The sequence below is a fragment of the Leptospira bourretii genome (assembly GCF_004770145.1).
In the GTDB taxonomy this organism is placed as follows: Bacteria; Spirochaetota; Leptospiria; order Leptospirales; family Leptospiraceae; genus Leptospira_A; species Leptospira_A bourretii.
This window is the reverse complement of sequence record NZ_RQFW01000024.1, coordinates 1-115,343: the sequence shown is the minus strand read 5'-3', so window position 1 is coordinate 115,343 and position 115,343 is coordinate 1. Positions and strand designations below refer to the sequence as shown.

Genomic DNA, 115,343 nt, shown 5'->3' with positions numbered 1-115,343 from the left:
GAAAACTAATCAAGTCCACCGATTCCAAAGAGGTGATCACAAAATCCATACAGAAGTTAAGCGGCAATTCCGTTGAGTCGAAGTAAAGCATCAATCTCTGGATCTTTTCCGTAAAAATCACGAAAAAGATCCATTGCATTTCCTGAGCCACCTTTTTCTAAGACAGTTTTTCTAAAATGCGCCGCATGGTCTAAATCGAAGACCCCTCTATCAACAAACGAATAGTAGGCGTTCGCAGAAAGTAGTTCTGCCCATTTGTAAGAATAATAACCCGCAGCATAGCCACCAGCAAAGATATGGGTAAAGGAATTTTGGAATTTATTATAAGCAGGAGGGAATACGACAGAGAATTCTTTTCGAACTTGGTCTAAAATTTCCTGAACTCTGGTTTCTGTTGGTTTTTCCATGTGAATCAACATATCAAACTTTGCAAATTCCAACTGTCTGACAACCCCCATGGCCGACATAAAGTTTTTGGCTTTTACCATAGTTTCGATATATGAATTTGGAATTGGTTCTTTTGTTTCGTAGTGTTTTGCAAAGAGTTCCAAAACTTTAGGTTCATAAGCAAAGTTCTCTAAAAATTGAGAAGGGAATTCTACTGCATCCCATTCAACTCCGTTTACTCCACTCACAAAAGCTTCCTTCACACGGGAAAGAAGGTGGTGGAGGGCATGGCCTAGTTCATGGAAGAGAGTCACCACATCACTGGGCCGAAGTAACGAAGGTTGCGTCTTTGTGGCTTTCGGAAAACTCGCAACAACAAAGGCAACGGGAAGTTCTGTTTTTCCTGTTTCATCTTGGAAATGAGGTTTCCAATTGTGCATCCAAGCACCGCCCTTTTTTTCTGTTCGGACTTCTAGATCCAAATACAAACGTGATCTAGTTTCTCCTTCCACGATGAGGTCATAACAAAGGACAGATGGTTCCCAAACGGATGTGTTCACTTGTTGGAATTGAATGCCTAAAAGTTTTTCTAAAAATAAAAAGGTTCCTTGGATCACAGTTTCTTTTTCAAGGTAAGGTCGATAAATTTCTTCATCATAAGAAAAGGATTCTTTTTTTAATTTTTCGGAATAGTATGTAAGATCCCAAGGTTCTAAGTCAGTATGTCCCAACTTTTTAGCAAAATTTTTAATTTCGTTTAGTTCTTGTAATGCGATAGGTTTAGCTTTTTTTCCTAGATGGTCTATGAATTCAATGACTTGTTCCGGGTTATCCGCCACTTTGGTTGCCAAACTCAAATGAGCAAAAGTGGAAAAACCAAGAAGTTTCGCTTCCTTTTCTCTAAGTTCCAAAATTTCTTCCATTAATTTTCCGTTTTCTGGAGCACGAGTACAATAACCATCGTATAGTTTTTTTCTAATTTCTCGATTTTCTCCATAAGTCATATAAGCAATGTAAGATGGGAAGTGTAGGGTAAATAAATAACTTCCGTCCTCTTGTTTTGCTGATAATTTTTCACTTTCGGGAAGTCCTTTTACTTCTTCTTCCGAAAGTTTAAGAGAAAATGCATTGGTGGCATTGAGAACATTTTGTGAAAATTGGTTCGAAAGGTCTGACAATCGAATGAGAAGTTGTTTGAGTTCTTCTTTTATTTTTGTATCCAGTCCCACCCCGGACAATCGAAAGTCTCGGATTTCATTTTCTAATACTTTTTTAGCTTCTTTTGTCAATTCTGATTCTGTTGATTGGATTTTTAAGAATGTAGAAAAGATATCTTCGTTTTGTCCAAGGTCTGTATAGTATTCGCTGAGTTTGGGTAATAGCCGGCTGTAGATGGTTTGGCTTTCTTCGTTGTTTTTCACAGAGTTGAGATGTGAAATCTCTGTCACAAGATCCCCCAGTTCTGTTTGGATTCTTTGGTAAGGTTTTACAAAGTTTTGAAATGTAGGTTTATCTATTTGTAATAAAGATTGAATGAAGCTTTTGTTAGACTCCATTTTTTCTAAAATGGCAGATTCTTTTTTAGGAAGATTTTCAGAATGAAATTCAGGAAACATAACGACCTCTATGAATTTAGACTCGATTTCGATTGGTACATCGTCAGTTTGGAAGTAGAGGGAAAGGATGCCACCGGAAAAAAGTAAAATTGTTTTCTTTGATGGGGTTTGTCATTTGTGTATGGGATCGGTTCAGTTCCTTTTAAAAAATAACCAAAAAGAAAATTTATACTTTTCTGCGATTGGTTCAGAGACTTACCATTCCTTGTTTTCAAAAGAAAAATCATCAAAACTCCCTGATAGCATTTTGTATTGGAAGGAGGGGACTTTGTATTTAGAATCCGATGCCATTTTGCAATTGGTTCGGGAACTAAAATTCCCTTGGTTTATTTTGTTTGGGTTTTGGATCATCCCAAAAATGATTCGAAATCCTATTTATCAGTTCATAGCCAAACGACGATATGTTTGGTTTGGCAAAGCTGATGCCTGTATGGTTCCCTCACCAAACATAAAAAAACGATTTTTGAGTTAAGGTTCTGTCGTTTTGACTAACCTAAGATTTAGTTTTTTGTTTCGATCATACGCATAAACAGAGAAAACTTCTCCCACGGGTTCCCAGTGGACTCCCATCCCTTTCCAAAGCTGATAATCAGAATCGGAAACAATCAAATATCCCTTTGTCGTTTGGGCCTCTGTCCAACTGATTTCTTTGATGGGACGATTGTAGTAAAATGCAAAACTTGGAATTCCATGGGCTCCAAATGAATTTAATGTTTTTTCTTTTGGGACGTATTCGTTAATGATTCCGGCTAAATTTTTTGTATCCTGTCTGATTTCAGCAAACTTAGGTAAGATCACAAAAGATATGATGGTTAACATTACAAGTGCTACAGTTAGGTAGATCCGATACATATAGATTTGGTTGTGTTTTCTTGAAAGTTGGTCTCCCAGTAGAATGGAAAGAATCGGATATGCGGATAGTGGATAAGATGGGAGTTTACTTGCCAAACCTTCATAAAATATCCAAGAAAAAACAAGTCCCAAGAGTAAAAAACGTTTTGGTGTAAATGTATAATCCATTTCTTTCCATTCCCAAGGAAAAAGATTTTTGAATATTTTTAATCCGTTCGTTTTGAGTAAGGCAAATAGTTTCCATCCATTTTCGTAGAGAAAGGAAAGATAAATTCTTGTCCAAGGGAAAAGTGTAACCACAAATAACATCAAATAGGTGCCCGGTGGACCTGATTGACCAAATACTGGATCAGTCGCACGACGAAAAATATACCAATCCAACATCCATCGGATGAGTGCTCCATTGTCTTTTTGCCAAGAGAAATATCCCCATAAAAATAGCGGAAGTGTCGCAACTGGTAACCATAAAAATGGATGGAGTTTCCAAATCTTCGACCGGATTTGATTGAAGCTCAAAAGGAGAGCGCAAGTCCCACCTAAAAAAATCAGAATGGGGGGCCCTTTGACAAGAAGTCCCAAACTCACACTGAACCAAAACAAAAATACGAATCTTTTTTTATTGGATTTGATCCAATGGTAAAGAGATACAAATCCAGACATTCCAAAAAATACTAAAAGAGAATCAACCAAGGCAATCTTTCCGTTCAATGGAAAGTATAATGAAAAACTTAGTATACTAAAGGCGTATAAGGCAGTCCTTGATCCAAACATAGTGTTTGTTAGATGATATGTTAACAAACTTGTTCCCAAAATACAAAGAGCTGGAAAGAAACGTAAAACCCATTCAGAAACCCCTAACAGTTTGAAAAAAAAGGAGGAGGTCCAAAAATGTAGAGGTGGTTTTCTATGAGGAGTAGAGTAGGGAAATTCCATCCTGAGATAATCTCCACTTTCCACCATCGTTCGAGAAAATCCTGCATAAGCTGCTTCGTCTTGGTCAACCAAGGGAGAGGAATTCCCATAAAATAAGAATACGGTTAGGACAAATAGAAGGATGAGGAAAGTGCGGTGGACTGATAAGAATTTCACAGTCTCACGAGAGAAAACCCACTCTTCTTTGTCAAAGCGGAATTGGATTTCTAATTTTGTATTCATTTTGTAACAAATCTGGAATCAAATTGGAAAAAAAGATCGATACAGTTGGATCATGCTTTTCAATGTTCCAGGCCCCATCGTCAACACCGAAAGGCAGACGGCGAGTAAACCTTCTTTGTGGAAGTATCGTTATGTTCTTGTTTTGGCCTCTTTACTTGGGATTTTGTTATTCTATCAACTAGCAGTTGTTATACTTCTTAGAAAAACAATCCTTCTCCCTTCTTCACCTTTCCAAGGATCCAAATTAGTCAATCCATACCAAAATTGGAATGGGGAAGGTCAGGAAAAAATATCCTTACATACTCATTCCGATGAAGTTTGGTTCACACCAGAAAGGCATACGGTTTCTGAAATTATCTCAGAATACAAACGGGAAGGATTTTCAAATGTTGCCATCACAGATTATGGCCAAATTTCTGAGACAGAAAATCCAGAATACATTCGGGGCTTGGAATGGGGACAGAATGTAAAAAAACGCCATCTTTTAGCTATTGGTATCAAAAAATCTTTTTATGATTATTTCCCAATTTATGCAGCGAGAGAAAATCTCAATTGGGTGATGGACCGTATGCAAAAGTTAGGTGGATATGTGATCATTCCTCATCCTAAATTATTTGATTCCTTTTCCAGAGAGGAGATCTCTTCTTTGGGAGGTTTTCAAGCTGTGGAAGTTTATTCTCCTTATGGAGATGACCCTAAAATTTTAGATTCTTTGCTTAGCCAAGGACGGAATGTTCATTGTATGGCAAGTGATGACCTGCATTATTTTCCTGAAACCTCAATCAAACGTTTTGACCAACCTGGTTGGAAGAATGCCATCCAAACTTTGGGGAACCAAAGAGGACGTAAAGGGGAAAGTTTTCTTCGGTATATTGTAACTGAAGAAGGAACCAAAGACCAGTCATCCGTTCTATCAGCACTCCAAACAGGTTCTTTTTATTGTGTGAAAAAGTTTTTTTATGGAGCGGACGATCCAAAGGTTCCTAAGATCCAAGTGACAAAGGATCAGACTATCCAATTGAATTCTAACGAACGTTATCTCGAAATCCGTTTTATCGGCCAAGCTGGGGAAGTTTTACAAGTGAATCCGGATACAAGTTTTGCCGAATATCGATTTCAAGAAAAGGATTCCTATGTCAGGTTGGAGATGATCGGCCTCACAGGGTCGATTCTCTCCAACGCAATTTATAGACAGTTGCTTTGATTAAGGAACGGTTTTGAAAACTAGGTTCCCTGCTGCAGAATCAATAGAATCCAAAAAGGTTTTATCGGAAACTTCATAAGTTTGGACATTGACTTGGCCACTTAGGGCACCTGCTGGGACAAATGTTCTTGTAAACGCTTCATCCACAGACATAAAATCAGCACCACCTTGAGTGGGACTTGGATATCCTACTGGGACTTGATTTGCTAACAATTGGTCTGTTACATAACCATTGATATCAAAAATGCCATAAGATAAACGAACTCCAGGGGTTGACGGTGTTTCGGGAATGGCACAAATAGTTGTGGGTTTTGCTGTTGTTTTCGTGATGGTTGCTTTTGCTGTTGTTAAAAATGGCGAATCAAATTTTTGCATATAAGCTAACACATAATAAACACTATCTCCAGCGCCTTGAGTTGTCGTACATGCATTTTTTAAAGTCACGATGGCTGGGTTAAGTGCTTCCAATTTGGAAAAATTCATTTTGACAGTAGATCGAAAACAAAGTTGTTTTCCCGAATCCACTTCTGTTAGAATGACTCTGCCTACTTTACTGATCCAGGCCGCATTTTCTGGACCATTTCTCCAGGTATATGTTTGGAGTTTTGTTCCGTAAATAGATTCATTTCCAGTATAACTTTCTGTAATTACATCTCCAACTGTAGCAAATTGAGGATTACCGAAATCAACCAAGCGGTAATAAATTAAAGCACCGTCATTTCCTAAGGTAGTTTCCGGATCATCAAAGAACAACTGTAAGGAGGGGGTAGACGCGCCAGTCTTTTTGATTTCAAAAAAATGATTAAATGTTTTGGTTCCCGTAAATGCAGTGGAAGCTATTCCAGAAATAGTTTGGCTGATTTTGATCGTCAAAGTGGCGGAACCAAATCCGCTTAAGTTGACGTTGTTTAAGACATCATTACGCGGAGCAGAATTATTGAAGTAACCTGCATTTTTTAGAGCAAGGATGAGAGAATCAATGATTCCCGAATTCCCTCGGGCCCAGGTTGCCGATTGGCGAACAAAACCCCAACTGTCGGCACTTGTTGCTGACCAAAGTTTTTCTGAGCCGACACCTAGTTGGATTGCTTGGCTAAAAAGATGGGTCAATTGTTCTTTTCGATCCAAACGAGTCAGTTTGTTAAAGTCGGAAAGTTGAAAGCTTAGCCCAAAAAAAATTAAGATGTAGAGGATCTTTTTCATGGTTTATTCCGCTATTCCTTTGGGAATACAAATCGTAAACCCTGACTTAGGTCCGGAGCAACCGGCTGATTGGTTGTAACTCCAAACAGAAAGTAGTAGAGCCCCGAGGACAGTTTCGTCTTTTTTATCATCTTTTTGAAACATCGAACAAGAGACGAGTGCACTAAGTGCCATTAGGGTGATGGATTGAATGATCAGACTTCTCATACCCATGATTTAAAAGATATGAGAAGATTTTGCAAGAATTTATCGAGAAAGGATTTGGTATTCCCACTCCATTACTGGACTTTGCTCAATCGATGCAGTGAGCGTATTGGAGGCTACCATTGGTTTGATGCTCGCTTTGGTTCCTGTGACGGCAGGAGGTAAGAGCCGATAAAAAGAATCTTCTTTTTTGCCTCTGAGTTGGAATTCTTTCCATTCTTCCCTAGACGCAAAGGCTCGGATTCTATCTTTTGAAGGAGTTGAGGAGGCTTTAAACGAAATTCGTTTATCAGGGATGGTTACCCGATCTCCCTTACGAATGAAATTATCATTTTGGAATTGGTTGGGAAAAAGAAGGACTGGTTCTCCCTTTTGGTTCTCAGGAATTAGGACAACATATACATAATTATCTTCAGCTGATTCAATTTCAAAACGAATGGGTTCTCCTGCTATATAAGTCGATTTTAACGAATTGATTCTGAGTTGAGCATTCGGAGAACCAGATCCTGTTTCTGATAAGGCTAAGTAGATATTTTTTTTATCTAAAAATCCGAGGAAGTCGGAGACCAAAGTTTTGGAAAGACTATCGGGTAGTGAAGTTCTGTACTCTACTTTTTTATGTAAAACATCCACAAAAGAAATCACTGCTTGTCCATCTTCTGTAGAAACGAGTAGAAGTTTATCTGTACTTGTGAGTCGTTCCAAGCTGATAATCGTTTTTTCCGATGGATTTCCCTCTTTGTCAAATTCCCAAACGCCAAGCTCGGATTCTTTCAAAGTTGGTGTGACCAATCCTCGCCCTGTGGATTGGATTTTTTCTCTGATAAAATCACGTATAGTGATGGCTTCTTTAGATGAAGAAGTAGCTTCCACTGCAATTCTATAAACAGGCAATCTCCCGACTTTATCCGAAGAAAACAGCGAAAGAGATATAATTGAAGAAAGGATTAAAAAATGTTTCATTATTCGTCTCCGCTGCCTTGGCCTTTGTATTCATTCATAAGTTGGTCGTTCTTTTCGTATTGTTCTTTGATTCGTTGGTAGTTTTCTTCTTTGATGGCTTTGAACTCTTCAAAAATGCGCATTTTATCTTTCACAAATTCATCTAAAATTTGTTTTTTTAACCCTTTGCCTGAGACTACTATTTCTTCGTTTTCGGCAATGAGGGTTTGTTTTCCTTTTTTATCCGGACTGACTGCCACAGTCCCTTCGTTGACATAAACTCCCGTTTCCACTTCGGTTAGGTCTTCGTTTACCCCACCGGTGTCTGGAGTTGCTGCCAAAAATTCTGTTCCTCTCACTCCCGCCACAAAACTAGGATTCACTACGCTGAGTTGGTTTTGGCTTGGAACTCCAGGCCCTGGTTTGTGCGCTTTGACAAATAATTTTCCGCCCACAAGTTTTAGGGTAGTGGATTTGGATTTTGGATTGAGAAGGTCTTCGATTAGGACAGATGAATATTTTGACAAACGAACTGTTGCTTGCGTTGCCAATTGGATCTCGCAAGTTCCGTTTTCTGTTGTGATTGTATCCCCTTTTTTTAGGATACTACCTAACTTTACCGGCTCTTTCGCCTTTTTGAAACGTGGTCCTGAAACGTAGTTTGTTCCTTGAATGAAACTAATAATCCCCACTTCCTCTGCTGCGAGGGTTGTGGTCAAAAAAAGAAACAAAATGGACACAGTGAATCGAATCATGCCACTTTTATAGTAGAACTCACTCCTCTTACAAGCTAAAAAAACTAAAAAAAAAATCAAAAATTCCCCTACAATAACGGTTTGTTAGGACCAATTTATAAATTTACCACCTATCTTCTGATATGTGGTCTTAGTTTTTTTCCATATGTTTTTTTCTGGGATTTCTTTTTTATCCCTTGATGGCAGAGGACAATTTGTTCTGGGAAGATTGTGTTTGGATTGGGATGGAACGGAATGGAAGTTTAGGTTTGGAGCAGGTTCGTTCTGAAATATTTCCGATCCTAACTCGAGAAAAATGGAAACAATACCTTCCCAAATTAGGAGTCCATTATTTTGGAATTTTCTCAAAAAATCCAGAACAGATCGATCAGGAATACCGCGATGTTCGTTTGCAAATCCAACAACTATTGTATGATGGAGGAGAAACTGAAAGAGAAAAACAAAAATTAGAAATTCGGAGACTCATTCATTCGGAAGAGAAAAAACTCCTTCGAGAAAAAATATTTAAATCAATTTCCCTTTCCTATCTTTCCTTCCAAAAACGAATGTTAGTTGATTTGATCTATCAACTTAGGTCGGACCGTTACAAACTAGAACAAAAAAAACGAAAAAAAGAATTGGAACTTGGGTTATCTTCAAACGGAGAATCTGAATGGCGAAAAGTTTGGGAAGTTGAATTTCAATCTAAACAGATTCACTCCAATACAAACAAAAAATTGGCAGTCCTAGAATTACAACAGGCAATGTCGCTTGATCCTAATGTTCGTATTACCTTAGCAGGAGGATTTACGGAACGTATCCGATTGTTTGATCCAAGTTCCAATTTAATGGCTCCCAATGAAAATCACCCACTTCGGAAAAAACTGAGACTACAAATTGAGTTAACAGAACTAGAAGAAGACAGTTTGGAGAATGATTGGAAACCAAAACTAGTATTAGGTGGATATGTTGGAAAAAATGGAAATGCAGGTTTCCCTCTTCAGAATGAAATTTATGGACTGAGTGTGGGAGTCCAAGCCAATTTAGGTGGAACCAGTTTTCAAACTAATACACAAAATGGAATCCAGTCGGAGGGAAACGGGATCCAAAGAATTCCTGGGTATGGACCGCAGCCCGTCGGACCTGGGGAAAATTCCTTTCAAAGTGGGTCGATTGGTTTGTTCGATGATTTCGGTCGAAATAAAAAGATCTTTGATTCAAAAATGAGTTTGTTACAAGCCAAAGCGGATTGGAAACAATCGGAGATCGGTTTTTTAAACCAAGTCCAATCGATTGAAATTAAACTAAATGAATTGTACCAAAAGTATAATCTCTATTTAGAAAATACAAAATCCAATTTAAACCAACAGAAAGCGAAAAGAGAAGAAAGAAAGTTTGGACTGATCTCAGAAATTGAATACTTAAAATCAGAAGAAGAAGTATTTGTTAGTTTAGAATCTGTATTAGAGCCTTATTTTCAATACATATCCACAGCCTTGGAACTTGTTCTGTTACTTGGAGAAAATCCTTTTGACAATCGGTATTACCTAGTAGAGTCAAAACGCATTCCGAGCGATCTCTCCAAAGTTTTAGATGATTGGAAAGAAATACCTCAGGACGAAAAAATAAACGAACCAATCCAAAAGAAACCTTACCCGTTTTTAATGGAGGATCCGTATGAAACTCGTTAGATGGAATTTATTTTTTTTATTAGTGCCTGTATTATTCCAATGTTCGTCCAAGTTGGGTTCATTTGATGATTGGATTGGGGTTTTGAATTCTAGTGATGCCCCCAAAGTCCTTGTTTTTTCTCCGACCTCCGATGCCAACAATGTTGATCCAAAAACAAATATCTCCTTTGTATTTAGTAAAGCCATGTCCATCCAGTCCTGCGTATCGGCTTTTTCATTGGACCCACCCGTTCGAGGAAGTTTTGAAACAACGGAGCTCACTCTCAAATATTATCCTAAAATGGATTTGCCATCTGGTGGTTATGTGATTCGTCTCACCAAACAATGCGAAGATAAAACGGGAGAGGATTTGGATCGTGTGTATACCATTCCCTTTCATGTGGGTGAAAAAGAAAGTCCTGGTTCTCCGACCATAAATTCAATTTTGGTTTCAACGGGAACAGAAACGGAATGTCTGTCTGGGGGAATTGTCACTAATATTTTGTTAGGTGAAGATGGTATTGTTTGTTCCGGAATCCCTGGTCCTCCACCCATCCGAATTGAATTCTCAAAACCAATGAACCAAACGGAAGTGGGCCTTGGCCTTCGGATCGAACCAGTAGCCTCTTATCGATTGGAATGGGAAAGTCCTAACTTACTGACAGTTTTACCTGATCTTAATTTTTTACCGGAAACTAGGTACCGTATTTTATTTCCAGCCGGATTACATTCATTGGATGGAGCAGAATTATCGGAAGTAGTGCAATCCGATTTTTTTGTTGGAGCTGATTTGAGTGATCCAGAAGTTGTGGGTTTTGGTTTGGAATCACAAAACTGCGGTTTGGGGATTCAAGAATTAGGATCGGAGCTAGGGGCTCGTTGGGATTCAGGATTTTGTTTTTGGAGCCAAGGAATGCCCATCCTTAGTCCAAATTTTTATCATTTTCGTGGAGGAGATACGGGCTTTGGTGGGCCAGGGACAAGTTTGGACTGCGCCGATGTAAATACTGATAATTTTCGGATTTTTTTTAACCAGTATATGGACACAACTTCAGTCATTGGAGCCACTCGGTTATCAAAAATTTCCCCACCATCAACAAACATTCGTTTATCGACTTGGGTTTGGTCTCATTGCCAAACAGAATCTCCTTTTGGTTGTAAACAATTAACTTATTCCTTTGCAGAAAGTGAAGCAAGTTGTAATGGAACTTTGTTTGGAAACATTTCAACAGGAGGAGATTTTAATTTATCTTCTTCTACTTTTGCGCCAAACTTTTATCCTTATTATGAGTTCCGTTTGGATCCAGATGCAAAATCCATTTCTGGGAAAAAGATGAAAGTTGGTTTTGTCATTCAGGTGGAAGCAAAATGAAGTATTTGTTTTTCGTAAGTAGCTTTGTGTTTTTATCTTGTGTTGGGACTTCAAAGTCTTTTCGAAAACAAACATATCCCATTCCGAATGGTAAGAAGATTTTATTTGTTCATTCTATATCCCCTTGTTTTTACGACAGTTATTCAGAAGAAAAAGAAGTTAGTTTTCAGATACAGGAAGAATTAGAAGAGTTAGGTTACTCCGTGGTGGTTGGGGATAAAATTTGGGAGGAGGTGAGTTCCTCTCTTCCCAATGATCGTTTGGAGGAATTTCAAAATCAATTAAAACATTTACCAAATAAAAATAGTTCCCGGATTTTAATTTGGAAAGAACAAGCAGGCCAAGTTGAAGCGACAGAAGTTTTTGTACTACGGTTTGTGTATCCACTCAAACCAAATCTAAACTCGATACGAGTGCTCTGGATTGATTTTTCTAAAAAAGAAATCAATCGATTCGATTGGAATTGGGATAAAAAAGATCCATTCCCATTTCTTGATTCTATCCAAAAACTCTAGGAGTTTCTTTATGAAAAATGTATTTATTTTGTTTGCCATTTTAAGTTTTGTTCGTTGTTCACAGGCGACTCTTTCTGATTCGAATGAATTAAAAGTTCTCTCTGAAGCATACCATTCCGGTCATCTAACTGTAGTAAGTTCTGTGTTGAAGGAGAAAAAGAAAGAAGAAAAATTATTGCCCGCAGAAGACCTTCTTTACAGTAAATCTTTGTTTTATTTGGGAGATTGGAAAGAGTTCTTTATTCATTGGATAGAAGTTTCTCAGAAACCGCCCGAATTGGTATTGTTATACTTTAAGGCTGTGCTTGTATCGAAATTGCCTGTCACTATTTCTTCTGAAGACGAATCAAAATTAATTGAGTTACTGCCCATATCACCTGAAGCCTGTTTGTTGTATTTGAAGTTAAAGAATACAAAAGATCCGATAAAACAAAAGAAACTTTTTTGGGCCCAATGGAAACAATTCCAAACCCATCTAGATAGATTAGAAAAGGAATTGGGGGAAAAATGAAAATATCTCTATTGGGAATTCAGATTAAAAAATACCAAGTGTTTCTCTTGGGAATGTTAAAAGCTAGATTGATAAAAATCTATCATTCTCCTTTTTTCTTTCTAAGTCTATATCTTTTGCTCTACGGTTTTCATTGTTTCTGGAATTGGGATGAGTTTATGAGTAATAATCGCAATTTAGAAATGGATGCGATAAACGCTGGGAAACAAGTTTCTCTTTGGAGTTTGTATCCATTTCAAATTGTCAGTGTCCTTTTGGTCGCTCTTTTGTATTTGTTTCTTTCCGTTTCGATGAACTTTCTTTTTTCTTTGTTAAAACGACCCAAGGAAACATTTCAGAAAAATTTAGGAAAGTTTATTGGAAGTCTGATTCATCAATTTTTTTTCTTTGTTTGTATCTTGTTTTTAGGAAACCAGGTTTTGGGTCTTTTTTTTGCCTCCAATTTTTATTCCACTTTGGTTCTGGTGTTTTGGACAACGTTGTTTTTGTTTTTTCTTATCAATAACGGAGAACTGTACAAACGGTTGTTTGTTTCCAGGGATCAATTTGTATCCTTCCTTTCTCATAGTTTGGGTTATGTGAATCCAATCTTATTTGTCTTTTTTGTATTGGCTTTGGCAAATGTATGAAAGGGAATCTTGGATATATCCTAAAAGTTTGGATTCGTAAAATATGTTTCTTCGGGATTTTGTTTTTTGTTTTGTCAGTGCTGTATACGCATCTCTCGACACCGGCGATTCGGGGTCGGTTTCCCTTTTTGGCTTCATTTTTATATTTCCCGAACCAACTGGGAAAAACAAATGAAATTTCTGCTATGGAGTCACCAAAACAAAGTTTGGTGTTTAGAAAACCTAGAATTTTAGAAGAAAATAAAGTTTTGGAATACCCATCTGTAGTGGAGCCAACGAAAGAGATCCAATTGCATAACAAACAAAATGGAAGAGTCAAAAAGATATTCATAGAGGAGGGAGACTTTGTCAAGGAAGGTCAAATTCTTTTAGAGATAGATGATGAATTGATTCGATTGGAGGGAGAAAGATTAGTTTTATCTGCTGGCATCGCCAAATCTCAAGTGGCAATTGCTTTCGAAAAATGGAAACAGGCAGAGAAACAAGTAGAAACGAAACTAAGAGAAATCGATAAAAAAACAGAATGGATTGAACTTGCTGAAAAAGAATGGACACTAGTTCGAGATACAAAAGAGAAAAAACTAATCCTTTGGAAACAAGGTTTTGTATCTCTCTCCGAGTTGGAGAAAATAAAACAAGAGGAGGAATCCAAACAAACTCAATATAAAAATTTATTACGAGATCGAGAAAACCTTCTCTCTGGGATACACTTAGGATTGGAATCTGAAGAGATTCGTTTTGAAGAAAAGTTAAAAACCTGGAAAGAAAAAAATACCTCTATCGAAAGGGCCGAGTATGAATTGAGTTTGGCGCATTTAAAAATCATTCAAAATCAAATTAAATCAAACGAACAATTATTAGCTGAAACTCGTTTGCGAGCCCCTAAACCTGGCAAGATATTAAAAATTCTGGCTAAAGAAGGGGAGTTAACAAACCAAATTCCGGTGATGACTTTAATTGAAAAGGGAGAACTTTCAGTCGGTTTTCAAATTGCAGAATCTGATTTGATTTATTTTTCCCCAGGGAAATCCGTTCTTTTTTTACCTTCTCAAACAAATTTACCATCAATCAAAGGTAAGGTGGACCGTGTGGGAGGTTTTTTGGATTCAAGGTCCCATAGTATCGGCATTAAGGTTCGTTTGGAACCAAATCATAAAATGATTATTCCTGGTATGTTCGGGCTTTCACAAGTGAAACTAAATGAGGTGACAGAAAAAATTTTGATTCCTGCTTCTTCCCTTCATGGTGATGAAACGAATGGTTTTTTTGTGAATGTAAAAAACGGGGGAAAGGTGGAAAAACGTTTCATTCAGTATCAACCTTATTTTTCAAATGAGTTAGAAATACTTTCTGGGCTTTCTTCTGAGGATGAAGTAGAATTTAGTTTGGTTTTATGAAGATCGAAAGTTATGTTCTTTCTTTTTTCAAACACAAATGTTTATATTTTGTTATTTGTTTATCGATTGTTATCGCTGCTTTTTTTAGAATACCTGAATTAGAAATTTGGTTATTACCGAATTTAACACCCTCTCGGTATTTTATTGTCACTGAGTATCCAAATCATTCGGCAGAAGATACTGACATGATGGTTAGTTTACCAATTTCCGAATTGGTTTCTTCCGTTAAGTCTGTCGATCGGATACGCACAATTTCTGAACATAGTAAGTCAATTGTAAGAATTGATCTACAGTATGGTGCATCGGTTCGTGACTTTAAAGAAGAATTGTATCAAAGAATTTTGGAAATGAAAGATAAACTTCCGTTTAGTGTTGAACCTTCGCGGTTAGTGCAAGGAGAAATTAAGGATTCTCCTTTTTTAGAATTGGTTATCCCCAGGGACGGAAACGATAATCTTGTAAACTTTCAGTTCCATTTGCAACAATTGGTTTTTCAATTGGAACGTATCCCTGGTGTAACAGAAGTTCGTGTTACAGGAAACAGGAAAAAAAATTCTATTATTTCTATAAATCCGGAGATCTTGGATTTATTTCCGATAAACATCCGCGATTTGGAATCACAGCTCCAAACAGGGATCCGTGGTGGGTCGCTAGGGGTAGTCGAAGAATATACAAAAGAGACTGAACTAAAATTCTCTCCAGAGGTTTTATCTCACCAAAATCTTTCTGAATTTCCCATTCATTTAGGAAACGGAAATTCTGTAGGACTTGGTCGACTCGCAACAATCTACGAAGCAGATTCACCCGGTGAAAAGCTAACACGTATGAATGGAAAAAATTCGATTTATCTTGCCATCTTTGCAGATCCTTCTTCGAATCCATTGTCGTTATCCTCGGAAATAACAACAAAACTAAGAAGTTTCGATTCTTTCATTGCATCTGAAATTTTTTATGATGGATCGAATGAATTAAAAGATCAGATCAAACAAACTGGATTTAATATGATATGGGGACTGGGATTCGCTTTCCTATTTTCTTTTCTATTGTATCGTAGTTGGACTCCAACTGTGATTTTACTTATATCGGTTTTATTTTCTTTGGTCTTTTTTTTTCATTTGATTTTGTTTTTTTCGATTTCGATCAACTTGCTGAGTTTAGGTGGGATTTCCGTTGGGATTGGAATGTTATTTGATGCCAGTAACCTGACAGTATTTTCCATCAAAAAACATTTAAACATGGGGTTATCGAGTTTTGACGCTGTCACTATGGGAATTCGTTCTGTTTTGGTTTCACTTGTTTCCTCCTCGCTCACGACCATTGTAGTTTTCATTCCTCTTCTTTTGTTCCCTATGCAATGGAAAGAATTCTTTTTCGATTCCGGAGTCTGCATAGCTCTTTTGGTTTTTTGTTCTCTCGTCTCATCCGTTTTGATTGTCCCATTACTTTCCATTTCTTTATCAGAATCATTAAAAATGGAATCTATCAGTTTTGAAAAAGAGGATTCTTTATTCCAAATTGATAATAAAACCAATGTTTTGTTTTCTAGATTGAATGTTCGATTGATTTCGATCATTTCAGTTTTAATTTTATTTTTCTATTTGTTTGGGTTTGGTCCTAGTTGGAAAATTTTTCCAGAACAAGTTCCTATAGGGAATCGATTGCAAATGATTCCTTGGAACCATTTGAGTTTAGAAGAAGAACTTCGGTTTGTCGAAGATTTAGAAAAGAAGATCAAAATTCTCGATCCTACTCTTTCTGTTTTTCTATCACCATTAAATGTTTATGATACAAAGTCCCAACATCCTAAAAAAGCAATTCCGATCGAATGGAAATTTTTTGGAGTCAAAAAAGAAAAAGAATTAGAACGATTGGTTTCAGATGAACTTTTGAGGTCAAGATGGGATTGGAAATGGGAACCTATCAACTCCCAACTCAAAACGGCTTTGCCTTTCATTCCTGTTGACTCGATTGTTTTTCTACATGATCAGTGGGAGGAGTTAACCAGAATTGTTATGAACTTCCAAACCCAGTCAAAAACCAATGGGTTTGTTGGTAAGTTTGATTTTTTACCAAAAGAAATTCGATTAGAAGAATGGACAAGAAATCAAATTCCAATTCCAGACTGGAATCCAAATGAAGAAGATTTAAAACAGAAATTTTTATACGAACAAAGACCCAAATATTTAGGCTCTATTGGCGAGACGACCAAAACGGATTTGTATCTTGGTTTCGATTCGTTTCTTTCCAGTCATACAAACACAAATGATTTCTCTAAGATTAGTTTCAAAACAAAAAACAATGAAACCACATTTCTTAGTTCTCTTTTTCGATCAAAACAAAGGGGAAGTTTGAATCAGTTCCGCCGTGAATCTGGATTGTTTTCTGCTGAATGGATAGGCCAAGTGATGGACTTTGATCGGAAAGATTTGGATCCATCTGGACATTTAACTTTACTAAAAGTTTCTGCAAGTGAGGAAATCAAAAAATTTTATTTGATTCTTGTGATCCTCTTAGTTATTTCCTTTGTTTTTATTTATTTAGCCCTTGTCGGAATTTATGAATCATTTTGGATTCCATTTTTTTACCTTTCGATTTCTTGTTTCTACCTTTTGGTTACTATGATTTTTGTTTTTAGTTTATTTTCGGAATTTCATTTAGGGCATTATATCGGTCTAGTTGTTCTGCTTGGGTTGTCTATTGATAGTATTTCTTTATTCGGTGAAAGATGGATCGAAATACCTGAAAAGGTCACTGGTTTAAAAAAACGAGAGTATGTCCTTCGTTGGTTACTCTGGCCCATTTTATTAAACTCAGGAACGACGATGATGGGTCTTTTCCCTGTTTTTGTCTTTGGATGTCCAGGTTCCGAATTTTCTGAATCTATCGCAAGCACGATGTTTGTTGGCATTCTAATTTCCTTATTCTTTGTTTTTTATATTTATCCGAACTTGTTTGAAAAATTTTGGATTAAAAAAACATGACGGGGAATTTAATTCAATACTACCGATATCGAATTTTGACCTTAGTATTATTTTTAAGTTTGTTATCTGTTTTGCAAATAGGCGACTTATTGTTAGGTGAAGAATCCTTTTTGCAGGTTTCGAAATCCGTTCAAATTACTGTCCAATGGCCCGGTAAAACGGCATCGCAAGTGGAAGAAAAAATCACAAAACCTTGGGAACAAATTTTAAAAGGGATTTCTGGTTACAAAGAAATTGAATCAATCTCAGAACGAGGAAGTTCTCAAATCCATTTGGAATTAGAAGAAGATATAAAAAATGAAGATATTATTTCTACGATTCGAAATGAATATCTTTTGCAAAGACAAAGATTTCCTACAGATTCACTTTCGCCGAAGATTCAAATAAGAAAATTAGAAGATCAGTTTATTGTTATTTTGCAAAAGATTTCAAAAGGCTCTGATCACAGTCGCCATGGTTTGGAAAGTCACATTCGAAATATCGCTGGTGTTTCATCATTTGTCCATCATCCAGGTTCTGAAAAAGAAGTGGTTTTGGAGATACAAGGGGACAGGGTACAAAGTTTTGAGTTTCCCTCTTTGTCCGTTCTGTTTGATGCCATTCGAAATTACAACTTTGGATTTCATTATGATTTAGAACAGGGTTTGTGGTTCCAAAAGGATTTCCCTCTAAACCCAAAAGATTGGTCAAACTTTGGGATTCCTTCTCGGTTTGGAGAAGGTCTTTTGGTTTCTTCTTTCGGCACCGTATCCTTGAGAGAAAAAAAATCTCATCATGGAACAAGAATTAACGGATTACAATCAGAAACGATATTGATTAACGCAAAGAATGGAACTTCTTTGTATCATATAACAAGAGAGTTAACCTCTTTATTATCGAATGATAAACATTGGATTTTGTTATATACAAGTTACCAAGATTTTTTTTATGATTTGTCACGGTTCATCGATCTATTTTTTTTATTGGATCTGCTTTTACTTCTATCTCCTGTTTTTTTTCGGATTGAAATCAAAACAATTTTATATCGTTTATTATCTTTTTATATTGCTTCTCTTCTATTTTTAGGGTTATCTTCTGTTTTTTCTTTTTCAATTGGACGGTCTACATTATTCCAATTTTTAGTTTGGAAATACTTTTTGGTTTTATTTCCAGTCAGAAGGTTGGGGAAATGGACTCTCTCTAATTTTGTATCGGTTTTGATTCTTTGGACTTTTGTTCTTTTGCATTGGATCCCTAAAATCTTAGGAATCATTTCTTTGGTTCATCTTTATTTTTTATTATTTGTTCCTTTTTTGAAACATCTCTTTCTGTCCTTTTCAAAAAAATCAATTCCGTCTTTTCCTTTGCTCTCGAAGAACAAATATTTCTCATATAAACAATGGAATTTCTGGGAGAATCAAGATTCACAAAAAAAAACCAGAGTATTTTTCGTTGGTCTATTCCTTATCATTGGTATATTGTTTTCTTTTGGTTCGAGTTTAGAAATTGTGCCGGTCACATCTTCGTATGGGACAGTCCAAATTGGTAGATTAGAATTCCCTACATCTTTGCCAGAACATGAATCCATTCGAATCACCAAACAAGTCGAAAATGAGATACTATCAAGAAATATTACGGATCTTTTGATTCTAAAACAAAATCCTTCGAGCGCCATATTTTATTTTCGTTTAAATGAGTTAGGTGAGAAAAATGGTTTTAAAAATCTTCCAACAGAATCAGGGTACTTCCATTTGTTAGGAGAGTCAGAATCAAATTCAGATCGTAAAATTCGTTTTTCCAATGCCAATACGGAAATTTTAGAGAAAAAGATATTTTCCATCATCCCTTGGTTGCGAACCAAAAAAGAAATTGAAGAGGTTGTTTTGTGTTTTCAGCCTTCAACAGAAGGTTGGGATCTCCATTCTCCCACAAGGTATAGAAACTTGTTAGGTTTTGATTTAAATGATTTAATCAAAGAAAGGTCATTGGAATTACAATCATCCATTGTTGGGAAAATGATTTTAGAAAAAAAGAATACGGATATTCGATTTTTAGTAAAACCTGACAATCAATTGGATCGTTATCCACAAAAGCCAATCAAAATGTCATCGGGAATTCCTATCTTTACGGAAACGTTTACAAATTATAAAACACTAAAAACGCAAGGTCGGATCTACCGTAAAAATGGCGAAACAAGTTTAGAAATATTGGTAAAAGGAAAATCCATTCATTGGGAAGATTTAGAATCTAAAATTCGAAAACTTTTGGGAAATGATATCGTTAGGTTGTCGGAAACTCTACCTACAAAAGAATCATTACCAAAATATAGACCTGTTTTTCTTCTTCTGCTTTCAGTTTTGTTTTTATATCGAAATAAATACAAAACATTCTGGCTGATCCCCTGTATTTGTTTTATGTTTCTATGGCGAATCAATACATCATTATTAGGTGGTGATTATTTTCTATTTGGAACTGTCCTTTCATTTTTGTTTTTTTTGCTTTTGTGGATCCGTCGCTCTTCATTACATGCGAGTCTTTTGATTCCATTTTCCCTTTTGTTTGGTTTTTCGTATTTACTTCCGGGGTTAGGTGGAAAGTTTTTTATGGGGGGATTTCTTCTTATCTCAATTTTTTTTCTTCTCTATCTTAAAATGTTAAAAAAATGGAAAATAATGAAAACCAAACTCATCCTTTGATACCTAAGAGAGCTGAGGTTCTCTATGAATTCAAAATCCTCTTTTCGCTTTTTTGTTTTAACGAGTTTTTTCTGTTTTACGTATGCAGTTGTTGGGCAATCCATTTTAGAATCTTGGAGTCCGCCAACTTACCAATCTTCCGCATATTCTGAATTTTATGGAAATGTATACTTTTCCAATTCACTCGATGAATGGGAATCAAAAGTTCATGAAGTTTTGTATTTGTCGATGGGGGAGTGGGAAGAAAATGCAAATCGAATCATTGAACAAATACTCTCAGAAGAAAAAGGAGAAGACAGCTTTGTTTCTAACGAGGGTTATCTTGATGAAAGAAGGAGGTCTCTAGTTTCAGAAATTTCGGTTTTCTATTCTGCATGGGAAAGGGACTTGCTTGATGATTATTTTGATAATCGGAATGTTTTTTTAGAGAAATTAGAAACTGGTAAAATAGATGTTTTGTATTTCACTCGAATTGGACAAGAAGCCTTGTATGAGGATTTTACTTCAGAGGAACGGGCGATCGCGGAAAATAGAAATCAAATTTTAGAATCGGCAAAAGAGTGGGAGTTCCAATGGGACCAAACAAGGCAAGAAGGATTAGATTCCTTTGCAAATTCAATTTCACAACTTGAAAACGATTACCAATCCTATGTGCAATCTTTGGCCAATACAGAAAACCAATTTTCCGAAAATCTAAATGCAATTAATTCATATAAGGATACGGTTAAAGTAGCTTTACGCGAAATTGTCTCCCAACTAAAAACTGGTTTGGACGCTTCTTGTTCTGTATCCACAGGTTGCCAATATAAAAATTATGATGGAACTTATAACGAAGCCGGTAGGTTATTTTCGAGGTTTATTGGGGATCTTTCCCTTCAGTTAAACCAGTCCGAAATTGATCCAGATTCTATTTTAACATCTATTTCCACACAAATGAAAGAATTCTTATCGGGTGAATCAAGTAAGGCATTTTCAGAATATACTATTTTTAAAGACCAAATTTACACATACCAAACAGGATTTCAAATTCAGCTAAATCAATCAAAATCAAATTTTGATTTGTCAGGAGCTGAATGGAGGCTTCGCAATCAAACTTACCATGAGTTGTCCGCTGATTATAAATATGAAAATTGGTTGGCAGGTGGTTTTGGGGAAATCGGTACATTCTCTGGAATTTATGATTTAGAAATGCAAGGGATATTCCAATCGATTCATCATGAGGATTATGGAAGGCTTATATCTATCATTAATAATAAGTTAGGCAGTGGTAGACATGTACAATCTTTAGTTTCAGCAAATTTGTATACGGATGCTTTTCATTTCATTAATAACGAAAAAATAGGCGATTTTTACGTCCCCTTTGCGGAAGCGTTTCATACGAACGGAAATTTGTTGTTAGACGGCAAAAAAAAATATGGTTATTGGGTGGCTGATCGGCACGCTTCCGTTATTTCATCAGGAAGATTTAATTTTCAAATGGGAGCCATTGCTTATTTTCTTTTGTATGAAATGTATGATGAAAATTCCTCTCAATCTTCTTTATATTGGAAAGATAATTATTCTCAGTTAGATAGGCAATCGAATCATTTTCAGACAAGTTTGTTGCCTGCTGTTTCGCACTGGGAATCAAAAGTAAAAGAATATTCTAATCGTTATGAAGAATGGAAAGAAAATAAAAACAATCTTTTAGTTGAAGCGACTGCAAAATTAGAAGCCAATCGTTTGGAAATTGAACGTTCAAAGGAAACGTGGTTAAAAAGTTTAGACGAGGAAAAACATGTCGGCTTAAAATCCTGGGCAGAGTTATACGAAGCAGGTGAATTGAAAGCGAATCCTACGCCCTCTATATCTGCATGGAAACCAAATCTTAAAAAAGAAGAATTTTCTTTGGCGAATGTAATGGAATTTCAGTCCTTAGCAAATTTTGGAGAATCCATAGAAGGAATCCAAATCGGTGGGAATGGATTATTACAAGAATTCCATAAAACCATTACAGGCGTGGGTCAATATGCTTCCTTCTTGCAAATGAATCGTGACTTAGAACAGATTCAAAGTTCAGAACAAAAAAAACTAATTAATCAAATGTCCTATTCAATTCAATGGGAATTGTTAGGTGGTCGTGAGTTGACAAAAGAAGAAAGAATATTGCTTGGTAACTATGATTCGTCGCAACTGACAGAGGCAGAACAGAATCGGTTTGGCTCTTGTTATGAAAATCCAAATGCAGATATATGCAAAAACTTATTAAAGAAAGAATACGATGTGACCATCGACGACAAAAATGGTGTCCTTACTCTAAAAAAAGAAATTTATAATGGTTTACTGGCTGGAAAAAATGCGGAAGGCCAGTACAATGCAGGGAAAACTGAAGAAGTTCGCCAGATTCAGTTAAGTTCCATAGGGAAACTCAATGTTCCAAATGGGAATAGTTTTTTTACAACATGGAGTGATGAGGATTGGGCTACACTTTTTCAGAAGAAAGCAGATACTGCGCAATCGTTTTTAGCAAACTCACTCCAAAGAGATAAACATTCCATTCACTCAAATATGAATTCTATTCAAGAAAAGAATAATCGAAATAAGGATTTGTTTCAGATTAGAAAAGAATCTCAAGAAAATGCAGATTCTTTGGTGCAAGAATTGGCTGTTGCATATTTTACCGGAGGAGCCTCTGGTATGAGAGCATCTCTGAAAGGGAAGTTAGATTCAGCAGTTAACAACGAGATAGCGAAGGCCTGGGTTACTGCGACGGGTGGTAGTGAATCAGATATTCAGATCGCATCGATGATGGTTGATTTTATGCAGGGTAGGAGGAATGCAAGAAAAATCAAATCACGTGACCAGTATATCTCTGTAAAAAATCCAGTCCAAGCCATTGAAAAAATTGTAGCGAAAACAGTTTCTACTACTTTGAAAGTCGCCGACATAGCAACATTAGGTCTTTCAACCGTTACTTTAAATATAACGCAAGCACCCGTTATGGCAATGACAAAGTTAGCGATCGGAGAGAGGCAGTATGACAAACTGAATGATCAAATAGCTGGAACAGATAAACGTTTAGAGGAAATTAAAGCCAATGAACAAATGTTAATCCAAAATGGTATTTCTATGGCGGTTTCGCAAAGTACAGGGATACCTACAGAGGCGATCTCAAAAATGTTAGGCGATAAGTATGGTCAACAGAAGGCAAAAAAAGCAAATAAGGCTATGGCAAAAAATCCAATTTTTGATATAGGCTCACAGGTTGTCGGGGCATTTGGAGGGATGTTAAAAACAGCCATAGTAGCTTGCGGGATTCCAGAGGATGAAATTCAATCCATTCTGGAAGATACGAATGGAATCATCAATGCCGGAAATTTAAACAGTAATACTTCTAGTAATAATAGTTTTGGTTATGCCTTACAGGCTATGGGTATGCAGGCAGGTTGGACTAAACACCAAAGCAGTTATCTAAATCTTCGAGATTCGAAGGCAGTTGTCGAAGAACTTGGGAAAAAAGCACTTGCGAAAGAAATAGCAAAATCATTGGGAATGGATGAGAGTGTCATCGGCCAAATCGTCAATTCCAACTATTCTTCTTACCAAAAACAGAAATCAGATAAAAAAGCAAGATCAAATGCAGTCAGGCAAACCGTTGTCAATGCCGCATCTATAGCGCTTACTCTAGGTGCAAGCGGTATGCTAACGGGTGTTAATTCGGCACTTTCATCCATCGGAAAGGCTGTTAGTACTCTTAGCAATGGATTGTTGCCCGCAACAACTCGAATTGGACAAGCAGTTGCTTCTACATTCCTACAGACCATTGCAGGTAGCCACGAAGGTCCCAAGGGAGCATTGGCAGGATTTGCCAATGGTGTATTAGGAGGAATTTCTCAAGGGATGGGGAAATTCCAATCTGGATATTTTAAGGGAATGGTTCCCGGAGTTGGTGTTACTTATTCAGATAAAAACGGTTGGGGAGGATCTTTAGGAATTGGAAATGCGATTAGTAATCTAAGTTTGAGTTTTTCTGAAAATGGAAATACCTCCTTACAAGCTTCTAAGTCATTAGGTGGAGGGGTACAATTGACCGCAGATTTGACAACAAACGGTGCTGCCAATATTGGATTTAATTATAATCCTACCGGAAAAGGACCTCGGACAGACTGGAATTATTCTATGATGTATGATCTTAATGGAGGTGGGTTTAGTGGTAGTATTGGGTATACAGATCCCATTTCGAAACTAGGTTTGAAATCTTCGGTTGATAAAAATGGAATCTCCACCTCATCAGAGTTACAAGGCATTATTTTGGGGACGAACTCCGATGATGGATTTGAAATGTCGGAAATGAATTTTGCCGAACAGAATATCAATGCAGCCCAGGATCTTAGCGATTCTGGTGATGGGGCAACTGCATTGTTACAAGATAATGATTCGGATCCATTTACTGACTTTGCAACGGCAGCAGGTACTATGGGAACTTTATTACTAAGCGGAATTGGGTTAGGATTGGGTTTGCGAAATCGTTTTGGTGGTGGTCTTAGTAATTCTATTGCTGTTGGTTCTGATTCTGGATCTTTGTCCATCGAAGCTTCTTCAGAAAATTCTATTTTAGGAAATTTAACAAATCCATTTAAGAGTGGGATCCTTCGTTTTGGGGAGGTTGTATCAAGATTTGCTGATGGATTTACCATAGAAAAAAATACCAATAACAAAAATAATCTTGACCCAGATGTGAAACAAAAAACTCAAAGTGAACAGATTAAAAAGATCGAAGCAAGTATCATCGACGATTATTCCAAAGATAGTCGTATCGATACGGAAAAAAAACTTTATGAATTACGTAAAGCTGGAGCAGATACAACAGAAATTGAAGCAAAGTTAAAAAAACTTAGGGGAGATAAAGACGTTCCAATTCCCGCCAAAGTTGAAAAAGAATTAAAGGAATACATTCGATTACGAGAAGGTAGTTCATTGTATCCACTTAACCCAGAAGCGACGAACTTAGTCTCTTCAACAGAGGCATTGGCACGAATTAATCTGAATCATGATACAAAAAAAGAAACCAATGCCGCCTATTTAAAACGATTGGGAAAAGAAATTTCAGAAGCTTCCCAAAATGTAGATCTCTCTACGAAAGAACTTGTCACTGAACATGCCGTGAATGTGGCAAAGTTATTAGGGAAATCTCTGAAAGGGAAAATCTCTTATGACCAATATAAAATAATTGATGGAAAAAAAGATGTATCTGCAGTAAATCCTGTAGATGCAAATGGATTTCGCGCCGTGGACGGACTTGATTGTATCCGTTTTATTGGAGCGGTCTTAAATGCTTCGGGGATTACCGCTAATGGGAGTTTTGCGAACTTAAACACGGAGCTATACCAAATGCCAGATGAAACGAAAAATATGGATTTAGAATATGGCAATCGAAATGCACATTATAACGGGGTGGAATACTTGCGCCAAGCATCTAACTTTATGACATTGGTGTCCGATCGTATTACCACAAGCCAGGACTTGACAAACCACAAAACCAATTTTCAAGCAAAAGAACTGAGTGTGGGACTGATTGGAATCACTCGGGCAAATGAAAATTTACCTGATAGCAATATCTCAGCAGTAAAATCAGACCATGTGTATATGATTACAGACAAACGATTTAATCAGGACTTAGGAATTTTTGAATATCAAATTGCAGAATCAAGGGGTGGGAAGGGAATTGATAATCGGTGGATAAGATCAGAATCTGATAAGATTCTAAGTGAAAAACTAAGAAAGAAGTTTTTTGAGCTAAAATTGCCAAGGAAAGAAATAAATGAAAGGATTAAAAAAAATTTGGAAGGTTCAGAAGAATCTACTTATTTGGGAAGATCAGAATTTTATGAATTAAAGCCGCAAGTTAGAGTTGAGGCAAAAGATGAAGCATAAGAAGTTATTACTAACATTACTTATTATTTTAATTACAGATTATTGTAAAAAACAAGAGACTGTTTTGGAAAATGAAGACTCTTTTTATTTAGACATGGATGGCGGGTGCCATTCAAATACGAGAACCAACAACATAAAAGAAGTAGGGAGCTGTATTATTAAAAAAGAGGAATTGTTCTGTTATGATATTTTAAAAATGGTGGAATCATTTAGCATTGGTCAAGTTTTCAAAAACACTAAGTGGACTAGTTCAAATTTTAATGAATCTGATTTTAATTATTATATCGATGATCATGGAATTATTACTGTTTTAAAAGGTGGGCCTTCAAAAAAAAGAGAAGAATTTGTGGTTGTAGGGGAAGGCAGAATTTTCAAAGAAAACAAAATTTGGATATATGAACATTCTTGTGAAAATGGTAATTGTGACAGATTAAAATTTCAAATCGAATTTTTTGATTGTTCCGTAAGATATTATTCGAATCAAAATGAATACCGCTTGTTCCTCACAATAGGAGATAGAAATTATGATGAGCCGGGGAACTTAAATTTTCTGTCTATAGTTCTCGAAGATCCCGTAAAACCTCAAATCCGCAACGGTTTCGAACTCTACTTGGTTCCTCCTCCTAAATAAATCAGAGTATCCTCACAAGAAGGTCCCCGCGCCAGCGATTGCAGCGGAAATCCTTTTGCGAAGCAAAAGATTGGAGCGAAAAGCGCGGTCGGTTCTAGGTTTAGTTCCTAACAAACGAACCAATACGAGGCGCCCAGATGGTTACACCAACTCAAGTTGGATACATCGGCCAGCTCACTCTCCCCCCATTTCGTTAGCAGAAGTGGCGAATGGGAATTCTATACCTTCCAAACATAAACAAAATCAGTGCGGTCAGCCCATGGGAGTGGGAACTCGACTTTGTGAAGTTTGATGGATTCGGCGCGAAGGTATTCGCGGATGTCTCGGTCGCGGAAGATGGTTTCACTAAAGGAGATTTCGCCAGAGTTTGTGACTGATTGGAGTTTTGCCGTATAGTTGACTGTGTTTCCAAAGTAATCGATGTTACTGTTTAGGTTAACGGCGAGGCAATTGCCGGTGTGGATGGAGATTCTGATCCTAACGGGCGTATGTTGGTTTTCTGGGTGAAACCACTCTTGCATTTCTTTGGCGGCCTTTAATGCCTGTAAGGGGCTAAAGAAACTTGCCATTACAGCATCGCCAATGGTTTTCACAACAACCCCTCTAAAGTTCTGAATGATTTGGTTGGTTTTGATAAAATGTTCACGCACCTGTAAAAATGCGCCGTGGTCTCCCTCGGTTTCATAGAACTTTGTCGAACCGACGATGTCTGTGAAAAGAATGGTTTTGATCCCAATGTCTAGTTGTAAATTAGTAGCGATTGCTTCTTCGGAGAATAGGTCACGAAATTCTTGATAGTTGAATATCTCTGAGGGTCGGAGGCTTGTTTGGTCTTCGTTTCTTTCTTCCAAGATGATGGTGACATCGGAATTTGATTCATTTTCAAATACTAAGTTTGGTTTTGGGGATACTTTGATTTCTTCTTCCTTTGTCTCTGGCAGCCATAAAATGTCTGTTTGTTGGTAAGATGGTTTGATATCCACAAGGCGATATCTTTTATCCCCTTTTTTTCTTAAGCGAAATACTCCTGATCCTACGAGCAAATTGGAAGAATACGATTTTTTTGCAGGAATTGTTTTTGTGAGTAGAATGTGTTGTTTTGTCGCTGGTTCGGCGGCACAGTACATCTGTTTTTCGATGATTCGGATTCCTGGGTGTAGGTGAAAAGTCACTTCAATGGAATTGACTCCTGTTGTATCAAAGTCAATTTCACAAACTTCGCATTCGTCTTTAGATGGCAAATCACTCAAACGAGTGAGACTTGTGCGCACTCCTCGACAATGCGGACAAACAATATCCCAACTAAGCGTAAAAATACCTAAGCGACAACCATGCAAAAACAAAAATAAAACTTCGTCGGGGTCTAAATTTAAATTTCGGCTAACTTCTTTTATGCGGATTCTATCTAACTCATTATCGGAAGCAGATTTAATCCAACTAAAAACTGCATTGACTGCATCTTTAGAAACTCCATTGTTGATTAAGTTTTGAGTTTCCTTGTCAAGTTTTTCCGGATGTATCCATTGGGCTTCGGGAACAAATGAAATTTCTTTTCCAGGGATTGAATTTTTTTTTGGTTTTTTTCTTTTGATTTCTTCAGCGATTTCGTTAAGAGCTTTATGGTAAGACAGTTCCAACTTTGGCATTGCATATTCTAAAAGTTTTCGCATAAAGAAATTTCGGGGAATCCAACCAAAGTATAAATAAACCTTACTTCTTGATTCACCTAATGTTTCTAAGACGATTCTGCTACGAACGTAGTATCCAAATCCTTTTTTATATATACGTGCGTTGCCAATTTCTTTGAGATATTCCCATTCCCAGGGGACCTCTTCCCATTCTAATTGGAAACCTACTTGTTTTGTTTTTCCTATCAGTTTTCCATCTTTTTCTTGGTAATCAAACCTAGGCATGCCCACCCTTTGGTTTAGGGCAGAAGTATCAATTAAATGGGGCCAAATCTCTTCTCTAGTGACAGGGAGATCAAACTCCCAAAGCGAATCGATTGGCTTTGCCAGGGTTTTCCAACGATCTTCCCAAGGGTATTTTTGTAATAAAGACTCTAAATCTATCATATTGGTCTTAGGAAAAGAGTTGCCTTTCCTCCATTTCCTTTGACTGTCAATTCCCCTTCGGTTTCTGAAATTTTTTCAGCATTGGAGATTACGATTTGTACGCCATTTGGATAAACAAAACTGGGAATTTTGATAAGGCAAGGTTCTGAGATAGCAAGATCGGACATCCATTCAAAATAAAATTCTCTGTTTTCTAAATTATATTTCATTTTGATCGGGGTACCTTGGATAGAGGCTGCATACGGGCGACAGAATCCTTCGATCGCACGCCCCCCACCTCCATAGACATCAGGATCGGATCCTGGTATCATTTGATCTTTGGAAAAAATACTGAGGTCTTCTTGGTTCCAACCATCGCCTACCATTAAATCATTTTCATTCGATGCAGTGTAGTTCCAAAGAGTATTGGATAAAAAAAGTTGGTCCATTGCATTGTACATTGCATCGAGGGCCATCACGTGGCGTTTCCAAATTTTTGGCGAACGGTTTCCCTTTTTCCATTCTCTGTATGCTTTCCCACCTTGTAAGTCAAAGGGAATTCCAAATTCTCCAATGAGACTTGGGATTTTTCCCGGAACAGAGTCGGCAGTGTTTTTAATTCTTGTTAACTGGCGTACATACATTGCTTCAATGCCTGACTTACCGAATACAGGACGTTTTGTGAGGGTATCAATTGCAATTGGATATAAAAAAGTTTTGAAGAGTAGGGTAAGGATATCATACCAATGGGCAGCGTTTACGGCAAGTTTTGGAACTTCTCCATTGAGATGAGGATGGGTGAATGCATCTGATGCTTCTCTTTCGATAAAAACCATCCAGTCGTTTCGAATCTCTTGGATGGTTTCGCCAACGATGCGCATAAAAGGTATTAGGTAATCCGCATCAAAGTCGATATCACGTCCATTTACCTTTTGGAAAAAATCATTTTTTTCGATAAAGGGAGTGCCGTCTTTGGTGATGGTATAAGCTCCCTCTAGTTGAAAAGGATCACCAGGAGAGTCTGGCAACCAAATAGAAACTTGATTCTCATTTACAGTAACTGTTTTTGTTGGAACAAATCCACCTTTCCAAACTTTTAAGGTGAGGTATGGTAATTCAATGGAATGTCCATGAGAAGAAAACAATGCATCGATTGGAGACCAGCCAAGTCCAGGTTTTGACGGATCTTCCTCTGTGTTTTTTAAACCACGATCATTCATTGCCCGACCAATGAAACCTTTGCCCGGTTCATTTAAAGAATCAAAACCCAAAACAAAGTCAAAACCTTTGACTCGTTCCGCAATTTGTTTCATACAACCTAAGTAGTGACCTTGTAAATAATCTTGAACATTCTTTCCATCGATAAAAAAGTTCGGTGCGAAATCTCTACCACCAAAAAATAAAGTCCAAAGAATCCCGTTTCCAGCATAACGGTAGTTTTGTGACCAGCACATGGTAGGATAATTGTCTTCCTGACGAATCCCAGGGTTTGTGTAGTCGTATGCTCTTTGCATGACTAGGCTTGCATCAGCTTCCGAAAGTTTGCGGTAATCAATTCCGAGTTTTTCGAAGATCCAACCTGGGGCACCATCACCTCCCGTCATACGGGACCAAACATCTTGGTGAAAATCAATAAATACATAAAAACCATATTCGCCAGCTAAACGAACGATTTCTGTAAAATAATCTAAGTAATCTTGATCATACTCGTTAGGACCTTTGTGTTCCACTGCTTCCCAAGTGGTTAACAATCGAAGTGTATTAAACCCCCATCGTTTGAGTCTAGTAAAGTGAATCTCAGCTTCAGAAAGAGGAAAGGGCCTGCCAATAAAACTAACTTCTTTGTGGTCGGAAAAATCTGAAGGAAACTGTGTTCCTCCATTGGGATAGGGAACTTTGGTGTCTCCACCTAAATTGACTCCGCGCAAAATAACTTTTCTGCCATTTGCATCTACAAACCATTCGCCTCGGGGTGAGAGTTTTTTTGGTGCCATCGATTTATCCTTCTATCTTCGAATCAATTGTCTTTTGTTCAGACTCGGCATAGAGGTTGAGGTAACCGAGTAAAAAGTAAAATACAATTAGAACTTCATCATCTTGAAAATAACATTGTAAAAGTCCAGAAAAGAAAAATCCGACAAGTCCATAAGTCATGAACCTAATTTTTTTAGGTATGTTCCCATTTAATAAGGTATATAGAATGATCCCAAATAATATAAGATAAAGGATTCCTTGTGGTCCTCCAAAGACGGCGGTTAAGTGAAAGTAATCATTGTGAGCATGTCCTCTTTGTGTTACCTCATAAAAAAAACTGAGTTCCTTATTTTCTTTTTCCTTTTCTTTTCTTGATATTTCGATTTCTTTTTGGTAGTTACCAGATCCAATACCGAAGATAGGATTTTTTTCGATTAACGGAAATGTGGAATCCCAAATAAAAGTTCTTCCTGAGTCAGTATGTTTTTCTCCACCAAACAATGGATCTACCACTCTTTTGACAGCACTTGTGGTTTTGTATCCTACAAAAACAAAAATCAAAATCAAAAGGATAAAAAGCCCAATACGTTTTAACATTTTTTTAGAGATATCTTTATCGATAAAAACAAGAATATAGATTCCGAAAATTGTACTGACCAGAGCTCCTAGAAGGGATGATCTTGCGTTATTAAATAAAAAAACGATAGATACTAACAAAAGCAATATGGCGTTTGTCGAAATTTTGGATATAGATTCTTTTTTATACCAAGAATCATATAAACGAAATACAAACCCAGGGAAAATAAATGCGAGTAATCCACCGAAGGTAAGATGGGTATTCATTAATCCAATGGGAAGATAAACATTAATGTTCGTAATTTTGCCATAATGGTGTTGGTAAGGCCAAGATGCAGATGTTTTGTATAAATCTGAAATTAATCTGGATAACCTGGTCATCGAGAATATGGACACAAATCCTGTGAAAACAATCACTAGCGCAAAAATAAAAAATGTTTTGTATAGGTATTTTCTGTCTTCTGGTTTGATCCCTTGGACGGACACAAAGGCAGTGACAAGGAAAATGTCTTTCATTTCGTCACGAAACGCATGTTTGATGGAAAGGGTATCGAAACCTGATCCAGCGAAATGATACAAAACAGTTACAATTTGCCAGGCGTAAAATAGGAAGAGAATTTTTACCAATGGACTTTTGAATTTTGGTTTTTCGGGAAGAAAGAGAAAAAAAACAAATGAGAGGAGTAAGAAAAGTTGGCTCAATGAAACGGAAAGGGCACAGGAAATGATGGACAAGGCGAGAAAAGAACGATAGATTCGGTAAAACATAACTTTGGATGAGACTAATGCTTTTCTCCAATTTGTAAAGAGGTAACAGTTGCGAGTCTTATATTTTTCCGATACTTTTTTGCCAAAAACCGACGGAGTCGCAGTTTCCATTAAGAATTTTTCTGAACTTTTAGCTTTGCGTGGCCATGAGTTTTGTATTTGTGCGCCCAAATATGGGGATGGGGACTTTGATCGGATGACAGACAAAATCCAGGTGGTCCGATTTCGCTCTGGATATCTCCCCAGTTACCCCGATATCAAAGTGGTTTTGCCCTCGCCAGGCAAAATCAAACGGGTTATCGAAGACTTTAAACCAGATCTCATTCACATTCATACACCAGGCCTTCTCGGGTTATATGCTGTCAATGCCGCAGAACGTTTTGGAATTCCCACCATAGGGACCTATCACACACTGATGGCGGAACAAGAAATGTATGTTTCTTTTTACCGATTGTTTAAACTGGATAAACTCTTTTTTAAAGCCAATAAGTTTAAGAAAAAACTAAATATAGATGAATTAGATAAAATTGTAAAATTTGATAACTTCAATATTCGCAAAAAAATCATTCTAAAAATTTGTAACGATATCTATAATAGATGTGATGTGGTGATTTCTCCAAGCCATCTCATCAAAGAACAACTCATTGAATATGGAATCACTCGGCCGATCACTGTAGTATCTAATGGAATGGACTTAAAAAGATTTCAAGGGACACCAAAAATTTATTCTAGTGGTGAGGCTCCTAAGTTTTTGCACGTAGGCCGAATTTCGTATGAAAAAAATTGTGATGTAGTTCTCAATGCATTTAAAACCATTCATGAATATTATCCAAAGGCCACACTCACAATCATTGGAGAAGGTCCAGCCATTCCATCTTTACAAAGACAAGCAGAACATTTAGGGATTCAAGATGCAGTGAGTTTTAAAGGTTTTATTCCCAATGCTGTGTTACATGAAGAGTATCCAAAGTATGATTTATTTTTAACAGCTTCCACAATGGAAACACAAGGACTTGTTGTGTTGGAGGCCATCGCTTGTGGACTTCCTGCTGTCGGTGTAGATGCTTTTGCATTACCTGAGCTCATACGTCACGGTGAAAACGGATACATTGCAAAATCATTTGATGTAAAAGGAATTGCACAAGGGGCATTAGAAATTATTCGTAATCCGGATGAATATGCTAAGTTCTCAAAAAATTCCATTCAAATTGCTTCAAGCCATGAAATGGAAAAATGTGTGGATGCGATGGAAGACGTATATTCTAAAGTAGTAGAAGCAATGAAAGGTAAGGTAAAAAAAACAAATATCTTTGATCTATTTTTTGATTTTATGCAATGACAAATGTACTTTCTTGGGAGATACGAACTTTACTTACGATTATAGCTATAATATTAACTTTTTATGCCTATATTCCATATATTAAAGGAATTCGAATCGGAACAATTCAACCACATGTGTTTTCTTGGATCATTTGGGGAGTCACCACCTTCATCGTGTTTTTTGCGCAAGTGGCTGGGCACGGAGGAGTGGGCAGTATCCCCATTGGTGTATCTGGAATCATTACTATTCTTGTGGCATTTTTTGTTTATCGCAAACGTGGTGATATACACATCACAAAATCGGATTGGTTTTTCTTTGGATTGGCCCTTTCCAGTTTGCCATTTTGGTTTTATTTTTCCGATCCTTTGGCTGCAGTTTTAGTTTTATCTCTTGCTGACATTTTAGGTTTTATACCTACCTTTCGTAAGGGATACATATTACCTAATTCTGAACCGTTAGGGTTTTATCTTATCTTTTTATTTCGAAACTTCTTAGCGATGGTTGCTTTAGCGGAATGGAATACTACCACATTGTTATTTCCTGGTTCTGCTGGTATTGCTTGTGTGGTTTTTGTCGTGATGGTAAAGATAAGGAAAAAGAAATCCGAGTCTATTCGCGATTCACAACCGGATAAAATACCACTGATTTAAGCATTCTACCTTCTTCTGTATCCTCATAAACAACTTCGGCTTGTTTGGCACGGGCAGGTAGATACATTTGCACAGCTTCTACAATTTCATAAGCACTAAGCGTATAGTCTAATGCTTTGATCGCAAGTTCTATACTGAGAAACCTTTCTCGGGTTATGGTTTTTGTTTCTGTTTTTTTGGTTATGATGAGCCATTTGTATAACCTTGCGGAACGATTGGTGTCTAATAAATTTCCAATATCCAGTTTCATTAAAGGAAGGATGGCGGGTGTTTGAGTGAATCTAACTTCGATTCCTCTTGTTGAGGCTTCACTCAGTCTTAAAGATAGCTGCTTATCAAACAATTCATCATCTATGTATTCGATTCGATCACAAGTGGAATACACTGTATTACATAAATTTCCATAATTTTTATGGAAGAAAAAAACTTGTAACACTTTACCAGTGGTAGGATGGTAAAGGACTTTTGCATTGTAATGCCCCATCCTTCCAAATTTTACTACCGAACGAATTCGTTTGTAAAAATTGTAACCGAGACCAAATAAATCTTTGATGATTGGGACATCTGTAACTCCAAAACCTCTCGTTGCGATGTAAAATGGTTCTAAACTTACATGACCATCACGTTTCGCAATTTCACGTAAGTATTCAGTGAGATCATCCATTTTGGATTCACTAAAAGTAAGCGGGTGATCTAATAAATCTATAACCACTTTACCACTGTTTTTCCCAAGTTCTAACCAAACTTCATCTAGGTAGGTTCCGTCTTCGGTATAGGATATCTTTTTGCAATACAAGTCCTGGCATTTGATTTGTTCTTCATAATCGGCTTTGTTGGGAGAAGGAAGGATTACTTCTTGGAACTCAGATGAAAACTCTTCCGCATGGACTTCATTTGTGGTGAGAAAAAGTAATAATGTAAGAAAAATACAAAACTGCAATGTAATTAGGGTTATATGGATAGAATCTTTTTTTAAGTAAAGGTTATCGGATTGAGGTCCAAAAAGTTCGGAGAAAAAAGTCCCTTCGTTTGGTTTTATCGATTTAGGAGATATCTGCTTTTTTAACGAATTCATAAAAGTCTCCTATCATTTGCGAATTTGGTGATTTACCGATTCACCAAAGTGTATTTACATTTTGAATGAGTCGAATTCGTCTAACAACATCAAGTGGGTCAATGAGTTCCATACAAGCATGGTCTCCCCGCCAACATTTGGTATTTCCATAAATGGAACAAGGACGACAAGGTAGATCCACCTGTAAAACACCAGAATCTTCTTGGGCAAAGGGACCAAAACCTGAGAGTGGGTGTGTGGTTCCATAGATTCCGATCACCGGTTTTTTGAGAAGGGCTGCAATATGAACGTTGGAACTATCCATTCCAATCATAACATCTAACCTATCCATAATCCCAAGTTCCCCACGGATTCCTAAATTTCCACCTTGGACAATGTGAGCACGTGAATGACCATTCCGAAGGATTTCTAGTTCTTTTGCCTCATCTTTCCCACCAAACAGAAATACGTTACAATCTGGAAATTCATCGAGTAAAACTTCGACTAGGCGTTTGCATTTTTCAAAACTCCATTCTTTGAGTTCGTGTCCGGCAAATGGCGCAAATCCAAACCATTGTCCTTCTTTTTTATCAATACCAATGGATTTAAAAAAATCACGAGCATACACTTTGGATTCTCCATCCACATTGAGCCATGGGCCTTTTCGAATGGGTGCATCAAATCCTGCTTTGCGAAAAACATTTAAATAACGTTCTACGGTATGTGGGAGTTGATTTAATTTTTTATTATAACGTCTAGTTTGTGCTAACTTTTCCCTACGACCTTTGATGATTTTAGAATAGGGGACACCTTGGCTTCGAAACAAAAAAGCAATAAACCTGGAACGGACAGAACCATGTAAATCAATCACATGACCGAATGGACCCAATTTGGCGATATCACGATACATCCGCCAGAGACCTAAAATTCCTTTGTATTTTTTTAGATTAATTCCTAAAACATTGAGATTTGGGATATTGTAGAAAAATGGTGCGAAGTTTCCTCTTGTAACAACTGTCAGCTGAATATTAGAATATTTGGCTGCAATAGCAATGAGAGCTGGGGTCATCAAAGCCACATCTCCCATCGCCGAAAATCGTAATACTAAGAGGTTTGTCATTTTTGATTCTTATACAATGATGGATTTAAATTTTGATCATTGTACATCTTCATTTGACGATAAACTTTTACTCTTTTGATTCCTTGTGCGTAGTCGGAAAAAAGTTCGTCCAAACATTTTTTGAGATCTTCTCTTTGGTCTAGGAGAATATCGAGTTTTGCTTGGCACTTGGCAATATGTTCTTTTGAGGCAGACGCATCTTTTCTGGAAACTTGTTCTTCCATATGGTAGATCTTCAGTTCCAAAATACTCATTCGATCGAGTAACCAAGCTGGTGATTCCGAGTTTAGTTTTGCATCTGGTTTGGGAGTGACCGAACGAAACATCTCAATGACAAAGTCGTCAAGTTTTTCCACCATATCGGTTCTGTCTTGGTTGAGTTTGTCGATCTTTCGTTTGAGAGCCACTACATCTTCCAAAGCTATGTCCGGCCTTCGGATTTCATCTTCAATATGCCATTGGATGGTATCAATATGGTTTTTTTGGTAGAGAGTGGATTCGAGACTCCCTTCTGGGTAAGGGTTTGGATGAGGGGCTTCTTTTTTATGCCAATCCAGAACGGATTCCTGGAAAATAGAGACGGCTTTTATGGCTTCCAATGCTTTCATAATGTACTGCAATTCATGATTTTATATGGTTTTTGGCGTTCAATCTAAATATTTCCCAGGTTTTTCGCTTTCTTTTGCCACCTTTTTTCGTTTTTTTACAGTAGATGTGCTTAGTTGTGATCGCATATAGGGTCCATCCAGATTACCCTCTTGTCATTGTTTCCAATAGAGATGAGTTTTTTGAAAGACCAACGGAATCCCTTCACTTGTGGGATACGAGTCCAAAAATCATTGCAGGAAAGGATCTAAAAGCAGGGGGCACGTGGCTTGGTGCAAACAATTCTCGTAAGGTTTCCTTTCTTACCAATGTCAGAAATTTTCGAAAACCTTTGCTTCCACATCCAAAATCAAGAGGCAAACTTGTATTAGATTTTTTATTATCACCCAAGGATCTTTCTTCTCGAGATTACCGGACAGAAGTTTCCTCCCATGCGAGTGAGTTTGAAGGTTTTAATTTATTTGTATATGATGGCAAAGAAGCACACTATGTGGGCGGTGATCCATTACAAGAATCGGAATTGGAACCAGGTTTTCATGCGGTGAGTAACGCAAGTTGGAATACCGTTTGGCCCAAAACGGCAAAACTAAAGGCGAACGTGAAACAGGTGTTTGATTCCATTCCCATGAATAATGACAATTGGCTTTCTCTTGTTACGTTAGAGTTCTTTCGGTTACTTTCTGATGCTGAAATTGTAAAAGAAGACTCTCTTCTCCCTGACACAGGGATTGGATTGGAACGGGAAAGATATTTATCATCCATTCGTATTCGTGTTCCAGGTTACGGAACCCGTGCTTCTACAATTTTATTTTATGGTAAAAATGGAGTGGAGGTTGTGGAAAGAACCTTCCCCGATCCGCTTTCTAATGAATATTCGGAACGGAGAGAGTTTTTAGCGTTTAGCGAGAGTTAGTCTTCTAATCGGAAGTTTGTCATTGGGAAAGCTGAAGTGATTTCTTTCACTCCTGCTTTGACTTTGGATTCCCAAGTAGAATCACCAAAATGATCTAGATAATCACAGATTAGATTTCCTACGGCTTCAATTTCTTTTTCTTTTAGGCCGCGAGTGGTCAGAGCAGGTGTTCCGAGTCGAATCCCAGAAGCTACTGCCGGTGGATTTTTATCAAAAGGAATGGCGTTTTTATTGACCGTCACTCCCACATGGTCCAGTCCATTGGCAGCATCGTTTCCTGTGAGACCTTTGACAGATACATCAAGAAGAACAATATGGTTGTCTGTTCCACCAGACACCACACGAAAACCACGTTTTTGGAATGTATCTGCCAGGACTTTTGCATTCTTTACGACTTGTTTGATGTAAGTTTTGTAATCTGGTTCAAGTGCTTCCCCAAAGGCAACGGCTTTCGCTGCAATCACGTGCATCAGTGGTCCACCTTGGATTCCGGGAAACACTCTTGAGTTTAAAATCTTTTCATGTTCAGAGGAAGAAAGGATGAGTCCTCCTCTTGGTCCACGTAAAGTTTTATGAGTGGTTGTTGTGACAAAATCACAAACGCCAATGGGACTTGGGTGTTCTCCGGCAACTACAAGACCTGAGATATGCGCAATATCGGCCATAATTTTGGCCCCAATGCCATTTGCAATTTCACGGAACTTGTTAAAATCAATGGTGCGTGGATAAGCGGATGCACCCACAACAATTAGTTTTGGTTTGTGTTCTTTGGCAAGTTTTGCCACTTCATCGTAGTTGATGGTTTCTGTTTTTTCATCCACACCGTAAGGGATTGGTTTAAAATACTTTCCGCTGATATTTACGGCACTACCATGTGTTAGGTGACCACCATGGGCCAAATTCATTCCAAGGAAACTGTCCCCTGGTTCGAGAGTTGCAAGAAACACTGCCATATTCGCCTGTGCACCGCTATGTGGTTGCACATTCGCATATTCTGCACCGAACATTTTTTTTGCTCGTTCGATGGCGAGTTGTTCTATCTTGTCTGCGTTTTCGCAACCGTTGTAGTAACGTTTTCCAGGATACCCTTCCGCATACTTATTTGTTAGAGTGGAGTGATAAGCTTCGAGCACAGGACGAGAAACAAAGTTTTCACTAGCAATCATTTCTAGGGAATGTTCTTGGCGTTCGTCTTCTTTTTTTAATGCGGCGTAAACTTCTGGATCTTGTTTTTCTAAATAACTCATGTTGGAATTTCTCTATGAAGTGTGTATTCTGGATTTTGGTATTTCTTCTTGCGAATAGATTCAGATTCTTGGAGCACGTGTTTCCGAAAAGTAGAAAAGTCGGGACCAAAGAAGGAAATTTTTGAAAAATCCTCTGGTTCTTTTTCTCCTAAGTAAGAAAAAACTTCTCGAACGAGATCTTTTACCCAAATCTTCTCGGAAAAAAAATCGGGGAGGGAGGTAAGAAATTCCTTATGGCTTCTTTCTTTGCGATAGTCGGGTTCTTCGGGAGGGTGGTGGAGGACTTCTGCCACTCGTTCAATTAACTGATCTTCCAAAATGAGTGTCCCATGTTGGACAATACAATTCCGTTTTCGAAACTGAGCGTTTCCTGAAATCTTTTTAAAGATTCCATTTTTTTCTAAAACTAAATCGGACTTACCCTTAGGAAAACATTGGATGTTTTGTCTTCCCAAAGATTTTGCCACAATCCCAAGGAGGATATCATAGGAATCTTTAACAGGAAAAAGATCCTTTCTTTCATCCAAATTAAAATAAAGAGAATAATTGATGTTTCCAGAAAGTGAGTGAAAGACAGTTCCCCCACCTGAGGCCCGTCTTGCAATATAACAAAAATTAGGTTTTGGTTTTTTGAAAAAACCAACATTTCGGGCAACGTTTTCGTATTTTGCCACCACTTCTTCTTTGATGTTACGAAACGGATTTTCCGAAAGGCCTAAAATGATGGAATCTGGATTTTTCCAAAGTCTGACCCCTGCCGTAATTCCTTCGGAAACTAATTTTAGTGCGATGGCTTCTTCAATCGCCAAATTATAGTAAGGTGATCTAGGGGGAATTTCTGGAAAATAGAATACTTTCTTGGAATTCACTCGTTAAAATATTTCTGTGAGGCTTCGTTTAAAAACTTTCGTTCGCTTCGAGAAAGGGAATCCATTCCATTTTTGGAAATTTTTTCGAGAAGTTCATCCACTTTGGTTTTTGCATTTTCTCTTTTTGCCATTTCTTCCTGGTACCGGATAAACCTACGTTTTTGTAGATACCGTGATAGAGACCAAGTCGGAAGGTTCCCCGCTTTCTTTTTCCAGCCAGTGTAAATTTTCATTAAGAAAAAACCTCCAATGGCTCCCCCTAAATGAGCAAAATGGGCCACTCTTTCCCCTTGCGCAAATAGTACCATCAGCATAACAATCATAACAAAGTACTTGGCTCGCATGGGAAAAATCAGAAAAACAAGAAGTTCGCGGTTTGGCCAAGTCATCGCGTAGGCAACGAGTAATCCATAGATACTCGCACTTGCCCCGACCACGAGCCCTTGCGGAATGCCAAAAAAATGGGCAACCATGGTTCCAACCCCACCTAAAAATGCAGTGAAAAGATAGAATTTTAAAAAGGCACGTTCCCCCCAAATCTCCGCAAGTTCTGAACCAAACATCCAAAGGCTCAGCATATTGAAAAGGATGTGTAAAAAACTCCCGTGGAGGAAGGCATAACTGAGGAGTTGCCAGACCCAACCCGTAAAAACCAGTTCCGGGGTAAGGCCGAAATAAAGTTCTAGAATGGGTGAATGGAAAGCCAGTTTCGTTATCATCTGCAGAAGGAATAATACTGCGTTGATGATGATGAGAGTGCGTACAACGGGAACCATAGGGGGTCCAAATCGGAGTTCATATCCTGGGTAACGAGAGGCCATAAATTCAAGGTCGCAAATCTTGAGTGACAAGGAAAGTCGATTTCCTAGCATCGAGGAAGTGATTGTGCAACTCTACGGAGTCCGCGGCTCCATTGCGAGCCCCCTCCGAAACCAAGACTACCGCAAAAAAATTATCGATATTCTGGACCTCTATCGGCAATCGGGGGCTGGTGTTTCGGCCGATGAATTCTGGCAAGACCTCCCGTATCATCTTAAATTTGTCACAGGATCTGACACAACTTGCGTTTCCGTCACCGATGATGACGGAGAAATTTTTATTCTGGATATGGGAACTGGGCTTCGGAATTTAGGAGATGAACTTGTCTCCGATTATCTTTCCAACAAATTAAAAAGGACAGTCTCTTTCTTTATCACGCACACCCACTGGGATCATATCCAAGGGCTTCCTTTTTTTAAACCCATTTACTTCCCTGACTTCCTCCTGAATTTTTATTCCCCTTATTCCGACCTAGAATCTCGTTTGCAAAAACAACAAGAACCTGAGTTTTTTCCAGTTCCTTTGGATGGAACGGGATCAGCGAAAGATTTCAAACTCTTCTTTCCTGGCGATGTTTTAGAATTTGGATCTGGGATGAAGGTGGAATGTTATCCGTTAAAACATCCGGGAGGATCTTTTGCGTATAAGTTTACCAATAGAGCTGGTAAAATTTTTATTTTTGCTACGGATGCGGAATTTACAGGAGCAGATATGGATTTAATCCATGAATCTCATCCGTTCTTTGCAGATGCTGATTTACTTATTTTAGATACCCAATATACCTTAGATGAATCTTTTTCCAAGTTCGATTGGGGTCACACCGCTTATACAATGTCCGTGAACTGTGCAACATCCTGGCGGGTAAAAAACTTAGTACTCACCCATCATGAACCAAGTTATTCAGATGAAAAAATTTACGAAATATATAATGATGCCAAACTCCACAAAGAACAGTTAGGCGAAAAAAAATTAAAAATTCATTTAGCACGGGAAGGTTTACGCTTCCACCTATAATACCATGAACAAAGAAAAAACACTTCGAATCACAATCACAACTTTCTTTACCATTGCGCTCCTTGGCGGATTCTTTTTTGGATACATTCTTTCTGAAGTAAATAAAGGAAAGGAGTTACAAAAGTTGGCATCATACCAACCTACAACTCCCACTAAACTTTATGATTCGAATGGAGTATTGTTCGCAGAACTATATCGCCATAAACAAGAATTACTAAAATATAGTGACATTCCACCTCATGTCATTCATGCTTTTTTATCAGTAGAAGATGATAACTTTTTTAATCACTTTGGAATTGATTTTTTAGCCATCGTTCGTGCTGCCATCAAAAACGTTTTTGCTGGACGAATTGTACAAGGTGGATCTACCCTTACCCAACAATTAGCAAAAACAATTTTACAGCAAAGAAAAAAGACATTTGGTCGAAAATTCTTAGAAGCTCTCCTCACCTTACAAATTGAACAAGAATACACTAAAGAAGAAATCTTAGAAATCTATTTTAATTTAATTTATTTAGGCCATGGAACTACTGGTTTATCTTCGGCAGCCAATGTGTATTTTCAAAAAGATGTCAGAGATTTAAGCATTGCAGAGGCTGCTATGCTTGCGAGACTTCCTAAGGCTCCTGTTACTTATTCCCCATTCAAAAATCCAAAAGAAGCAAAACAAGCTCACCTTGTGGTATTAGGGCTGATGGCAAAAAATGGTTTTATCCCAAAAGACCAAGTTCAAAAAATCCATGATGATTTTTGGGAAAGGTATTGGCCCGTTGTCATCACTCAATCACCATCTCGCTCTACTTGGGGAGCAAAACTCAATAGAGCTCCCTATTTTACGGAGTGGGTAAGACAAATTTTAGAGAAAGAACTTGGGGAAGAGGCCTTATACACTGGCGGACTACGAGTTTATACAACTCTTGATGTCAGAAAACAAGAGATTGCAGAAGAAGAGCTGAGAAAGGGTCTTATTGAACAAGATAAATATGCCTTTGGTGCAAACTTCCGTTATGTGGGAAGGGCCGACCGAGGCCTTGTTTCTTTGTATAATTTATTCGGTTCTATTTTTCCAGTGGGTGTTCCTTACGTTACTAGTTTGGATGATAGACAAGTATTCCGACTTCATTTAGAAAAAGAAATGGCACCAGCCTTAGAACTTTTGACCGATTTCACTCCTTCTGAAAATGAAAGTTCTGCAGTCAAAGAATTTCAAAGATCTTCTCTTGTATTTTCTTCCAACTTACACGTCGAAGGTGCTATCGTCACAATTGACCACCAAACTGGATATATCCAAACAATGGTGGGTGGTTCCAGATTTTCCCCAAAAAATCAATTTAACCGTGCCATGCAAGCGAGACGCCAAACTGGTTCTGCATTCAAACCATTTGTTTATGCTGCCGCAATTCAAAACAGAGCTGTCGGTTCTGGAACTGGAATTATGGATGCTCCTTTAACAACTATCACCGAAGAAGGAGAAGGTTATTCTCCACAGGACATTTCTGGTGATTTTAGAGGAATGGTTCCGTTATCTCGTGCTTTGTCTTTATCTCTGAATATTGTTTCTGTTCAGGTCCTAATGAGAACTGGAACCGATGCTGTCATTGATTTTGCGTCCAAAGTTACCAAAGCAAATAAATCCAGGTTTCCTACAGGCCCTGCATTAGCGCTGGGAGTTGCAGAGTTAACTCCTTATGAAATGGCCTTGGGATATTCTATTTTAGCAAATAAAGGAAAAGATGTAATCCCATTTAGTGTTCGTTATGTGCTAAACCAAAGTGGTTCTGTTGTTTATAATAAAGAAAAAGAAGTCCAAGAGACTCTTGCAGAAGAAGCAAAAAACGGTACGATCCAAATCATTCCAGAAGCTACAGCCTATATCATTAAACAGATGTTAATTGGTGTTGCTATGGGGGGAACACCTACCCAAGCCCTTCGAGCCGCAGACAAAGGAAATTACAAGGGCGAGTCCGGTGGAAAAACAGGATCTACTTCCTCTTATACCAACGTTTGGTATGCGGGCTTTGATCCAAAATACACATCCATTGTTTGGATGGGATTTGATAAATCCTCACTTTCTCTCGGAAAGGGTGTCACAGCCGCTGGTGTGGCTGCACCTATTTGGGGAAAGATGTACTCTCGTTGGTACAATGAAGGCCCTTATCCTCTATTCTATCCAAATGGAAAAGCAGAAGAAATTCCGGCTGATGTGGTCAAAGGTGCCACTTGTGCCTTTAATGGACTTTCTCCTGGGCCCAACTGCCCTTTGACTGGGAATTTATTTTTAAAACCAATTACCATTGCAGGTCGCACTCTGGCTGTACCAGGTGGGAGGCAGTGTGATGGGGACCGTGATCACTACCGTTCGATGGATCTTACTGACTTCCTGCAAAGAGAGCTAGAAATTTCCGACGATGAACTGAAATAAGTAACTCTTACACCAGGGAAAGCTATGCGCAAAGGTGAGCGACTTTCCTTTTTCAGACTCTCAATTTAGTAACTCGCTTCCCAAGGAAAGTAACGCACGAAGGTAAATAACTTTCCTTTTTCATGCTCTCACCCCCTATTCTTTGGCAATTTATTTCTGAATCAACATTTTGCGTACTTTTTAAGCAAATTTACTCCTAATCTCTCAAAGGATTCTCCTTTGTTTGCCAATCTCTTTGCATTTAGGCCGTTTTCGGTCTGGCACGATAGTTGCATTAATGTAAGAGAACCATTGGTTCGGAGGGAATATGAAAAAGGCAATTCTAACCATTCTAGTTTTGGCACTTACCGCTTCCATTTCAGCTGGAGAGTCTTCATTTATGAACGAAGACCTGGATTCCCTCATCAGCCAATATGATAAAGAAACGCTCGCTGCAATCTCAAATGAACTTGTGAAACTTGCAAGTGAAGAAGAGGGGATGGGAGAATTCGATTTAGCTTCAGGTCATTATTCAAGAGCAATTAAAATTAGAGAGGCGATTGGAATGAGCGAACACAAAAGTTTTGCTTCCATCCAATACCTTGCAAGCCAAGCCCACTCAAAGGCGGGAAACTTTTGTGAAGCATCCACACATGCAAAGAAAGCAAGTGAAGCTTTCCGTCAACACGGGATTACAAAATTCGAACACAGAGCAAATGTAGAATACAAAGAATATGCACGTGCTTGTGCAGTTGTGGCGTTCAGATAAAAACTATATGTAATGATTCTTTCTAGAGATGGTTACCCTTTTTTGATTCTTCTTCGAATCAATCCAACTTCACGTGGTTGTACACGTGGGGTTGGAATTCTTTTTTTCCATATTTCAACTTAGCTTTTTCGAACAAACTTGATCTTGTGTAAGGCAGATCGGATTCCCAAGCAATTCCAAAGTCGGCTTCATGATAACCTGATTCAAATTGTAAGGGAAACAGAGAATTCCCATCAAAGTAATACAACAACCGATGGTCTATGATGCGATTGGTCTTTGAAGTTTGAGGGGAACAAGGAAACAAGGAGAACCAATCTTTTCCCTTGGGGATTGTTTTATCAATTTGAGTCGATTTGCATTTTATTTCGGAAATTGAATTTGTTTTGAGTAATACCCATTCTCCTGATTTTTCAAATGTACCCGTTCCTTCTTTTTGATGGAATTCTGAATTGTCTTTGTAAACCTTCCATTCACTCCATGTTTTTACAAACTGATTGTTTGGTTTGAGTTGGATTTCTTCTTTCCAATACAAATGGAATTCTTTCGAGTTATATGGCGATTTTTTTTCCGTTGGCCGGATATAAAAACCTAATGAAATCTTGGTATCTCGAGGAAGATCCGAAGGAAGAGTGCGGATCCAATCAATTTTGGGCGCACATTGGATACTAAAGAATAACAAACAAACAGAAAGAATCATCGGAAGTCTTCTTCCCATTTGTTTGTTCTGTGCTCTACTTTTTAGAAGTGAGGATTTAAAATTGGAAGTAGATAAAATCTTGTCCACCATCTCCAAAAATTCCAAGCAAAAGCAGAATGACCACTGATAGAATCGGCAGGAGAATATTTTGGTAAGGTTTTAATTTTTCATACACAAAGTTTGAATATTGGAACCAGTTGAACATAAGTCCCAAAGCTATGAAGGTAGGAAGTTCATCTACACGACTCAATGTTTCCCCAGTGTTTCTAAATGTTAAAACACCTTTGAAAATTTCAAAAGCAACAGACATGGATTCTTCTCCACGGGCTGCTGATCGAAAGAAAACTCCGGAGAAAGAAAAAATAATAAACACAACAATTGTACGAATGATTCCCACTAAAGGCAAAGTGTCCGGTAGAAATTTCTTTTTCCCTCTGCCTAAATACAAGGACCTCTCCACCCAAATCAATGCACCTAAATAAGCGCCCCAAAACACAAAAGCCCAATTGGCACCGTGCCAGAGTCCACCAAGACACATAGTGATAAAAGAGTTTAGGTTGGAACGAAAGATTGAACCCTTACTTCCACCTAAAGGAATATAAATATAATCTCTTAACCAAGATGACAAAGTAATATGCCATCTAGACCAAAGTTCCCGAAATGATTGAGAAAAAAACGGGCCTTGGAAGTTTTCTGGGATCTCATACCCAAGTAAATTGGCAGATCCACGTGCCATATCGGTGTATCCTGAAAAGTCGCAATACACTTGTACTGCGAAGGCAATTACGCTGAAAAATATAGAAAAACTGTCGAATTTAGCCGGATCCATAAAGATCGGAGAGATGATGGGCGCAATGTTTTCGGCAATGATCACTTTTTTGAAAAGTCCACCAATGATCAGAAATAAACCTTTTTTCATTCGGTCTGAATCGATTGTGGGATGATCGAGTTGCGGAAGAAAATCTTGCGATCGCATGATGGGACCTGCAATCAATTGTGGGAAGAAAAGAATAAATAAAAAATAGTCCACAGCGGACATTCTTTTTTCAATAATCCCTCGGTGGATGTCCACCTGCACAGCAATGATTTGAAAGGTATAAAAACTAATCGCTAAAGGTAAAAATATACTCCAAGAGCCTGAAATTTCTTTGAACGCGGGATAACCTGTCAAAGAAAACAAAGATCCTGTAATAAAATAGAAATACTTAAAGAATCCTAAGTTGATTAAGTTTAACGCAACAATGGCAAAGAGTAGATGGTTATATTTTTCCCCTTTGTCTTTTTTACGAAAAATCCATTCACTAAATCCATAGTTGACTAAAATCACCAAAAGGAAATGAAACAGAAAAGGAAAACTGAAATAAGCGTAAAAGGTAAGTGAAGAAATTACAAGTAATGGTTTTCTACCTTTTTGAGGAATATTCCAGTAAATTAAATAAGTTAACGCAAAAAGTATTAAATAGGGAATAGAATTAAATAACATTGATTAGTTGGCCTTGAAATTATAGATCCCAAAGATAAAGAAATTTAGCATTGGTTCCCGTTCCTAAAATTTTATCAGCAATTCCTAAAGAAAACGGATTTTTATTAATATCAGTGGCTTGGTAAATGTTATCAACTCTGCCTTTTCCTCTTTGGTAAGTGATGACCCGTGGGTCTCCTTTGCGATTTCCTTGGAATTTAGGGTGTTGCATGATTAGATAAACGAAGTCATCAAAATATCCGATGAAATCAACCATACCTTCTTTCTTTGCTTGTTCTGCTGTGAAGATTCTTCCATCGCAGATCTCTCTGAGGCGACTTTCTGCTACGTTTGGTCTTCCTTTTTTGACTACTTCAAAAAACCTTCCATACAAACTGTCGATAATGGATTGAAGAATTTTTCTTTGTTCTGAAGTCATTTCTGAAATTGGTGAACCAAGGGCTTTGTTCGGGCCAGAAGTAAAAGACTGATCTTTGACTCCAATTTTATCCAAACCTTCTTTTACGTTGATCCCTGACATGATGACTCCGACTGAACCTGTAACAGTTGTTGGGTGAGCACCAATTCCATCAGTGGCCATCGCAATATAATAAGCTCCGCTGGCAGCCGTATCCATAAATCCTGCAAAAACAGGAATGGATTTTCTATTTTTAAATTTCAAAACTTCTTGGTAAATGATATCACTAGCTGTTACGGTTCCACCTGGTGAGTTGATTTTTAAAATCACTGCTTTGACATCAGGATCACGTTCTGCATATTTTAAGGATTCTTTGATCCTTGCGACCATGGATTCCGTCGGGGGACCGAAAAATGAATCTTTGGCATCATCCGTAATCATTCCTTCGATGGAGATAATCACGATTTTTTCTTGATCTCTTCCGGCTATGAGTTTCTCTTCGAAATCAGCCTTGCCACTTTGCGGAAACAGGTTCATACTGTTTCCAATAACACAAGATTCGGTAAAGAGAACCGAAAGCAGAACGACACAAACGAAAAGAAAAGACTTTCTTGAAGGCATACAAACCTTTCTAAGATCGCAAACTATGACTTCAATCATTTTTGGGAGATAAATCTTGTACCAACTGAAAACAAAACAGTCTTGTTTTGAAATCCACCCAACTGGCGGTGGCCAATGGCTTGGTTTGCATCTTTTGTCCCCGGTGGACGGAAAATCCGTCTCAGTGGTTTCGGGACACAAGGCCCCCGATCCTTTTTTCGCTTCCGGATCTTTTCTCATGTTTCCTTGGGTGAATCGACTAGAACCGAACCCTTGGGCCCGGGAACCATTTTATCCCAGTACCCATTGGTTGACTGATGGGAACGGAATCCCTTTGCACGGCCTCTACCACAACCTACCTCGGCATTTGGTAGGAGAGAATATCTCAGATGGGGTTTCTTATGCAGAATTTGAAATGGAAATTCCCGCACCATGGAAGGGGAGTTTACTCTCTCAAATCCAAGTGAAAGAATGTTACCAATTGTTTCCCTCGGAGTTAAAGGTCATCTACCGACTGACCAATGGATCTGACACAGAATTTCCATTTGCTTTAGGAATTCATCCATACTTTCGATGGAATGAGGATGAATCCATTGATGATCTTTTTTTATTTGGAAGTGGATTTCACAAAGTGAAGTTAGGAGATTATCTTCTGCCAGAAAAAGTTCAGAAAGAAGATATCATTTTAAATTCTGAAGAAACTCTTATGGGAAAAAACTTGGATGATTTATACGCATCCATTGATGGAGAAAATTCTTACATTGGTCTTTTTTCTATGAATAAAAAAGAAAAACTCATCATCCAAGGTGGAGAGTTTTATCAGGTATATACTCCACAAGATCGTAGATCTATAGCGATAGAACCTATGACAGGTACTGGGAATTTTTTACACTTCCCTGGTGGTAATCCTAAAACGATTGCACCTAAGACGGAAAAAAAGATCGAATTTTCCATTCGATTGGATCGTTTTTAAAAAAATCTCATCTCTTTATCGAACAAACTGTCTAAGGTAATAGAGGTTAGTCCAACAATGTCAGATGCCCTAGTGAATACATGCAAACAAATCAGTAAAAATTTATTAGAGATCAAATATTTCGCTGAAAAGAAAAACACTAGCCGAACTTCTGTTTACCGAGCTTTACAAGATAAAAAAATCAATGAAGTTGTGATAGGAAAAAACTCTCGTTTTATCATTTTGGATGATTCTGCGAAGAAGTGGAAACCTGGTAGACAGTCCTAAATTCTAATTCTTTTTCAAAAAGATTTTCCTCCTTCCATTCTGATTGGATTTGAGGATGGACCACTTTCCATATATCATCAGGAATTTGGTTTCTGATTTTGTTAGGCAAAACAGAACGAAATCCAAAGTAAGGTAACAGGTATTCGTCGGTCTCTTTTTCGAGCATATATCCTAAAAAAGTGTAAAATACTCTACCGATACTTTCATCACTGTGTTTGTCTCGAGTTTTGACATACACTTCTGCAAACTTAGGATATGGAAATGTAAATTCTTTTTTGATCCATCGGTAGTGGATGGTTTTTAGAAATCCTGTGCGGAAGTAGAATTTTTTTTCACCTGTATAAACGAGAGGAATGGATTGGGAGATGGAATTCTCATCTAATTTTAGATCCATTCGAAGTTTTGTATAACTTAAATTCAGCCAAACAATTGAAAGGGGAGTTTTCCAAAACTGGTTCCATAAAAAAGAAAACCCATTTGGTTCTGTTTTTCTTTCCCGAAATAAAATAGCATCTCGTAAAATTTCTGTTAGTTTGTTTAACTTTTTTTCGGTATAAAGTTTTGGAAAAATCCAGTGGTAGAGACTTTGCCAAAATGATAAACGAATGGATACATTGACACTTAACTTGGCCTTTCCCAAGGCTTTTGGTTCTGTGTTCCAATCCATTACCACGATAGGGCGGAAAAAAGAAAACCCTTGGTCCTCCCAATCCTTACAGATTTGTTTCAATTCTCTCTCTGACATAGGGAGATGTTCTAAGGAAATTGCGATCGAGATTGTTTTTTGGATTTTCCGCATTTTTTATACCATTCGGTCGATCTATGATAACAAGATGAATGATTTAGCCTTTGAGAATCAAAGTTTTTTATGGGGAAATGAAGCGGGGCCCGTTCGGATCCTTTCTGAATACCTCCACCCCAAATCGGAATTCCAAACACATGGAATCACGGATACAATTGTTGTGTTTGGTTCAGCTCGCATTCCTTCTCCAGAAACTCCCAAAACAAATCCTCCTTCCCCGATTGAATCTTTGAGCCATTATTATACAGAAGCATGTGAGTTTTCCCGATTGATTTCTGAATGGGCCGATTTGTTCAAACAGGAAAATCCAGATAGAAATTTACACATTTGTACTGGGGGTGGGCCTGGGATTATGGAAGCCGGGAACCGGGGAGCAAAGGAAGCTGGATCCAAATCCGTTGCCCTAAATATTGTTTTGCCTCATGAACAACATGTAAATCCTTATGTTGATCCAGAACTTGCCTTTGAATTTCATTATTTTTTTATGAGAAAACTTTGGTTTATGAAAACTTGCCGGGGAATGATCGCCTTTCCTGGTGGGTTTGGAACCTTTGATGAACTATTTGAAACCCTCACTTTGGTCCAGACGGGAAAAAAATCCAGGATTCCTATTTTGTTATACGGGACAGAATTTTGGACTAGTGTGATCAATTTCAAAAAACTGGCAGAGATGCGTCTGATTTCTGAAGAAGACCTCCATTTGTTTGGGTTTGCTGATACTCCCATCGATGCACTTCGTTTCTTTCAGGAAAAGATTCGTTTCGAATTGACCCATTCTGAGGGTACAAAAACATAGCGAAACAAGGTAATAATTATGGCTAGAACATGTGTAGTAACCGGAAAAGGAACGACGGCAGGGAACAATGTATCCCATTCTCATAAAAAGAACCGCCGTATCTGGAAGGTGAATGTGATCACAAAGAAAATCTTTTTAGAAGACGAGAACCGTTGGGTTCGCGTTAAGATTTCTACACGTGCTTTGAGAACTCTTCGTAAAAAAGGTTTGAAAGTGGCAATCAAAGACCACGGTGGCGATATCGCTGCGATCACTCCTAAAAAATACGTAGGGATCACTCCAAAAGCACAACCAGCAGCTTAAATTCTTTTAAGCGCACTTTTGGATTGAAACAATCCAGAAAAACACCAAAAGTCACCGAAGTCTACCGTCTCCTCGAGGCGGAGTTCGGTGCAGTAGAAACTCCCCTCACGTTTACTAAACCTTATGAATTAGCAATTGCTGTCATCTTAAGTGCACAGTGTACTGATGAACGTGTCAACCAAGTCACACCCGAACTTTTTCGAACCTTTCCCACACTTGAATCTTTTGCAAAGGCACCTCTAACGGCCATAGAGAAAAAAATATTCTCCACAGGGTTTTATAAAAACAAAGCCAAAAGCATCCAAGGATTTGCACGGATGGTTCTTTCCGAATTTGGTGGAGAAATTCCAAAGACGATGGAAGAGGCCATTAAACTTCCTGGGTTTGGAAGGAAAACTGCCAATGTGGTGCTTGCAGAAATTTATGGAGTGGTGGAAGGATTCGTTGTGGACACCCATGTGAAACGTCTTACCAAACGATTGGGTTTTACCAAAAAAACAGATCCCGTTCAAATTGAACGGGAGATGATGAAAATGACTCCTAAGGAGATTTGCCGAAACCTATCTCTGTACCTAATATTTCTCGGTCGTAAGTACTGCCAGGCACGCCGGACATTTTGTTCGACTTGTCCTCTGTCTTCCCTATGTCCTTCGTTTTCGGAGTAGGTTTCTCTAAACCTTCTTCTGTTTCCGATTCTTTTTTTTGTTTCCAAGAACGATTTCTATCTGTTAAATTAATCGATTCTAATTTATAATCCAAACGAATTAAGTTTCGTTTGCGAAAGAATAAATTCAAAGTGCCGAGTCTACCATAGTCTTTTGGACATTCAATTTGGTGTACATTGGATAAATATCGAAACCTAGACATTGGTTTCCCTTCTACAAGTAGGAAGAGCGGGAGTTCTGGGTGGTTTTGCCAAGGTAGGAGAGGAATTTTAGTTTCATCGTCGTTATTTACATAAACAATCCAACCATCGTAGTCCTCAATATTTTTGACATCAATCAGTTCTTGAATGGAACCTAAACCTAGTTTGACGGGGCCATGGTTCATCTCTCTTGGTTTTCCCAAGGTGAATCCATCAAATGGAAACTCCAGAGGTTTGTCTTTGGGCGTAAAAGGGTACAACATGTACCCTTTCCCACGTTTTAAGTCCAAATCCATTTTTTCTCGTTCGACAAATCCGAGGAGGGCACTGAGGCCCCCACGTCCTTCCTCATCCATTCTGGTAAATAGTTCCTTACCACAATGGAAAAAAATTCGCAAAGGCCGGTCTTCTAAGCTTGGGTGAGCAAAAGAAACTGTGGAGAGAAGAAAAATCCCGAATGTAACACTGGGAAACGGGGATCTTCCAAGAAAAGAAAGACGGATATTCATAATTTGGGACCTTGGTTCTAAGAACGGAAGAAATCGAATCTGAATGAACCAAAAAACCTTCAGTCTGTCTAAACTAAGGGCAGAAAGGATGCCATGAACTTCTTTAAAAATCTAATTCTTTACGCTAAAATGGTCAAATTTTCCCACACACTCTTTGCTTTGCCCTTCGCTGGGATTAGTTTCCTCCTAGCTTATCTAGAATCCACTCTAGATACCGGTGATTTGCTTCGGATCGGAGCCCTTGTCCTTGTTTGTATGGTCACAGCCCGTAGCGCCGCGATGGGATTTAATCGCTATGTAGACTCGGAAATTGATGAAAAAAATCCCCGTACACAAAATAGAGAAATTCCTTCTGGAAAAATTTCCAAACTTTCGGCTCTTCTTTTCATTGGGCTTTCTTCTTTTATTTTTATCTTTGCTAGTTTCTTTGTGAACAAACTGGCATTTTTGCTCTCCTTTCCTGCACTGTTTGTTTTATTCCTTTATTCACTCACCAAACGATTCACTTTGTTTTGCCATTTGGTTTTAGGGTTTGCAATTTCACTTGCTCCTCTTGGGGCCTGGATTGCCATCACAGAAACCGTGAACTTGGTTCCAATTTTATTTTCTTTGGGATTACTCTTCCATATTTCCGCCTTTGATGTGTTATATGCCATTCAAGATATGGACTTTGACGCCAAAGAAAACCTTCATAGTATTCCTTCTCGTTTAGGGGAAACCAAATCAAGAGCCATCGCTGTTATTCTCCATAGTTTTTCTTTTGTATTTTTTATTTATGCAGGGACCAGTGCCGGACTTGGACTTATGTATTTCCTGATCCTTTCTGTGATTGGAATTTTAGTTTTGTATGAACATCGGATTTCTTATCAATACAAGTCCAAAGACTTACCCATTGTTTTTTACCAAATCAATTCTTGGATCAGCGTTGTTTTATTCCTTGCGATTTTATTTGATAAGTGGAATGAGTTTTTATTAAAAATTTCTTCGGGTATTAGTTTTTAATGAAACTTGTTGTGGGCCTTGCCGGTGCTAGCGGTAGTATATATGCTGCCCGGTTTCTTCGTGCTTTGTCTGAGATAGAAGGCGAAACCTACATCACAGCAAGTCCCGCAGCACTTCGCATTTTTTCCGAAGAGTATGAAACCAAAGTCGAGTCAGCAGAAGCGATTCTATCTTTTGTGGAAAACAAATGGAAAACAAAATCCAAACACAAGTTTCACGTTCGTAATTTTTTTGATATTGGATCTGATATTGCCAGTGGTTCAAACACTTGGGATGGGATGGTTGTGATTCCTTGTAGTATGAAAACTGTGGCATCGATGTCTGCAGGTCTCACAGAAAATTTAATTGAAAGGGCAGCCGATGTCAGTTTGAAAGAAAGAAGAAGACTGATAGTTGTGCCAAGAGAAACTCCTTACAACCGCATCCATCTTAAAAATCTTCTTAGTTTGGATGAGGCTGGTGCCATCATCCTTCCTGCTTCGCCTGGGTTTTACCAAATGCCAAAAACATTGGATGATTTAGGAGATTTTATTGCGGGAAGGATTTTGAATCTTCTTGGCGTCAACCAAACTCTATTTCCTAAGTGGTTGGGGTAAAGTTCCGAAAGTAAGCCGTTGGTTTTCCGTTATCACCTAAACAAACATAGGTGATGTCACTTTCAATCACGGCAGACATTTTTCCCGTTTGTGGGTTGTTCGTGATTGCCAAAGTGCGAGAGGTCACCGAAGATTTTCCATATTTTACAATTTTTCCGTAAATTTGAATGATGTCTCCGGCCCGAGCAGGGGATCGAAACACCACATTGTCCATACTCATGGTGACAATATTGGTATAACGGATTTTATTCATCACATACATTGCCATTCCCTCATCGATCCAGGAGAGCATTTTTCCCCCAAATAGATTGTTATGGTAGTTCAAATCGTCTGGTTGGACCAGGTGTTGGGTGACCAGTTCCATATCTTGGAGTTTGTTCTGAATCGTATCGACCATAAATACCAAAAAATATGTTTTCGATTTATTCGATACCAAAAACCCTAGAGAAAAGATTTCCGAACTATGTACTCTTACTCCCACAAAAACATCTTAGACACCCTCCAATTTTCCAAAGAAGACCTAGATTTTTTAATCGAAAAAACAAACCGTATGAGTGTCCTCCACGAATCGGGGGAAGCGTTTGGAATTCTGAATGGAAAACTCCTTGCCTCCTTATTTTTTGAAGCAAGCACACGAACACGTATGTCCTTTGAAGCAGCGATGGAGAGGCTTGGGGGAAGGCTCATCTCAACAGTGGGATTCCAGTTCTCTTCAATCTCAAAGGGAGAAACTCTTTATGATACCATGAAGATGATTGAAGCCTATGTGGACATAGCTGTCATTCGCCATCCTGTAGAAGGGTCATCTCGGATTGCAGCAGGGGCGGTCAACATTCCTGTGATCAATGCAGGGGATGGAGCGGGCCAACACCCTACCCAAGCACTTCTTGATTTATACACAATCGTTTCTGAGAAAGGAAAAATCGAAGGACTAAACATTGCCTTTATCGGAGATCTAAAATATGGAAGGACCATCCATTCCCTAATCAATCTTTTAAGACATTATCCAGTTCACTTATATCTCATTAGTCCTGAAGAACTTAAACTTCCAGAAAAATACAAAAAGAACTTAGAAGGGTTTCCCATGACTTGGGAAGAGACCACTGACATCAAAGCGTTTTGGGATGCTGATGTTGCTTATGTGACAAGGATCCAAGAAGAAAGATTTCCAGATCACAGAGAATACGAAAAATTAAAAGATATTTATAAGGTGAACAAAGAACTAGTTCTTGCCTCGAAAAAAGACACTACCATCCTTCATCCACTCCCACGTGTGAATGAACTTTCTACAGATGTAGATGATTTACCAAATGCAGCTTACTTCCGTCAGGCGAAATATGGTGTGGTGGTTCGTATGGTTTTACTTTGTCTGAGTCTTGGAGTGAATTTTGACTAAAAAGATTTGGACATTACAGGAGGCAAGGGAAGTCCTTCCTCTCGTTCGTGACATCACAAGAGAATATTACATAAAAGCCAGTGTTCTTGCTGATGACATTCGGAATAAACTTTTGCCTGAAAATGTTTTAGAAGCCAAAGAAGAAGAAATTAGTGAAATTGTAAAACACTGGACAAATGAAATTTTGGCAATGCAGATCGATGTCAAAGGATTGTGGTTGGTAGACTTTGATCATGGCAGTGGGTTCTATTGTTGGACCTGGGGCGAAGAAGACGTGTTATACGAGCACGGTTATTTTGAAGGATTTAGATCGAGAAAACTCATAGAGGAAAATAAAGAAGAAAATGACTCAGATAAATGAAAACTATTTAAAATTGAAAGCAGGATACCTTTTTCCTGAAATCGGAAGAAGAGTAAAAGCTTATTCAGATGCCAACCAAAGTGCAAAAATCATTCGCCTTGGAATTGGAGATGTGACTTTACCACTCGCACCAACGATTGTGAATGCGATGGTTGATGCTGCAAAAGAAATGGGAAGTTCTGCAGGTTTTCATGGTTATGGCCCAGAACAAGGATATTCCTTTCTCATCCAAAAAATCATCGCTCATGATTATACAGCACGTGGTGTTCAAATTGCAGAGGATGAAGTTTTTGTTTCTGATGGATCTAAATGTGACTGTGGAAATATCCAAGAGATTTTTTCTTTAGATAGTAAAATCGCGGTAGTGGATCCTGTGTATCCCGTATATGTGGATACAAACGTAATGGCAGGTCGGACTGGAGAAGTTGGGTCTGATGGTAGATATGCGAATATCATTTATATGCCAGCCACAGAAGAAAACAATTTTGAACCAGATTTTCCAAAAGAAAAACCAGACATCATTTATCTTTGTTATCCGAATAACCCAACGGGAATGGTGGCAACTAAGGCGCGTTTAACGGAATGGGTGAACTTTGCTAAAAAAATCGGAAGTATCATCCTTTATGATTCTGCTTACGAATCTTTCATCCAAGATCCAGAAATTCCAAAATCCATTTATGAAATTCCTGGTGCCAAAGAAGTCGCTATGGAATTTAGATCTTTTTCTAAAACTGCTGGATTTACAGGAACACGTTGTGCCTACCTTGTGATTCCAAAAGATCTAAAAGGTAAAACCAAAGCAGGGGAAGAAATTAGTTTTAATTCTCTTTGGAACCGCCGCCACACTACAAAGTTCAATGGAGTGTCTTACGTGACTCAAAAAGGCGCTGAGGCAGTTTTCTCCGCACAGGGCCAAGTAGAGATCAAAGAACAAATTTCCTATTATATGCAAAATGCAAAACTCATCCGAGAAGGTTTGGCGACGGCAGGATACACCGTATTCGGTGGAACCAATGCGCCTTACATTTGGCTAAAAACCCCACGCGGACTAAAATCCTGGGAATTTTTTGACGAACTTTTGGGAAAAGCGCAAGTGGTTGGAACTCCCGGGTCAGGATTTGGGCCAGCGGGAGAAGGATATTTTCGACTTTCTGCCTTCGGAAAGCGGGAAGACGTGATTTCTGCCATTGAACGAATCCAAAAAATGTAAAATTTAGTCCTGGTTTTTCCCGTAGCTCCGATATATAAAAACAAGGTAGAGCTATGGGAAAATGGAAATTCATCCTCTTTTTTGCAATGGTTGTGGGTCATATCTCACATATCAGCGCAGTATCTCCAGAACAGACGAATCTGGGGATTTTAATCTTTGAAAACAAAGAAAACTTAAATTTTATCAATGTTGCTCTGAGTAATTTGGCTCCTTCCCAAGAAGAAGCACAAAGTTCAGGCCAACCAGGAGCTGAAACTCCCGCTGCGGATCCTTCCAAAAAGAATTTGGATTTTGATTATTTCAAACTCCTAAAAGCAGCCAACCAATCTGATTTTAGTGGAAACATGTGGTACCTGCAAAGTAACTATGTGTATGGATTTCGCCAACTTCGCCAAGCCCAAGGGGAGTTAAAAAATATTTTTGAAATCGTTCTTCAGAAATATATAGAAGATGCAAGAGCACTTCTAGAAGCTGCGGCTCCTACCATCATTCGTTCCAATGATAATAACGCCAAAGCATTGTTACGTCTTGGTTTTCGTGACCTTCGCTCTTCAGAAGACCTTTACACAACTGGTCTCAACTCAAGCCCACACCAATACCGATACAAACTCACTCTTTATAAAGAAGGGATTCTTACGCTCCGTCGTGCGAAACGTTTTGCTATCCTTGCGATGATTTATAGCAAAACACCGGATGAGGACAAACCAGAATACCAATACAGGTCCAACGAAGATTTAAAAGATGCTCGTAATGAAGAAAAACAACGTAACTACGAGAAGGTGAGAGATACCATCATCAACTTCGTAGAAAACAAACGTATGGAAAGAACTGTGGTTCCTCCTGGAAACCCAGATGCCAAACCTTTGGATCTTTTAGAACAACATGATGACAATTACGGACTCATCACTTCTAAAAAATTGGATCTACTTATGGAAGCCAATGCGCAAATCAAAGAGACGGAAGGGGCAAGACGTGAGTCAGTTCCTCCAACTCCAAAATTTGATGAAAACGGAAAAGCCATCTACCCAGAAGAAAAGAAAAAATAATATGAAGTGGATTACAAGTGTTATCATCTTAAGTTTCACTTTGGGACTTGTGGCCAAAACCACAATGTCTTATAGGGAACGTAAAAAACAATTAGATGGAAAAATAGCACTTGTTCTCGATATCAAAGAACAGTTGAAGTTAGAACCAGAAACTGGTAAAACTTCAATTGAATCCATCCGCACTCAAGTGGAAGAAACTTACCGCGCAGGCAACCGAGTGGAAATTGAAAAAACACTTTCCCTTGCCGAAGGGGATCTTCTTGTTACGCAACGAAAACTCTGTTTTCCCATGGAAGAATCCGCAAGCGGCCTCTACCAAAAAGCCATGGGACAATGGATCCTTCTTGAAGGAGAAGATAAATCCGGTGCAAAAACTTTGGAGTGGGATACCAAAGAAAAAATCCAAAGATACCTTTTGATGGCTAAAAGTGAAAAAGACCATGCAAAAGAATACTTTTTGTCTGGGAATTACCAACTATCACTGCATACATACAAACGTTCGCTAGTTTACAGTCTTATGTCTTTACGATCGCAAAAAGCGGAGATCCCTGAAGAATACCAGTTGGCTGATAGTGTTTGGGTCCAACCAATTTGGATGGGACTTCATAAACAAAAGCAAACCTCAATCCAAGAAAACTAAAAATTTCGATTTTCACTGATAACAAATCCGAAAGAATGACTGCTTAGTGAAGTTTGAATCACTTTATCGTCATTTTTTGCTGACTAAGGCAACCCACCTTCCTGTGATTTCGGAAGACGGGGAACTTTTAGGTCTTCTTTCCAAAGATCGAGTTCACCGCGAGTTGTCTGATTTGGGAAGAGAGAGGGAAGACCTTGACGAAATTCCTTTGGCCATTCTCGAAACTGAACTTCACGAAAATCTTTTGCTCTATTTTAAAGAATCCACTCAGATCCCCGTTATTGGCCTGGATGGTGAAAAAAAAGACAATTGGGACAAACCGAGGTTTCTTGCTGCCTTCACTCGTTTTGATTCTACAAATGCCAGAGATCCCAAACTCGAAGAAATTGAATCCAAACTAGAAAAGAAAAAAGAAAATGCCGACTCTGTGCAGTGGTTTATGGAGTTAATTCTTTCCCATTTTCCCGATGGACTTCTTGCGACTGATGTCAACGGATCTACTATTTTTTATAACGAAACCTTTGAAAATAATATTCTCACCAAACCTTTGTTTCGTGATTCTCTGCAGTTGGCTGAAAAATACCTTCACAATCTCAATCGGGAGGTCCTTGCCACTTATCTAAAGGATCATGATTTGACTTTGGGGAAAGATACTGACACAAGTGTATTACATACGAACATCTCTGAACTTCGTACAAACCTTCGCATCATCACTTTAAAAAAAGAGAAAAAGGTAGTTGGTTTTTTATATCATTTTTCGCCATCAAACTTTGCCAATCCTTCTGGAACTGGGAATTCTGAATTCCCAAATATGGACGAAGCTTTCCATTCTAAACTTCCATTAGAATCAGTTTTGGAAGAAATGGAAGCGCATTACATCCATAAGTCGCTAAAAAGAAATTCCAATAATATTTCTCATGCCGCAACGGAACTGGGTGTTCCAAGGACTACCTTACAAAACAGAATTCGTTTTTTAAAACTTTCGGAACGGTTTCAGAATGAGGCCAAGGTTAAGTCCGTAATTCCGAGAAAACGTTCGGAAAAACCGGAAGAAAAACAAAAAAAAGTTTCTGAAAATAAGAAGTCAGTCACCAAAAAGAAGCCAAAAACCACTGAAAAACCGCAGAAATCTTTACAACCAAAGGCAAAAGCAAAGAAACAGAGTCCAAAACCAACGCAAGTGGGGAAAAAGTCGAAAAAAAGACGTTGACGAAAACACTCGGAAAAACAATTTTTTCATTACCGTTTGAGAAAACACCTCCGCACTTCGCTGTTTCCCTTGCATACATAACTTGCACAAATGGTTTCCCGATTTTAATCAAATACTCTAACAAATCAATGTAGAACAATCTATGGCATCACGCAAACAAGAAGAAATCCAAGTTAACCCTCCTGAAGAACCAACTGAATATACTAACGGCATCATGGACCAAGAAGATGGTTCCGAACCTCCAAAACAGTTTAAGAAGAAAAAGAACCGATACGAAGGTCCAATTCCTCCTCCTCTCGATTTAGTCGAACTCAAGAAAAAAAATATCAACGAACTGGCTGATCTTGCCAAAGGTTTGGGTGTTGAAAACACTCATGGTTTAAAAAAACAAAACTTAATGTTTGCTCTTCTCCAAGCACAAACCGAAAAAGACGGACAAGTGCATGCAGCAGGGGTAATGGAAAGACTTCCTGATGGGTATGGTTTCCTTCGTTCACCTGACTACAATTATGTGCCAGGTCCAGATGATATTTATGTTTCTCCTTCCCAAATTAAATTGTTTGGTCTTCGCACGGGAGATACAGTCACAGGTCTGATTCGACCACCAAAAGAAGCGGAACGATTTTTTGCGATGTTACGTGTGGAATCCATCAATGGTTTCCCGGTGGAAGTGGCCCAAAAAAGAAATTTATTCGATAACCTAACACCTCTTTATCCCAACGAAAGAATCAACATGGAGTTTGATCCAAGTCATTTGGACACTCGTGTGATTGACCTTATGTGTCCGATTGGAAAAGGACAAAGAGCTCTTATCGTTGCCCCTCCAAGAACTGGTAAAACAGTTCTGATGCAATCCATTGCCAATGCCATCACTCGCAACCACCCTGAAATTTTTCTCATCGTCCTTCTCATCGATGAACGTCCAGAAGAAGTAACCGATATGGCTCGCCATGTAAAAGGGGAAGTGGTGAGTTCGACCTTTGATGAACCAGCACAACGCCACGTCCAAGTGGCAGAAATGGTCATCGAAAAAGCAAAACGGCTTGTGGAACATGGAAAAGATGTGGTCATCTTACTTGACTCCATCACAAGACTTGCCCGTGCTTACAACCAAGTGGTTCCTACTTCAGGGAAGATCCTTTCCGGTGGTGTGGATTCCAATGCCCTTCACAAACCAAAACGTTTTTTTGGAGCAGCAAGGAATATCGAAGAGGGTGGGTCACTCACCATCATCGCCACCGCCCTCATTGACACTGGTTCCCGAATGGACGAAGTGATTTTTGAGGAATTTAAGGGAACGGGAAATATGGAAATCCATTTGGACCGAAAACTCGCGGACAAACGAATTTTCCCTGCCATCGACATCAACCGTTCTGGCACAAGAAAAGAGGAACTCCTACTTCCGCAAGATACCCTCACTCGAGTCTTTATCCTTCGAAAAGTACTTTCTCCTATGAGTATCACCGAAAGTATGGAACTATTGATTGAAAAAATGCGTGGCGCAAAGACGAACGACCAATTCCTCGCCAGCATGAATACGAACTAAAAGGGCCACCATGAAAACTGACATACATCCAAAATACGTTTCTGCAAAAATCAAATGCGCTTGTGGTACAGTGATCGATACAAGATCCACTGCCGGGGATATCAGTGTGGAAATTTGTTCCAACTGCCACCCTTTCTTTACCGGAAAATCCAAATTAGTGGATACAACTGGTCGAGTTGACAAGTTCAAGAAAAAATACAAAATGAAGTAAGAGGCTTTGGCCTCAGATCCGTCTAACTAATAACGGGGGAACAACTCATGGCAGTAATGGACTTTGCTCGCTACAAAGAAATCAACGACCAAAGGATGAATTACCGTGAGATGGATGACGCGACTGTCGTCTCCTACTACCGCAACACAGGTTGCGGAGACGGATACCGCATTTATTTAAAGTTAGACGAAAACCAAGTTGTGGAAGACGCAAGTTACACCACAACAGGTTGTGGGTTTGGGATTGTTGCGCTTGCTATGGCAACTGAGTATGCCAAAGGAAAATCCCTTTCCGATTTAAAACACCTCACACCAGAAACTCTTGAAACTCTATTTGAGTTCCCTGAACGAAGGAAAAACTACCCTGAGTCCGCTGTTGCTGCTCTTAAAAAAGCAGTTGAAGATTATGAGTCAGGACAAGGTGTTCCCAAAGAAAACCGAATCACAAAATCGCAAACCATGGAACTCCTCCACAAACAAGGCCACCTAAAGGAAGCTAAGTTATCCAGTGTGATGTTAGAGAAAGAAAAGTTAGATGGTGTGGATTTTTCTGGTGCTGATCTTCACAATGCCTTTCTTCAAAATTCTAGTTTTGTGGGCGCCAACTTCCAAGGTGCCAATCTAAAGGCTTCTTTTTTTAACGGTGCCGATCTCAGGAATGCTAATTTCCGTGGTGCTGACTTACGTTTTGCAAAACTGGCTTCTGCCAAAATTGATGGTGCAGATTTTACCGATGCCATTTATGATATTGGAACTCGTGTGGATCACAGCCAAATGTACATCTTTGATGTCATGAAAAAAGCAGGTAAGGATCTCTATCTGAAAAAAGAGGATGGGGAATGAAGCCAGGCGATAAGGCAAAACTCACCAAACAAACATTTCTGCACAAAGGGATCTTTATTTTTACTGGTTCTACAGTGGAAATCAAAGAAATCCAATCCGAAAAAGCCATTGTTGTTTATAACGATAAAGAAGGATACCCGCACGATTTGGAGATGAATCTGACGGATTTGGCCCCGCTTTCCTAAAGCCGATTTTCTTGACACAAATCCAGAGAATCGTAACGTATTGTTAATCCAACTATGTTGATTCTAAGCCACCGTCAGGAAAATCACCTGCTTCTATCGATCCAAAGGGATGTCCTGATGGAAAACTCACGCGAGTTTTACCAAGAATTTGAGAAGGCAATCGATAGTCAGAATTTTGGAAAACTGACTATGGATTTCCACTCAGTAAAGTTTTTGGATTCGAGTGGGATCGGTGCGGTGATCAAAGCATCATCAGCGCTGCACAACCGCGGAGTTGAAATCTTTGTCACCAATTTGAATAAAAACCTAAACTCCGTTTTTCGCCTTTCTGGGCTCAATCATATTCTTTCTATTTTAACTTTAGATGAATACCTTTCTAAATTTCCAGAGTTTCAAAAAACTCTAGAGGCATAAGCGTAATGAAACTTTTCCAAATATTTTCCCTTATCATTTTATCAATCCTTTTGCACTCATGTGCCTCAGGTGTAAAGTCTCGTAACCTTCTATTCCGCAGTAATGAATTTGCAATTTATACAGTCAATCGAGACAAAATTAATTTAAAATCTGAATCTTCTGTTCCTAAAACCTTGGCTCATCCTTTAGAAATTTCTGAAGATAAAATTTTGGATTTACTGGGAAATATTAAATTCCGTGAAGAAAGTTCTTACGGAGATGTAAATCAGTACATCTTTGAAGAAAAAGAAATTAAAGAATTCGCCATGGATCTTGCAGATGGTTTACAAAAATTAAAATCAGACCAAATTCTACTCGTTATCTCTAAATACAATCCTGTGAAATCGGTGGTTTCTCATTATTCGCGAACTGGATTTTATATTTGGTCATCTGATACTGCCATTGAGATTTTATTTGGGGAACTTCAAAAAGAAATCACCTATGACGAACAAGGGAATTATTATGATTGGTCCAATATCCCTGATATTCCGTTTGAACACTTTCCAACATCGACATATGTATTACAAGGACAAGGTTTTTCTTTTAAAAAGGTCTCTGGATTTCGCAACAAACATTGGTTAGTTTTTGATAAGGCCGATTTGGCCAAATTAAAATTTGAAAAACGGAAAAAAACTACAATTCCGGAAGTAATCAACTCTGTGGATGCAGATCTTAAACCTGAAAAAAGAATTTCTCGTGATGAAGAAGATGGAATCATCAACGGAGATTAAAAAGAGTTTTTGATTTAGTCTTCTTTTCTGATGACGGTTCGTTCTGTTTGAATGCTTCCGTCAGTTCCCAAATAAAAATGTGTTTTCCCGACGAGCGAATTGATTCCCAAACGGTAGTTTTTTCCTGCGCCGAAACTTAAATCCACACCTGGAAACACTTCTCTTTCCACATCTACAAAGGCATCCGGATTTGGTTCATACGAACCAAGGGCTGTTTCAAACTGTTTGGATTCTGTTTCTAAAACCTTGGTAAACTTTTCATTCGCATCTTTGAGTTTGCCTATCGTTTCTTTTTCTTCTTTGTTCAGTTCTTTTTTTTGGCTTTTTTCAACAAGTTTTGTGAGTGCGAGTTGGACCTTGTGAAGAGTGATTTCTTTATCTGTGATTTCTTTTTTCATTCGGTTGAGTTCATCAAGTAACTCTGGAGGTGTTCCAATGGCAACTTTGGTTTTTGTTTCCACTACGGCACCGAGTTTGGAGCAGGTAAGGGAGTTTCCAGCAATGATTGTTCCACCCATCACTTCTCCTCTTCCTCCTAATACACGAATGAAATCTTTGGCAGATATTTCCGAATGCATCACTGCTTCTTCCACAAAGATACTTCCTTGGGCCGTGAGTTTTCCTTGTTCGACAAATTTAGCGTAGATATTTCCTTCGGATTCGATATAACCTTCCCCGCGTCCCATAAATCCGCCGGATAGAACAATGTCTCCTTTGGCTTTGAGAAAGGCTTTTCCTACGGAATTACGAATGATGATACTTCCATTTGTGGTAAGAGAAAACCCATCTCCAATTTTTTCTTCCACGATGATGGTTCCTGGAAAATCTATATTTCCAGTGGAATAATCGACAGCTTCCAGTTGGATCACTTCATCGACTTTGATTTCCCAAGCAGCAGATAAAACAGGTCGACCAGCGATTTTCGCGTACAGTTTGTCCTCTTTTAATTCGACGTTGGGACCAAGATGCCAATCCACTGATTTTTCTTCTTGGTAGGGTATGATGGTTCCATTTACGGTTTTTCCAAATTCGCCTTTTTTGGGGGGGATCCGTTCGGCAATCAGGTCACCAGGTTTTACTGATTGAATGACTCCAATATTTTTATAGTCAATTCGTCCATGTTCGTCTTCTTCTAACTGGGGTTTGTTGTCGGAACGGAAGTAAATTTTGATTTCTCCATCTTTGCCTGGTATTGGTGCGAAACCCTTGGCAATCGTATAAGGAACAAAAAAGTTTGGGTTTTTGATTTGGTTTTGGATGACAACATCGATGATCCCAACTGAAATTCCAACAGAAGCAATTTGTTCACGTAACTGGTATTCGGTGAGAAGTGCTCCTCCATGTTTAGGAGGATGAAGAACCATTTTGGCTTCCATATGATCTTCGGAGATGGTGATGTCAGCATAGGAACTGATGGGATCTCCCTTCGACCAAGTTCCAATTTCCACTGGTTTGTTTTCAGCTAATAAAACGATCTTTTTGATTTGTTCCTGGTTGTAACCTTCTACACCAAAAAGTTGAACCCTGGCCAAAACATCTTTATAATCAACTTTTTTGCCCTTGGCGCCGGGTTTGGTGATTTTTAATACGGCTTTGCCACCCGAGTTTTCGATTTGGAAATAACCATTTTCTGAGGCTTCTAAATCTTGAAGGATTCGATCAGTATAAGAGTCTGGGCCAGGCATTTAATTGTATTCTAATAAGTGTGAAACAACATCCTCTTCTCCATTCGTTTTTAATTCTAACTTTGGAGTCATGGAGTCGATTGTATCAATTAGAGTCAGCACTTCTTCAAATTGACAAGAAATTATTCGAGAATGGTCAATATATGCGGAGCGAAAGTATAAATCTAATGCATTTACCAAGTGGATGTATTCGCTAAAATCACCACGATCGGTATAAAGGATTGGGGTTTTGGCATAATAACATTCTGCTAGAATTCCATATCCTGGTTTGGTGCATACATAATCGACCGCTGCCACAAGGTCTGGATAATGGGAGACTTCGGGAACTAAAATTCCTTCCGTTTGGATTCCGGGAACTCCATAAGCCACGAGTTGAATGGACTTGGGTAAGTTTTCGGTTTGTAGTTTGGTTCCTTCTAGACCATAAGCCCCAAAAGATAAAAGGATGTAAGTAGTATCCTCTTTTAAACCAAACTTTTGTCTGGCTTGTAATTTTGAAAGATTTGGTTTTCTTCCCACAAGACCAATGTTAGACGATTCTAAGAAAGGTGGCATAGGACAAGAAAAAGGTAAAATAAGCGCTTCTGTAACAAATCCGTATTCTACTTGGAGTTGTTCGCTTTGAACACCAAAATACGAATCGTCTTTTGCGTAATTTTGATAAATAAAATCCCAGGTGAAGTTCCCGATAAACATACTGGGGATTCCTGTTTCCAGAGCAATGGTAATGGGAAATGAAGAACTATCGGTTAGGATTAATCCGATTTTGTTTTTTTTGCAGTATTCCGTTTCTTCTTTTAGGAGTTGTGTTTTCTTTTTTTCGAAATCGATGAGCTCTTCTTTTGTGGTTTGTAAATCTATAGAAAGTGAGTTCTTTTGCGAAACTCCCACATCCAGTTTTAAATTCCTTGTGGTAAGTTTTGGATCGGTAAAGTCTAAAAATGAAATTCTTGGACTGACCAAATGAATTTCTTCAATATACTCTTCCTTAAGCAGGCGTTTGATAATATTTCCAGAACGACTGATATGGCCAAACCCATGGCCTGAAATATAAAAATAAAGTTTCATTTGTTTCTTTGTCTTATGGATTCATACAATACGATTCCACAAGACATGGCCAAGTTTAATGAATCCGCTTCTCCGAGCATTGGCAAATGGAGTGTATCATCGGAAAGTTTTTTTGCATCATCACTTAGTCCATACTGTTCACTTCCAAAAAGAAAAACCGACTTTTCTTTCATATTGATGGAAGTATAAAGAGTTTTTCCTTCTGGTGTGACCGCATAACGTTTGTAACCTTTGGATTGAAACTGGGTAAGAACTTCTTTTAAATCACCAATATAAACGGGCAAAGTAAAAATAGTTCCGGTACTTGCACGTACCACATTTGGATTAAAAAGATCAATCCTTGGGTCTGTGACAATCACAAGGCCAACACCCGCACCTTCCGCGGTCCTGAGGATGGTCCCGAGGTTCCCCGGTTTTTCCACCCCTTCAATGATGAGAATGGGATTGGTTTCAATTTTTTTGATTTTTTCCCAAGGGACATGGGCATCGGGAGTTTCAGCAACAGCGATAAGGCCGTCAGGTCGATCTCTGTAAGAAATTTTTTCAAAAATTTTACGAGGAAGTTCAAAGATCGGACAATGGACGGACTGGATGAGGGTCTCTTCATTTTCTCCTAAAAAACATTCTGGGGAAATGAATAAACTTGTGATTTTTACCGGCAAACAAGGGATAGGTGAACTTGGATTACTCGTGATGGCTTTTTTGATTTCACGATACCCTTCGATGAAGAACTTTTTTTCATCATCCCGATTTCTTTTTTCTTTGAGTCCCGCAACCCATTTGACCTTGGGATTGGAAAAACTAGTAATGTATTGTCTTCTGTTTTGCATATGGCAGGATTCGAATCTTTAGATTTGCCTGGTTTATTTAGAGAAGAAAGTACAAAATCCAGCTGGGTATTTTTTTCCTGATTTTTCTGGAATGAATAATTCGGAGGTTTGGTAATTCCCTTTGGTTTTGATTCTGGAAGATAAAATTCTTTCTAAGGTTAAAGGACTAAAGCCTTGGCTATGGCAACTGAGGATCACAAATTCTGGTTTGGAATCGGAGAGTTCCATCAGAGCATCCATGAGTTCGCTTAAATTTTCTTCAATTTTCCAAACCTCTCCTTTGGACCCACGACCAAAACTTGGAGGGTCAAGGATCAGGCCTTGGTATTTTTTTCCCCGTTTGATTTCACGACGGATAAACTTCATCACATCGTCCACAATCCAACGCACAGGTTTCGAATCAAGTCCTGAGAGTTTTGCGTTTTCTCTTGCCCAGTCCACCATTCCTTTGGAGGCATCGACATGGCAAACACTCATACCCGCATCGAGACAAGCAAGTGTGGATCCTCCCGAATATGCAAATAAGTTTAAAACTTCGAGGCCTTGTTTCTTTTTACCAATCTCTCGGATGCGGTCCCAATTGGTTTCTTGTTCTGGGAAAAGGCCGATATGACCAAAAGGTGTGAGTTTGATTTTAAAGGTTAGATTTGAAAATTCGATGGTGAAACTTTCTGGAACTTTCTTTTGAAAGTTCCAATGCCCCGAACCCGAGTCATTTTTGATGTACTGGGCATGGAGGTCGTTCCAAATTCCAGGGTTTTCTTTTCCATAAGCAGAAGTAGGGGAAGAACGTAGGAGTTTGTAACCACCAACGATTTCTAATTTGGATAAGTCACCTGAGTCCAGGAGTTCGTAACTTTTTGTCATACCAATTCCAGGAAAATAAAGGTTAGGTCGTCGTCCCAGTCTTTTATTTCTGTTTTAGAAAATGACTCCAAGTCTTGGATGAGTTTTATTTTGAAAAGATGATTCGGTATTTCGCGGTTGGCTCTTAAAAATTCGAGAAGTCCTGCTTCTCCATACATAGTTCCGTCTGGATGAAAACATTCCAAAACCCCATCACTTAAGATGAGGATTCTGTCTTTGGGTTCCACTTGGTAAGTGATTTCTTCCATTTGGATTTCTGGAAAAACACCGATGATTTTTCCTTTGGGATGAACTTTTATAATTTCTCCATTGGCACGTTGCAGATAGGCACTGGGATGACCCGCCCGCCCAAACCGCCAAACTTTTGTAGAAGTATTGAGATACACATAGGATGCAGTTACATACTGCGGGTTACAGTTCCCGTATAACACGCGATTCATTCCTTCTAGAACTTGTTTGGGGGAAGAGATATTGTCTTTTTGAGTGGTAAAGGCAACCTTTCCCATTGCAGAGATAAGAGAAGCAGGGATTCCATGCCCCGAAACATCACAAAGAACAATCCCGAGTTCATAAGGATTAGGAGAAAAGTATTCATAAAAATCTCCTCCCACATCTTTCATTGGTTGGATGTAAATTTGTATTTGTAAATTCTTTACATCAGGAATTGTTTTTGGCAGGGACTGCATGAGAATGTCCCTAGAGATTTTTCTTTCTTTTCGAAGGCTTGTGACTTGGGCGAGAGCCAAATCTTTTTCTTGTCGGAGCAGTTGGATTCTATCTGCCAAAGCAAAAGCAAACAAAGTGATGTCAGCAAGGGAGGCGATGGGAAATAACATTTCTTCCAAAAATGCACTGGAGGGAAGTATTCCAAATTTGAGTAATCCATATACAATGCAGGTAAGGAGTAATAAAACGAAGGCAACAGCAAAATAATAAAAAGACCTAAGTCGTTTGGAAATTCCCCAAATTAAAACACCAAGTAAACTAACGCAAATTAGTAAAGAGAGCCATGTCACCCCGATGGATGCTTCTGAAATCCCACCAAACAATGCAACCATAGCATTGAGCAGTGAGAAAAATCCCAAAACTTGAAAACATCTGGCCATTTTGGGGATTCTAACTTTTAGTTTTAGAAAATTAGATGTGAAGAGAACAAAGAAAAAGAGACAGACACTAAAGAAAAAAGGAATTCCAATCCGTTTCCAAAAATAAGAATCCGGAACAAAAAAATAACTCCAGAATCCAAGTAAAGAAAGTTGCCCGAGTCCAAAGAACAATACGTAACCAATATAATAAAAATAATTTCGATCTCTTACAAAAAATGCAATGGCGAGATTGTATAAAATGATGATTCCTAAACTTCCAAAAAATAATCCATAAACCCACTGCGTGATATAATCTTCTCTTTGTAGATTCCTTTGGTTGGTAAAAATCAGAGAAAACTGCAAAGAAATATCTGAATGAATCGCAATGAGGATGGTTTCTTTTTCATGCCCTATTCGAAACACAAAATTTCTATGGGGGATTTCTCTTTGGAATACTGGTTGGATGTGACCTGATTTAGATACAATATATCGATTTCCATCATGTTTATGGAATAATTCCACCGAGTCTATGTTATGTGCATTGATGAGGAGCAGTGGATATTTAGAAGGATCCGGGAAATCTTTTGGATTGAGACGAAGCCAAAGAGTTCCTTTTAAAAAACCAAAATTGACAAAGTTATCTTCTATTTCTTTGAATTCACCAGTTCCTAATACAGATTCTACTGGTATGGAAGAATTTGGGTCAATCCAGTAAGAGAACTTTGTTGTGTGAATGAGTCTTTCGCCAATATCGTTTTGTGATTCTGAAAAAAGGGAATTGGTAAAAAAAAGAGTAAGGATTAAAAAAAAGAAAAAAATCGATTCGATGGATGGTTTTTTCAATTGTGAGTTATGGACAAGGGATTGACCCCTTGTCCTCTTTCAAATCGGCTTTAAGCCTGTTTTTTTGCTGCTTCGTAAGAAATTTCTTTTGGACCAGTGTAAATTTGGCGTGGTCGGCCAATCTTTAAACTTGGATCTTCTATCATCTCTTTCCACTGAGCAATCCAACCTGGAAGTCTACCCATAGCAAACATGACTGTAAACATATTGGTAGGAATTCCTAACGCACGGTAGATGATTCCAGAGTAGAAGTCTACGTTTGGATAGAGTTTTCTTTCTACAAAGTATGGATCATTGAGAGCCGCTTCTTCCAATTCTTTTGCAATGTCAAGGAGTGGGTCTTTGATACCTAGTTTGTTGAGAACTTTATCACAAGCTACTTTGATGATTTTGGCACGAGGGTCAAAGTTTTTATAAACACGGTGACCAAATCCATTCAATCGGAAACTGGAATTTTTGTCTTTGGCTTGTTCTACGATTTTTTTCACAGAAAGCCCGCTCTTTTTAATTCCTTCTAACATTTCCAAAACTTCTTGGTTAGCACCACCATGACGTGGTCCCCAAAGTGCAAGAATTCCTGCAGAAATCGCACCATATAGGTTTGCGAGGGAAGACCCCACCAAACGCACGGTAGACGTTGAACAGTTCTGTTCATGGTCTGCATGCAGAATGAGAAGTAAGTTTAGTGCAGAAACAATTTCTGGATCGATATGGTAATCTTCCGCAGGAACCGCAAACATCATGTTCATAAAATTGGATGCATAATCCAATTCATTGAGAGGATGGATGATCGGTTGGCCGATGGATTTTTTGTAAGCATATGCTGCAATGGTTGGAAACTTTGCAAGTAGTCGAATGATGGAGATTTCTCTATGTTCCTCATTCATTGGATCATAACTATCTTGGTAGTAAGTAGACAAACAACCCATCATACAAGACATGATTGCCATCGGGTGTCCATCTTTTGGAAATCCGTTGAACAGGCGCTTGAGATCCTCATGGATCATTGTATGGTTGGTGATGGAAGTATTCCACTCTTTGAGTTGTGCGTCGTTTGGAAGTTTGCCGTAAATGAGTAAATATGCTACTTCAGTAAACGTAGATTTAGCGGCCAAATCATCAATGGGAATTCCACGGTAACGCAAGATTCCTTGTTCTCCATCGAGAAAGGTAATCTCACTGGTGCAAGCACCTGTATTCAAATAACCGGAATCAATCGTAACATAACCTGACAATTGGCGGAGTTTAGTAATATCAATTGCCTTCTCGTCTTCGCTTCCCACTAAAATCGGAAGTTCGAACTCTTTCCCATCCACTTTCAGAATTGCCTTTTCGGACATATCTTCTCCTGTATATCTCTGTCTATTTCAAAGGATAGACAGGGGAAAGGGTGGGGAAAAGTCATTTTTTACAACTTGTGGTATTTTTTCATAATGTCATAGGCGTAGAAATTTGAAACCACGATGCGACAGTAATCTCTCGACTCTTTGTAAGGAAGGTCTTCCAAAAAATGGTTAAAATCACCGGTATAAACGGACTTCTTCCACTTCCGTAAATTGCCCGGACCTCCGTTGTAAGCGATTGATGCCCATTTCAATTCGTTGTCGTTGGATTTCAAAAGATAGGCTAAAAATTTTGTCCCCAAACGGATAGAGGTTTCTGGCTCATAGAGGGAGTAGGAAGTGATTCCCATACGTGAGGCGAGTTCCTTTCCTGTCGCCGGCATAATTTGCATGAGACCCCGTGCATTGGATCTTGAGGTCGCAGTTTCTTTAAAAAAGGATTCTTGTCGCATCAAAGCATATACCTTGTCTTCGGAGATATCATTTTCCTGGGCGTAACGAGAGACAATGTTTTGGTGTGGCCTTGGATACATGCGGACGGAAAGGGAAGTGGGGATTAAAATGGGGTCATCTGGGATCAAATGTCTTTTGAGAAGAGACCTCGTGTGAAATGCAGTATAATATGTGTTATATGTTAAGTCTCCAATCCCCACCAAAATTTCATCTTTTTCTTCTTCGGAAAGGTTCTCTCGTTTGACATGAAAATTAACGAGACTTAAACCCAAACTATCTTCTCCGACGCGGAAGTATTCTTTGGCAAGGTTCAAAAGTTTATGCCCTTGGATTCGTGAGCTCATTCCACCTAGTTTATTTCCTAATTCATAAGAATCTTTGGGGTAAACAAATCCTAAGTTTCTACCAAGGATGGCATACGATTCTTCGGGGATTCCTGCCGTATAAGATAGATATTCAAATAAATATTCTTTGTTGTAAGTTGGATTGTCCGGTTTGTTTCCTTCTTTGATGATGGATAAAAATTCTTCTCGGATCACTCGTGTATAATAAGATCCGGGGCAAAGCGCATAATAACGTTTCAGTTCTTTTTTTAACTTCTCCATCTCACCACTTTCTTTGAGGGATCGTAAGTACCAATACACAAGCCGGCCTTTGACGGGGAGATTCGGAATTTCAGCAAGGGCTCTTTCAAATTTTGCCAGTGGAGCAAAATTAGATTTTTCACCTTTGCGATCTACAAGATATTCAATGAGACGGTCCTGATAAAAAAGATTAAAAGGATATTTCCCTAAATATAAAACTAAATTTTCAAAATACAGTTCACGATCACCTAATCTGTCGTAAGTGGCTGCAAGCACTCTATAGTATCCTGCATCTTTTCCGGGAAATGTTTTTAAAAGTTCAATCGCATTTTGGAATTTATTTTGTTGGTATAAAATATCCGCTAAACTAACAATCCAAGAGGAATCCATGTCCACAAAGGTTTTGTTTGCACGTAAAACTCTAAAAAGTTCATTGATTTTTCCGGTTTTGGTTAAAACAGAAGTAATGTGTTTGAACCCTTCGTAATAAGCAAGTCTTGTGGAAAAGAGTTCTGGCCTTGTGCGAAACACGGCTTCTTTGTCATTATGGTTGATTGCTGGTAATAGAAGGGAGAATTCTGATGGAGCCAGTTGTAAAATACTTCCCGATCCTTTGTATTTGGACCAGTCCGCAGCAATCATCTGCACAGTAGAGTCAGAAAGTCCTTCTCTTTGTAGACAATTCAACCATTCTTCAACGGCTGCCTTTTCATCACCTAATATAAGTTTTGCTTTTCCATACCGATATTGTGTATCCCCTGTCAGAAGATATCGTTTGTGCGATTCTTGGATGGAATTAATTTTATCTAAAATTTCCTTCCATTGGTTATTAGCGGCAAGAAGACGGACGAGTTCATCCAGAAGCCTGCGGCAAATCGGATCTTCTTCCATATTCAATCGATTCAAAAATTGGATTCTTTCGACAGGTGTGAGATAATTTCTTTGTGTGATTTCTGTGTACAACTTCCAGTAACTAAGTTTAAAAAGGGTGGTTTGGAAGGGCATCGTTTGTGTCAGGATTTTTCTGACTTCTTCTTCCGAAGATTCTGTGACAAAAACGCCGCGCACAAGAGAAATCAAATACCGAAACCGTTTCTCCTTGTCTCCGTTAGGTGCTTTTTCATGGAATTCAATTAAACTATAAACTTCACTTTCACGGGATGGGTTTGTATTTCGAAAGTGACTTTCGATTTGCCCCCACTGATGAGATTTGATTAAATATTGAAGGTCAGTGTCCGCAAATAGGGATGTTGTGAAAAAGAGAAGAATTCTACTTGCTAACCAAAAATGCCTCATGCATACTTCCTATGATTACGAATTTAGAGAGGGAAGGTTCCTCTCCTTATGAGCTTACAAACAGAATACAAACTGCAATGGCCGGAATACCGGATTGAATTCCATCCTGGGCCTCCGATTCCAAAAAAGGCCAACCTGAATGAACTTTGGCCAGTCCTTCGTGCCTTTTTTTCGGGCAATCAGTCTCGTTTTGCAAACTATCTCTTCTATTTATCGACCGATTTTTCTGGGGGGTTCAGCCTTTGTTCCGTTCTGGGAGAAAATGAGCTCACCTTTCGCTTCCGGGACCCGCAACTTGTCTCTCCCTCTGCTTTTCCTAAAGAAACTTTGGAACAAATCTGGGAACTTTGCCAAAAACGTGAGTTTGAAGAAATGGAAAGGGAGGACTGGGAGCTGATTGGATTTGGGTTTTTGTATTTGGGAAATGTCCTCGAGTTTCGCAATTGGGTTTTGAAAACCAAACATTTTTTTGGCCAATCGGATAACAATCGTAGGTTTCTGCATTTACTTGGTTGGGAAAGTTCTGAGTTCCCGTATGAAAACTCCATTTTACATATGTTAGTCGAGTATGAAAAAGGAAATAGAGATTCTATCAATTTTAAAACACTTACCGATGCAGTTGTATTTGATTCCCATTGGCAAATTTCAGGAGTTCTGTTTCATGCGATCGAAACAGGATGGTTTACCGGAGAAGAAACATTCCGGTTTTGGAAATTTCTCATAGGATTTTATGCAGAATGGGAAGACTGGGAACAACAAAAATTCCGTTCTGTTTCACTTGGAAAAATTCCTGCCTTTCCTGCTTTGCGTTACGCCAAACGATATTTTCCAGAAAACACTTTTGTTTTATACAGGCAGGATCTGGAAACAATTCTTCGAGGTGATTGGACCTACGGAGATGGATTCGGTTATGAACTCACACACCAAATGGATCCCTTTGTGGAAACAGTCGTAAGGTTTCGTAACGAAAAAGAAAAGTTCGAGGAAGAATTAAAAAATGAATTATGGAAAAGACCTTATTCATACTTTATCAATTTACAGTTGGCTTTTATTAGTTTTGTAAAAAAAGAAAACCAAAGTTTTTTGGAATATTATAAAAAAGCCGGAAGACTTAAATATTTACCTATGGCTCTCAATTTGTATTGGAGGGTTTTGAAAGTCAATGGGGAAGAGGTGCTTTCGAAATCCATTGAACGAACGTTAGTGGCATCTGGCGAATCAACAAACATTCCGGAAGGTTGGGAATAAAATGCCTCTTTCACAAGAACAGATTATGGAACTCTCCAAATTGCAGAAAATGCTAAGAAATTTGGAGAAAATTGAAAGAAACGCAAAAAATGATCTGCAAAAGGAACGAGTTGCCTTTGACATTGAACGTTATAGACGGCGTATGCAAGAAGTTTCTCCTGAAGGTATTCCAGATAACTTAGAGCAGACGATGAGAAATGCAAAAACCAGAGAGGAAAACCCGGAAAACCTCAAACACAAAGTCATTTCTCAGTATCCTGTAATGAAAATCACCCCCAATTCAAATGATAGCGAAATCAATCAGATTGGAACACTTGTGAATATTATGGATTTGGAATACATCCCAATCCTTGGAGATGGTCATATTAAATTTGATTATTCCCATGCCACAGAAAGGGATTCTGTTCTCAAATATATGGAGAACTTACGTAGGAACATGAAAATCCTTGTGGAAACGGTAGAAGAATATGCTGCTGCCGACAAACAAGAGTTTCGTGAACAGCTTTCTCGGATGAAAAACAAACAATCCCGAATTTTTATTGCTGAGTCTTTTGAAACTTTGGGTAAATTTCGAGATTTCCTCACCGCCGTGAATAAAGACATCAAAGATGGGGTAAATGTAATTATGAACATGGAAGAACCGATCAAATTCAATCCAAGGTTTGAAAAGGCCACGGTTTTGGAAGGTCGTTCCATCATGGAAGGGCTTCGCGAATTTCAAGAATTTGCGGAAGAAGCATGTGATTTGATTCGACTCCCGTCCTTTCGAGGGTAAAAAAACCTTTTCATTCCCGGGGGGAACAAGGACACTGTGAAAAATCACATTCACGGACTCGTAACAGCATGGCATTAGTCAAAAATCAGACCGAAGTTACCAATTCAACGATTGGTGAGAATTCTTACTTCAACGGTAAATTCTTCATCAATGGTTCCTTAAAAATTGACGGTAAATTCGAGGGAAAATCCCTCCAAGCCGAACACCTCTACATTGGTGTTACCGGAAAGGTCAAAACCAACATCACTGCTGCCAGTGTCATCGTAGAGGGAATTGTTGTTGGAAACGTCACTGCTAGAAACCGTGTGATGCTCCTTCCTACCTCCAAAATTCTCGGAGATATCAAAACTCCTGAGCTGATCATCCAAAACGGGGTGATTTTGGAAGGACGTTGTATGATTTCCAACGACCTCAAACACAGTGCCAAAGACCTAATTGAATTGGAATACTCAAAAGATTCCTTAAGTGTAGAGAAGATTTTTGGGAAACAACCAAACGCAAAAGAATAATTGAAAACCATTCTGATTTCGGAAGGCGATCCGACCAGTATCAACTATGAACTTCTGGTTTCCGCCTTCCCTCTGTTGCAATCCTTAGGGAAACACCACCGCATCTATCTGGTGCGTGGACCTCACAACATCCATGTTCCCTCTCTCCCCAACCTCTCCAAACCCAGTGTGGAACCAGGGTTTTATTCCCTTTCTTGGTTTGGTTCTCAAAAATCTCGTTCTTTTGTTCTCGGAAAACCTTCCAAAACATCCGGCCAGATGGCCTATGATTCTTTGTTAGCTGCAATGGATGTACAAAAAGAACTCGGAGCTGACCTCATCACTTTGCCTCTTTCCAAAGAGTGGGTTCAGAAAGCGGGGATCAAAGGATTTCGGGGGCATACAGAAACTCTGGCCGAGTATTATAAACGACCTACCTTTATGATGATGAGTGGGGAAAAACTCAATGTCATTCCCTTAACCACCCATGTCCCATTGAAAGATGTGGTAAAAGAATTAAAAAAGTTTTCTTGGAAGGAATTAGCCAAAGCTCTCTCCCGTTCACAGTTTTTAAAAAATCCAAAGATTGCCTATTTGGGCCTTAACCCCCATGCCGGTGAAGGGGGAAAAATTGGGGATGAGGAATCGACCTTACTTGGCGTAGGTGCCAAAGTACTCCGAAAAGCAAAGTTCTCCGTCGAGGGACCACTTTCCGCCGATTCCGCCTTTTTACCAGGTGCTAAGCCGTACGATTTGTATTTGGCAGGTTACCACGACCAAGGACTCATTCCATTTAAATTGCTTGAAGGGAAAAAGGGAGTCAACATAACCTTAGGACTGGATTTTATCCGTGTGTCCCCTGACCACGGAACGGCCTTTGACATTGCAGGTAAGGGTTTAAGTGATCCCACAGGACTCATCTCCTGTTTAGAACGACTCACGGAGAATACAAAAACAAAGCCATGACACTATTGGAAGTCCTTGCCTTTCCGGTTCTTTTTATTTGGTTTGTGGGTCTCCTTCTCACTCTGTTCCGGAGAGATTTGGAATCCCATTGGAAGTTTTTTTTCTTCCTCGTGTTTTGTTTTTATTTGGTCCAATTTTTTCCTGAATTTTGGGAAGGGGTGGCTCGTTGGAAGGAAAACCCGAAAGCGGAGGTCCTCATTTGGATTTCGGCCATGGGAAATTCTATCTATGTATTTTTATTCTTTTTATGGCCCCTTGTTCTCATTCGCATTTATTATTCCGCATCCAATAATTTAAGTAAAACCTTGATCCCCGCACTTGCCTATGGGACGGTTCTGTATTGGGCTTTATTTTTTCTTTGGACTATGTATTCCAAAGAGTTCAATGGTTGGCTTCATCAAGTTTTCACAATAAGTAAATAAAAAGGGCATAAAAATGGCAGTTCCATTTATAGATATCAAACGATTTGAACCAGGATTTTTAGACACCTGGAATGAAAAAGTAAAGTCCATGTCAGTAAACGCACAGTTTATCGGTGGAAACGAAGTGACCGATTTGGAAACAAATCTTGCAACTTGGGCAGAGACAAAGTATGCCATTGGTTGTGCCAATGGAACTGATGCTTTACAATTGGCACTGCGTGCTGTGGGAGTAGGTCGTGGCGACAAAGTGTTGTTACCCGACTCTACTTTCTGGGCGACCTTTGAAGCTGTGGTGAATGTGGGTGGTGATCCTTATACAGTGGATACCAATCCTATTGACTTACAAATGGACTTCCAAGTATTTAAGGAAGCTGTCGAAAAGGTAAAACCAAAAGCGGCTCTTGTGGTTCATTTATACGGCTGGGGAACTGCAAATATTGAAGACCTTCGAAAGTTCTGCAAAGAGAAAAACGTGGCTCTCATTGAAGACGGAGCACAATGTTTTGGCGTCAGACACAATGGAAAGTCCTTATACAAAGACGCTCTCATTTCCACAACATCCTTTTATCCTGCAAAGGTGTTAGGTGCTGCCGGTGATGGTGGTGCGGTATTTACAAACGATGAAGAATTATCTATCGTCACACGCAGGCTTGTCAACCACGGACGCACTTCGCATTACGAACATGGACTTGTGGGTTGGAACTCAAGACTTGATTCCTTACAAGCTGCTTTTTTAAACTTATCTTTAAAACATTTACAAGCAAGAATTGATTCTCGTAAAAAATCACAAAACATATACTACAAAGAATTACCAGGTCTTGGGATTGGTGTCATTAAGGCCCCTAAAGATTACGAGGAAAATGGATACTGTAACGTGACTTTGGTGGACCCTGAAGTTCGTCCCAAAATCGAAGCTGTTCTCAAAGACAAAGGGATTGGATTTGGAAATATTTATCCAGGTGCCATGTCTGACCAACCAGGCGCCAAACCATACCTCGTCGAAAGATTTGGTAAGGATGGAAATGCTCGTAGGATTTCTAAATCCGTTCTTAACTTTCCACTTTTTGCTTATATGACAGATTCTGAATTGGATGAAGTGTTTAGTGCGATAAAGGCCTATAACGCGACCAAATAATGGAAAAGTTTAGAGTCGGAGTTTTTCTATTTTTCCTACTCATCCTTGCGGTGTTAACTTTTAGTTTATCTAAAAGTTGGCGCCTCTATGATGATGGGTATGAAGTGACAGTAGAAACTCCCGAGTCTAAGGAAAAAGACAATAAAGATAATACTCCTGAACCCTCTGATAGTTTAGATTTAGAAGACGGGAACGGGAAGATTTATTGGAAACAATACTTCATTTACCCACATGGACTTGTGACAGAATCTGGTGGGTTTGGTCCCGATGGGATTTTATCACACGCTAGAAATTTATACTCCATCAACTTAAAAGATGGGAAAGTCCAAAAACTTTTTCCTCATGATGTTTACATTTGGGATTTTTTTGTGGGAGACTTTGCCAAAAAAACGGTTTCAAACACAATCGATGATCCCAAAGAAGATGTTCTTTCTTTGGAGAAAAAAATCATCATCCTTGCTGTCACAGAAGATAGTAATTTGGATGGGGTTTTGAATTATAAGGATCATAAATTGGTTTATCTTTTTGATCCAGAGACCAGTGGTTTGCAAACGGTCCTTCCAGATGGATTTCATTTCCGAAAACTCGTATACAATTCGGCAAAGAACCACCTTACTTTAGTTTTAGGAAAGAATCCAGAAAAACAGATCAATAAAAGAAGAAAACTCCCGGAACCTGAGATCAAACTTCATATTTTTGATTATGATGCGAGTTCTTCCAAAGGAATCTTAAGTGGATCCTTGGAAGCATTGGTCACACCAACAAATCCCAATCCATAAAATAAAAAAGCCTTGAGATTTCTCCCAAGGCCATTGTGACTCAATCATCGATTGTTGTTAGATGTTTGTCTTTTTTTAGTTTTTAAGACAAAGCATCCTTTACTAAATCTTCTTGTTCTTTTAAGTGAGTGACCACGTGACCACAAGCAGGGCTTGGGAACTCGGATCGACCTGCGTAATGCAAACGTTTGTTTTCTGGCATTACGGCTTCAATCCGATCCCGAACAAAGAACCAAGCACCTTGGTTTTTCGGTTCTTCCTGTACCCATACAAATTTTTTCAGTTTTCCGTAACTGGTGATCATTTGTTTGATATGGTTCTCTGGAAACGGGTAAAGTTGTTCAATCCGAACCACTGCCACGTTTTCCAATTTTTGGGCATCAATGGCTTTGCGTAAGTCATAGTAAACCTTTCCAGAACAGAAAAGTAACTTCTCTACTTTTTCCGGTTTTGCCACTGGATCTGGAAGGATCTTTCTGAACGCTCCTGTTGTGATGTCTTCCAAACTAGAGGCAGCATCTTTCAGACGAAGCAGTGACTTCGGTGTCATGATGATGAGTGGCTTTCTAAAACTTTGGAGGATCTGACGACGTAGGATATGGAAATACTGAGCCGGTGTGGTTAGGTTTGCCACTTGGATATTATCAAGAGCACAAAGTTGTAAGAACCTTTCGAGCCTTGCCGAAGAGTGTTCTGGACCTTGGCCTTCATACCCGTGTGGCAGTAAACAAACAAGACCCGACATCCTTTGCCATTTGATTTCGGAGCTCGAAATGAATTGGTCAAAGATTACCTGTGCGTTGTTTGCAAAGTCTCCAAACTGCGCTTCCCACATCACAAGGCTATTCGGATCCGCAAGGGAATACCCATATTCAAATCCAAGGCAGGAATATTCAGAAAGAGAAGAGTTTACTATTTCTATCTTTGCTTGTTTGTCGCTGATATGGTTAAGGAGAGTGAGTTTTTTCCCATTTACGATGTCTGACAGAGTGGCATGTCTGTGAGAGAATGTTCCTCTCTGTGCATCTTGTCCACCTAGTCGAATCGGAAATCCGTTTTCCAAAATGGAACCAAAGGAAAGTGATTCTGCAAATCCCCAATCAATTGGCAATTCCCCAGCTCCCATTTTTTTACGGTCTTCCAAAACTTTAATGTGTTTTGGATTGGCTGTATAACCTTCGGGAAGTGTTGTGACTGCTTTGACAATTCCACCTAATTGTTGTTGGAGGAGTTGGGTATGAACATCGGAATCCAAAGGTTCTTTTGTGTATCTAGACCAAACCCCACCCAGTGTATCTACAGTGATGCGAGTGTCTTTTTCTTTTGCTTGTTGGAAAGAATCTTCGAGACCTTGGGCAATTCCATCTTTAATAAACTGGATTTCCTCTTGAGTGATGTCCCCACGTTGCAATAATTTCTCTTCATAAATTTTGATGGTTTTGGGATGTTTTTTGATGATGTCATACATCTGAGGTTGAGTGAAAGTTGGTTCGTCAGTTTCGTTATGTCCAAGCCTTCTGTAGCAGATTAAATCGATGATCACATCTTTTTTGAATTTTTGACGGTATTCTAACGCAAGTTTTGTGACTCGGTAAGTGGCTTCCGGGTCATCTCCATTCACATGGAAAATAGGAACTTGGAATCCTTTGGCAAGGTCAGTGGCATACAAAGTAGATCTAGATTCGCTAGGGAGAGTGGTAAATCCAATTTGGTTATTGATCACAATATGGAAAGTTCCCCCAACTGTATAACCATCTAGGTTCATCATGTTGAGAGTTTCTGCTACCACTCCTTGTCCAGCAAAGGCAGCATCCCCGTGGATGGCGACTGGCATAAATTTAGATCGGTCTATATCTTTTGCCATTTCTTGGCGAGCACGGACCGATCCAAAAATCACTGGGTCTACGGCCTCTAAGTGAGAAGGGTTGAAGGCAAGAGAGAGTTTGACTTCTTTTCCATAATGGGTCATGACATTGTTCGAATACCCAAGATGGTATTTTACGTCTGCATAACCGAGTTGGCCTGGGTTTAGTTTTTCTTCGAACTCAGCAAAGATAAGACCTGCTGGTTTTCGGATGATGTTCACAAGAACATTCAAACGTCCCCTATGTGCCATACCAATCACAAGGGCATCCATTTTATGACCACCGGCTTCTTCCACTAGGGTATCAAGCATCGGGATCATAGTTTCCCCACCTTCGAGAGAAAAACGTTTTTTCCCTACGAATTTTTTGGCGAGGAAGTTTTCAAAACTATCGGCTTGGTAAAGTTTTTCAAACAAACGTAAGGCGGTCTTTTTGTTAATGGGTTCGCTGTTGGCGAGTGGTTCCATTCGGTTTTGTAACCACTCACGTTCCTCATCATTGACGAGGTAGTAGTGTTCACAACCAATCGAACCACAGTAGGTTTTTTCAAACCAATCGATCACATCTTTTAGTTTGGCTTTTCCAAGGTTGGCAATTCCAGAATCTACTTCTGTGTCTAAGTCACTTTGTTTTAAGGCTTTGACTTTCAGGTCAATGAATTCGCGGTTGGGTTTGTTGATTCCCAGTGGGTCTAGGTTTGCAGCTAAGTGCCCCTGTCTTCTATAGGCATTGAGCAGGTTGATGATCCCGAAGTCGCTGAGTGAAGAATCTTTTCTGTGTTCGGTGGATGCATAGTTCACATATCCATTTCCACCAAATCCATTTCCATTGGATCCGTTGCCGGAAACGGATGATCTTTCTAGTTCTCCAAAAAAGTCGATCCAGTCTTTTGATAAACTCTGCGGATCTTCTTTGAATTGTTTGTAATACTCTTCCAATAATACGACGTTATCGCCGTATAAACTCATCATCTGGTCGGTTGTCATATACTCTCCCTAAAACAACAAAACAACAGTTAAATTACGAATGGATGGACCATTTTGCATCAGCATCCATCGCCGCTTCCCGAAGGACTTCGGAAAGAGTCGGGTGGGCATGTGTGGAACGAGCAATGTCTTCCGCACTGGCACCAAATTCAAAAGCAATCGCAGCTTCGGCAATCATGTCGGATGCTCTAGGCCCTACGATATACACTCCTAGGAGTTTATCCGTTTTTTTGTCAGCGAGGACTTTTACTTGTCCATCGGTTTCATTCATGGCTTTGGCACGAGCATTGGGTTTGAACATATACTTACCCACTTTGTATTCGATACCTTTGGCTTTTAGTTCTTCTTCGCCGAGGCCCACCCAAGCCACTTCTGGCCAAGTGTAAACAATCCAAGGAATGGCTTTGTAATTCACATGGCCATACTTTCCACAAATGAGTTCGGCAACGGCAATCCCTTCGTCTTCTGCTTTGTGAGCAAGCATAGGGCCATCGACCACGTCTCCGATCGCATAGATATTCGGAATATTGGTTTGGAATTTATTGAGTTCCACTTTGATGCGACCACGGTCTGTCATTTCGATCCCAATTTCTTTGGCACCGAGTCCATCTGTGTTCGGACGGCGGCCAATAGAAACAAGAACCTTGTCTCCTTCGAGAATGGTTTTTTTACCGTCTTTGCCTTCGATTTCGACTTCTACTTTTTTGCCTTTGACCTTAGCACCGTGCACTTTGGTTTCAAAGAGAAAGTTGATTCCTTGTTGGGTTAACAATCGTTCCGCTAGACTGGCAATGGCTTGGTCAGCAGTTCCAAAAAGGCGTGGCATGAGTTCTACCACAGTGACTTTGGCACCGAGTCGTAACCATACCGATCCGAGTTCGAGTCCGATCACTCCAGCACCGACTATGATGAGGTGTTCGGGAACGGAGTCTAGAGCAATGGCGTGGTCAGAGGTAACAATATTTTTTCCATCCACAGGAAGGGGAGGAATTTCAATCGGAGTCGATCCAGTGGCAATGATGATGTTCGTTCCAGAAATGGATTCTTTTTTTCCATCTTCGGAAGTGATGGAAATTTCTGTTTTCGAAACAAAACTGGCGTGGCCCAAATAACGAGTGATTTTGTTTTTTTTCATCAGGTAATCGACACCTGATGTCACTTCCGTAACAACTTTGTCTTTGCGAGCCATCATTTTAGCGATGTCGATTTTGACATCTTTCACAGAGATTCCGTGATCCGCTAATTTGTGTTTGGTTTTGTGATATTCTTCAGAAGAATCGAGAAGGGCTTTGGAAGGAATACAACCCACGTTGAGACAAGTCCCCCCGAGAGTTTTTCTTTTTTCAATGATGGCTACTTTTTTACCAAGTTGGGCAGCACGAACGGCCGCCACATACCCACCAGGACCTGCACCAATGACAATGATATCGTATTGTTCCATAAAATCCTTATACCTCAAAGAGGAGTCTTGTTGGGTCCTCTACCATTTCTTTGATTTTCACAAGGAACTGAACCGCTTCTTTTCCATCCACGATTCTGTGGTCATAAGAAAGAGCCAGATACATCATAGGACGAATCACAATTTGATCGTTCACAACTACCGCGCGCTTGACGATATTGTGCATTCCGAGAATTCCCGATTGTGGAGGGTTGAGGATGGGAGTCGACATCATCGATCCATACACACCACCGTTGGAGATAGAGAAAGTTCCGCCTTCCATATCTTCCAAAGAAATTTTTCCATCTTTCACTTTGCCGGCAAGCCTTGCGATCTCTTGTTCCACACCCGCAAAACTCAGTAGGTCGGCATTACGCACAATCGGAACCACAAGTCCTTTCGGTCCACCCACTGCCACTCCGATATCATAGAAGTTTTTGTAGACGATGTCTGTTCCGCGAATCTCTGCATTGATCGCAGGATAGGCTTTTAATGCTGCCACGGCTGCCTTTGTAAAAAGAGACATGAACCCAAGACCCACACCGTGAGTTTCTTTGAACTTGTCTTTGTATTTATTACGAAGTTCCATAATCGGAGACATATCCACTTCGTTGAAAGTGGTGAGGATGGCTGCGGTATGTTGCGCACTCACGAGCCTATTTGCAATCGTTTGGCGGAGTTTCGTCATCGGCACCACAGTTTCTCTAGGTCCAGCATTTGCCGAAACAACTACCGCTCTTGGAATCTCAGGACTTGCCGCTGCTTTAGGAGCAGACGATGCACTTGCGCCACCTTTTTCCATAAAAAGAATTACATCTTCTTTTGTGATTTGTCCGTTGCGACCGGTTCCAGTGATTTTGGAAACATCTAACTTATTTTCTTCGATGAGTTTGCGGGCCGCAGGAGGGAGTTCTTCGTTCACTTTGCCCGTGTTAGGTTGGGCACTAACAACTTCTGCTTTCGGAGTTGGGGCACCGGAACTAGCAGGAGCCGAAGCCACAGCACCTTCTTCAATGATGCCCATGATATCACGCACATGAACCACATCCCCCACCTTTTTGGTGATGGATTTCAAAACCCCGGAAGTGGGAGCAGGAATCTCTAATGAGACTTTGTCTGTTTCTAAAATAGCGAGCACTTCGTCTACTTTTACGGCATCGCCTTCTTTTTTGGTCCAAGCACTGATGGTAGCTTCGGTTACGGATTCCCCCATCTCGGGGACTTTGATATCTATTGCCATGAAATGTTCCTTAGCAGGTTTTTAGAGAAAAATAGCGTTTTTGAGGAGTGAGATCCCATTTGAATCTAAGACTACGGTAACTTGTCGGAAGGTAAAAACGCAAGCGGAAAAAACGAAAAGGCCTTGAGTTTGTGCCTGTTCGCCTGTGCTTAGAACTATGATTCGTTCTTTTCAAGGCCATACACCTTCCATCCACTCAACGGCCTGGGTGGCACCTTCTGCTGACATAATGGGAAAAGTATCCATTGGTGAAGAGTCGTCCATTTGGTTCCAATGTGTACTTCGTGGTGACGTAAATACCATCACCATTGGCAAACATGTGAACATTCAAGACATGACTCTCGTACATGTGGCAAGAGATCTCTTTCCTGTCACCATTGGGGATTATGTATCCATTGGCCACCATGCGACCATCCACGGTTGTGTTTTAAAAGACCATAGTTTTGTGGGGATGGGGGCTATGCTTATGGACGATGTGGAGATTGGAGAATGGTCGTTTGTGGGCGCAGGATCCCTCGTTCCACCAGGAAAAAAAATTCCACCAGGGGTTCTCATCATGGGAAGCCCCGCCAAAATCATCCGAGACATCACAGACAAAGACCGAGAAATCATCACCCGCACAGCAAACAACTATGCCAAGTATAAAGAAAACTACCGGGCGGAAGGAATTGGGGGCACATCCCTTTCCTAACGGAAAGGGACCGGGTCATCCGCTCCAATCTTTCGCGTGCGAAAGGATTTCCGCTACTACCCCTTGTGCGGTGGGAGTCTATCAATTCTCATTGTAAATTTGAAATCCGCTTGCAATAGGTTATGTGTAGTGACAAAACATCTGGAACCATGAAATTATTCTTAAAATTAATCCGATTTTTTATTTTCACATTCATTCTCTCTTGTAATCTACAAGATTTTTCATTAGCGAAAAAAAAACTACCTAGTGTTTAGACAAATGATGTTTTGATGCAAGGAATGATCAGGTTCAGTCTGATTCGTTCCGAGGAAGGTGGGAAAATGAATTTATACAATTCATCAGTTGTAGAGTATGAATTGGCAAAATCAAAATTATTTGGTTTAAGTAGAACATCCAAAATGGATTTAACATACACTACAACAACAGGATACAATCACGCTGGAATTTCGGTAGTTCTATTCCTAATCACGTTGGGTATATTTCCCTCTTTTGAAGAATCCCACTCCACTGTCACCTTTACCATTTACGACAAAGAAAATAAAAAAACCATCCGAGATTATACCTACCCAATCCGAGGAAGAAGGATCATCTCCTGGTTAACGATTCCATTTTACATTGTATTGCCGATTGTTTCTAAATCATTTGATGGAGGAAGTAATGACACTATCTCAAACGCCTGTTAGTGGATACCTTCGAAACTGATTTTGCAAACGATTGTAAAGAAAACCCTCTTTGCTTAGAAAAAATGTTATCCCTCGGTCGTGATATGATTGAATTGTAGAGTTAACAGATACATTTTATTGTATTGAGTTGTCACTCCACCATACAAACCGTTGGTTTCCTCCTTCGAGACCTATAATCGGAAGTTTGTCCTCGAATGAAACCACAGGAGTTATCACCACAACCATAACCAAGGGCATGCGTTTCTGCATAGTGGGCTTTTGTGAGTCCCACACTTTTTTCCTCTTTGAAGTAGATTCTTATATAATCGAAACCGGTAGGCAGAATCAAAAGAGGGATGGGTATGATCCAAACCATGGCGCCAATGATAGTCCATTCGAATCCATCCCGGTACGCGATATAATCACAAACCACATCATTTCCTGACTTAGATGGTTCTCCCCATTTGGCAATGATATCTGCTTTGGAATAAACAGGTGGGTTACGAAAGTCAGTAGCATTTTTAAATTTTTTTCGTTCTTCTGTGATTTCGAAAGACTCGTCTACCCATTCCGTAGATCCGATTCTTGCAACCCCATAAAAACAGCTAATGGATGTTAGTGAAAATAAAGTAAACACGAACAGCAAACGAATCTTCATTATATATTTCCTTGGTTTGTCATAAAAATATTCACCTAACGTTTGATTTGAAGTTTGTATTGGCAAAAAGTCAATACAAACTTGATAGCTAAGTTCTTAATCCTTAAAACAATTTTTGTAAATTGCAATAGAGAGAATGTTAAGTTTGCTTGGGGGGCGGTCCTGTTTGTATATTAATCATAATGTGGAACATCTCAATATTTTCTCCGTGGATAGATTTTCCAATTTTAATATTTACCGCATCTTCAAATTCCTTATCCAAATCGGTAATCCCTACTATCGGATTAATGGCAAAATTATTAGGGTAAGTGATTGATGTAACATCCGTTTTGTATTGGTTCCATTTACCCCCAAGAGAAATAGATTCGCCTAAAAAATAAACTAAAATATAATATCTCTTTATATTGGAAATGTATTTTGGGCACTTTAAAATATGCGTTTCCGTGTAGTTTTTGTCTCTTAAAATAAAGGCTTCAATCAAAGCGAAATTCTCTCCACCGCCAGATTGAATAACTAAATCAGCATTTCCTGCATCTGCACCACCGCTAGATGTACCGAGTCTTGACTGGTCAGTAATTGTCCATCCCCAAAAAGGAAAGCGAAATCTTAAGATCGCTTGTAGAAAGTCATTGAATCTATTTTCATGAGTGATTTGTCTTAAGGCCTCTTTTTTTTCCTGAACTATTTTTAAACACTGGATAATTTCATTTAGGATAAAGTCGCTTAAGTTTTTTTTGCCGTTTATTATGTCTGGTGAAATGTTTGGAATTTTTGACGGATGGAGGTTCCTAATTCTTTCAAGGCTAATTTTGAACTTATTAAATAAATGATCATTTCCAGAGTTTGAAAACAAATCTTTGATGTTAGATGTTATTTCCATTCTGTTTTGCAAAAGAAATTCATTTGCATCTTGAATATAGTCATAAGCTAATTCATGTAAATTCCTCCCAATGTAAAAGTTATATACAGTTGGTATGATTTCTAATTCATATATGGATTTTTTTGAAAGCCTGTTTATCGTCTGGTCGAAGGCTCTCGTATTTTTAGTAGCGGCCAAATAGTGCAGGCTATTGATTGCTACTAACTCGGATAATTCAGATAGTCCAATTTTTTCATTATCAGAAAGAAAGTTAATGAAATTTTCCCAATTTTGATTTGCTTCAATCAAAAATTCGGTATTCATGACACTTATTGCCTTGAGGGTCTCTGCTCTATATAAATGATATGCTAAGTTGGTATTCTTTATGTCTTTTGATAGAAGTGATTTGAATAATTTGATTGCCTCCTCATAGTTTTTATCATTGTATAATATAAATAAAGCCGTATAGTATTGCTTTATTTTATCCTTTTTTTTGAAAGTTTCCTTATCGATGTATTGTTTTTGGGTAATTTCGATGCTATTAAGTTTGTTGAAATCCCTCTCTTTAAAAGCTAATAACAAGTTGATTTCAAATAGGATGAGGTCTCTATTTTCGTCAGGGTGATTAACCCTTTTATAATGGTTTTGGATTCTCTCTATCATTGGTTTCGCTAGTTCCCAATGATTTTCGGAATTAGCAGCTTCAATGGAAACGTATTGAAGTTCAGTTGTCGTAAAAACTTCTTCCAGAAAAATATCCAAATTTACTGAAGAAATTCTTTGAGATATTATGTTCTGTTGTTCTTTTGAGTCGAGTATATTGATGGCAGCCAGCATTCTTCCGATGTCGTTACTTGAAGCAAAAAATTCAATAATGAAGTCATTTGAATTTTCAATTGTGAAATAATTGATACTTTTATAAAGAAGAATGGTTAAACGTTGAAAATAAATATCATATCCAAAGCCAGTATTTATTTCTTTAAAAACATCTACCCTTTTGTTAGACAAATCATCTAATGAATATTGCAGGGATAATTCTTTTATCCATTTTTCAATCTGAATAAGAGTATTGCTTGCCGGTAGGTCTTCAGTTTCATATATAGTTTTCTTTTGGCCGATTGAAATGAAGCCCACTATCATTGCTTTTAAATAGAGTCTAATTTTTTCTGATTGCTCCTTGTTTTGTTCGCTATATTTGTTGGTCATGATATCAAAATTTATATTTTTTATGAAGTTACTATGAAATGCATCTAAAAGGTTCAATTTGGCAAAATGGGAAAATAAATATCCCCAATCTATGATTTCTATACCAAACCCAGTTAGATTTGTTCTGTATTTTCTTTTATTTATATTTTCTTCGTTACCGCTAGTATTGATTTCGTTTTGAAAATGAAACTCCGTTATATGATCTTTTAGTGAAAAAACTAAGTCTGTTTTGGCTTTTATAAGTAATTGTTTATTTTTTTCATTCAATTCACCTTCTTCGAATCGCGAGTTAAGGAGTCTTAAAACTTCTATTGATAAATGGAGTATGGAGGAGTTTAGGTTAATGAATCTAATTTGCGACTGAAATGTTAATCCTAATTCAAGTTTAATGTAATCCGATAGAGAGGGTAATATAGAACTTATTATTTTGGGGCTAATCGTAGGGTTTAGATAAATGTTCGATTGTTGAATCCTTTTATTGCTTAGTATTTTTAACGCCTCATCATAACGTCTTTTTAATGCATTATGAGAAATTATGTAATGTTGATTACCTGCATTAGGTTTGAATACTTTCTGAACCAGTGGGATTAATACTTCTGCAATCGCTTCGCCTTTTAATTGGTCTTCTGAATGGACGGAGGAGAAAAGTTCTAATATAAAATCAAACAATTCTAACCATAGTTGGTTTAATAAATCTAGACGTTCTTCATCTCTTTTTCTGGAGTCTGCTTGTTCAATTAAAAGACCTGTATTAATGCGTATTTCATCAATTAAGCTAAATGCGACTGGAATTAATTCTGTATCATCCAAAAGATACGGGATAGCAAAAGGAAAAAATCTAGGAATATCTTCATACAATGTCCATACTATGAAAGGTCTCGTTATGTCTTTTATGAATTTTTGGAAAATTTGTAATTTCTTGGAATTACTGTTTATTATAATTCTTAATATTAAATAATAAAATTCACGTGCATTTTGGTGTCCAAAGAATTCTTGAAATCTTACATTTTGAGTCTTAATGTTTTTTATGAATTCAAAAGTATTGTTATTGTTAATTTCAATATTGGGAATCGTATCTTCGAAATTACTATTATGGGAAAATGTATCTAAGTATATTTTTTTGAATTCTTGATCAGAGTTTAATAAATCAACCTCGGAATATAAATAGTTTTCAGCCAGTTCGGCAATTTTGTCGATGTTTTGTCTGTCTAAATAAGATTCAAAGCTATCAATCCAAATTTCAGTTACTCGAATTAAATTTGCATATATTGAAAATTCTTTACTCGTTGCATTTTCTCCACCAATTAACAGCCAAAGTGTGGAGGCTATCTCATGGTTTAAGCTTTTAGCGTAATCATTTTTGACTTGCCAGTAATATGAATTATTTTTCTTGTCAATTGCGATTATTCCTCTTTCCTCTAACATTGCTATCGTGACATTCTTTGGCGAGTATCTGTTTATGATAAAGTCGAGATCTGATTTCGAAATAATGAATCTTTCTCCTTCTAAGTTGGCTTTGTAATAAATTCGTAAGCAATTAACTAAATCTGTCTTTTCTATTGGGATATTTATTGACTCACCTTTTTTTGATGAATTGTCTATTCTCCAGAAAAGGCTGTTTATTGATTGAGGAATTACTACCTCCCCGTAAATAATCCTGATCCAACCAACTTTTTCAAAATCTTCAAGAGTTAAATTTTTACCCTCAGATTCATTGTATTCTGTTATGATTTTTTTAAAGACACCAACGCTTTTGTTGGGAATATTGAGTTTGATTATTATATGAGAAATAATCAGTGAAAGGTTATATTGAAGATTTTCGGATTTTATCCTTTTGTCAACGTAGCCGGCAGAAGTGAAGTGCGGATTATGCGTCAAGTAGCTAAATCTTTCGCTTAGAGATTTTAATTTTTCTTGTGCTTTGTATGAAAGTGGCAGTTTCATTTGATTAATCAAAATGTAGTTAATTATAAAGAAATGGGAGAAGGTTTACCTAAAGTATTTTCCTTGTCTCTGTTTATTAAAATAGTCGACCTCCCCACCTAATAAAGTAAACGATTATATTCGATTTTTTGTATGGGTTTGATCTTTTTTTTTATTATAGTTATAGGTCTAAAACACACTAATAGCCATTATGTGGTTTTTTATTTTGAGGTTTTGGTTTCAGTCCTAGTTGGATATGGGTCACAAAGAGACAAAAATATAAAGTTTTTGCCAAACTTTTTTGTTTGTAATAGTTCCTTTGGATTCAAATATGATTCTTGTTGCACAAGAGGTTAAAGTTTGTACACACTCATTCGTTTTGAAAATGTAGAATTAGCGCATATCCAAGTAGAAAAGGGAGGAATAAAATCCTTCCCCTGTGGTTTTGATCCTTCCAAACATACGATGGAAAAATCTTCCCAAAGGTTAGATTTAAAAAAAATCAGAGTGGCCGTAGCCAAATCAGCGAATGCCGATTCCGATATCTGTGGGACTTGTGTGGGTGCTTTGTATTCTAGTTGATTCGTTTGGATTGATATCATCCAACAAAGGAAATCCGCTTGCCTTGCCTTAAGCGGAATTCCAAAATATACTTTAGGTTATGAAACGATTATTCCAGCTTACCTTGGTATTTGCCTTATCTTTCAGCTTTTCCTGTAATTTACACTATTTTTCCATTGCAAACCATGGAACAAAAAATTCAGAAGCCTATGAAATTCTACAACAAGGGAAACTTCGTTTTAATCTTGTTCGAAAAGTTGAAGCAGGAAAACCAAATTTGTATAATTCATCCGCTCTTGAATATGAATTATCAAAATCACAATTATTCAAGTTAAGCCAAACCACCAAAATAGATTTAACATATACATCCTCTTCGGGAGTGAACGGCGCCGGGATCTCTACAATTCTTTTTCTATTGACACTCGGGATTTTTCCTTCCTTGGAAGAATCACATTCTTGGGTAACCTTTACCCTTTCCAACAGAGATGATAAAAAACTAATCCGCGATTATACATACCCAATCAAAGGAAGAAGGATCAACTCTTGGTTAACGATTCCGTTTTATCTTGTGCTTCCTGTTTTTTCTAATTCCTTTGATGGCGGTATTGAATTTAACACTTCAAGTGCCTCCATTCGTTTGCTCGTAGATGCATTTGAGACGGATTTTGCAAATGATTGCAAAGAGAATCCAGAGTTATTGGAAAAATTACAATTTCTTAGTCGGGAAATGATTGAATTATAGGAAAGTTTTCTTGGCGTAATCTGTTGTTTTGTTAGTTGATCAATGCTTTGCACATTTAATGGTTAGTTGGTGAAATTTTACCTCTAGTTCATTCCTGATTTTAGCAAAAAAATGAACCACTCTTTCACTTGGGGAAGTTCGTAGATTCCCCTATGCCTTATTGACAAATATCAACGTGGTTTGTCCATAAAAAATGGACAACCTAGTTGATTCAATTTCCCATCTTTCTAGTTTACGATATGTTAGTTGAGAAGGATGGGAGAAAACAATTGAAAAATGCAAAAATAAATTTAGTTGAAAATGTTCTTACCGAATCAGATGTCATCATCTCTCGCACCGATGCAAAAGGATTGATTACATATGTGTCGCCTGACTTCGCAAGAATTTCCGAATATACTGTTGAAGAAATGATCGGGAAACCACATAATATTGTTCGGCATCCTGACATGCCAAAAATTGTGTTCCAAGAACTGTGGGACTATATTAAGGTAGGACTTCCTTGGACTGGAGCAGTTAAAAATAGAGCGAAATCAGGGAATTACTATTGGGTTGATGCCACAATCACTCCTATCTTAAACGAAGAAAGAAAGGTCATCGGTTATGTTTCGGTTCGGAAAAAATTGGCTGATGATAAAAAGAAGTATTATGAAGAGTTATACAAAAAAATGGGGAAACAAAAATTTTCTTTTGGGAAAAAAGGAAAAGTTGCAAAAAACCTTAGAACCGTTAAATATTTAGACGTTTTTTTTGTAATTGCGGGTTGCCTTCCATTTTTAGGTTTATTTTGTTTTTTATACTCAGATAAACCATTGTTATGTGCCACTTTGTTTTTGTTACAAACAGTGATTGCTTTCAGCTTTATCTATTTATTGTCTCAAAAAAATAAAAAACTACAAAAAGCAACGGAATCCGTCATTTCCGTTTCATCTGGTAGGTTCCAATACCCAGATCATTTTCATAACGATAGTAGGGATGAAGTCAAAATTATGTTACTTTCTATGAAGAGTATGAGCATTAACCTTTGGGGTATTGTTTCCCAAATCCAAAGAGCAACTCATGTTTCCATTCGAATTTCCGAAGAATTAACTGATCTTACCAATCACTTTTTTACTTCCACCCATTCCATGGCTTCTGGAAGTGAAGAAGCAGCTGCCTGTATGGAAGAACTGACCTCTGCTCTCACCAATATCAAACAAATCACTGCCAATCATTCGGTGATCATGTCTGACATGAGAGATTATATGAATGCTGTGAACCAAAATTTAAACGGAACACAGAATGCATTAAGAGGATTGGATGAATTGTCGGTTAGGTCGACAGAAAAAGCCGATTTAGGAAAACAAAAAATATCGGATTCTTTGGAAGGAATTGATGCTATTAAAAAAGTTTCTAGTAAAATTTTAAATATAGTTTCTATGATCACTGAGATTGCGGATAGAACCAACTTACTTTCATTAAATGCCTCTATTGAGGCAGCAAGGGCCGGACATGTAGGTGCAGGATTTGCGATCGTAGCAAAAGAAATGATGAGTTTGAATGAACAAATTGCAGTGTCAGCTGAAGAAATTAAAACCTATGTAGATGAGACATTGTCTGTGATCCAAGAAACTTCGACAAAGGTGAAAGATGCTTCCTCGGAAATTTTTTCAGTATCCGATTTGTTTTATGAAATGAAATCAATTTTAAATAAAGTAGCTGCATCTTTATACCATGACCTTCAAGAATCAAACCGAGTGAAGGTAAAATTAGAGTCTGTCGAAGACCAAGTCAATCAAATTGACCAATCTGTATTAGAGGCAAATCTTGCTTCCAAACAAATTTCTAGTATTCTGCTTGGGTTATCAGAGCAGGCTCAGGTCATTGCGTATAAATCAGAAACCTTACAAGAAAAGAGTTCTCTTGTGGTCTCGGAACCTAAAAAAATTATGGATTTAGTCGAACATTACCATACGGGTAGTACAGAAAGGATGGAAATAACATCTTGAAAGATTTTAGATCCAGATTATATTTTTTTTAAATCTGAAATCTCCAAAGATGGAATGGGAAGATGTCACTTTTGTTAAATACGATCGACTAACAAAACGGTGACATCATCTGCAAAATCATTTGTTCCAACATACTCTCTTGCGGCCTGAATGAGATCGTCCGCTGAGTTTTGGGAATCAAGGGTTTTTGATTTTAAAATTGCCTTTTGGAATAAATCTTCATCATAACGTTTGTTATGGTCTTTTGACATATGTTCGGTAATTCCATCGGTATACATGACCAAACGATTTCCCGGTGCAAATGGAAACTTTTTTTCTTCGTAAAATAGATCGGGGATCAGCCCTAAAATTTTTCCTTTCACATCAAGTTGAATTAAGGGAGAGTCTTTTTTGTCCAATAAAAATGGAGCATTGTGGCCTGCGTTAGCACAAAGCAGAGTATTATTTTTGAGATCAATGATTCCATAGAAAGCAGTGAGAAAATTTCCTGCTAACTTCCCATACAACATATGGTTCAAAGTTGTCAAAAATAATGATGGGCTAAGTTTGATATCTGGTTCAAAATTTTTTAAAACCATATGGGCCATTGCGGCAAGAACAGCAGCGGAAAGTCCATGTCCAGAAATGTCTGCAATCAAAATTGAAAACTTAGAATCTTCTAATTCAGTTACATCATAAAAGTCACCGCCAACTTGTTCTAGAGGAATGTGCGCGACACCGTAAGAAAGTCCGTTTGAATTTGGTAGAATCGATGGCATAATTTTTTTCATTATGTTTTTTGCCCGATTCAACTCTTTCCCTGTATCAATAATTTGATGGAATAGTTGTGCGTTTTTGATCGTACTACTGAGTCTTGCCGCAATATTTGTTAATAAATCTAAATCAGAATGTTGAAACGCATACCCAGAAACTTTGTTGTTGATGCTGATGACACCAAGTAGCTCCTCTTGAAAGACGAGCGGTGCCGAGATAAGAGATTTGGATTCAAATTTATATGGAGCAAGTTTGTTGTATCTCGGATCTAAGTCCAAGTTGTGGATGAGAAGGCTTTCTCTTTTTTCTGCAACCCATCCGGAGACACCTGTCCCATAAGGAACTTTGATTTGGTCATAAGCATCTTCAGGAATCCCTTTTGCAGAAAGAATACTTAATTCTTGTTTGTCGGCGTTTGCTAAATAGATTGTTCCAGAAGAAGCTCCCAAATATTCTAAAACTCGATTGAGAATCCATTTGCCTAGTTCGTTCAGACTTTTTTCGGAAACTGATAATTTTTCAAATTCATATAATAGAGACAATTCGAGAATTCGTTTGTCCAAACTGTCTTTGGTATTTGCATTTTGGATGGCAGTGGCAGCAACTTCCGAAAGAGAAATTAAATATTCCAAATCGGAAGCATCAAAGATTCTATTATTTGTTTTGTTGATGACTTCTAAAGTTCCAATCAACCTTTCTTCAACAAACAAAGGCACACAAATTAGGGACTTTGTTTTGAATCCGGTTCGTTTGTCCATAGTTGCATTGAATCTTGGGTCTTTGTAAGCATCCTCTAGAGCGATTGGTTTTTTTTCTCTCGCTACCATACCCACAATCCCTTCACCTAACTCCAAACGAGCATACTGTTGGATGATCTCCCCCTTTTCACCTAAAGCCACTTCACAATACAGAAATTCCTCATTTTCCAGAAGAAAGAGCGAACTTGCTTCGGCTTCTAGTAGATCTTTAGAATATAACATAATGAGTGGCAAAAGTTGGTGTAAATCCAGGTTGGCATTCAGAATGGAAGAAATATGGAGTAGGCTACGAAACTTACTAAGGCTAGTTTGAGGGTCTAACGACATGGACACGGTACCCATTTTTCTCTCAGTTTCGAATTCGTCGATTTAGAAATGCAATTTAGTTTTTTCCTAAAATCAGAAAACAGAGGAAAAAATACTTCTCGTTTCACCATTTTTGTGCATTTTGTAACGTTTGCACTCAGATCCCTTGATTTGTATCAATGAGGTTTGGATTGACATAATTTAGAATAAAACCAGAGGATACGGAAATGCTGACGAAACTACCGAAACCCAAGAACTTCGAGATTTATCTTCTCCTAATGATCATAACAAGTTTATTCTCTGTTTGTTCAGGCCCAAAAACAGAAGAGGCAAAACTTACTTATGCGCCTGAAGTGCCACCTCATATTGATCGGACAAATGAAGCCAAAGTCATCGTCAATATGGAAACTGTGGAAGTTGTGGGTCGGCTTGCCGATGGAGTCGAATATACGTTTTGGACTTTTGGCGGATCTGTACCTGGGCCGATGATTCGTGTGAGGGAAGGAGATGAGGTAGAATTTCACCTCAAAAATCATCCTTCCAGTAAAATGCCACATAACATTGATTTGCATGCAGTGACTGGGCAAGGTGGAGGAGCTGCTGCTTCTCTCACAATCCCTGGACATGCATCTAAATTTTCTTTTAAAGCTTTAAATCCGGGATTGTACATTTACCACTGTGCTACTTCTCCTGTGGGAATGCACATTGCGAACGGAATGTACGGTTTGATCTTTGTTCAGCCTAAAGATGATCTTCCTAAAGTGGACAAAGAATACTATGTTGTACAAAGTGAGTTTTATACTAAAGGTAAGAATGGAGAACCTGGTCTCCAACCTTTTAGCATGGAAAAAGCGATTACCGAAATTCCTGATTACGTTGTTTTTAATGGTTCAGTAGGTTCTTTGGTCGAAGACCGTGCCATCACTGCGAAAGTCGGAGAAACCGTGCGATTGTTTGTTGGGAATGGTGGCCCTAATTTAGTATCTTCCTTTCACGTGATTGGCGAAATTTTTGATAATGTTTATACAGAAGGTGGGATACTACCTAATCAAAAAAATGTTCAAACCACTCTCATTCCAGCCGGTGGTTCTGCCATTGTTGATTTTAAAGTTGAGGTCCCAGGTACTTTGATTCTTGTTGACCATTCTATCTTTAGAACATTTAACAAAGGTTCACTTGGAATGTTGAAAGTCGAAGGAGAACCCAATGCAACTGTATATTCTGGAAAACAGGATGATACAGTTTACCTTCCTGAAGGACCAGCCATCCAAAGGATGGTAACGGAAGTAAAACCAAAGGTTTCCGCAAAAACTCCAAAAGAAATTTTGGCCAATGGGGAAAGAGTATATAAATCAGTTTGTGCTGCTTGTCATATGAAAGAAGGACAAGGAGTCGTTGGTGTCTTCCCACCCCTTGCAAAGTCTGATTATTTGAATGCGGACAAGGCTCGTGCGATCCAAATTTTGAAAAAAGGGCTTAGTGGTCCAATCACAGTGAATGGACAAAAATATAATAATGTTATGCCTCATTTGGAACTTTCGAATGAAGAGATAGCTAGTGTCCTTAGTTATGTATACAACCAATGGGGAAACAAAGGAATTATGGTTTCTGAAGCTGAGGTAAGATAAGTTCAATACTTATGTAATCATAGAATGAATCGTTTTTTTGTTTTTTTAATCTTGGTTTTAACCATTTCACTTTCTGCTGAAATGGTTAAAATACCTAGAGGAAGTTTAAAACCTTTTTTAAAAGAGAGCGAATCCAGGTTAGGTGATAAAGTAATCGTAAAAGGTTTTTATTTGGATGAATATCCTGTTACCAAAAAAGAATATTTTGAATTTATCGAAGCCAATCCTGAATGGGAAAAGGGAAAAGTCTCCCATTTGTTTGCTGATGGTGGGTATTTGGGAGATTGGAAAGAAAAGGTTCCGACCAACCGCGATTCCAATTCTCCCGTAACTTATGTATCCTGGTTTAGTGCTAATGCATATTGCAACTGGAAAGGGAAACGTTTGCCTACCGAATCAGAATGGGAGTATGTAGCCAGTATTCCTCCAATTGGGAAAAATAAAAAAGCTGTCGAATCGGTAATTCTTGGTTGGTATGGGGAACAAAAGCCAGAGTTTCTTCCATCTGTCGGTAAATATAAAAACGGTTTAGGAGTGTATGACCAACATGGAATGATTTGGGAATGGGTATTTGATTTTAATAATACTTCTGTAACTGGTGATTCAAGACAAGATACCGATTTAGAAAGTAATCTTTTTTGTGGCGGCGGTTCATTAAAGGCTAATGATTTTTCTAATTATGCATCTTACATGCGTTATGGGTATCGGGCTGGATTGAAAGGTTGGTATACTGCCAAATATTTAGGGTTTAGATGTGCATCAGATATTAAAATAAAGGACAATTCATTATGAAATTTCAATCGACTCTCCAATTCATCATTTTTTTCATTTGTTTGGTTTTTAGTTCCGGCTGCGACGAACAAAATTCAAACAACCATCACCACCATCATGGAGAAGAACATGTGTTGGCTGCAAATGATGCTGCACAAGGCAGTCTGTTTGATTTAGGTTCCAAGTGGACAACGGAATTAAACAAAACAATTTCTTTGAACCAGTATCGAGGTTCTCTTTTTATCATTAGTATGTTCTACGCAACTTGCCAGTCCATTTGTCCAAGACTTGTGGCTGATATGGAACAATTAGCCAAAAAAATAAAGGAATCAACTGGTAGGGAGCCTCGTATGGTCCTTGTTAGTTTTGATTCTGAAAAAGACAGCCCAGATGTCCTGAATGCTTATAAAAAGAAAATGAAACTAAACGACAATTGGACTCTTCTTTCTGGAAAGGAAGCAGACATTCGAATGTTATCCGTTGTCCTTGGTATCAATTATAAAAAGATTTCCAATGGAGAGTTTAATCATTCGGCAGTTTATAGTTTGGTTTCAAAAGAAGGTTTTATTGTTTCACGAATTGAAGGTATAGGTTCGAATGCAGATGTTTTAATTTCCCAATACCAAAAATTAAAATAAACCTAATACATGTATTTTGTTATCTCCAAACTTTGTACATATTGTTGTTTCTTTGGGCAACGACTGCAAGCCAAGGAAAGGCTTTAAACTTTAGAATTGATTTGCTTTCCATTCGCTTAGTTTTATATCTACCTAAGATTCTCATTTTTTAAGGTAGTTGCCATTGTTTTCTTTTGGTTTGATTCGCTTGGTTCGTAGTATTTTCGTTTTTGTGATTCTTTTTTCTTTTGTTTTTTCCTGTAAAAAAAAGGCAGATGATACTGAAGAAGATTTGGTCACAATTCTCGGGCTTGGATTGTATGCCAGGTCTTGTGTGGGTCAAAATACATTTCCTGCAAGCGGTTCTGTCGGGGCATTGACAAGGTTACAAATCCAACCTTCTCTAACTTCTTCTGCGATCACTTCTTATAATCAACCCCATCACGTTTACCCTCCGCAATCGGGTGTTAGTCGAAAAAATATTCTTTCCGTTTTTTATCCTGGAACTGGTTCGACACCTTGTGAAATCGGAGCCATCCTACAACAAGGTGCTTCTCGCGGATACCATATCATTGGACTAAGTTACCCCAATGGAGAAGCAGTGAATAGTCTTTGTAACCAAGGTGCGGCAAGATCTGATGTTGGATGTTTTGAAAACTTAAGAAGAGAAGTGGTAACAGGTGCCGATGTTTCTCCCTATGTCTCAGTAGATGTAGCCAATTCAATCGAAGGAAGGTTACTTAGTCTCATTCAATATTTAGTCCAAACGAGACCGGGCGAAGGTTGGGACCAATTTCTTTCAGGCAATGTTGTCAATTGGTCCTTAGTGTATGTCGGGGGACATTCGCAAGGAAGTGGACATGCTGCCTTTCATGGAAAAATTCGAACTCTGGGACGAGTCTCTATATACAGTGGAGTTTCTGATTATAGTTTGCAATTTGCTACTTTGCCTAGTTGGATGGGAGCCGCCCAAAACACACCAGCGGCATCTTATTATGGACTCATTCATGAAAATGATACGGTTGCTAATTTTAGTGGGGATACAAACCAAGTAACAGATGCTTGGTCAAGTCAGTTTTCTATGACAGGAACTCTTACGAATACAAGTGTTGGTTCTCCATTCGGAAATAGCCATCGTTTGGTGACAAGTGCTTGTAACGGAATGGGGACAGCTGCATTACACAGTTGCCCTATGATCAATGGATTCCAATCCATTTGGAACTATATTAGTTACCCGTAATTTGTTTTTTGGTTAAAAAGGTGGAAGGCGTTTGAAAATCCATTCAGGGATCATACGAATCACCATCATGATCCATCTCCATGGCCAACGAATGTAGATTAAATTTTTTTTCTTTAATCCTGCACGGACAATGAGTTCTGCGGCAACTTTAGGTTGTAAGGTGAGCCAAGGGATTAAGTTATGCCCCTCCGACATTTTTGTGTAAACTGGTCCTAATTGGATGGTTGTGATATGGACTCCCTTTGGAAACAAGAGAGTCCTAAGACCTGAAAGATATGTGGTAAGTCCTGCTTTTGCACTCCCGTATATATAGTTCATTTGTCTGCCTCGGTCTCCAGCCACAGAACTAATGGCAACAATGGTTCCTTCTCCTCTTTTCTCCATATCCAAGGAAATGATGTTTATAAGAGAAACAACCGCAGAGTAGTTTGTTTGAATGGTTCGAAGAAGTTCATTTTGATCTTCTCTTGCTTTGGTTTGGTCTTCATAGTATCCGACTACGAAAAAAACAATATCTGGTTTTTGGGAAAGCCCATTAAAATACTGTTGATGAGAATGAAAATTAGTAACATCCCATTCAAAAATTTCCACAGGAACCAAAAATTGAGATTTAATTTTAACTTGTGTATCAGATAACTTTTGTTTATTTCTTCCCGTTAAAGAAAGAGAATATCCTCTTTTTGCAAGAGATTCTGCAATATAAATTCCAATGTCGGATGTGGCTCCAACGACAAGTGCATTTTTCATTTTTTAAACCGAATCCAAATTGATCTGACTATATTTGGTGGCTAGATTTTTTTTCATTGAAAATTCCACCAACCATCCACACTGCCAGATCCTGTGAATTCAAAACTTTCTCCAATTTTTGGCACTTGTAAATTTAGTTTTATATTTTGGGAAGCAGTAAGCACTCGTTTGATAGGATCATTCCAAGGATGCAGAGACAAAATAAATTTTCCCCAATGCACTGGTACAAAGGATTTGGCACCAATATTCGCTGCGGCCATAGCTGTTTCTTCAGGGCGCATATGAATGGAAGGCCAGTCGTCACCATATTGCCCGCATTCTAAAAAAGCCAAATCGAATGGTCCGTATTTTTTTCCAATGGATTCAAACACAGATCCGTATCCTGAATCACCACCAATAAAAACTTTATACTCACCAAGTTTTAAAACATAAGAACACCAAAGGCTTTTGTTTCTAAGTACACTTCGTCCAGAAAAATGTCGTGTTGGAGTGGCCGTGACTGTGATGATGGGATCAATTTCCTTTGTTTCAAACCAATCCAATTCAATGATTTTTGAGAGAGGTACTCCCCAAGACAATAAATGAGCAGAGACACCTAAGGGAACGATGATTTTTTTTGTCCTCGGATGTATCTTTAACATTGTTTCATAATCAAGATGGTCGTAATGATCATGAGTGATGATCAGAATATCTAAATCTGGCATATCTTCAGGAAGATAGATATCAGTTCCTTCAAACGATTGAACTGCAAAAGGGACAGGAGAGGCATAACCGGAAAAAACAGGATCCACTAAGATCTTTTTTCCTTCCGCTAGAAGAAGATAAGAAGAATGCCCGAACCAAATGTATTGTGCTTTATTTGCATCTAGATCTTTTAAATTGATTTTGGTAGACGGAATGGGGGAAGAAGGCCGAATGGAATTTGGTTTTTGCCAATATTTGATAGCCATTTTCCAGTAAGAACTGTTAGGTGCTAACATTTCTGTATGTTCTATGTTTTGAAAACTTCCAGATTGAAAGTGTTCAGACTGAGAAATCCGTTTGAGAATATCACCGTGAGGGAGTTTGCCGAGAGTTGTTGCCAAAATATCGTCCTTAATGATTGGACGGTGTTAAATCCTTTTTTGCCCATTTTCGTATCATAAAATCGAGATCGTGTAAAAGAAGCGGTTTTGTCATAAAATCATCCATACCAGCCGAAAGGCATCGTTGTTTTTCTTCTTCTAACACATTGGCAGTAAGGGCAATGATGACCGGTTGTTTGGATATGGTTTTGGATTGGCGAATGCACTTGGTGACAGTGATTCCGTCCATATCAGGCATCTGGACATCCATAAATACTAAATCTGGTTGTTCAGAACGTACCATATCTAAAGTTTTTTCTCCGTTATCTGCTTGTAAGGCGGTAAATCCAAGTTTTTTCAAAAAAAGATCCGAAACTTTTTGATTGATCGGGTCATCATCTGCGATCAAAATTTTTATAGGATATTTATCAGCAAGTTTGGAATCCCATTCTGTTTTAGTTGGTCTCTCCCCTTGGTTTGTCGATGATTCGGGGCGAAAGGAATCGGAAGGAACTTGTGAATCAAATTGGAAAAAAAAGTTGGAACCCCGTCCGTAAACACTTTGAACGGAAATAGAACCACCCAACTCTTCGATTAATTTTTTTGTGATTGCAAGTCCAAGCCCAGTGCCGACTGTTTTTTCTGTCAGATGGGAGTGTATTTGAGAAAACGGTTGGAATAAAATTCCCATTCGATCTTCCGGAATTCCAATTCCTGTATCTTTCACCGAGATCGCCAATCGAACTTTACCATCTAACAAAGGTATAAATTCTACAGAAACAGTAATGGTTCCTTTCTCTGTGAACTTAACTGCATTGCTCAAAAGATTGGTTAGAATTTGTGCAAATCGTCTTTGGTCAGTCATTAAGAAATTTGGTGGAGTGTTCACAAGTTCTAATGAGATGAGGAGGCGATTTGGATCTGATTGGGATTTAAAAAGATTGATACAATCGTTTAGAAATTTTGGTAAAGCAACGGGCTCTAGGTGTAATTCAAATTGCCCCGATTCTAATTTTGTTAAATCTAAAATATCGTTCACAAGTAATAATAAATTGTCTCCACTGAACTGAATTAGATTTAAATATTCTTTTTGTTCTTCGGTTAGATCCGTTTGTTGCAGAATTTGAGTCATCCCCAAAATCCCGTTCATGGGAGTTCTGATTTCGTGACTCATTGTTGATAAAAATGATGTTTTGAAATTTACTTTTGCTTCTGCATTTTCTTTTTCTTGTTTTAGCCTTTCTTTGTTTTTGAAATTTTCAATCATCCGATCAGCAATGAATAGGGCTTGGGACAAACCAAATACTAAAAATCCGTATTGCGCGAGATAGGCGGTTCCTTTTTTTGCAAATTCGGTAAGTATATCGAGGGAGAACAATGCCATTGTTGCAATGACAGAAAAAAGAAAAAATTTGCTTCCCGGTTTTTTTAAAATCACACCATCGATGATGGGATATAGTATTCCAAATAAAGTGAATAAGGAAAGAATAAGATGAATGCCTAGAAATTTCGAAAATGTTAATATATCAAGTGGCAAAGCAAAAAATAACAAAGAAGCAATGATGAAGTTTGCCCGATACACAAAACGATATTCTTTTGCGTTATAAATTTCCCTTACATACAAAACAAATGAAACATAGAGCAAAACAAAACTAATCCCATTGAATTTTACAATCGTTTCATAAAAACCAAGAGGAAGATAGTTATAGATGAAACGAGTTTCACCAGTGGTAAACAATCGTATTGCAGCAATAAAACATACAGCTGCGAAAAAAACATGAGTTTTTTCATCTCTCCAAAATAGATACAAAATCAAATGGAAAAAAGCTAACGTAAATAAAGATGCCAATACAAAGACATCACGAGTGATCGCTTCTAAAAAGGATCGATTGATCCCAGAATGTGAACCCAGGTGGTATGGTGTTGCGATTCCGCAAATATGATAATGAAAACAGGAAATTTTGACGACTAAATTGATTTGGTTGTTTAAAGCCTTGGGCAGAGCAACTGTTTGAATTTTTAAGTGAGGAACTTCCTTGTCATAGTTTTCTCCAATGGTTCCTGATTGGTAAATGGTTTCCCCATCCACCGCTATTTCAAAGGCATTGCGAGTGACTCCATTTTGAAGATAAAGATTTTTTGTGTTTTCTGCCACAAGGATTTTTAAACTGAGCGTTGCAAATCCGGTTGGATATTTTTCCCCAGAAAGATTGGTCCAGTGTCCTGGAACATTTGTAAACTCGTTTGGAGATAGGTCCTCCTTTGGGTTCCAGTTTTGCCAATGAATTTTCCACTCACCATTGAGAGGCACATTTCCCATGGTTTCGAAGTTCCATTGTCTTAGATCTAAGATGCCATTTTGGGCAACTGGTACACTAACATCCTGACCCAAACCGCAGTGGCTAAACGATGTGGTCAAAAATATCAACAGGAAGATTAGTTTTGTGATCTTCATTGCCTTCAACCAATTGGACGAAAGAAAACAAAAAAAACTGCATTAATTGCGGATGAGGAACCACCGCCTTACGTTGAAAAGAACCCAGGTGATCCAACTTGGTTTCCGTAGATATCCCAGTTTAATTAGATTTTCTTTGTTTTGAAAGCCCTTTAGTTTATCAGGATTTACTAAATTGAAGATGGTATCGATTTGTTTGTTTTGGATTGTAAAAATTTGAACAAAACTTGGAACTTCGTTCGAATATCCCACAAGTGCTGGTGAACCGTTGGCATAACCAAAATAGATTTCTGTTGATTTTGCTTTTTTCTCTGTCGTTTTTTTTAATAATGTAACAACTCTTTGGATTCCAGGAATTGGGATTCTTGCAGCATGAACTTTGCCACCTCCATCCGCATAGGCAATGACATCTTCAGATAAAAGTTTGGTCAGCGACTGAGTGTCTTGGTGATAACAAGCAAAACTAAATTCGAGTAAAAGTTTAGAATGAAGTTTTGGGTCAGGTTCAAATTTCTTTTTTCTGGATTGGATTGCCACACGGGCTCGGCTAAAGATTTGCCTGCAATTGTCTGGAGTTTTCCCGATTATTTCTGCGATTTCTTCATAAGAAAAGTCGAATAACTCGCGTAATATGAATACTGCTCTTTCTTTTGGATTGAGTGTTTCGAGAATCACTAGAAATGCAAAGTTGATTCTTTCATCATCCATTGATTCTGCAGTTTCCGGGATTGGTTCTGGCAAAAAAGGTCCAATGTAGGTTTCTTTTTTTCTAGAAGCCTTTTTCAAAAGATCAAACGCAAGTCTTGCCGTTATACTTCCCAAATAGGATTTTTCATTTTGTATATCTTCTTTTTTGGCGGAGAGCCATCTAAGATAACTCTCCTGCACAATGTCTTCTGCATCCGCATAACTTCCTGTAATCCGGTATGCAATGGAAAAAAGATAGTGTTTCCATTTTAAAAATATATGAATTTCATTCATGGAATTAAACTCCGATCGGGACTGGGTTTTTCTGTAATTTATTTTCCATCTGGATCGGATTTCCCTTTGGCCAAAAATAAAATCGAAACGGAAGGAGTTTTTCCATCTTCAAAGAAAAGATTGTAAAACGGTTTACCATTTCTTTGATACGAGCTCCCCATTTTCCTTTAATGATTTTCTCTTTCGGTTTATCATCGTTGTATGTAAACTGAATGAGCCCTTCGTTTCTACCCAAAGATATACACCTTCCAAAAAACTGAAATGAAAAAGGAGAAATGTTTTTTCCTTGAATGAGATTTGCGAGGTGATCCGCAATATAAGCTCCCATGGGTAAAGCTGTCACACAACCCATTCTTAAATAAGAGGTTTCTAAATAAGCTAAATCACCTGCAACAAAAACTTCGGGATGTCCAATGGCCCTTAAGAATGGATCCACATACACTTGGTTTCTCTCATTCGTAGGAAATCCTGCCTGTTTGGGAAGGGGAGAACAATGAAACCCGCAACAATTGAAAAGAACGTCAAATGAAAGTTTGGTTTGGTTTTGAAAGATGATTTCTTTTGCAGAGATTGTTTCGATTTTCACGTTATCTAAAATTTGAATTTGGTTCTGGAACAAATAAGATTGTAAATAATCTTTTGCTTTTTGGGAAAAGGAAGTTCCCCATTCATTTCGATCAACAATTGTTACAGAAGAATGCGGGCGGTAGTGTTTCCATTCTGTGGCCATTTCAATTCCGGTCAGTCCCCCTCCAATGATACAAAGATTTTGAATTTCTTTTTGTTTTGAATCTTTCAAAAACTTGGAAACGGCTTCTTGGGATTGAATGGAATGTTCAAAATTGGATTTTTTTTGGATTCCAGTGCTACCGAGACAAAGGATAAGATAATCATAGAAGAGTGGTTCAGATTTTCCTTCGAGTAAAACAGATTTTTCACTTGGTAAAATATTGGTGATTCTAGCCTGTAGAAATTTAACTCTTGTTCGGAGTAAATCTTTGATTTGGTAGTTTTTTCTTTTTTCTTGAACAGTGGTTTCATGATTTCGAATTCTTTCTTGGAAGATATTAGATTCGGAAATTAAAATAATTTCGACCTCGTCCAATTGTTTGTCTAAGCGATTTGCAGCCATAATTCCTGCATAACCAGCTCCTAATATGATAATTTTTGGTTTCATCTTTATACCTCATTACCAAGACGAAAACCCCCTCAGGTTTTGTGACAGAGTTTACAAAAAATTTCGGCTTGATTTAACACTTGATAAAATGAAAGATCACACATGCCGAAAATGAATTGGAAATCTTATCTTACCTACTGTGGAATTGTTTTCCTTTTCCCAATTTTGTCGGTTAAGGCGGAGGGGTTTGAGCGTGGAAAATTAATTTTCTACGGAAATGGCGCTTTTGGGATCGGTGAAAATTCAGGAACTTTGGAAAAAAATGTAGAAAAGACAAATTTCCCCAATTTCCTTGCACTAAACTCTCCTTATGCGGACAATCTCTCCGCTTATATGAATTATTATACTATCAGTACGGTGAACCAACAGAGAACTGAACTTTCTAGTCATTTCGGTGAATTGGGATTCGAATATGGATTGTTTCGTTATTTTGGAATTGGATTATCCGTTTCTGACCAAGTGATCCGGGCTTCTAACTTTCGGTCTGTAGACGAAAGACAAATCATTCTATATGCATTAACAGCTACAAACTATTCTACTCTCCTCAGTCGACTAAACCAAGGCGACATTTACGATTTAGCTGTTCAAAAAAAAAGGGATGTCTTCCATTCGACTTCTGGTGATTTGAATCTTTTTTTCCACTTACAACCAAATGATCCCATGGATCCATACATTCGAGTCGGAGGTGGTGCTGGATACGAACGATTGTTTGGTGGCGGTACCAATCGTGTATTCGGTGCTGTTGGTTTTAGGTATCATTTCGACAGTCATCTTTTTGTGAATGCTGAATTAGAACATTCCAATGTTTATATTGTGAATTATAGTGCTCCCAGTTCTGGTCATAGGAACAAGGGAAATTTTGAAGAAACATTTTACAAAATAGGTTTGGGGGTCAGTTTTTCCACGTTAGGAGACGTAAAACAGGAGATAGAAACCAAACCTACCTCTGTCCTAGATACAGCAGGTTCGGAACTTCCAACCCAGTCCAAAGAACAGGTCATAGAAAATAAATTGGAGAGATTTGTATTTCTTGCTAGTGAGATATTTGATCTACCCACAAGCCGTATCCACTTAGAAGGGAGAGCTCGCTTGGATGCCATTGCTCGCAGTTTAGTAAATGAGTATAAGGATTATGATGTTCTCGTGATTACTTATACTAGCCCCTTTCGGGATGATTTACCAGGAAATTATGAAAACTACGACCTTGGTTTTGAACGTTCCCAAGCAATCTCAAGGATTTTAAGAGATAAGGGAGTAAGTCCGCAGCGGATCATAAATTCCACCCAGGGTTCGTCTCTTTATACCGTAGAATCAAAAGAAAAGGTAGTGATTGAGCTTCGAAAAAAAGTAAAATAATACCTTCGAAACCCAATCGTATTTTTTGATTGATTACCTTTTGGAACCAACGTTTGTTTTTTCTGTTTGGTTGAGTTCCAAAAGTTCGGCAGTATTTCTTCGGCTCACCAAACAAACTTCCGGGTTATCTTTCATGGATTCACCAAAACTTGGAATCATCATTTTGAGTTTTGATTTCCATTCATTTGATGACATTTCTTTTGGAAAACAATCTGCTAAAACTTCTAACATAATCGAAACGGAAGTGGAAGCACCGGGACTTGCTCCCAGTAACGCTGCAAGAGATCCGTCTTTAGCCGAGACAACCTCTGTTCCAAATTCTAAAACGCCACCTTCTTCTTCATCTTTTTTGATGACTTGTACCCTTTGTCCTGCAATCACTAATTCCCAATCTTCTGATTTTACTTCAGGAAAGTATTCTCTTAATGCATCGATCCTATCTTCATGTGATTGTATGGCTTGGCCAATGAGATACTTTGTTAATGGAAGGTTGTGCATCCCTGCAGATAACATTGGAAAGATATTGTCAAATTCCAGCGATTTCACTAAATCTAAATATGATCCTCGTTTTAGAAACTTTGTCGTAAAACCTGCAAATGGTCCAAATAATAGTTCTTTTTTTCCTTCTATGATTCTTGTGTCTAAATGTGGAACGGACATTGGTGGAGAACCTACATTTGCTTTACCATATACTTTTGCAAAATGTTGTTTGATGACATCGCGGTTGCGGCAACGCAACCATTGCCCACTCACTGGAAATCCACCAAAGCCAGAAGCCTCAGGGATATCTGATTTTTCTAAAAGAGGAAGACTACCACCACCGGCTCCAATAAATACAAATTTGGCTTCATGGTGTTCCTTTTCATGGGTTTGAATATTATTTGATGTTAGGTGCCATAAACCATTTTCACTTCGTTCCAAATCCTTTACATCCTCAAAATAATGAACATGAACATCTGGAAAACTTTCTAAATAACGAAACATGGCTCTAGTTAATGTTCCAAAGTTGACATCAGTGCCTAATTCCATTTTGGTAGCAGCAACAGGTTCTGAAAGATCACGACCAGACATAACCAGAGGGAGCCATTCGGTTAAAGTTTTGGTATCATCTGTATAAATGAGACCTCTAAAGAGTTCATATTTTTTTAAAGCTTCGTAGCGTTTTTTAAGAAAGGAGACATTTTCCTCCCCCCAGACAAAACTGTAATGAGGAATAGAATGAATGAATTCATCTGCGTCTAAAATTCGTTTGGTGCCCGATAAATAACCCCAGAATTCTTTCGAAATTTCAAACCATTCTGCAATTTGAAGGGCCTTTTTTGTTTGGATCGAACCATCTTCATTTTCGATTGTATAATTCAATTCACAAAAGGCTGAGTGTCCAGTTCCGGCATTATTCCAAGCATTTGAACTTTCCCTTGCTGCAGCATCTAAACGTTCCAAAACTGTGATTGTTAGGTGAGGTGCTAGTTCTTTCAGAAGAACTCCGAGGGTGGCACTCATGATCCCTGCGCCAATCAAAATTACGTCCGACTTGGTTCTAACTGTATCTTTTTCTTTCATCCTCAACCTTCTGTCTCATTATCGACAACTTTTGTGATTTAATCTATGTCCAAAGAATAGGGTCACACAATTGAAAGCATTCTTCCTATTTTTGTCCGTTCTCACATCGTTACTCGGATTTATCTATTATTATTCTACCTTTCGGTTGATCTCAGGACTTTCACTGAATGGACCGGTGGTTTCTGTGATTTTATTGGGAATTGGAGCTTTGGTTTTACTTGTTCCCTTGACTTATACCTTTAGTCGGATTTCCAAACGGGAAAAAACGCAAACAATCTTTGCTTATATCACCTTTACCAACTTTGGTTTTTTTTCCATTCTATTCACATTGGTTCTTTTTATGGATTTTTTACGTTGGGTGGATTTGGGAATTATCACTCAATATTCGCAAGTTTTGTTTTCTAGTTTGGTTCATTTTGGATTTCCATTAGATGGAATCACCGAAGTTAAAAACTTTAGTTTAGCATTTTCAACCATTGTTGCTGCTACGGCTCTCAGTTCTCTTGGATTTTTTAATGCGCACGTTCGATTGCAATACAAACGAGTGTCAGTTCCTATTAAAAATTTACACCCTGACTTGGATGGTTTTAAGATTGTTCAAATTTCGGATGTTCATATTGGACCTACGATCAAAGAAAAATTTTTACAAAGAGTTGTGAAAAGGATTAACCAGGAATCACCTGATGCCGTTGTGATTACCGGAGATTTGGTCGATGGACCAGCCTCTACATTAAAACAACATTTAAAACCACTCGCTAGCATTCAGTCTCAATATGGCACCTTTTACGTAACGGGAAATCATGAATACTATTCAGGCGTTCTTTCCTGGTTGCCTGAGATCCAAAACTTAGGAGTGAAAATCCTACTCAACCAAAATCAAATTCTTACAGTTGGCAAAGCAAAATTATTAATGGCAGGAGTTACGGATTTAACCGCCGGTCGAATGATCAAATCTCACCAAACAGATCCTAAACGAGCCATGCTTGGTGGTGAAAATTGTGATTTTAAAATATTATTGGCCCACCAACCCAATAGTATTTATGAAGCAAGTGAAGCTGGTTTTCAGTTGCAAATCTCTGGGCACACCCATGGCGGACAATTTTTTCCCGGCAATATTTTGATTTATTTTGCTCAGAAGTTTGTTTCCGGTTTGCATCAGTATAAAAATTCTTTAGTTTATGTTAGTCGGGGAACCGGATATTGGGGCCCTCCGTTTCGATTAGGTGCTCCTTCTGAAATTTCCATTTTAAAACTGGAATCCACATAATTTCGGAGTTTCGAGCCTATTAAATTGAATCCTGAACCTAGACCTCGGGTTGTTCCTAGTTAAAAAAAATACGAAAGTAGGTGAAGTCCTTTGGGATTTCTGAAATGATTGTCAAACGAAATGGCGGACCACAGAGCATGAATCAGAATCTACTCATCAGAAAATTGACTATTGCAATTGAAGCTCCTCTCTACTTGCTGATTTTTCCTTATTTTATAAACTTTTGTTTATTTGCCTCACGTTTTGATGTTACAACTCTCATCCAACTTGCCATTCTTGGTTCTCTACTTTCTCTTCTCCCACTAATCATTGGAATTTTTTTGCGGTATCGTAGATTGAAACGTCTGTTAGCTTATACTAGTCAGACGGATGGAAAAACCTTAGAAGTTTTGAAAAAAGGTCTTTTGGAACATCCGCATTGGGAAGGCAAGGTCATCCTCATCCGTTGGACCACTTCTATTTTTGGATTTTCCTTTATGGCAACGACCGTTTTGGAACTTCCATGGAAAGAAATATTAGCATTGCCCTATGCTTGTGTGATGTTATCTCCCATTATCTATTTGGCATTTTATTTTCAAACGGAAGTAAACTTAAGTCCCGTATTAAAAGCAAAGGAATTGTCTTCTGTTCTTTTGGATGAAACGAAAATTAGGGTTTTTGGTGTGTTCCAAAGAAATCTTTTTACGATGATTGCGGTTGCATTGTTACCAATGTTAACGTTTGGATATTATTTGTTTTTGATTTTATTAACGGAGTTTCGTTCTCCGTATTGGTTTTACCAAATGCCAATCGTTTTTATCATGATGGTAGTCATAATCATCTATGCTGCATATGTTGGTAGTAAATCTCTTAAAGAAGATATTGGTAACTTAAATCACTCGATAGAAAAACTATCCAAAGGGGAACTTTCGGAAACCATCCCGCAGCTTTCTGCCACAAACTTGAGCCATACAATTACAAAATTAAACTTATTTATGGAATCGTTACGCCAGTATTTCCAAACAGCAAAAGTAGAAGCTATATCACTCCTTTCCACATCTAGACTAATTTTAGATAAAGGAAGTGTCATCGATTCTCAGGTAAGTGCAGAAAAAAACAAACTAGATTCCACTTTTGAATCGGTAAACCAAATCCAAAATTTATCCCGAGCGACTTATGATCGTGTTCTTTCCCAAAAAGATAAAACTAATTTTTTAGTGACAGAACTCACTCGAGTTACTGAAGAAATGACAGACCTTTCAGTAAAAGCGGATGGTTTGGCACAAAATACAGTTCATTCTATTGGAACCATTCAAGTTGCAAAGGATGCCATCCAATCTGCCTATGAAAAGGTAGAAGTGATGAATCAAATGAGTGAAAATATCAAAGAAACCATTTCAATTGTAGAAGGTATATCCGACCGAGTGAATTTACTTTCCTTAAATGCGTCCATTGAAGCGGCACGTGCCGGATCAATGGGAAGGGGATTTGCTGTTGTCGCTGGTGAAGTATCACGTCTTGCAGATGAAACAGCAAAGAATATAGAAGAAATCAAACGAGTTGTAAAGTTATCTCAAGTTGCTTCCAAAGAAAGTTTGGAATCCATGAAAGAAATTATATCCACCAATGAAGATGTAAAATTAAAATTTGAAGAAATTTCGAAAGTAGTGCAGATGTTTGGTAGGACGAGTGAAACAAGTTCCGAGAATGTAAAGTCATTAAAGGAACTTGTCGCTCAGTTCCAGCGGGATGCAGAACAAATTACCGAAGAAATGAAATTACAAACAGGATACACAGAAGAGTCGAATACTAATTTACAAGAGTTGTGGGAGAACCATTCAAAAATTTCTACAACCTTTGGTGAAATTTCCGAAGAAGCAAATCGTCTGCAAACTGTATCTGATTCAATGGAAAAGATTGTTTCTCGGTTTCGATTTTAGTTTGAATGCAAATGAAACTTGGGACCGCTATACGATGACTGAAATAAGAATTTAGGTTTCGTATGGAAGAGTTAATTCTCATCCTGCAAACAGAGCAGAATGAGAATCTTTCGAATGTTATTATTTTAAATAACCTTTTTCTTTGATTTCAGCAAAGACTGAACTAAGTAAATCTCTTCTTTGTGCATCTGCTTTTGCCACTGGATCAGCAAAAGGCATTACAAATAAAAGTAAGATTTGACCGACTTCAGTTTTTTTCTCTTCACGTTTCATTTCGGCAAGAACTTTTCCTTTTTTATCTTTCACAACTACATTCATAGTAATATGGGATCCTGCGTAATAAGGTAAAATCCCAAGAGTTGGTAAAGAAAGCCAAAGAGATACTTTGGCAGAAAAATATCCACGATCTTCTGTCGCTTTGATATCAAATGTATAGTCTGCTTCTGTTTGACTTCTGGTGGAATACACATCCTCACTTTCATTCAAAAGTTTTGCAGATTCATTTTGCCATTTTTGCTTCAAAAATTCATGTGGATCGTCAGGTTCTCCGTTCACTGTCCCCTGGTAAGTGGCATTCACTTTTACTGCTAATTTTTTTGAAGTACCAAAGTTTTTGACAATCGGAGTTCCTTCATATTCACCACTTCGAAAATTCAAACAATTGGTTGTTAGAATCCCCAGAATCATTAATGTTAGGTTTTTATAAAAAGGTTTAATCATTAGTTTTCCTGATTGAAAGTATAAAGTTTATTTTTTAAATTTACTAAGTTTTTTATCTGCCACTTCTTTCCAGTAGGAGTTTGGATTTGCTTTGCTCACACCTTCCAAAAAAACAAACTCGTCAAAGCCAGGTCTACGTAAGTCTGGATAATAGTATTTGTCTTTAAGTAATTCTGAATTTGATTTTAGGATGAAGCCATTGTCTTTTTCTAAAACAAATTTCTTTTTTTTGGACATACCGATTAATTCATCTAATGTTGCGGAAAGTGCAAATGGATCTTCTGAAGTAGTTTCCTTTATTACACCTTTAAATAATCCTAAATATTGAATTTCACCTGGTTTTGCTTTGAATTTCATTACCTTAGCTGTATCTTCTGGATCAAAATCAATGTATACATTGTCACATCTTTGTTGGGTTGTTGGAATTCCGTTAACAAATACCATTGTGGTACGGCAGAAAACATAACCCGTAGTTGAAACTGTATAAGAATTCCCGTCCACAGGAACAACACGGGAAATGTAGGAAATCACTTGTAACTTTTTACCGTTATAAATTTTTTCTTTATCTGTTTCTTCCACTAAGACATCTGCTGGATCTGGAATTCTTTTTTTTGCATCCGCCTGACTATTTGCATCCAACTTTACAATGTGGTCTCCAAAAGTCTGACCAAATTGGTATTGGTTTTCCGTTCCAAATAAGCCGGGTGGATATTCTAAATAGATTCCATATCCGACCAAACCTACAGATTTGATTTCTTCTTTGGATTTGGGAGATTCTAACCTGTAGACAGATGACTTACAGGCGATTACAAACAAGAATAGGGGAAGCAGCATAATTCCCGTGATGCGAAATTTGTTCATTTTGTTTTCCTTAATTTTTGCAAAAACTAAAAGGATTTGAGAATTTGGCAAGTAAAACGGTTTAGTTCATTCGAAAAATCGTAAAAACAGAAATTTAATTTATCTTAAAAATATGTGCCAGCGGTATCTGTTTGAGGAATTCGATTCTCTGGTTCAGAGAATTTAACTTGTCTTAGTTTCCAACAGATGGTTTTGTCATAAATCCCGAGGAGAACGGGTTTGTTTGGTGGTTCAGGCAGGTCCAGTTTAACATTTGCAAGTTGCTGTTTGGTTCGTAGTTCTACTTTGTAAAACCAACCTAAGAATATTGAGATATGAGTTAATTCTTATCAAAAGGATACTGAATGCTTCTTTAATTTTTTGGTTCAATTGAGGTTTTACCATTCATAGACACATGATCATCCTATTTATTTTATATCCCTATCCCTTGTAAGTTTTTGATACGTTCACAAAAATATTTGCTAAAGAAAATTATCCGCCTTCACTATCGTTATCTTCTTGTCCGATCTGAGTTTTAATTTTTGTAAGGAGGGTGCGACTTGATCCAAAAAAATAGCATTCAAACGTAGGATTGTTTCTTCAAAACCTTGGTATTCAAAGTTAACGAAGA

At 38.3% G+C, this 115,343-nt stretch carries 98 protein-coding genes (1 of these 98 running past the window's edge); 57 read left to right on the top strand and 41 right to left on the bottom strand.

The window, feature by feature from the left end; all coding sequences use genetic code 11:
• Positions 1-86, top strand: partial view of an SCO family protein gene (locus EHQ47_RS18970; protein WP_135748703.1) — the 3' end only. The gene continues 484 nt to the left of window position 1, outside the view; only the last 86 of its 570 coding nucleotides appear in the window; its start codon lies off the left edge, out of view; it ends in the stop codon at positions 84-86.
• On the opposite strand, the gene EHQ47_RS18965 is transcribed toward EHQ47_RS18970, so the two are convergent.
• Positions 57-2,003: a M3 family metallopeptidase gene (locus tag EHQ47_RS18965; RefSeq protein WP_135748704.1), complete on the bottom strand. Its 1,947-nt coding sequence runs from the start codon at positions 2,001-2,003 to the stop codon at positions 57-59. The genes EHQ47_RS18970 and EHQ47_RS18965 overlap by 30 nt on opposite strands.
• Positions 2,004-2,070: 67 nt before the next feature.
• Between EHQ47_RS18965 and EHQ47_RS18960 the strand changes: the two genes are divergently transcribed.
• The gene (locus EHQ47_RS18960) at positions 2,071-2,475 is read left to right on the top strand and encodes a thiol-disulfide oxidoreductase DCC family protein (RefSeq protein WP_135748705.1); all 405 of its coding nucleotides are present in this window, start codon (positions 2,071-2,073) and stop codon (positions 2,473-2,475) included.
• On the opposite strand, the gene EHQ47_RS18955 is transcribed toward EHQ47_RS18960, so the two are convergent.
• Positions 2,472-4,010 (bottom strand): ArnT family glycosyltransferase, encoded by a 1,539-nt coding sequence (locus EHQ47_RS18955; RefSeq protein WP_135748706.1) that lies wholly within the window; start codon positions 4,008-4,010, stop codon positions 2,472-2,474. The genes EHQ47_RS18960 and EHQ47_RS18955 overlap by 4 nt on opposite strands.
• A gap of 52 nt (positions 4,011-4,062) precedes the next feature.
• On the opposite strand from EHQ47_RS18955, the gene EHQ47_RS18950 reads away from it, so the two are divergent.
• The gene (locus EHQ47_RS18950) at positions 4,063-5,214 is read left to right on the top strand and encodes a PHP domain-containing protein (RefSeq protein WP_135777859.1); all 1,152 of its coding nucleotides are present in this window, start codon (positions 4,063-4,065) and stop codon (positions 5,212-5,214) included.
• Here EHQ47_RS18950 and EHQ47_RS18945 read toward each other — a convergent pair whose 3' ends face one another.
• The 4 genes from EHQ47_RS18945 to EHQ47_RS18930 are packed head-to-tail and all read right to left on the bottom strand — an operon-like array spanning position 5,215 to position 8,318.
• Positions 5,215-6,417: an LIC_12337 family protein gene (locus EHQ47_RS18945; protein WP_135777857.1), complete on the bottom strand. Its 1,203-nt coding sequence runs from the start codon at positions 6,415-6,417 to the stop codon at positions 5,215-5,217.
• Positions 6,418-6,420: 3 nt separating this feature from the next.
• Positions 6,421-6,624: a hypothetical protein gene (locus EHQ47_RS18940; RefSeq protein WP_135777927.1), complete on the bottom strand. Its 204-nt coding sequence runs from the start codon at positions 6,622-6,624 to the stop codon at positions 6,421-6,423.
• Positions 6,625-6,663: 39 nt separating this feature from the next.
• Complete coding sequence (locus EHQ47_RS18935; RefSeq protein WP_167483317.1) at positions 6,664-7,584, bottom strand: DUF4384 domain-containing protein; 921 nt, start codon at positions 7,582-7,584, stop codon at positions 6,664-6,666.
• Entirely contained in the window at positions 7,584-8,318 is a 735-nt protein-coding gene (locus EHQ47_RS18930) for a FecR family protein (RefSeq protein WP_208727474.1), read from the bottom strand. The genes EHQ47_RS18935 and EHQ47_RS18930 overlap by 1 nt, the downstream gene beginning before the upstream one ends.
• Before the next feature lie 179 nt (positions 8,319-8,497).
• On the opposite strand from EHQ47_RS18930, the gene EHQ47_RS18925 reads away from it, so the two are divergent.
• From EHQ47_RS18925 to EHQ47_RS18880, 10 genes are read left to right on the top strand one after another with little or no spacing between them, the layout of a single operon-like run.
• The gene (locus EHQ47_RS18925) at positions 8,498-9,988 is read left to right on the top strand and encodes a TolC family protein (protein ID WP_341867466.1); all 1,491 of its coding nucleotides are present in this window, start codon (positions 8,498-8,500) and stop codon (positions 9,986-9,988) included.
• Positions 9,975-11,339, top strand: a complete 1,365-nt coding sequence (locus EHQ47_RS18920; RefSeq protein ID WP_135777853.1) for an Ig-like domain-containing domain — start codon at positions 9,975-9,977, stop codon at positions 11,337-11,339. Before EHQ47_RS18925 ends, EHQ47_RS18920 begins: the two co-directional genes overlap by 14 nt.
• Positions 11,336-11,854: a hypothetical protein gene (locus EHQ47_RS18915; RefSeq protein WP_244290415.1), complete on the top strand. Its 519-nt coding sequence runs from the start codon at positions 11,336-11,338 to the stop codon at positions 11,852-11,854. The genes EHQ47_RS18920 and EHQ47_RS18915 overlap by 4 nt, the downstream gene beginning before the upstream one ends.
• A gap of 10 nt (positions 11,855-11,864) precedes the next feature.
• Positions 11,865-12,365 (top strand): hypothetical protein, encoded by a 501-nt coding sequence (locus EHQ47_RS18910; protein ID WP_135777851.1) that lies wholly within the window; start codon positions 11,865-11,867, stop codon positions 12,363-12,365.
• Entirely contained in the window at positions 12,362-12,994 is a 633-nt protein-coding gene (locus EHQ47_RS18905; RefSeq protein WP_135777849.1) for a hypothetical protein, read from the top strand. The genes EHQ47_RS18910 and EHQ47_RS18905 overlap by 4 nt, the downstream gene beginning before the upstream one ends.
• Positions 12,991-14,391 (top strand): efflux RND transporter periplasmic adaptor subunit, encoded by a 1,401-nt coding sequence (locus EHQ47_RS18900; protein WP_244290414.1) that lies wholly within the window; start codon positions 12,991-12,993, stop codon positions 14,389-14,391. The genes EHQ47_RS18905 and EHQ47_RS18900 overlap by 4 nt, the downstream gene beginning before the upstream one ends.
• Positions 14,388-17,372 carry an efflux RND transporter permease subunit gene (locus EHQ47_RS18895; RefSeq protein WP_135777847.1) on the top strand — a complete coding sequence of 995 codons (2,985 nt, stop codon included), beginning with the start codon at positions 14,388-14,390 and terminating at the stop codon, positions 17,370-17,372. Before EHQ47_RS18900 ends, EHQ47_RS18895 begins: the two co-directional genes overlap by 4 nt.
• Complete coding sequence (locus EHQ47_RS18890; RefSeq protein WP_135777845.1) at positions 17,369-20,047, top strand: efflux RND transporter permease subunit; 2,679 nt, start codon at positions 17,369-17,371, stop codon at positions 20,045-20,047. Before EHQ47_RS18895 ends, EHQ47_RS18890 begins: the two co-directional genes overlap by 4 nt.
• Positions 20,048-20,071: 24 nt before the next feature.
• On the top strand, positions 20,072-25,960 hold the full coding sequence (locus EHQ47_RS18885) for a TIGR04388 family protein (protein ID WP_135777843.1): 5,889 nt from the start codon (positions 20,072-20,074) through the stop codon (positions 25,958-25,960).
• Entirely contained in the window at positions 25,950-26,591 is a 642-nt protein-coding gene (locus tag EHQ47_RS18880) for a hypothetical protein (protein ID WP_135777842.1), read from the top strand. The genes EHQ47_RS18885 and EHQ47_RS18880 overlap by 11 nt, the downstream gene beginning before the upstream one ends.
• A 218-nt stretch (positions 26,592-26,809) precedes the next feature.
• On the opposite strand, the gene EHQ47_RS18875 is transcribed toward EHQ47_RS18880, so the two are convergent.
• Genes EHQ47_RS18875 through EHQ47_RS18865 form a run of 3 tightly spaced genes read right to left on the bottom strand, consistent with a single transcriptional unit; the run spans position 26,810 to position 31,963 of the window.
• Positions 26,810-28,666: an adenylate/guanylate cyclase domain-containing protein gene (locus EHQ47_RS18875; RefSeq protein ID WP_135748220.1), complete on the bottom strand. Its 1,857-nt coding sequence runs from the start codon at positions 28,664-28,666 to the stop codon at positions 26,810-26,812.
• Positions 28,663-30,639, bottom strand: coding sequence for a glycoside hydrolase family 5 protein (locus EHQ47_RS18870; protein ID WP_135777840.1), 1,977 nt, complete (start codon positions 30,637-30,639; stop codon positions 28,663-28,665). The genes EHQ47_RS18875 and EHQ47_RS18870 overlap by 4 nt, the downstream gene beginning before the upstream one ends.
• 4 nt (positions 30,640-30,643) lie before the next feature.
• Positions 30,644-31,963, bottom strand: coding sequence for an O-antigen ligase family protein (locus tag EHQ47_RS18865; protein WP_135777838.1), 1,320 nt, complete (start codon positions 31,961-31,963; stop codon positions 30,644-30,646).
• Between the two features lie 49 nt (positions 31,964-32,012).
• Between EHQ47_RS18865 and EHQ47_RS18860 the strand changes: the two genes are divergently transcribed.
• Positions 32,013-33,302, top strand: a complete 1,290-nt coding sequence (locus tag EHQ47_RS18860) for a glycosyltransferase (protein WP_135777836.1) — start codon at positions 32,013-32,015, stop codon at positions 33,300-33,302.
• Positions 33,299-33,934: a hypothetical protein gene (locus tag EHQ47_RS18855; protein WP_135748224.1), complete on the top strand. Its 636-nt coding sequence runs from the start codon at positions 33,299-33,301 to the stop codon at positions 33,932-33,934. The genes EHQ47_RS18860 and EHQ47_RS18855 overlap by 4 nt, the downstream gene beginning before the upstream one ends.
• On the opposite strand, the gene EHQ47_RS18850 is transcribed toward EHQ47_RS18855, so the two are convergent.
• The 3 genes from EHQ47_RS18850 to EHQ47_RS18840 are packed head-to-tail and all read right to left on the bottom strand — an operon-like array spanning position 33,894 to position 36,716.
• Positions 33,894-35,009, bottom strand: a complete 1,116-nt coding sequence (locus tag EHQ47_RS18850; protein WP_244290413.1) for a hypothetical protein — start codon at positions 35,007-35,009, stop codon at positions 33,894-33,896. The two genes, EHQ47_RS18855 and EHQ47_RS18850, sit on opposite strands and share 41 nt — an antisense overlap.
• A gap of 40 nt (positions 35,010-35,049) precedes the next feature.
• On the bottom strand, positions 35,050-36,108 hold the full coding sequence (locus EHQ47_RS18845) for a glycosyltransferase family 9 protein (RefSeq protein ID WP_135692553.1): 1,059 nt from the start codon (positions 36,106-36,108) through the stop codon (positions 35,050-35,052).
• Positions 36,105-36,716, bottom strand: a complete 612-nt coding sequence (locus EHQ47_RS18840; protein ID WP_135748225.1) for a DUF4254 domain-containing protein — start codon at positions 36,714-36,716, stop codon at positions 36,105-36,107. Before EHQ47_RS18840 ends, EHQ47_RS18845 begins: the two co-directional genes overlap by 4 nt.
• A 104-nt stretch (positions 36,717-36,820) precedes the next feature.
• Here EHQ47_RS18840 and EHQ47_RS18835 point away from each other — a divergent pair, with 104 nt between their 5' ends.
• Positions 36,821-37,627: an NRDE family protein gene (locus EHQ47_RS18835; protein WP_208727470.1), complete on the top strand. Its 807-nt coding sequence runs from the start codon at positions 36,821-36,823 to the stop codon at positions 37,625-37,627.
• On the opposite strand, the gene glyA is transcribed toward EHQ47_RS18835, so the two are convergent.
• From glyA to EHQ47_RS18820, 3 genes are read right to left on the bottom strand one after another with little or no spacing between them, the layout of a single operon-like run.
• Entirely contained in the window at positions 37,624-38,874 is a 1,251-nt protein-coding gene (gene glyA, locus EHQ47_RS18830; RefSeq protein WP_135748227.1) for a serine hydroxymethyltransferase, read from the bottom strand. The genes EHQ47_RS18835 and glyA overlap by 4 nt on opposite strands.
• Positions 38,871-39,743 (bottom strand): lipoate--protein ligase family protein, encoded by an 873-nt coding sequence (locus EHQ47_RS18825; RefSeq protein WP_135777832.1) that lies wholly within the window; start codon positions 39,741-39,743, stop codon positions 38,871-38,873. The genes glyA and EHQ47_RS18825 overlap by 4 nt, the downstream gene beginning before the upstream one ends.
• Positions 39,740-40,564, bottom strand: coding sequence for a rhomboid family intramembrane serine protease (locus EHQ47_RS18820; protein ID WP_135777922.1), 825 nt, complete (start codon positions 40,562-40,564; stop codon positions 39,740-39,742). The genes EHQ47_RS18825 and EHQ47_RS18820 overlap by 4 nt, the downstream gene beginning before the upstream one ends.
• Before the next feature lie 58 nt (positions 40,565-40,622).
• Here EHQ47_RS18820 and EHQ47_RS18815 point away from each other — a divergent pair, with 58 nt between their 5' ends.
• From EHQ47_RS18815 to EHQ47_RS18805, 3 genes are all read left to right on the top strand, one after another.
• Positions 40,623-41,576, top strand: coding sequence for an MBL fold metallo-hydrolase (locus EHQ47_RS18815; protein WP_208727469.1), 954 nt, complete (start codon positions 40,623-40,625; stop codon positions 41,574-41,576).
• Positions 41,577-41,580: 4 nt separating this feature from the next.
• A complete protein-coding gene (locus tag EHQ47_RS18810) occupies positions 41,581-43,998 on the top strand; it encodes a penicillin-binding protein 1A (RefSeq protein WP_135748230.1) in 2,418 nt (805 codons plus the stop codon).
• A 307-nt stretch (positions 43,999-44,305) separates the two neighbouring features.
• A complete protein-coding gene (locus EHQ47_RS18805) occupies positions 44,306-44,746 on the top strand; it encodes a tetratricopeptide repeat protein (protein ID WP_135748231.1) in 441 nt (146 codons plus the stop codon).
• Positions 44,747-44,804: 58 nt separating this feature from the next.
• Here the strand turns inward: EHQ47_RS18805 and EHQ47_RS18800 are convergent, their stop codons facing one another.
• The 3 genes from EHQ47_RS18800 to sppA are packed head-to-tail and all read right to left on the bottom strand — an operon-like array spanning position 44,805 to position 47,944.
• Positions 44,805-45,533, bottom strand: coding sequence for a hypothetical protein (locus EHQ47_RS18800; RefSeq protein WP_208727468.1), 729 nt, complete (start codon positions 45,531-45,533; stop codon positions 44,805-44,807).
• Positions 45,499-46,926 carry an MBOAT family O-acyltransferase gene (locus EHQ47_RS18795; protein WP_135692569.1) on the bottom strand — a complete coding sequence of 476 codons (1,428 nt, stop codon included), beginning with the start codon at positions 46,924-46,926 and terminating at the stop codon, positions 45,499-45,501. The genes EHQ47_RS18800 and EHQ47_RS18795 overlap by 35 nt, the downstream gene beginning before the upstream one ends.
• Positions 46,927-46,945: 19 nt before the next feature.
• Positions 46,946-47,944, bottom strand: a complete 999-nt coding sequence (gene sppA / locus EHQ47_RS18790; protein WP_167483316.1) for a signal peptide peptidase SppA — start codon at positions 47,942-47,944, stop codon at positions 46,946-46,948.
• A gap of 55 nt (positions 47,945-47,999) precedes the next feature.
• Between sppA and EHQ47_RS18785 the strand changes: the two genes are divergently transcribed.
• Positions 48,000-48,896, top strand: a complete 897-nt coding sequence (locus EHQ47_RS18785) for an aldose 1-epimerase (protein ID WP_135777830.1) — start codon at positions 48,000-48,002, stop codon at positions 48,894-48,896.
• A gap of 57 nt (positions 48,897-48,953) precedes the next feature.
• Positions 48,954-49,163, top strand: a complete 210-nt coding sequence (locus EHQ47_RS18780) for a hypothetical protein (RefSeq protein WP_004787737.1) — start codon at positions 48,954-48,956, stop codon at positions 49,161-49,163.
• Here EHQ47_RS18780 and EHQ47_RS18775 read toward each other — a convergent pair.
• On the bottom strand, positions 49,114-49,962 hold the full coding sequence (locus EHQ47_RS18775; protein ID WP_135777828.1) for a hypothetical protein: 849 nt from the start codon (positions 49,960-49,962) through the stop codon (positions 49,114-49,116). The two genes, EHQ47_RS18780 and EHQ47_RS18775, sit on opposite strands and share 50 nt — an antisense overlap.
• 34 nt (positions 49,963-49,996) lie before the next feature.
• Here EHQ47_RS18775 and EHQ47_RS18770 point away from each other — a divergent pair, with 34 nt between their 5' ends.
• The 5 genes from EHQ47_RS18770 to EHQ47_RS18750 all read left to right on the top strand — a co-directional run bounded on the left by EHQ47_RS18770 (position 49,997) and on the right by EHQ47_RS18750 (position 54,036).
• Positions 49,997-50,761: an LOG family protein gene (locus tag EHQ47_RS18770; protein ID WP_135692576.1), complete on the top strand. Its 765-nt coding sequence runs from the start codon at positions 49,997-49,999 to the stop codon at positions 50,759-50,761.
• A gap of 18 nt (positions 50,762-50,779) precedes the next feature.
• Positions 50,780-51,064: a 50S ribosomal protein L28 gene (gene rpmB, locus EHQ47_RS18765; RefSeq protein WP_004785895.1), complete on the top strand. Its 285-nt coding sequence runs from the start codon at positions 50,780-50,782 to the stop codon at positions 51,062-51,064.
• Between the two features lie 23 nt (positions 51,065-51,087).
• On the top strand, positions 51,088-51,729 hold the full coding sequence (nth, locus tag EHQ47_RS18760) for an endonuclease III (RefSeq protein WP_135777826.1): 642 nt from the start codon (positions 51,088-51,090) through the stop codon (positions 51,727-51,729).
• Between the two features lie 802 nt (positions 51,730-52,531).
• Positions 52,532-53,440 carry a UbiA-like polyprenyltransferase gene (locus tag EHQ47_RS18755; protein ID WP_135777824.1) on the top strand — a complete coding sequence of 303 codons (909 nt, stop codon included), beginning with the start codon at positions 52,532-52,534 and terminating at the stop codon, positions 53,438-53,440.
• Positions 53,440-54,036: a UbiX family flavin prenyltransferase gene (locus EHQ47_RS18750; protein WP_135748237.1), complete on the top strand. Its 597-nt coding sequence runs from the start codon at positions 53,440-53,442 to the stop codon at positions 54,034-54,036. The genes EHQ47_RS18755 and EHQ47_RS18750 overlap by 1 nt, the downstream gene beginning before the upstream one ends.
• On the opposite strand, the gene EHQ47_RS18745 is transcribed toward EHQ47_RS18750, so the two are convergent.
• A complete protein-coding gene (locus EHQ47_RS18745; RefSeq protein WP_135692583.1) occupies positions 54,020-54,433 on the bottom strand; it encodes an acyl-CoA thioesterase in 414 nt (137 codons plus the stop codon). The genes EHQ47_RS18750 and EHQ47_RS18745 overlap by 17 nt on opposite strands.
• 66 nt (positions 54,434-54,499) lie before the next feature.
• Here EHQ47_RS18745 and pyrB point away from each other — a divergent pair, with 66 nt between their 5' ends.
• From pyrB to EHQ47_RS18685, 12 genes are all read left to right on the top strand, one after another.
• On the top strand, positions 54,500-55,432 hold the full coding sequence (pyrB, locus tag EHQ47_RS18740) for an aspartate carbamoyltransferase (protein ID WP_135692585.1): 933 nt from the start codon (positions 54,500-54,502) through the stop codon (positions 55,430-55,432).
• On the top strand, positions 55,425-55,793 hold the full coding sequence (locus EHQ47_RS18735) for a DUF2203 domain-containing protein (protein WP_135777822.1): 369 nt from the start codon (positions 55,425-55,427) through the stop codon (positions 55,791-55,793). The genes pyrB and EHQ47_RS18735 overlap by 8 nt, the downstream gene beginning before the upstream one ends.
• On the top strand, positions 55,777-57,003 hold the full coding sequence (locus EHQ47_RS18730; protein WP_135777820.1) for an LL-diaminopimelate aminotransferase: 1,227 nt from the start codon (positions 55,777-55,779) through the stop codon (positions 57,001-57,003). Before EHQ47_RS18735 ends, EHQ47_RS18730 begins: the two co-directional genes overlap by 17 nt.
• Positions 57,004-57,056: 53 nt before the next feature.
• Positions 57,057-58,049 (top strand): adhesin OmpL37 family surface protein, encoded by a 993-nt coding sequence (locus EHQ47_RS18725; RefSeq protein ID WP_135748240.1) that lies wholly within the window; start codon positions 57,057-57,059, stop codon positions 58,047-58,049.
• A 1-nt stretch (position 58,050) separates the two neighbouring features.
• A complete protein-coding gene (locus tag EHQ47_RS18720; protein WP_135777818.1) occupies positions 58,051-58,689 on the top strand; it encodes a hypothetical protein in 639 nt (212 codons plus the stop codon).
• Positions 58,690-58,735: 46 nt separating this feature from the next.
• Positions 58,736-59,899: a helix-turn-helix domain-containing protein gene (locus EHQ47_RS18715; protein WP_135748242.1), complete on the top strand. Its 1,164-nt coding sequence runs from the start codon at positions 58,736-58,738 to the stop codon at positions 59,897-59,899.
• Between the two features lie 142 nt (positions 59,900-60,041).
• Positions 60,042-61,445, top strand: coding sequence for a transcription termination factor Rho (gene rho / locus EHQ47_RS18710; RefSeq protein WP_004784490.1), 1,404 nt, complete (start codon positions 60,042-60,044; stop codon positions 61,443-61,445).
• A 10-nt stretch (positions 61,446-61,455) separates the two neighbouring features.
• On the top strand, positions 61,456-61,656 hold the full coding sequence (gene rpmE, locus EHQ47_RS18705) for a 50S ribosomal protein L31 (RefSeq protein ID WP_100791481.1): 201 nt from the start codon (positions 61,456-61,458) through the stop codon (positions 61,654-61,656).
• A gap of 47 nt (positions 61,657-61,703) precedes the next feature.
• Positions 61,704-62,498, top strand: coding sequence for a pentapeptide repeat-containing protein (locus EHQ47_RS18700; RefSeq protein WP_135748243.1), 795 nt, complete (start codon positions 61,704-61,706; stop codon positions 62,496-62,498).
• Complete coding sequence (locus tag EHQ47_RS18695; protein ID WP_135692599.1) at positions 62,495-62,683, top strand: hypothetical protein; 189 nt, start codon at positions 62,495-62,497, stop codon at positions 62,681-62,683. Before EHQ47_RS18700 ends, EHQ47_RS18695 begins: the two co-directional genes overlap by 4 nt.
• Before the next feature lie 117 nt (positions 62,684-62,800).
• Positions 62,801-63,097 (top strand): STAS domain-containing protein, encoded by a 297-nt coding sequence (locus tag EHQ47_RS18690; protein ID WP_004785957.1) that lies wholly within the window; start codon positions 62,801-62,803, stop codon positions 63,095-63,097.
• 5 nt (positions 63,098-63,102) lie between these two features.
• On the top strand, positions 63,103-63,867 hold the full coding sequence (locus EHQ47_RS18685) for an LA_1326/LA_4305 family lipoprotein (protein ID WP_135748244.1): 765 nt from the start codon (positions 63,103-63,105) through the stop codon (positions 63,865-63,867).
• A gap of 14 nt (positions 63,868-63,881) precedes the next feature.
• Here EHQ47_RS18685 and EHQ47_RS18680 read toward each other — a convergent pair whose 3' ends face one another.
• From EHQ47_RS18680 to EHQ47_RS18650, 7 genes are all read right to left on the bottom strand, one after another.
• On the bottom strand, positions 63,882-65,552 hold the full coding sequence (locus EHQ47_RS18680) for a DUF342 domain-containing protein (RefSeq protein WP_135777816.1): 1,671 nt from the start codon (positions 65,550-65,552) through the stop codon (positions 63,882-63,884).
• Positions 65,553-66,620: a glycosyl transferase gene (locus EHQ47_RS18675; protein WP_135748246.1), complete on the bottom strand. Its 1,068-nt coding sequence runs from the start codon at positions 66,618-66,620 to the stop codon at positions 65,553-65,555. It abuts the gene before it with no gap.
• A complete protein-coding gene (locus EHQ47_RS18670) occupies positions 66,617-67,450 on the bottom strand; it encodes a TrmH family RNA methyltransferase (RefSeq protein ID WP_135777814.1) in 834 nt (277 codons plus the stop codon). Before EHQ47_RS18670 ends, EHQ47_RS18675 begins: the two co-directional genes overlap by 4 nt.
• A gap of 33 nt (positions 67,451-67,483) precedes the next feature.
• On the bottom strand, positions 67,484-68,317 hold the full coding sequence (locus EHQ47_RS18665; RefSeq protein ID WP_135748248.1) for a class I SAM-dependent methyltransferase: 834 nt from the start codon (positions 68,315-68,317) through the stop codon (positions 67,484-67,486).
• Positions 68,314-70,245 (bottom strand): SpoIIE family protein phosphatase, encoded by a 1,932-nt coding sequence (locus EHQ47_RS18660; RefSeq protein ID WP_135777813.1) that lies wholly within the window; start codon positions 70,243-70,245, stop codon positions 68,314-68,316. Before EHQ47_RS18660 ends, EHQ47_RS18665 begins: the two co-directional genes overlap by 4 nt.
• A gap of 50 nt (positions 70,246-70,295) precedes the next feature.
• Positions 70,296-71,585: a citrate synthase gene (locus tag EHQ47_RS18655; protein ID WP_004786311.1), complete on the bottom strand. Its 1,290-nt coding sequence runs from the start codon at positions 71,583-71,585 to the stop codon at positions 70,296-70,298.
• Between the two features lie 68 nt (positions 71,586-71,653).
• Positions 71,654-73,921, bottom strand: coding sequence for a lytic transglycosylase domain-containing protein (locus EHQ47_RS18650; RefSeq protein WP_135777811.1), 2,268 nt, complete (start codon positions 73,919-73,921; stop codon positions 71,654-71,656).
• 48 nt (positions 73,922-73,969) lie between these two features.
• Between EHQ47_RS18650 and EHQ47_RS18645 the strand changes: the two genes are divergently transcribed.
• The 7 genes from EHQ47_RS18645 (at position 73,970) to EHQ47_RS18615 (ending at position 79,734) form a co-directional block, all read left to right on the top strand.
• On the top strand, positions 73,970-75,169 hold the full coding sequence (locus EHQ47_RS18645; RefSeq protein WP_135777810.1) for an LBF_1011 family protein: 1,200 nt from the start codon (positions 73,970-73,972) through the stop codon (positions 75,167-75,169).
• Position 75,170: 1 nt separating this feature from the next.
• A complete protein-coding gene (locus EHQ47_RS18640) occupies positions 75,171-75,944 on the top strand; it encodes a hypothetical protein (protein ID WP_004785268.1) in 774 nt (257 codons plus the stop codon).
• Between the two features lie 68 nt (positions 75,945-76,012).
• The gene (locus tag EHQ47_RS18635; protein ID WP_002973191.1) at positions 76,013-76,453 is read left to right on the top strand and encodes a bactofilin family protein; all 441 of its coding nucleotides are present in this window, start codon (positions 76,013-76,015) and stop codon (positions 76,451-76,453) included.
• Positions 76,454-77,398: a PdxA family dehydrogenase gene (locus EHQ47_RS18630; RefSeq protein WP_135777808.1), complete on the top strand. Its 945-nt coding sequence runs from the start codon at positions 76,454-76,456 to the stop codon at positions 77,396-77,398.
• Positions 77,395-77,820: a hypothetical protein gene (locus EHQ47_RS18625; protein ID WP_135692619.1), complete on the top strand. Its 426-nt coding sequence runs from the start codon at positions 77,395-77,397 to the stop codon at positions 77,818-77,820. The genes EHQ47_RS18630 and EHQ47_RS18625 overlap by 4 nt, the downstream gene beginning before the upstream one ends.
• A gap of 13 nt (positions 77,821-77,833) precedes the next feature.
• A complete protein-coding gene (locus tag EHQ47_RS18620) occupies positions 77,834-78,955 on the top strand; it encodes a DegT/DnrJ/EryC1/StrS aminotransferase family protein (RefSeq protein WP_135777806.1) in 1,122 nt (373 codons plus the stop codon).
• Positions 78,955-79,734, top strand: coding sequence for a hypothetical protein (locus tag EHQ47_RS18615; RefSeq protein ID WP_208727467.1), 780 nt, complete (start codon positions 78,955-78,957; stop codon positions 79,732-79,734). The genes EHQ47_RS18620 and EHQ47_RS18615 overlap by 1 nt, the downstream gene beginning before the upstream one ends.
• A gap of 82 nt (positions 79,735-79,816) precedes the next feature.
• Here EHQ47_RS18615 and EHQ47_RS18610 read toward each other — a convergent pair whose 3' ends face one another.
• Genes EHQ47_RS18610 through odhB form a run of 3 tightly spaced genes read right to left on the bottom strand, consistent with a single transcriptional unit; the run spans position 79,817 to position 85,263 of the window.
• Positions 79,817-82,585 (bottom strand): 2-oxoglutarate dehydrogenase E1 component, encoded by a 2,769-nt coding sequence (locus EHQ47_RS18610; RefSeq protein WP_135777805.1) that lies wholly within the window; start codon positions 82,583-82,585, stop codon positions 79,817-79,819.
• A 34-nt stretch (positions 82,586-82,619) separates the two neighbouring features.
• A complete protein-coding gene (lpdA, locus tag EHQ47_RS18605; protein ID WP_135777803.1) occupies positions 82,620-84,026 on the bottom strand; it encodes a dihydrolipoyl dehydrogenase in 1,407 nt (468 codons plus the stop codon).
• Positions 84,027-84,033: 7 nt separating this feature from the next.
• A complete protein-coding gene (gene odhB, locus EHQ47_RS18600) occupies positions 84,034-85,263 on the bottom strand; it encodes a 2-oxoglutarate dehydrogenase complex dihydrolipoyllysine-residue succinyltransferase (protein ID WP_135748257.1) in 1,230 nt (409 codons plus the stop codon).
• Positions 85,264-85,420: 157 nt separating this feature from the next.
• Between odhB and EHQ47_RS18595 the strand changes: the two genes are divergently transcribed.
• Positions 85,421-85,954, top strand: coding sequence for a gamma carbonic anhydrase family protein (locus EHQ47_RS18595; RefSeq protein WP_135748258.1), 534 nt, complete (start codon positions 85,421-85,423; stop codon positions 85,952-85,954).
• Positions 85,955-86,274: 320 nt separating this feature from the next.
• Positions 86,275-86,637 carry a hypothetical protein gene (locus EHQ47_RS19880; protein ID WP_244290412.1) on the top strand — a complete coding sequence of 121 codons (363 nt, stop codon included), beginning with the start codon at positions 86,275-86,277 and terminating at the stop codon, positions 86,635-86,637.
• A 130-nt stretch (positions 86,638-86,767) separates the two neighbouring features.
• On the opposite strand, the gene EHQ47_RS18585 is transcribed toward EHQ47_RS19880, so the two are convergent.
• Both EHQ47_RS18585 and EHQ47_RS18580 read right to left on the bottom strand, forming a co-directional pair.
• Positions 86,768-87,274 carry a hypothetical protein gene (locus EHQ47_RS18585; protein ID WP_135748259.1) on the bottom strand — a complete coding sequence of 169 codons (507 nt, stop codon included), beginning with the start codon at positions 87,272-87,274 and terminating at the stop codon, positions 86,768-86,770.
• A gap of 139 nt (positions 87,275-87,413) precedes the next feature.
• Positions 87,414-91,283: a hypothetical protein gene (locus EHQ47_RS18580; RefSeq protein WP_135777801.1), complete on the bottom strand. Its 3,870-nt coding sequence runs from the start codon at positions 91,281-91,283 to the stop codon at positions 87,414-87,416.
• Between the two features lie 339 nt (positions 91,284-91,622).
• Here EHQ47_RS18580 and EHQ47_RS18575 point away from each other — a divergent pair, with 339 nt between their 5' ends.
• From EHQ47_RS18575 to EHQ47_RS18565, 3 genes are all read left to right on the top strand, one after another.
• Positions 91,623-91,844, top strand: a complete 222-nt coding sequence (locus tag EHQ47_RS18575; protein WP_135747090.1) for a hypothetical protein — start codon at positions 91,623-91,625, stop codon at positions 91,842-91,844.
• A gap of 79 nt (positions 91,845-91,923) precedes the next feature.
• Positions 91,924-92,565, top strand: a complete 642-nt coding sequence (locus EHQ47_RS18570) for a hypothetical protein (protein ID WP_135747091.1) — start codon at positions 91,924-91,926, stop codon at positions 92,563-92,565.
• 269 nt (positions 92,566-92,834) lie between these two features.
• Positions 92,835-94,550 carry a methyl-accepting chemotaxis protein gene (locus EHQ47_RS18565; protein WP_244290411.1) on the top strand — a complete coding sequence of 572 codons (1,716 nt, stop codon included), beginning with the start codon at positions 92,835-92,837 and terminating at the stop codon, positions 94,548-94,550.
• A gap of 74 nt (positions 94,551-94,624) precedes the next feature.
• Here the strand turns inward: EHQ47_RS18565 and EHQ47_RS18560 are convergent, their stop codons facing one another.
• Positions 94,625-96,388 (bottom strand): GAF domain-containing SpoIIE family protein phosphatase, encoded by a 1,764-nt coding sequence (locus EHQ47_RS18560; RefSeq protein ID WP_135747093.1) that lies wholly within the window; start codon positions 96,386-96,388, stop codon positions 94,625-94,627.
• Between the two features lie 206 nt (positions 96,389-96,594).
• Here EHQ47_RS18560 and nirK point away from each other — a divergent pair, with 206 nt between their 5' ends.
• From nirK to EHQ47_RS18540, 4 genes are all read left to right on the top strand, one after another.
• Positions 96,595-97,995, top strand: a complete 1,401-nt coding sequence (gene nirK, locus EHQ47_RS18555) for a copper-containing nitrite reductase (protein ID WP_135747094.1) — start codon at positions 96,595-96,597, stop codon at positions 97,993-97,995.
• Positions 97,996-98,019: 24 nt separating this feature from the next.
• Positions 98,020-98,787 (top strand): formylglycine-generating enzyme family protein, encoded by a 768-nt coding sequence (locus EHQ47_RS18550; protein WP_135747095.1) that lies wholly within the window; start codon positions 98,020-98,022, stop codon positions 98,785-98,787.
• On the top strand, positions 98,784-99,404 hold the full coding sequence (locus tag EHQ47_RS18545) for an SCO family protein (RefSeq protein WP_135747096.1): 621 nt from the start codon (positions 98,784-98,786) through the stop codon (positions 99,402-99,404). Before EHQ47_RS18550 ends, EHQ47_RS18545 begins: the two co-directional genes overlap by 4 nt.
• Positions 99,405-99,675: 271 nt before the next feature.
• The gene (locus EHQ47_RS18540) at positions 99,676-100,623 is read left to right on the top strand and encodes a BPSS1187 family protein (protein ID WP_244290410.1); all 948 of its coding nucleotides are present in this window, start codon (positions 99,676-99,678) and stop codon (positions 100,621-100,623) included.
• A gap of 12 nt (positions 100,624-100,635) precedes the next feature.
• On the opposite strand, the gene EHQ47_RS18535 is transcribed toward EHQ47_RS18540, so the two are convergent.
• From EHQ47_RS18535 to EHQ47_RS18515, 5 genes are all read right to left on the bottom strand, one after another.
• Positions 100,636-101,370, bottom strand: coding sequence for an SDR family NAD(P)-dependent oxidoreductase (locus EHQ47_RS18535; protein ID WP_135747097.1), 735 nt, complete (start codon positions 101,368-101,370; stop codon positions 100,636-100,638).
• Between the two features lie 53 nt (positions 101,371-101,423).
• Entirely contained in the window at positions 101,424-102,455 is a 1,032-nt protein-coding gene (locus tag EHQ47_RS18530) for an MBL fold metallo-hydrolase (protein WP_135747098.1), read from the bottom strand.
• Between the two features lie 10 nt (positions 102,456-102,465).
• Positions 102,466-104,754 (bottom strand): ATP-binding protein, encoded by a 2,289-nt coding sequence (locus tag EHQ47_RS18525; RefSeq protein WP_135747099.1) that lies wholly within the window; start codon positions 104,752-104,754, stop codon positions 102,466-102,468.
• 177 nt (positions 104,755-104,931) lie between these two features.
• Positions 104,932-105,870: a sigma-70 family RNA polymerase sigma factor gene (locus EHQ47_RS18520; protein WP_135747100.1), complete on the bottom strand. Its 939-nt coding sequence runs from the start codon at positions 105,868-105,870 to the stop codon at positions 104,932-104,934.
• A gap of 4 nt (positions 105,871-105,874) precedes the next feature.
• Positions 105,875-107,047, bottom strand: coding sequence for an NAD(P)/FAD-dependent oxidoreductase (locus EHQ47_RS18515; protein WP_135747101.1), 1,173 nt, complete (start codon positions 107,045-107,047; stop codon positions 105,875-105,877).
• Between the two features lie 102 nt (positions 107,048-107,149).
• On the opposite strand from EHQ47_RS18515, the gene EHQ47_RS18510 reads away from it, so the two are divergent.
• On the top strand, positions 107,150-108,403 hold the full coding sequence (locus EHQ47_RS18510) for an OmpA family protein (protein WP_135747102.1): 1,254 nt from the start codon (positions 107,150-107,152) through the stop codon (positions 108,401-108,403).
• 33 nt (positions 108,404-108,436) lie between these two features.
• On the opposite strand, the gene EHQ47_RS18505 is transcribed toward EHQ47_RS18510, so the two are convergent.
• Complete coding sequence (locus EHQ47_RS18505) at positions 108,437-109,966, bottom strand: malate:quinone oxidoreductase (RefSeq protein WP_135777798.1); 1,530 nt, start codon at positions 109,964-109,966, stop codon at positions 108,437-108,439.
• A 70-nt stretch (positions 109,967-110,036) separates the two neighbouring features.
• Here EHQ47_RS18505 and EHQ47_RS18500 point away from each other — a divergent pair, with 70 nt between their 5' ends.
• On the top strand, positions 110,037-111,233 hold the full coding sequence (locus EHQ47_RS18500) for a metallophosphoesterase (RefSeq protein ID WP_135747104.1): 1,197 nt from the start codon (positions 110,037-110,039) through the stop codon (positions 111,231-111,233).
• Positions 111,234-111,370: 137 nt separating this feature from the next.
• Positions 111,371-113,152 carry a methyl-accepting chemotaxis protein gene (locus EHQ47_RS18495; RefSeq protein WP_135747105.1) on the top strand — a complete coding sequence of 594 codons (1,782 nt, stop codon included), beginning with the start codon at positions 111,371-111,373 and terminating at the stop codon, positions 113,150-113,152.
• A 120-nt stretch (positions 113,153-113,272) separates the two neighbouring features.
• Here EHQ47_RS18495 and EHQ47_RS18490 read toward each other — a convergent pair whose 3' ends face one another.
• Both EHQ47_RS18490 and EHQ47_RS18485 read right to left on the bottom strand, forming a co-directional pair.
• A complete protein-coding gene (locus EHQ47_RS18490; protein ID WP_135747106.1) occupies positions 113,273-113,872 on the bottom strand; it encodes a hypothetical protein in 600 nt (199 codons plus the stop codon).
• 27 nt (positions 113,873-113,899) lie between these two features.
• Positions 113,900-114,733: a hypothetical protein gene (locus tag EHQ47_RS18485; protein ID WP_135777797.1), complete on the bottom strand. Its 834-nt coding sequence runs from the start codon at positions 114,731-114,733 to the stop codon at positions 113,900-113,902.
• Positions 114,734-115,343: the final 610 nt, after the last annotated feature.

Bases quoted from the DNA above. Each gene is read 5' to 3' on its own strand.
- EHQ47_RS18965 (WP_135748704.1), bottom strand. From the start codon at position 2,003: ATGTTTCCTGAATTTCATTCTGAAAATCTTCCTAAAAAAGAATCTGCC.
- EHQ47_RS18960 (WP_135748705.1), top strand. From the start codon at position 2,071: ATGCCACCGGAAAAAAGTAAAATTGTTTTCTTTGATGGGGTTTGTCAT.
- EHQ47_RS18955 (WP_135748706.1), bottom strand. From the start codon at position 4,010: ATGAATACAAAATTAGAAATCCAATTCCGCTTTGACAAAGAAGAGTGG.
- EHQ47_RS18950 (WP_135777859.1), top strand. From the start codon at position 4,063: ATGCTTTTCAATGTTCCAGGCCCCATCGTCAACACCGAAAGGCAGACG.
- EHQ47_RS18945 (WP_135777857.1), bottom strand. From the start codon at position 6,417: ATGAAAAAGATCCTCTACATCTTAATTTTTTTTGGGCTAAGCTTTCAA.
- EHQ47_RS18940 (WP_135777927.1), bottom strand. From the start codon at position 6,624: ATGAGAAGTCTGATCATTCAATCCATCACCCTAATGGCACTTAGTGCA.
- EHQ47_RS18935 (WP_167483317.1), bottom strand. From the start codon at position 7,584: ATGAAACATTTTTTAATCCTTTCTTCAATTATATCTCTTTCGCTGTTT.
- EHQ47_RS18930 (WP_208727474.1), bottom strand. From the start codon at position 8,318: ATGATTCGATTCACTGTGTCCATTTTGTTTCTTTTTTTGACCACAACC.
- EHQ47_RS18925 (WP_341867466.1), top strand. From the start codon at position 8,498: ATGGCAGAGGACAATTTGTTCTGGGAAGATTGTGTTTGGATTGGGATG.
- EHQ47_RS18920 (WP_135777853.1), top strand. From the start codon at position 9,975: ATGAAACTCGTTAGATGGAATTTATTTTTTTTATTAGTGCCTGTATTA.
- EHQ47_RS18915 (WP_244290415.1), top strand. From the start codon at position 11,336: ATGAAGTATTTGTTTTTCGTAAGTAGCTTTGTGTTTTTATCTTGTGTT.
- EHQ47_RS18910 (WP_135777851.1), top strand. From the start codon at position 11,865: ATGAAAAATGTATTTATTTTGTTTGCCATTTTAAGTTTTGTTCGTTGT.
- EHQ47_RS18905 (WP_135777849.1), top strand. From the start codon at position 12,362: ATGAAAATATCTCTATTGGGAATTCAGATTAAAAAATACCAAGTGTTT.
- EHQ47_RS18900 (WP_244290414.1), top strand. From the start codon at position 12,991: ATGAAAGGGAATCTTGGATATATCCTAAAAGTTTGGATTCGTAAAATA.
- EHQ47_RS18895 (WP_135777847.1), top strand. From the start codon at position 14,388: ATGAAGATCGAAAGTTATGTTCTTTCTTTTTTCAAACACAAATGTTTA.
- EHQ47_RS18890 (WP_135777845.1), top strand. From the start codon at position 17,369: ATGACGGGGAATTTAATTCAATACTACCGATATCGAATTTTGACCTTA.
- EHQ47_RS18885 (WP_135777843.1), top strand. From the start codon at position 20,072: ATGAATTCAAAATCCTCTTTTCGCTTTTTTGTTTTAACGAGTTTTTTC.
- EHQ47_RS18880 (WP_135777842.1), top strand. From the start codon at position 25,950: ATGAAGCATAAGAAGTTATTACTAACATTACTTATTATTTTAATTACA.
- EHQ47_RS18875 (WP_135748220.1), bottom strand. From the start codon at position 28,666: ATGATAGATTTAGAGTCTTTATTACAAAAATACCCTTGGGAAGATCGT.
- EHQ47_RS18870 (WP_135777840.1), bottom strand. From the start codon at position 30,639: ATGGCACCAAAAAAACTCTCACCCCGAGGCGAATGGTTTGTAGATGCA.
- EHQ47_RS18865 (WP_135777838.1), bottom strand. From the start codon at position 31,963: ATGTTTTACCGAATCTATCGTTCTTTTCTCGCCTTGTCCATCATTTCC.
- EHQ47_RS18855 (WP_135748224.1), top strand. From the start codon at position 33,299: ATGACAAATGTACTTTCTTGGGAGATACGAACTTTACTTACGATTATA.
- EHQ47_RS18850 (WP_244290413.1), bottom strand. From the start codon at position 35,009: ATGAATTCGTTAAAAAAGCAGATATCTCCTAAATCGATAAAACCAAAC.
- EHQ47_RS18845 (WP_135692553.1), bottom strand. From the start codon at position 36,108: ATGACAAACCTCTTAGTATTACGATTTTCGGCGATGGGAGATGTGGCT.
- EHQ47_RS18840 (WP_135748225.1), bottom strand. From the start codon at position 36,716: ATGAAAGCATTGGAAGCCATAAAAGCCGTCTCTATTTTCCAGGAATCC.
- EHQ47_RS18835 (WP_208727470.1), top strand. From the start codon at position 36,821: ATGTGCTTAGTTGTGATCGCATATAGGGTCCATCCAGATTACCCTCTT.
- glyA (WP_135748227.1), bottom strand. From the start codon at position 38,874: ATGAGTTATTTAGAAAAACAAGATCCAGAAGTTTACGCCGCATTAAAA.
- EHQ47_RS18820 (WP_135777922.1), bottom strand. From the start codon at position 40,564: ATGGCCTCTCGTTACCCAGGATATGAACTCCGATTTGGACCCCCTATG.
- EHQ47_RS18810 (WP_135748230.1), top strand. From the start codon at position 41,581: ATGAACAAAGAAAAAACACTTCGAATCACAATCACAACTTTCTTTACC.
- EHQ47_RS18805 (WP_135748231.1), top strand. From the start codon at position 44,306: ATGAAAAAGGCAATTCTAACCATTCTAGTTTTGGCACTTACCGCTTCC.
- EHQ47_RS18800 (WP_208727468.1), bottom strand. From the start codon at position 45,533: ATGGTGGACAAGATTTTATCTACTTCCAATTTTAAATCCTCACTTCTA.
- EHQ47_RS18795 (WP_135692569.1), bottom strand. From the start codon at position 46,926: ATGTTATTTAATTCTATTCCCTATTTAATACTTTTTGCGTTAACTTAT.
- sppA (WP_167483316.1), bottom strand. From the start codon at position 47,944: ATGCCTTCAAGAAAGTCTTTTCTTTTCGTTTGTGTCGTTCTGCTTTCG.
- EHQ47_RS18780 (WP_004787737.1), top strand. From the start codon at position 48,954: ATGTCAGATGCCCTAGTGAATACATGCAAACAAATCAGTAAAAATTTA.
- EHQ47_RS18775 (WP_135777828.1), bottom strand. From the start codon at position 49,962: ATGCGGAAAATCCAAAAAACAATCTCGATCGCAATTTCCTTAGAACAT.
- EHQ47_RS18770 (WP_135692576.1), top strand. From the start codon at position 49,997: ATGAATGATTTAGCCTTTGAGAATCAAAGTTTTTTATGGGGAAATGAA.
- rpmB (WP_004785895.1), top strand. From the start codon at position 50,780: ATGGCTAGAACATGTGTAGTAACCGGAAAAGGAACGACGGCAGGGAAC.
- EHQ47_RS18755 (WP_135777824.1), top strand. From the start codon at position 52,532: ATGAACTTCTTTAAAAATCTAATTCTTTACGCTAAAATGGTCAAATTT.
- EHQ47_RS18750 (WP_135748237.1), top strand. From the start codon at position 53,440: ATGAAACTTGTTGTGGGCCTTGCCGGTGCTAGCGGTAGTATATATGCT.
- EHQ47_RS18745 (WP_135692583.1), bottom strand. From the start codon at position 54,433: ATGGTCGATACGATTCAGAACAAACTCCAAGATATGGAACTGGTCACC.
- pyrB (WP_135692585.1), top strand. From the start codon at position 54,500: ATGTACTCTTACTCCCACAAAAACATCTTAGACACCCTCCAATTTTCC.
- EHQ47_RS18730 (WP_135777820.1), top strand. From the start codon at position 55,777: ATGACTCAGATAAATGAAAACTATTTAAAATTGAAAGCAGGATACCTT.
- EHQ47_RS18725 (WP_135748240.1), top strand. From the start codon at position 57,057: ATGGGAAAATGGAAATTCATCCTCTTTTTTGCAATGGTTGTGGGTCAT.
- EHQ47_RS18720 (WP_135777818.1), top strand. From the start codon at position 58,051: ATGAAGTGGATTACAAGTGTTATCATCTTAAGTTTCACTTTGGGACTT.
- rho (WP_004784490.1), top strand. From the start codon at position 60,042: ATGGCATCACGCAAACAAGAAGAAATCCAAGTTAACCCTCCTGAAGAA.
- rpmE (WP_100791481.1), top strand. From the start codon at position 61,456: ATGAAAACTGACATACATCCAAAATACGTTTCTGCAAAAATCAAATGC.
- EHQ47_RS18700 (WP_135748243.1), top strand. From the start codon at position 61,704: ATGGCAGTAATGGACTTTGCTCGCTACAAAGAAATCAACGACCAAAGG.
- EHQ47_RS18695 (WP_135692599.1), top strand. From the start codon at position 62,495: ATGAAGCCAGGCGATAAGGCAAAACTCACCAAACAAACATTTCTGCAC.
- EHQ47_RS18690 (WP_004785957.1), top strand. From the start codon at position 62,801: ATGGAAAACTCACGCGAGTTTTACCAAGAATTTGAGAAGGCAATCGAT.
- EHQ47_RS18685 (WP_135748244.1), top strand. From the start codon at position 63,103: ATGAAACTTTTCCAAATATTTTCCCTTATCATTTTATCAATCCTTTTG.
- EHQ47_RS18680 (WP_135777816.1), bottom strand. From the start codon at position 65,552: ATGCCTGGCCCAGACTCTTATACTGATCGAATCCTTCAAGATTTAGAA.
- EHQ47_RS18675 (WP_135748246.1), bottom strand. From the start codon at position 66,620: ATGAAACTTTATTTTTATATTTCAGGCCATGGGTTTGGCCATATCAGT.
- EHQ47_RS18670 (WP_135777814.1), bottom strand. From the start codon at position 67,450: ATGCAAAACAGAAGACAATACATTACTAGTTTTTCCAATCCCAAGGTC.
- EHQ47_RS18665 (WP_135748248.1), bottom strand. From the start codon at position 68,317: ATGACAAAAAGTTACGAACTCCTGGACTCAGGTGACTTATCCAAATTA.
- EHQ47_RS18655 (WP_004786311.1), bottom strand. From the start codon at position 71,585: ATGTCCGAAAAGGCAATTCTGAAAGTGGATGGGAAAGAGTTCGAACTT.
- EHQ47_RS18650 (WP_135777811.1), bottom strand. From the start codon at position 73,921: ATGAGGCATTTTTGGTTAGCAAGTAGAATTCTTCTCTTTTTCACAACA.
- EHQ47_RS18645 (WP_135777810.1), top strand. From the start codon at position 73,970: ATGAGCTTACAAACAGAATACAAACTGCAATGGCCGGAATACCGGATT.
- EHQ47_RS18640 (WP_004785268.1), top strand. From the start codon at position 75,171: ATGCCTCTTTCACAAGAACAGATTATGGAACTCTCCAAATTGCAGAAA.
- EHQ47_RS18635 (WP_002973191.1), top strand. From the start codon at position 76,013: ATGGCATTAGTCAAAAATCAGACCGAAGTTACCAATTCAACGATTGGT.
- EHQ47_RS18625 (WP_135692619.1), top strand. From the start codon at position 77,395: ATGACACTATTGGAAGTCCTTGCCTTTCCGGTTCTTTTTATTTGGTTT.
- EHQ47_RS18620 (WP_135777806.1), top strand. From the start codon at position 77,834: ATGGCAGTTCCATTTATAGATATCAAACGATTTGAACCAGGATTTTTA.
- EHQ47_RS18615 (WP_208727467.1), top strand. From the start codon at position 78,955: ATGGAAAAGTTTAGAGTCGGAGTTTTTCTATTTTTCCTACTCATCCTT.
- EHQ47_RS18610 (WP_135777805.1), bottom strand. From the start codon at position 82,585: ATGACAACCGACCAGATGATGAGTTTATACGGCGATAACGTCGTATTA.
- lpdA (WP_135777803.1), bottom strand. From the start codon at position 84,026: ATGGAACAATACGATATCATTGTCATTGGTGCAGGTCCTGGTGGGTAT.
- odhB (WP_135748257.1), bottom strand. From the start codon at position 85,263: ATGGCAATAGATATCAAAGTCCCCGAGATGGGGGAATCCGTAACCGAA.
- EHQ47_RS18595 (WP_135748258.1), top strand. From the start codon at position 85,421: ATGATTCGTTCTTTTCAAGGCCATACACCTTCCATCCACTCAACGGCC.
- EHQ47_RS19880 (WP_244290412.1), top strand. From the start codon at position 86,275: ATGAATTTATACAATTCATCAGTTGTAGAGTATGAATTGGCAAAATCA.
- EHQ47_RS18585 (WP_135748259.1), bottom strand. From the start codon at position 87,274: ATGAAGATTCGTTTGCTGTTCGTGTTTACTTTATTTTCACTAACATCC.
- EHQ47_RS18580 (WP_135777801.1), bottom strand. From the start codon at position 91,283: ATGAAACTGCCACTTTCATACAAAGCACAAGAAAAATTAAAATCTCTA.
- EHQ47_RS18570 (WP_135747091.1), top strand. From the start codon at position 91,924: ATGAAACGATTATTCCAGCTTACCTTGGTATTTGCCTTATCTTTCAGC.
- EHQ47_RS18560 (WP_135747093.1), bottom strand. From the start codon at position 96,388: ATGTCGTTAGACCCTCAAACTAGCCTTAGTAAGTTTCGTAGCCTACTC.
- nirK (WP_135747094.1), top strand. From the start codon at position 96,595: ATGCTGACGAAACTACCGAAACCCAAGAACTTCGAGATTTATCTTCTC.
- EHQ47_RS18550 (WP_135747095.1), top strand. From the start codon at position 98,020: ATGAATCGTTTTTTTGTTTTTTTAATCTTGGTTTTAACCATTTCACTT.
- EHQ47_RS18545 (WP_135747096.1), top strand. From the start codon at position 98,784: ATGAAATTTCAATCGACTCTCCAATTCATCATTTTTTTCATTTGTTTG.
- EHQ47_RS18535 (WP_135747097.1), bottom strand. From the start codon at position 101,370: ATGAAAAATGCACTTGTCGTTGGAGCCACATCCGACATTGGAATTTAT.
- EHQ47_RS18525 (WP_135747099.1), bottom strand. From the start codon at position 104,754: ATGGGAAATGTGCCTCTCAATGGTGAGTGGAAAATTCATTGGCAAAAC.
- EHQ47_RS18520 (WP_135747100.1), bottom strand. From the start codon at position 105,870: ATGAATGAAATTCATATATTTTTAAAATGGAAACACTATCTTTTTTCC.
- EHQ47_RS18515 (WP_135747101.1), bottom strand. From the start codon at position 107,047: ATGAAACCAAAAATTATCATATTAGGAGCTGGTTATGCAGGAATTATG.
- EHQ47_RS18510 (WP_135747102.1), top strand. From the start codon at position 107,150: ATGCCGAAAATGAATTGGAAATCTTATCTTACCTACTGTGGAATTGTT.
- EHQ47_RS18505 (WP_135777798.1), bottom strand. From the start codon at position 109,966: ATGAAAGAAAAAGATACAGTTAGAACCAAGTCGGACGTAATTTTGATT.
- EHQ47_RS18495 (WP_135747105.1), top strand. From the start codon at position 111,371: ATGAATCAGAATCTACTCATCAGAAAATTGACTATTGCAATTGAAGCT.
- EHQ47_RS18490 (WP_135747106.1), bottom strand. From the start codon at position 113,872: ATGATTAAACCTTTTTATAAAAACCTAACATTAATGATTCTGGGGATT.
- EHQ47_RS18485 (WP_135777797.1), bottom strand. From the start codon at position 114,733: ATGAACAAATTTCGCATCACGGGAATTATGCTGCTTCCCCTATTCTTG.